We start from the raw sequence: 112,425 nt of genomic DNA on the forward strand, positions 1-112,425 counted from the left end.
TTTACCATTACCTTCTCACCATTAAAGTCGAGTTCACCATTAAATTGAAAACCAAACCTTTGATAAAGGCGTATAGCATGAATATTATTTTCAAATATACTTAAATAAATTCTCTTGCATTTATATAACTCAGCAAGGTGCTGAATGAGGGCTTTAAGCATTTTCTTCCCTAATCCTTTTCCCTGATAGCGTTCGTCAATAAAAAATCGGTCAAGCCAGACTCGTCCGTTTTTATTATCTTCATCATACTCGGGAAACAATCCATACATTGCAAAACCGACTAGATCTCCTTCATAGTAAAGCCCGACAGGTTTATAATAGTGACATTCTTTTGCATCTTCTAAACATATTTTTGTAGATTCAATATATGATAATTGATTCTGGCTGACATGTAGATCAAGAATTGCAGCACGATTATCATCAGTTACTGCTTTTATGTTTATACTCATACTACATTCTCCTTTTTTCTTATCCCGGTATCCTGATATTGCTAAAACTCAGCTTAAACTATATTCACGTCAAGCAACATGTAGCCTATCAAATTAAGTACCTTTTCTTATTGTGCCTAACCAGAGGCATTCCCTGCATCCAAATGACTTGACTTTATAGAGGCTGAATTAATTCAAAGCTGCAGCACCATTCTTTTTTTCTTTCCAAACCATTGTAAGACCAAGGCCGACAATCATAACGAAACCTGCAAAAAGGAAAGGATAATGAATGTTAAGATCAAATAGTATACCGCCTAAAGCAGGTCCAAATATATTTCCCAGGCTGGTGTATGTGGAGTTCATGCCTGCTACGAAACCCTGCTGGTTACCGGCCATATTGGATAAATGAGCGGTTAAGGCCGGACGTAGCAAATCGAACGCCAGAAAAATAAAACAAGTTACAAGCAAAACAGTTAAAAATCCTGACATAACAGTAGACACGAAAGCCAAGATCGCACCGGTTATTAAGCACAGCTGAATCATTCTTTTCTCTCCAAGTTTGTTGACCAATTTCCCGAAAAGTAAAACTTGAATAACTACCGCAACAATGGAGCTAATCGTAATAATGGCTGCAATATCTTTTGGTGTGAAGCCAAATTTATGATCAGAAAACAAGCTGAATACCGTTTCATAAGCTGATAAACCAAAAGCCATTACAAAGACGATAATAAATGCAATGAAATAGACAGGATGAATGGATCTCTTCAAGTCTTTAATAAAATTTGATTCCTTTGTATGAGATGAGAGTTGATGGCGTTCTTCTGTCGACAATGACTCTTTTAGTATAAAAACGGAAGTGACAGCTGCTATTAACGCGATGGCGGAGGCGAAGAAAAACGGCATGCGGATGCCAAAGCCGGCAATAAATCCTCCCGCACCAGGCCCAATAATAAAGCCGGTGCTAATTGCAGCAGAAACATACCCCATAGCCTTTGACCTTTCCTTTAGGGTTGTAATATCAGCTACATATGCTGTTACCGCGGGCATGATAAAAGCCGCACTTACACCACCCAATATCCTCGAGAAATAAAATATTGAAACATGGGTCCCTAATCCGAAAATCAACTCAGATAAACTGAATATAAGCAACCCGAGAATAATCATTTTTTTTCTCCCGAAACGGTCAACCCACCTACCTGCAAAAGGTGAAGTAATTAACTGAGAAATGGCAAAAGCCGCAACAAGATAACCCATTGTGCTGCCGGATAAATGCATGATTTTCATAAAAGAAGGCATAACTGGAATGATTAAACCGATACCAAGAAATGCTACGAAGATGTTGCTTAATAGTATAATGAATATCGTTTTTTGCTCATTTATTGATTTTTTCATCTGAATTCCCCTTTTACTCAATTGAACCCTTTTTACCTATCCTTTTCGCTTGAAGCTTTTTTCAAGTACAATCAAATCATAAGGTATATGGTTACCGTATAGTCAAGGAGGATTTTATGAGCGAAGATGTTAAGAAGTATTTCACAACAGGGGAGTTTTCGAAGCTCTGCCGTGTAAAAAAACAAACCTTATTTCATTATGATGAGATTGGTCTTTTCTCGCCGGAAATAAAAAAAGAAAATGGGTATAGATATTATTCCTATCATCAATTTGAGATTTTTCAAGTCATCACTCTATTTAAAGAGCTTGGGGTTCCATTAAAAGAAATAAAATGTCTAATAAAAGGAAAAACACCAGACAAGATCCTGCATGTTCTAAAAGAAAAGTCTATTGAGATTGATAAAAAAATAAATGAGCTTAAGCAGTTGCAAACGATCTTACAAACAAAAGTGACGCTTACAGAACAAGCACTTGAGACTGATTTTTCCTCAATTTCTTTTGAATATTTAAATGAAGAAACATTCATGTTAAGCCGAAAAACATTAAACTTACCGGAACGAAAATATGTGGCAGCCATTTCAGAACTCATTCATGAAGTTCAGCAATATGAATTAGATGAAGGATATCCGATAGGCGGAATCTTTGCACGGGAACAAATCTTAGAAAAAGACTTCTACAATTACAGTTACTTTTATATAAAAGTAAAAGATGGGGCAGAGAACATAAATTATCATGTACGACCAAAAGGCCTGTATGCAGTTGGATATGAAATAGGCGGAAATACTGAAGAGGCATACCGGAGAATCATTGAGTTCATTGAAAGAAATGGAATGCAAATAGGGGAAAATGCATATGAGGAATATATGCTGGATGAGATGGTAGTTGACGGGTATGAAAATACATATGCCAAAATCCTCCTTCAAGTTAAAGAGGTGTAAGATTACGAGATTTTCATATGGAAAAATTGTTTCTGTTGTGTGCCCAAAAAGAATATAAACTGGTTTACTAAAAACGAGCCCACATACAGGGACGGTACAAACGGCACTGGGAACCGCAAGTCTATCGGCGTTGAAATATGCTATAACGATTCAGGAGGCGCTAAATACTACGCTGCTGAAAAGCTGGCCATCAAGACGCATCCAAAGGGATAAATCTAAAAGAGCTGGGACAGGGGGGACAAACAACAGAATTCCGTATACTCTGTTGTTGTGCTATGTAAATGTTCAAAAGCCATTTAGGATCGTTGACCTTTGATAATCCATCATATAAAAGTGTCATTCGATGTCTTGTTAACAAAGGCTAGTGAAATTCAACATCCAGAAAACGATTACAAGGTCGGTGATAAATTATTCATCCGTGAATCAAACGGTGATCGAACATTCATTTTTGTGTTTAATATGAGTTTTCTTGATTTAGCACACTCCCTTAATAAATGCATAGGATACTATCACAAAAATTTATAATTGTGGGGATCAAAAAATGTACTATAACCCTTTTTCGCCTCAATGTTATTATTATGTGACTGTACCGATGTATAATGATGGAAGATCTGTTTATTGGACTATTCCAAATGAGATGGAGAACGTACACAGAGGTGCCGATTTGCGCTCTTCATATGAAGATAGAAACCTTCTTTTGAAGGATTATGGACCAAAACCATTTGTTGTAAATATCAATAGAGCCACAAAACAAAACCATACGTTCCGTACTGCTTTATGGACAGGAAAGCATTTTCAAGTTACTTTGATGAGTCTTGGTATTGGAGAAGACATTGGTTTGGAAATCCATCCTAACGTTGACCAGTTCTTACGGATTGAGCAGGGGCGTGGGGTCGTCAAAATGGGAAAGAGCAAAGATCATTTGAACTTTCAAAGAAATGTTTATGATGATTCTGCCATTGTTGTACCTGCCGGCACTTGGCATAACGTGATTAATACAGGTAATACGCCATTAAAACTTTACTCCATTTATGCTCCTCCTAACCATCCATTTGGTACAGTTCATAAAACCAAAGCAGATGCAGTGGCTGCGGAAGATTAGCATAGTTATTCGCAGAATCACATCCAGCATGAAACATGGGGAACCAGTACCTAAGAATTGTTTTTATGCAAATGAAACCCAATGTAATATCCAAGCAGTCTTGTGCTAATTTTAAAAGTAATTGATAAAATAAAGTCGATTTAAAATAAAATCGGCTTATTTCTTTATTCAAGTTACTTTTAGCAGAATTGGCATTATCGAATGTAAGTATTTTTTCAATCCGCGGATATCGAAATGAATCTATCAGCTCAAAGAAAGTAACTTTCACACTTGACTATATACCTATGGGGGTATATTATTGTTTTGTGAATAACAAAGAGCTAATAAGGTGGTGTAAGTAGTATCAATTATTTAGTTATTGCATTCCTGCTTATTTTTGTGATTATCATTGCAACGTATAGACGTTATTATCCTATAACCGGAATCTCTTGTATCCATAAAGATAAATTAAAGGCTATGGACATCACAATATTAGATATTCGCCATTATAACGATGTACCCAATTTTTCGGATAATATTATTTTAAACATCCCATATGCGTATCTAAAACGTTTTTATTTAGAGATTCCACGTGATAAAATACACATAATAGCTCGTGACCAGGTGGAATTAAATTTAGGAGTGCGTTTTCTAAAGCGCAAAGGTATCCATGTAAACAGTTATGAACTGGCAACATGTAAATGTAAAAATAAATGAAAGAAAGGATTTCATTGATATATGGAGTATGATCAAAAGATTAAAAACCGCTTACGACGGATTGAAGGACAAATTAAAGGTGTATTGACTATGATGGAACAAGGAAAAGATTGTAGAGAGGTTGTGACCCAATTAGCAGCTTCCCGTAATGCGATCGATCGAGCGATGGGTTTAATTGTGAGCACAAACCTTGAACATTGTGTTCGTGAAAGTTTAGAAAAAGGCGAAGACACACAAAATTTAGTAAAAGAAGCAGTCGACTTATTGGTAAAGAGCCGATAAAAATTCATCAACCTAAGGTTGACGAATTTTTATATGCGTTATATTATACCCCCTATGGTATTTAAAGAGTTGAATAAAAGCAGATCTTTCGAAAAAAAATTTTTTGACTTTAATATACCCACAGGGGTAATTAGTTGGGGGAATAAACATGACAGAACAAACAAAACGCACAACAATTGTTTTATTTAGCGGGGATTATGATAAGGCAATGGCAGCCTATATTATTGCAAATGGTGCAGCTGCCTACGATCATGAAGTGACGATCTTCCATACTTTTTGGGGATTAAACGCTTTACGTAAAGAAGAGCTGATTCCAGTGAAAAAAGGATTTCTTGAAAAAATGTTTGGAAAGATGATGCCTCGTGGTGCTGATAAGATGGGTTTATCTAAAATGAACTTTGCAGGTATGGGCCCTAAAATGATTAAAAATGTGATGAAAAAGCATAATGCACTTCCTTTGCCTCAGTTGATTGAGATGGCTCAAGAACAGGGGGGAAAGCTCGTAGCTTGTACGATGACAATGGATCTTCTTGGTTTACAGGAAAAAGAACTATTAGATGATATTGACTATGCTGGTGTAGCAGCTTATTTGGCAGATGCTGAGGAAGGCAGTGTCAACTTATTTATCTAATGCTACTCATTTACTCATTGCTAAGCGGAATGAGAAGTTTAAAGGCAAGTAAAAATATTGAAGAAACAAGGATTTAAAAACATCACAAATATAAAAGGGGGCATGAATACATGGTATTAACTTCTAGTGAGAAACTTTTTGTATATTTATATACCCCCACCCCTATATGAAAAAAGGAGGAAAAAATGATGAAAGCAACTATTGTACTAGACGCTAAAGGTTTGGCGTGTCCAATGCCTATCGTAAAAACGAAGAAGAGAATGAAGGATTTAAAAGCTGGTGAAGTATTGGAAATTCAAGCAACAGATAAAGGTTCCACAGCAGATCTGGAAGCATGGGCAAAAAGTACAGGCCATGAATATCTAGGTACTGAAGCAGAGGGAGAAATACTTCGTCATTTTCTTCGAAAAGGAGGAGAGCATTTATCAGAAAATGCATCTTCAATTCCTGAGATTTCATTAGAAGCTTTCAAACAGAAAGTGGATAGTGACGAGTCTCTTAACATTTTAGATGTACGAGAGATAGAGGAGTATGAAAAAGCTCATATCCCTGGAGTTGTGCATATCCCTCTTGGTGAAGTGGAAAAGCGCTCTAACGAATTAAACGAAAATGATGAAATTTATATTATCTGCCATTCGGGAAGAAGAAGTGAAATGGCGGCCCGCACTATGAAAAAACAAGGTTTTAAAAAGGTTATTAATGTTGTTCCCGGTATGCGGGATTGGACAGGTAAAACAGAATAAATAAAAAGGATGATGAACAGATAAGTACAAGAGTAGCGATTATTGCGGCAAATGGTGGCCTGTTTGACGCTTATAAAGTATTTAATATTGCGACTGCGGCAGCAGCAAGTGATCAAGAAGTATCTATCTTCTTTACATTCGAGGGATTAAACCTGATCCATAAGCATTCCCATCAACATTTAGAAATGCCGAAAGGAAAAGAACACTTCGCAGAAGGTTGTAAGAAAGCAAATGTGCCTTCTATTCCTGAATTGATTGAAATGGCACAAGAAATGGGAGTTACATTTATTGGTTGTCATATGACGATGGACGTTATGGGTTTAACAAAAGATGATTTTATAGAAGGAAATCGAAGTAGGCGGGGCTGTTACCTTTTTAGATTTTGCTAAAGATGCAGATGTATCTTTAACATTTTAAGTTCTGCTTAATAAGATTTGATAGGGGAGGAAATGAAACATGGCCGTTCAAGCACTTACCGCAAAAGAAGTCACACAAAAAATCTTTAACAAAGAACCTTTATTTATTTTGGATGTGCGTAATGAAAATGATTTTAACGATTGGAAGATTGAAGGACATGACTTTGACCATTTAAATATACCGTATTTCGATCTTTTAGATGGCGTAGAAGATATCTTGGAGAAAATTCCTTCTGATAAAGAAGTGCTGGTCGTTTGTGCAAAAGAAGGTTCATCCGTCATGGTATCCGAAATGCTATCTGAAGCAGGTCATTCTGTATCCTATCTTAAGGGTGGAATGAAAGCATGGAGCGAACATTTAGAGCCGGTAAAAGTCGGGGATTTAAAAGATGGCGGTGAGATGTATCAGTTTGTTCGAATCGGTAAAGGCTGCCTGTCATACATGGTCATTTCCAATGGTGAAGCAGCAATTATTGATGCGACACGTATGGTAGATTTCTTTATGGATTTTGCGAAGGAGAAGAGTGCAACGATTACTCACGTATTTGATACACATCTTCACGCGGACCATATTTCAGGCGGCAGAGTCATTGCTGAAAAAACAAAAGCAACCTATTGGTTACCGCCTAAAGATGCTGAAGAAGTGGTATTCGATTATCAGCCGTTGGAAGAAGGAAACGACATGATCATTGGAAATACAACGATTAAAATTCAACCGATTTATTCTCCGGGGCACACGATTGGATCCACTTCTTTCATTGTCGATGATCTGTATCTTCTTTCAGGTGATATTTTGTTTATTGATTCAATTGGCAGACCAGACTTAGCCGGTATGGCAGAAGATTGGGTAGGAGATTTAAGAAAAACGCTTTATAGCCGTTACAAAGCGTTATCAAAGGATTTAATTGTATTACCAGCACACTTTACGATCATTGACGAGCTAAATGAGGATGGAAGTGTTGGTAAAAAACTAAGTACATTATTTAGCGAGAACCATGGTTTGAACATTGCGGATGAAACAGAATTTAGACACCTAGTAACAGATCATTTGCCTCCGCAACCAAATGCATACCAAGAGATTCGAGAAACAAACATGGGGAAAATCAGCCCAGATGAAGAAAAACAGCGTGAAATGGAGATTGGTCCAAACCGCTGTGCAATACGGTAACACAAGTTTCTATTAAAAAGAGGAGAGATGAACATGAACTCAGATAAAGTATTAGACGCAAAAGGCCTGGCATGCCCAATGCCAATCGTCAGGACAAAAAAAGCGATGAATGAACTGGAATCAGGTCAAATATTAGAAGTGCATGCAACAGATAAGGGAGCTAAAAGTGATCTTGCAGCTTGGTCTAAATCAGGCGGGCATGACCTTTTAGAGCAAACTGATGAAGGTGATGTATTGAAATTCTGGATTAAAAAAGGCTAATAATGTGAAAGGGTATCGAATAAAAAGATACCCTTTTCCTTTGAAAGGAGGAAACCAAAGTGGATATTGCCTTTATCACAACTCTTTTCATTATAGGGTTTATTGGTGCCTTTATTTCCGGAATGATTGGTATTGGCGGAGCAGTTATTAATTATCCAATGCTATTGTACATTCCTTCTTTAGTGGGAGTGATGTCATTAACTGCCCATGAAGTTTCAGGGATAGGGGCTATTCAAGTTTTCTTTGCGACACTCGGCGGTGTTTGGGCTTATCGTAAGAGTGGTCTTCTAAATAAAGCATTAATTATTTACATGGGAAGCAGCATCCTTTTAGGGAGTGTATTGGGGAGTTACTTTTCTCATTACATATCTGAAAAAGGAATTAACTTTATATACGGAATTCTGGCTATTTTAGCAGTTATTTTAATGTTGATACCTAAAAAAGGACAAGAACATAGCGAAGACAAAGAAGTGATATTTAATAAATGGTTGGCTTCGTCCCTAGCGTTAATCATAGGTGGTGTATCAGGTATTTTAGGAGCTGGCGGCGCCTTTATCCTGGTCCCCATTATGTTATCGATTTTAAATATTCCTGTTAGAATCACAGTCGCTTCATCTCTTGCGATTACATTTCTTTCATCTATTGGCGCAACAGTTGGAAAAGTAATCACGGGCCAGGTTCTTTTTGTACCAGCTCTGGTTCTTATGATTGCTAGTTTCATTGCTTCTCCTATTGGTGCATCAGTTGGGCAAAAAGTAAATACAAAATTCCTGCAATGGATTTTAGCGCTATTAATAAGTGCGACAGCCATTAAAATTTGGTTAGAGCTCCTTTGATATAAGTCAGCGGGTAAATGAAAGATTAACAGGTTGATACGGCTGAAGTTTTTGAAAATCAAATGAATATGAAACATCAATTGAGGGTTTTTTATTGAATGGTTTAAAACTATGAGTCAGAGAGAGAAAAAGGCAATAGGGCACTGCAAATTAAAATTCTCAGTAGATCAAAATAACTTTTGGATTGGTATTAGAATCTTGATTATATGCTGCGGAGAAAGTGACGGGTTGGAACTGCTGTTAAGGAAAACATCAGATTATGAAAAACCAAGAAGAAAGAAACTAAGTTAGAGGAGTAAACCATACGTTTGCTCCTCTTTTTCTGTTTATAAAGGACTTTGTACCAAAAGTAACGTTGGCTGCTATGAATAGGGATCAAAATGATTTGTTTTTTGATTATTTTTTAAAATAATTTAATAGGATAAAAAAGAGAGTGAAAATCATCCACCACTTAAATATCGAAAATAATTCGACTTAATGAAATAGGTAATAAGGTTTAAATGCAAAAGGAAAAGTTTGCTTTGTAGTCTGTGAGGCATACAGTAAAAAATAGGTGAAACGTCTGATGAAAGAAGATATTTTTCGGTTTAATATAATTAATGCCCAAAAAATGGATATTTACAATGGGTAAATGCAAATATCTCTAAGGAAGGTCTCTCTTATTTTAAATATGAAAGGGGATGAAAAAGCGTAAATGACTTAATAGATTCTGTGCTTTATAAATCTTTAACAGAATAAATGATTAAAATAATAAAAAGTAGAAGACGGAGAATATATATGTATAAAAAAATTGGTGTTTTTATATTACTATCTTTCATAATCGTTTCATCTTTTTCACAGTCGGCTCTTGCTCATACAGTTTACCCTGTGAATCCTAATGCACAGGCAACAACGAAAGAGTTGATGAATTGGCTGGCTCATCTGCCAAACCGATCTGAAAATCGCATACTGTCAGGTGCATTCGGCGGATTCACAAATGCTTCGTTTTCCATGAAAGAAGCCAACCAAATTAAGAATGCTACAGGCCAGCTACCCGCAATTTATGGTTGTGACTATTCCAGTGGATGGTTGGAGAAGCCCTATATTTCTGATATTACTGAGACGATCGACTATAGTTGCAACAGTGACTTAATCTCATATTGGAAAAGTGGTGGAATACCACAGATTAGCTTACATCTAGCTAATCCTGCATCCAGTACTTTTGGGAAAAATGCTTCCCATATTTCAAACAGTGAGTATGAAAAGATCTTAGACTCATCAACTACAGAGGGCAAGCGGTTAGAGGCTGTTCTGAGCAAAGTTGCAGATGGCCTTGATCAGTTAAAAAATGAAGGTGTTCCTGTTCTATTCAGGCCTCTTCATGAAATGAATGGAGAATGGTTTTGGTGGGGACTAACCGAATATAACAAAAAAGACAGCCAGCGCTTCTCACTTTATAAACAACTGTATCAAAAAATCTATCATTATATGACTGATACAAGAGGTTTGGACAACCTGATATGGGTTTACTCACCGGACGCCAATCGAGACTTTAAGACTGACTTTTATCCTGGATCTTCATATGTTGATATTGTTGGATTAGATGCGTATTTCTCAGATGATTTTACAATTCAAGGATATGATGAGTTAACAGCTCTTAATAAGCCATTTGCGTTCACAGAAATCGGCACACAAAAACAAGATGGTAATTTGGATTATGCTGTGTTTCTTAATACAGTCAAACAAAAATATCCGAAAACCGTGTACTTTCTAACTTGGGATGAGGTTCACAGCCCTTCGGTTAATAAAGGTGGGTCTAATTTTTATAATGACAGCTGGACCCTTAATAAGGGAGAGGTATGGGCAGGTAGTTCACTTACACCAATAGTTGAATAACTGAAATGACAAAGGACATAATGAGTAAACAATTTCTTCATGTGGTTTAGTAAGACTAGCTGAATTTCTTACAGAAAAATTCATCTCATCATAGAAGAAATGGACGTTATAGGTTTCCAAAGAAGATACTAGACGTTGTGCAAAGAAAAACGTTAAGACGCAGACATAGGTTTGCTCCTCTTTTTCTGTCCATGAAAAGAGGAGTGGTGACTTTTGCGTAAATCGCAATTTGTGTAAATATCATTATTGTTTTTGATGATTCTAATCGTGTATTTAAAAGGAAGAGAGTAAAAAAGCCCGACGTTTACTGTTTTGAGCTCACCATTTTTTAATATATAAGCTTCATAATCAATGATAGTGAGCGGAATAACTCGTGCGGGTTCAATTCTTCTAAACCACATTAATAATAAAGGGGGAGGATTTGAGAAGGGGATAGTTTAGCCGATTATGAGGGCTAAACTATCTTTTTTTACATATTTGATTAGTTTACAATACGGATTTAAATGTCATATGTTTACTAGCACTTAACTATTCAATTCAGGCTGCAATTTGTTCCTCAAAGCATAAAGCATGATGGCACCTACAAGGAATGCGACTGTATCTGCAATGACAAGTGACCAAACCACCCCATGAAAGCCGTTCACCTGATTGGCGATGAACAATACAGGAATCAGAGTAATTCCTTGAATAAATGACATAACAAAAGCGGCCGTTCCTTGCGCGGTAGCTTGGAAGATACCAGTAAATAATGAGGACATCCCTGTAATAAATATGGATAAAAACGTAACATGTAGAATGTAGCTGCCTATTTTAATTAATTGCGGGTCATTTGTAAATAAACCTATTAGATGGTCGGAAATTAAATAGACGATAACGCCAAACATTACTACTAGCGTCACAATCGCTTTTAATGTAAATCCAATGGTATTTTTCATGCGTAATTTATCCGCTGTAAAAGAGAATGCAATTTACGGTACAACCCCTTCACATAGTCCCATCAAAATAAATTCAGGAAATTGAAATAAGCGGGATGAAATTCCGTATGCAGCAACGGCTTTGTCCCCATATTCGACAAGAAAATGATTAAAGATAAGAGACATTGCCCCCGAAAAAATACTCATAATAAAGACCGGAATGCCGATTTTTAATACATTGCTCAGAATATCCAGGCCAACCTTGAACCACTTTACGGAGACAGTTAAGAACTGGCTCTTATATCCCATGTGGAAGGCATAGAATGAACTCGCAGCCAAGTTGGAAATGACGGTAGCAGACGCAACTCCGATTACACCCCAATGGCATACGAAGATGACTAACACATCAAGCATAATATTTACAACAACACTGAGAATCATACCGGTCATCGACGTGATTGCTGAACCCTCTGAGCGCACGATATTCTCCAGCGTGAAAAATAATACGACGAAAGGTGAACCAATAAGCATAACCATGACATAGTCCTTCGTGAAGCCGAAGGAGTCAGATGTTGCCCCCAGGCCATGAACAATTGGATCGATTAAAGGGAGACCCACTGCCATCACAATAAGACCAAGAAATAAACTGCTGTAAAAGGCAAATGAGGATACATGCTTTACATCATCATATTTTTTCTCCCCGAGCAAACGGGAGATGAATGTACCGCTGCCCATGCCAATCAAGTTGCCTAGCGCCATAATGATTGCAAATAACGGCAAGGTTAATGCGAGTGCGGTTAATATGGCGGTATTGTGGAGTGTACCAAGGAAAAAGGCATTTAGAATGGAATATATGACACTCATTGATGTACCTAGCATCATCGGTATAGCGAAGTGAGCAACAGCTTTTGCGATCGGTGCTTTTTCAAAATAATAGAGGTTTTCTGTATCCATTATATTTCACTTCTTTCTTGTTTATATTTAATCTAACACTGTTAGTTTGAATCTTACAGTGTTAGATGGTATCATCATTTTATAAACCTGTAAAGAAAAACTTACACTGTTAGATAAAAGGACGGATAATATGAAAAAGCAACAGCCTCAGATTTCAGAGGAAAAGATTTTAGAAACCTCGTGGGAACTTCTTGGGGAGGGAGGCATCGAAACATTCAGCATGAGACGATTGGCCAACAGGCTAGGGATTCAGGCTCCCTCTCTGTACTGGTATTTCAAGAGCAAACAGAAGCTTTACCAGCGTCTGGCTAACCAAGTATCGAAAATGATTCTGGAGGAGTTCCACTCCGAGGGAGACTGGAAGGAGCAGCTGATGGGGCTTGCGATAACGGTACGGAACGTGCTCAGCCGATATCCTTGCTCTACGCAGCTCATGATGATGACGCTGCCCCATGAACCGGACATCATCCGATTCACGAACCGAATGTTACTCTGCGTGGAATCAACACCACTTAAGCAAGAGCAGAAAATGCAAGTGGTTACTACGCTTGTAAACTATGTCTTCTACTTCGTTTTAGACGATTATCAGCATGAGCGCAATGTCACTGCTATCCTAAAGGACCAAGAAGAGCATCCGGGGGAGGAGATGATACGCCTTCTTGATTCCATGAGCGAGACAGATGCGGGATTATTCCGGAGGATGTTTACGAACGGGCTGTTTGAGTTGATGGGGACTGACAGAGCATTTGAGTTTGGCTTGAAACTGATTTTATATGGGATTGAGAGGGTGATAAAGGAACAGGAGAGGTAATAATTAAACTGCCCGCCATCGGATGGGCAGTTTTAATGAGATTTTCTCGTCCCTCTATATGTGTCACCGTACTGGAGGAGCACTTATTAGGGATTGGAGTCAACAGAAGAGATTGTGAAGAATTGTACTTAAACGATCAGTGATTAATTGAAGAAGAAATAAAATGAGTAGTTCTTTAAAACGAACTGCTGCTAACCAATGTTTTTTAACTGATTCTTCATATTCATTAAAAGTCCTCTCATTGTGATAGTCATATATGTAAGGGTATCGACAGCATAGATGAGGCCTCTATAAAGAAAGCAGTGACTAGGAATGTACTGAAGTATACCGATCTAAGGATTTTCTCAGGAGAGCTTTTAGAACGTCCGGCTTAGAATCGCTTGATGGAGGGAAGTAACTCCCCATAAGAGAAGCCATCTGCTATGATCCAGACGCTTTTCTCGAAGAGTTTATCAGTGATGACAAAACTGATTTTCATCACTCTTTTATATATTTTTTCTCTATTTTCTTTTTAAAAAACTTTAATGAAATAGAGAAAGCCGGAATATGAGATCCGGCTTCTTCTGCATTATTTCCCCTTCGCCTTCTTCCGCTTTTCCTTCTCTGCCCGATAAAACTCATGAAACATCTTCATCAGCGCCCGTTTTTCAATCCGCGATACATAGCTGCGTGAGATACCGAGTTCTTTGGCAATCTCTCGCTGCGTTTTTTCCTTCTTCAAATCAAGTCCAAACCGCCCGACAATCACTTCCTTCTCACGGTCATCTAAAATGTCAATGTATTGTTTCACTTTTTCAAGCTCCATATTGAGCTGGATCGTATCTATCACGTCTTCGTTTTCTGATTTCAAAACGTCAATCAGGCTTATTTCATTCCCTTCCTTATCCTGCCCGATCGGATCGTGAAGGGAGACGTCTTTTTTTGTTTTTTTCAATGCGCGCAAATGCATGAGGATTTCATTATTAATTACAAAAGGGGGGTGCACAGATTTCCCGTAACTGTTTGATTAAATAAAGGTTGAGTCAGCTTCCTGTAATAAATGCTCAAACGTTTCTTCGCAAACGAAGGGGATACCTTAAATAACCAAGCTATATTTTCAATTGCATGTGATTGTATGTACGAAAGATTAATATTACGCAACATGAAAGTTGGAATGCAAAAGTGATATGTAAAATAATTGGACTGCCACTCTAAATAATCTGTCCAAGTTGCAGGCATTGTTTTTTTATCGCCTTCATGTCTATATATATGGCAAAATTCATGAGCGAAATCATACCATTGTTCAGTTCGGCTTTTTCGGCTGTCCAAGCATATATTATAAATCCCGCTGTGTTTAAGTGCGAAGCTTGTAACAGGTTTAAACGAAAGCCTGATATCTAAAGCCTCGGCAATCCGTTCAAAATTAATTTGTTCTGGTTCTGTAATATCAATCTTCTTGTATAAGTTTTCAATCCAATCCTCTAAATGACTGTTTGTATACCTCAAGATGAAAAACCTCCTTAAAGACGACAATCTAAAAATTGGATTCGTTTAAATATTATATGGAAATCAAGACTTTTTTCATAGGAAAATGCGTCTAAGGAGATGGAATATGAATCCGTTTAATAATGACTGTTTTCGTAAGTATTATGATTTTAACACGCATCTGGATTTCCCTCGAAAAGTAAAGGTCTTTTAGGGATTTATGTCAAAATAATAGTAAGTACGTTATGCAACAAACAGGGAGTTTGGTTGCTTAATAAGGAGGGGAAGTATGAAAAAAAATATTCACATATTGGGAGCCTCTGGTGTCGGAACTTCAACATTGGGTGCTGCATTATCAAAGCGTTTGCCTCATACGCATCTTGATACTGATAATTACTATTGGTTAGACAAATTCACTAAAAAAAGAGAAATTCCTGAAAGAAGAAAGTTGCTTGAAAAAGACTTAACAATCAATGAAAAATGGATTCTTTCTGGTGCAGTGTGTGGCTGGGGCGATAATCTAAAAAGTTATTTTGACCTTGTCGTCTTCTTATGGATTCCACAAGATATACGGCTTGAGAGACTAAGGCACAGGGAATTTCAGCGTTATGGAAACGAAGTGTTAGCCGGTGGCAGTAAATATGAACAATCAAAAACATTTTTAGAGTGGGCTTCTTTATATGATAATGCTGGAATGGAAGTTAGAAGTAGAGCTTTGCATGAACATTGGATGGCAGATTTATCTTGTCCAGTGTTAAAGATTGAAGACGACTGCTCAGTCAATGAAAGAGTTGACCGTGTCTTGGATTATCTGATTTCTAATTAAACTAACGGATAGCAATAGCTGCATCAGAAAATAAATCCAAAAATCAAAGACAGTTCCAGTATGGCATTTAATGAGCTGTTTTTTTAATACCGCTATCAATTTGCCTACTATTTTTGGTAGCATCCCCACAACAGAGAAGAGATTGTTCTTCATAAGGAAGTTTTTGGATCAGTTGCAGGAAATGGAACCTCAACGATTAGATACATCCTAAAACCTGTCCAGCTAGTGCTTATGTTGGTTACCATTGAGTGAAAAGCACTTGCCGATCCTTTTTTGTTGGTGTAATCATTAGTGAATTATTACAATTGCAAATGATAGGGGCAAGGGAATAAATGGACTTCAAAGGAGTTTAATCATGAAAAATAATGATAAGAAGAAAGAGGTTCAAAGAAAATACAGAGAAGAGATTAAAAAAAAGAAACAAAAGAATGAAGATAATAAAAATTTTATTAAAGAAACAATTATTGTTGTTACGATAATTGTATTGTTTATTTTTTTCACATACACTTTGCAAGGTTTTTAACAAGAAGCCCTCTTTTCCCATTTCGATACTCTGCAATTTCCCTCACAATAAACGCTCAATTTTTTTACATGAGAATATAAAAGAAACATAAATGAAAATATAAATGAGAAAAACAACAAAAACCCTTGTCACGTAAGGGTTTGTAAAGGATTCAAAATCACTTTTTAAATGAGGGTATGAATGAAATATAAATGAGAATCTAAATCTTATTAGTAAACAGAATTAAACATAATAAACAGAAATAAATAATAATAAACTAACTGCGTTTATTTATCTGATTTCCGTCTTTCTTTTAATTGCTCCGTTATAATCTCCAAAGCAGCCTGTAAGATCTCATCTGTTACCTCACCGTCTTTTGCTGCAAGGAATGTTTCAGGATCGTTTAACACTTTTTTTGCTTCATCCTGAAATACTTTTTCATTGCTTTCTCCTTTAAGAAGATAATCCAAAGAAACATCAAGTATGTTTGAAATATTAATTAAGGTTTTATAGTCAGGCTCACGACTACCTAGTTCATAGGCGGTGTAGGCAGGCCGAGTAATTCCAAGTTTATCAGCCATATTTTGTTGGGTTAGTTTCTTTTGTTTTCTGCACTTTTTCAAGTTCTCGGAGAACATATTAATCACCTGACTTTTGTTTTTATTCTATATCTCATTGTAACGTAACAAAGGGTTACATATAAGTTTTGGTAACAAAACGATACTTTTTTTATGAAAATGTGTTGACAATGTAACGAATCGATACTATTATCTAAGTAACGAAACGTTACATTTTCTGATTAAGGGGGTGAAAAATGATGAGAAAATGGCTTAAGAAAAACCGCTTAGAAAAAGGGTTTACTCAAGAAGAAGTTGCCAAAGCTGCACAGATTGGTAGAGCATACTACACCATGATAGAAAATGGTACTAGGAAGCCTAGTGTTATTGTCTCAAAAAAAATAGGAGAGAAATTAGGCTTTGACTGGACTATTTTTTTTGAGGATGTATGTAACGAAACGAAACATAATTCTAAGGATTCAGCATGATTAGAATTCACAAAGGAGGCCTTTTAATTATGAAAGTCATCTTGAAAAAAGGACCACTGTTTGAACAGGCAGAGGCCAAAGCCTACAAATACCTCAGTGGCATACTTGTTCAGCGTATGAATGAACACCAAGAGAAGCTTGCGCAAAAAAATAAAAAGGAATCAGCCTAAGTCATTTATAAACAGCATGGTCTTTCAACTTCAATTTTAAAACTAAAAACCTAATATAACAGGAGGCAAACATATGGAGAACAACCCATACAATATGCGTAATTTACCGCAGATTATGCGTAGTGCCCGTAAGGCTGCAGGTCTTTCACAATACCAAATCGGCAAGTTAATCGGAGGTAAGGATCAAAGGTATGTTTCAGATGTTGAAAATGGACTTGCCAAGCTTACTCCAGAGTTATGTATTAAATGGTTTGAGAAGTGCGCTGCCTATGAACATATTGATCTTGTACATTACTTATTCAAACTTCATCCTACAGCCGCTGCTCCTATTGATCCGGCACTCAATGAATGTGCAAGTAATGCGGTGATTAATATGGTTCACCAATTGGAGGAAGCACTGCAAGCAACCAAACATTTAGCCCGTTGGCTCACGGATAACCGACCAGGTAAAACAGAGGAGCTGCCGATGGCCGATATTAAGCAGATTTTTGATTTGATTGCGGCTAACAAAACATTGATTTATTCACTTGTTCGTACTCACGGGTTGAAAATGCAGGAACTTGCAGATAGATGGACGCGGAAAGCTCTAGTTGATCAAGTTGCTATGGCAAAACAAGAAGGAAGGCAGGCGGTTTCAGTATGAATACTAATCATTTCTTGAAGGCAGATGTTCCTATCGCAAAAAGAAAAATCGAATCAGCAGAAGAGCTATCAATCATGCTGTCAGAGGCATTACGTGATGGTGATTATGAAGAAGCGATTAGTCTTGCTGGAAGCATCAAGGTTCTTACTGAGGATATTAGCCGGCTTGCAAACAAAGGACGCCTTTATGAAACGGCATTGAAAATGCAACAGCAAGGTATCAACTTAACTGTAGTGAGCAGGTGTATAGGATGATGGTTCATTTTGTTCATAAACCGGCAACTGCTCTGGAAGTTCGTAAATGGTGTGTGATGATTCGTAACAATAGTGAATTCCATCTGTTATGGGATAGACGTGCAGACAAATTCAGAGAGGAGAATAAGAATGGTCGAAAATCCAATGGTCATAAACAACTGGCACGATAAGCTGACTGAAACGGATGTACAAATAGATTTTTACGGTGATGAAGTAACACCAGTTGATGATTATGTAATTGATGGCGGCGAAATCATTCTCAGAGAGAACTTGGAAAGGTATCTAAGGGAGCAACTTGGTTTTGAATTTAAAAACGCGCAATAAAAAAGCCCACTCGGCAAAGTGGACTTCTTTAAAGGCTATCTAAAAAAACTCATGTGCAAATATTTTATCAGATAGCCTCAATAAAAACAATGGGGGTTAGGTGGAATGACAAGCAAACGGGCTGAGGTTCTTGCTAAGAATTCTGAAATGAGCCGTGATGAATGGCTTATTGAAAGAAGAAAAGGAATTGGCGGCTCAGATGCATCCATTATCTTGGGGCTGAACAAGTGGAAGACACCTTTTGAATTATGGTTAGACAAAACAGGACAGGTCCCTGTTAGTGAATCGCAAAGTGAAGCTGCTTACTTTGGATCATTGCTAGAAGATATTGTTGCAAAAGAATTTGAGATACGTAGTGGCAAGAAGGTTAGACGTAAAAAAGCAATACTCAGACATCCAGAATATAATTTCATTTTGGCTAATGTTGATCGAATGATCGTTGGTGAAAAAGCGATCCTTGAATGTAAAACAACATCAGCCTACAACTTAAAAGAATGGGAGGACGAAGAAATCCCCGAGAGCTATATCGTTCAGGTCCAGCATTATCTGGGTGTGCTTGGACCTGAATATCGGAAAGCTTATTTTGCTGTGCTGATTGGCGGGAACAAATTTGTCTGGAAAGAGATTGAGCGAGACGACGAGTTAATTGACATGATCTTTAAAGCAGAGATTGAGTTCTGGAATGACAAGGTCTTAGGTGGACAAGCTCCTGCTTTAGATGGTTCAAGTGCTGCGGAGGAATACCTCAAAAAACGATATGCCGAAACGGAAAATAACAAAGCTATTGATTTAACTGCGGCTAATCGAGAACGTATTCAACAATACTTGCTTATTAAAGAACAGATCTCAGAGCTTCAAAGCCAGGCAAAAGAATTAGAGAACCAAATCAAACATGAAATGAAGGATGCAGAGTATGGGTTTATCGGTAACTATCAAGCTTGCTGGAAGCCTGTTGTCTCAAATCGAATTGACACGAAAAAGCTCAAAGACCAGTTTCCGGATGTATACGAGAAAGTTAAAAAGGAAACTCATTTCAGACGTTTTGGAATCAAGGAGGTTAGCTGATTATGGCTACTAATCAATCAATTAAAAACAACATCCAAAAGAAACAAAAAAACGTACCTGTGCAACAACAAGGAGCAACAATGAAAGGGCTACTTTCCTCACCATCTGTTATTAAACGATTTGAGGAAGTGTTAGGGAAGAGGGCTACACAGTTTACTGCTTCTATCTTAAGCCTTTATAACAGCGAGCAGATGCTACAGAAAACAGATCCTATGAGCGTCATATCCTCAGCAATGGTGGCAGCTACACTCGATTTACCTATAGATAAAAACTTAGGGTATGCCTGGATTGTTCCTTACGGAGGTAAGGCTCAATTTCAGCTTGGATACAAAGGATATATCCAGCTAGCCTTACGAACAGGCCAATATAAATCCATCAATTGCATACCGATTCATGAAGGCGAATTGCAGAAGTGGAATCCGTTGACTGAGGAGATCGAGATTGATTTTGAAAAACGAGAATCAGACGCGGTAATTGGTTATGCAGCTTATTTTGAGTTGATAAATGGCTTCCGAAAAACAGTGTACTGGACAAAGGCACAAGTAGAGAAGCACAAAAAGAAATTCAGTAAGTCTGATTTTGGATGGAAAAATGACTGGGATGCGATGGCTCTTAAGACTGTATTAAAAGCAGTTTTGAGCAAGTGGGGGATTCTCTCTGTTGAAATGCAAAAAGCAGTTATTGAGGAAGATGAAACAAGGGAACGGATTGACATTACCAATGAGGCAGACAGTTCAGAAATTATCGATTCCGAGCCTTCAAACAAAGATGAAACGGAAAAACCAAGCGCCCAAGAAACCGATCCTTTTGACGGCAAGCCTGTAGATATAAAAGACGATGAACTTCCGTTTGATTGAGCCGGCATCTCTGACATAACTGCACTCTGTGAAAGGAAGTAGGTGATTGACTTGGACATAAAAGCAATGGGGTATGTGGTCATACCCCGACTACCATTCAAAGAGTTTAGGGATGAAAAAATTTATGATCACTTGTTCAAAAGAGCTGAATACAGGCCAAATCAAGAGCTAGAACTTGGGCAGACCATTATCAAAGTTGTGGAACTAGCAAAAGATTTTAACTGGTCAGCTGCACAGATCAAATACTCACTAGACCGAATGGAGAAACAGGGATATATCAAATTGCACCGTCTTCCACAAAAAAGAGGGTTCATCGTCACCATACTTCATTATGCAGACTACATACAACTAGGAAATTACATGAAGAACAAAGCTTTGGAACCAGCTCAGATTGAACATCAGGAGGTCGATGACAAAATGAAAAATGCCTTTGAGCTATATGAAAACAAAGTTGCTCGGTCAGTCGGCCCGATGGAGGCACAGCGGATCGGCTACATGGTCGACGATTATGGTGAGGAAAAAGTGATGGAGGCTATCAAGACAGCGTTTCAATTAAAGGGGAAAGCTGCAAGTTTGTCATATGTTCAAGCCATCTTATCAAATCCATTCACTCAAAAGAGAAAGGAGAAACAATATGGCTATAAACAAAGCAGTCAGTATAGACACCGCATTTCAAACGATCATGCAGGAACTTCGGGAAAGGTCAGCCCGCTTTTTGGGAACAAAACAGGCCGTATCAGAAGAAAAGGCTGAATTTGATTGTCCTTATTGTAAGGATCGTGGAATTGTCGTTTATCGAGTCCATAAGGACACTTCTTGGCATTTAGATGAACAGTTAGACCTTATGGTTCCGGACGATATGGTGTCGGAAGATGATTTTCTGTTAGGTAAGGTTTGTACGCCGGATAAAGCTAGCGAATGGAAAGATACTTATTCAAAACAGTGTGAATGTGTAAGACGAAAGAAAATTGCCAGACTCATGGCAGCTAGTGGCATTACAGAAGAGTTTGAAAAGCTTCTCTTTGGTAACTTCATAACGGACGGTAAGCCAGACATGATCAAGGACGCTTATGAGTGTGCAGTGGAATACTATAAAGATTTTCAAAAGATCAAAGGAGAAAGGCAAAACAGTATCGCATTACTTGGACAGCCAGGTAGCGGTAAAACTCATTTGCTCACGGCGATTATGAATAATCTGATCAAGAAAAAATCAGTACACTGCATGTATTTCCCTTATGTAGAGGGCATGGGTGATTTGAAAGCTAACTTTGATAACTTAGAAGCAAAACTCGATGCCATGAGAAAGGTCGAAGTTCTATTCATTGATGATTTATTTAAACCAATAAACGGTCAACCAAGGGCAACAGACTGGCAGGTTGAACAAATCCAGTCAGTCTTGAACTACCGGTATTTAAATCACAAACCTTTGCTGATTTCTTCGGAGTTAACAATCGATGAGATTTTGGATATAGACGAGGCTCTTGGTTCACGAATTCACCAGATGTGCCGTGATTACATAGTGATTATTAGAGGCGATCGAATGCAATTAAATCATAGGTTAGGTGATTGGGAATGAAAAAGAAAACGAATATAAAAGCAACTGGTGGACTTTATATATTTGGCCCTTCAAATCGAAATGAAGGTAAAGATCTTACACCAACAATCCGTTTACTTGAGGAAAAAATAAAGCAAATGGAGCGGATGCTGAGTGCTTAAAGCAGTCGTGTCTCTGCTGATAATTTTACTTTCTGCACCGAGAATAGAAAAAGAAATTAAGTTATGGGAACAGCTTGACGGGAGGTAAAGAACAGTTGGATTGCATTAAGTTCACTGTTTATGGTGAGCCAGTCGCACAAGGAAGGCCGCGTGGATCAATACGAAATGGGAAGGTGCATATGCGTGATCCAGCGAAATCAAAGTATTTCAAACAGTATGTGGCATTGGTTGCGTCTCAGCATCGACCAGAAACAATTATTACTGGTCCTGTCTCAATGGATGTCAAAGTGTACAGACCAATGCCTAAGTCAGTTTCAAACTCAAAAAAGAAGAAAGAGAAAGCTGAAAAGGGCCTTCTGCGGCCGACTACAAAGCCCGACGTTGATAATTATGTAAAGGGCGTGAAAGATGCTTTGAATCATCTGATATACAAAGATGATAGTCAGGTTGTGGATTTGAAAGTCAGTAAGTTTTATAGCGAAGAGCCAAGGGTGGAAGTCATGATAAGAGAGGTTTCTGCCTAAAAATAAAAAACACCGAAGCGCTTAGCCTCAGTGTTCTTGATATGAACTGGTACTTCTATCATAACATAGGGGGCGCTTTGAGTGTACAATCCAAGAGAAATAAACATCAAAAAAGACTTCACTATTCAGCAGAAAATTGACCCAGGAAAAGTTCAGATCATTGTTTTAGATGGGAATCAGGGAACTGCACATGTTTTAGATGCTCCGGAGCACGGCAAAACAGTGATTCAAACTGTAAAGGGCAGCTTTGCAAGGGTTGATCATGAGATAGGGTTTAAGGTGAAATGAGAAGAAGATATAATACTTTATAAAAAGGTAAACAAGAAGGAGGATATCTCCTCCTTCGGCTTGGATGTGCAGGTTATTCCTGTTCAGGTAAATTGTCAGCTAATGTTTCTAATAATTGTTGAGGCTCTTCTAAATTCTTTTGGGGTTCAGGAAAGGCTTCAACTGTTTCAGAAGGTGCATCTAAAGATGGGTGGAATTGGGTACCTTCATGGAGTAATTCTGCAAAGATTTTAACCGATTGTTTTATATGTCCTATTGATTCTGTTGAATAATTTGCTCCTTCAGTAACATTTTTTATTTCGGCATCTGTTATTGTGTCAATACCCTTTTCAATTCCATCTAGCAAAGCTTTGGAAGTTTCGACTTGTAGCTTTAATTGCTCATTTTGAAGAGCTAGCTTTTCGATGTTTGCCTTAGTAATGAGTAATTCTTGAGATCGCTTTGAAATGTTTATAGCTGCATCTATAAGTTGTCCAACAAATATTACTGCAGCTGAACTGTTTACTAAGATGTCAATCCACATTGAACCTGTGTCAAAACCCTGTAATTTATAATGTCCATTAATTTCCTCAAGGGTAATACCATTCTGAAATGCATTATTTAATTTTTTGATGAATTTTTCTAGTTCTTCTAATGAGTTGTATTGAGGGAGTTTTACGCTAATTACGTTCTCATTTTGATCAGAAACTGACTGATCAATTAAAATTCCAAAACCACGTAATTTTTCTTTTACAATTTTTATATGATTAGTAATTTGATTAGCGATGTGATTATCCACTTCAATCTTATCTTCAGGTACACGTGAATAATATATACTTCCTAGATCTTTAAATCTCTCAATATCATCATCTAAAAAACCAAGTTTAGACAACTCGTTAATTGCATCTAAAGACTTTTGTAAATTAAGAACAGTCTTTCTGTTGCTGTGCGGTACGTGCGAAACACTAACTCCAATTTGTTTATTATAATTGTCGAGTAAATTTTTTATTTCTCTAACTCTCATATAACAACCTCCACTACTTTATAATAAAATTTTACCATATTTAAGGAGGGAGTTGAATTTTTTTCCTTAGGTAATGTGAATTCATTAAAGCATAAAATATCCAGTTAGTCCAAGACGGAAAGCCTGCGGACACTGAACTTACAGTATTACGCTGTATGTTTGGTGTCCGTTTTTATTTTGAAAAGGAGGATACTTTCATGAATCGAAAAGAAATTGAAAATCTAATCAATAGCTATCACTGGATGGTGAAAGAGGTTCGTCGATTGCAAAGGGTACTCTATGGTTCAGTAATTCCCATGAAGAATTGGGGTGTTGCTCAATATGGATTAGAAGCTACTATGCCAAAAGGAAGTCCTGGGAAGAGTCAGGCTGAGCTAAGGCAAATGGATATGAGAGAGGAACGTCTTTTCAAACGTCTTAAGTATTATGAAGAGCGAGTATATGCAGTTGAATTAGGGGCTGAAAAGATCCATGGTGAGCAGCATAAAGTCATTTATGATTGCATGATGGAGGGTATGAGCTACCGCGCAATAAGTCTTCACCTTGGCATTTCAAGGGAAACTGTACGCAAAATGAAAGATGAGTTCATCAGCCAATTATGCCAAGATTGCCACTTTGAGCGTTTGTTGAATCTGAAAAAATCTGTAGTGTAAAATGGGAGGCAGGTCGGCGCGGCGAATTATTCCTGCGTCACCACTAAATTTAGGTTTTATACAACAGTTTCGTTCGACAAATTTTGCGAATAGTACCTGTATCGCTCTCTTTTGCCGATAATTAGTAAAAGGAGGGGATGAAATTGATTCAAATAGATTTTGGTACAGTCATTACTAGTGCTATAACAGCAGTTTTTTTTACAGGTGGAACTAATTATGTTTTACAAAAGAAGAATAGAAAAGGAAATGAAATTTTCACAAAAGGCTATATACTAATTGATGAGATTTATAATATTAACAATAAAAGAATTGAAACCGCTGCTGCCTTTGTACCGTTCTATAATCACCCAGAAGGATACTTAGAAAAATTACATACTGATTATTTTAAAGAGCTATCGGCATTTGAACTGATTGTTAAGAAATTTTCAATACTCTTTGATAAAGAACTGAATATCAAGTTACAGGAATATATAAATTATTTAAGAGAAGTTGAAGTGGCATTAAGAGGTTTTATGAACGATGATCCAATAATTGAGGTGAACTTCAATCAAGAATATATTGAGCGGTTGATTGATGAAATAACTAATTTAATAAAAAAACATATTTAAGCTTCTTTTGAGGAGCTTTTTTATTTTCAAAACAACTCAATCTAAAAGGAGGCGGCAGTGAATGTAGATGGTTGATAAGCACATACAGGCGTATAAGGATTACGCCAAAGGTATGAAATACAAGGACCTTGCCGAGAAATATGGGGTATCTGTGAACACCATTAAATCGTGGAAACAACGCCATGGTTGGCAAAGAAAAAAGGGTGCACCCTTAAAAAAAGGTGTGCACACAAAAAAAGTAGGTGCACCACTCGGTAACAAGAATGCGTTAGGTAATAATGGCGGCGCACCTAAGGGAAATCAAAACGCTGTGACTCATGGATTCTTCTCTAAGTTCCTGCCAGAAGAAACGCTATCCATCATGGAAGGGATTCAAGAACGTTCGCCTGTCGATATGATATGGGATCAGATACAGATCCAATATGCCGCAATAATAAGGGCGCAAAAGATCATGTTCGTTTCTGATAAGCAGGAAATGATTAAAGAACTGAAAAAGAAAAAGTCTGTGCTATCTGAGACAAACGAAGTCGAAGAGGAAGAATTCGAATTTCAATTTTCTTGGGATCGTCATGCAACGTTCTTGAACGCTCAATCTCGTGCAATGGCAGAGCTCAGGAATTTAATTAAACAGTTTGATGAATTAGCCCATTCGGAAGACGAACGACGCCTTAAATTGGAGCATATGCGCTTAAATATCAACAAGAAAAAAATAGAGATCGAAGAACTTACAGAAGAAGATAAACCTTTTGAGATCACCATTGTAAACAAAGGTGATGACAGTGATTAAACAGGTAAATCCACATTTTAAAGAATTTCTCTTTGACTGGAATCAAAAGTTTCAGTTTCTTGTGGGTGGTTATGGATCATCCAAAAGCTATCATGTGGCGCTCAAGATTGTTCTGAAATTGCTCAGAGAAAAGCGTACTGCACTTGTTATCAGAGAAGTGTACGACACACATAGGGACTCAACATTTTCACTTTTTGATGAACTTGTAAGTGATCTAAAATTAGATCATATCGTTAGATGTGTATCTTCTCCGATGCAGATTCGATTTTCAAATGGCAGCAGAATCATCTTTAAAGGGATGGATAAGCCAGCCAAACTGAAATCAATCAATAATATTTCCCTCATTTGGATTGAGGAATGCTCTGAAGTAAAATATGAGGGGTTCAAGGAGCTTCTTGGACGTCTTCGTCACCCGACATTGCCGCTTCACATGATACTTTCAACAAATCCAGTTGGAGAGGACAATTGGACTTTTAAGCATTTCTTCAAGGATGATAGGGAGAAGCGCTTTGTACTGGATGATAAGGAACTTTATGAAAAGCGGATAATCGTTAGCAACGACACCTATTATCATCACTCAACGGCAGATGATAATCTTTTCCTGCCAGAAAGCTATGTCCAGCAACTTGAAGAATTGAAGGAATACGATCCAGACCTTTACCGAATTGCGCGGAAAGGTCATTTTGGCGTGAATGGAATTCGGGTTCTGCCGCAGTTTGAAGAGCGACCGCATGAAGAGGTTATGACTGCAATCTCTAATATTAACCGCCCGCTTAAACGGGTTGGCATGGACTTTGGTTTTGTGGAATCGTATAACGCCGTCGTTAGGGTTGCTGTGGATCATGAAAAGAAATATCTCTATATCTACTGGGAGTATTACAAAAATGGATTAACGGATGATAAGACAGCCGAAGAACTTAAGGAATTTGCAGAGACTAAGGAATTAATCAAGGCGGATTCAGCAGAGCCAAAGACAATCCGTTATTTTCAGCAACACGGTTTCAATATGGTGGGTGCCCGTAAATATCAAGGATCACGCCTTCAGTATACAAAGAAAATCAAGCGGTTCAGGAAGATCATTTGCTCTGATCGTTGCGAGAACACGATTTATGAGCTTAAGCCGCTTGCTTATGCTACCGATAAGCTGGGGAACATCATAGAAGACGAGTTCACCATAGACCCGCATACACTGTCAGCTATCTGGTACGCTCTCGATGATTATGAGGTAACCGATTTGAAAGAAGAATCAAAAGGAAGACCGCAAAGATCAAGACCAGGAAGGAGGTAAAGCATGTCAAAAAAATCTGTTAAAGCACGAGTGATCAAAGCCTCTCCACCTACTGAATCAACGAAACAAATTTATGAAGATGAATTTGCTGACAGCTATGACAGCAATATTTTGCCTCCTCCGTATAACCTAAAGGAATTAAAAATGATTGCTGAGTATTCAACAATCTTACAGCAATGTGTTGATGCCTACAGGACAAATATTGTGGGCTTTGGATTTGATTTCGAGTATTCTTTTGATGTGAATTCGCCAGATGTGACAAATGAAGAAAAAACAGAAGCTGAAAGTGAATGGACAAAGCTTGAAGAGTTCGTTAAATATCTTCACTTTGATGAGTCAGCTGAGACTTTACTCGGATTTGTTATTGAAGATAGAGAAAAGACGGGCAATGGCTTTATTGAGGTCATTCGAAACGGTGAAAATAAGCCAGCCGGCATTGAATACATGGACGTTCAAAATGTACGAGTTTGCAAACTGTCTGAACCAATCGAAGTTGATTTTACGTACTTCGAACAAGGACAAATGAAATCAATCAAAAGAGAGAAACGATTCCGAAAGTATGTTCAGATGATTGACGGCCGTATGGTTTATTTTAAAGAATATGGTGATCCTCGCACTTTAAATTTAGAGACAGGTCAATATGATGAACAGACCCCATTGGAGAAACGAGCAAATGAAGTGGTCCATTTCAAAATAGGAAGCGGTATTTATGGGAAACCGCGATGGATTGGCCATATTGTTAATTTGTATGGTGCTCGTAAAGCTGAAGAGCTGAACTTTATGTACTTCAAACAAGGAAGACATATTCCCGCTGCCATCACAATAGAAAATGGAATGTTGTCTGAGGACTCATACACACAATTGCAGGATTACATGAATGGGCTTGAAGGAGTGGAGAACGCTCATAAGTTTCTATTACTTGAAGCAGAAGGGATAGCGAAGGGGAAAAACATTCATGGTGATGAAGAGATTGCACCAGTGAAAGTTGATATTAAGTCACTTGCTGAAATCCTTCAAGAAGATGCTTTGTTTCTTGAATATGACCAAAAGAACCGAGATAAAATTAGATCGGCTTTTCGTTTGCCCCCACTTTATACAGGTGAAGCTCAAGATTACAACAGAGCGACAGCTGACACAGCAAGAAAGATTACTGAGGAACAAGTATTTCAGCCTGAACGAAAATTAATCACAGGTAAACTGAATGCTTTATTTCTAAATGATCTTGAAATTCATAAAGTCCGACTCCAACTAAAAGGGCCAGACTTTAGAGATCCTTTAGAAATTGCTAAGGTTCTAACACCGTTTATAACAGCAGGTGCAGTTTCTCCGAATGATTTACGCGATTTGGCTGGACGGGTACTTGGTAAGACGCTTGAAGAATGGCCAGAAGAAGAATACAACAGGCCGCTTGGTAAAACTAACGAGTCGTCCGTTTCCGATCCTTTGGCTGCACTGTTTAAATCTAAGAACGGTACTCCTAATATGATCGGGTTATTAAAAGATATGCGGGATGTTCTGGAGGATTTGAAGAGATGAACAAAACGGATAAGCTATTGGAGAGTTTAAATGTCTTTATTCAAAAAGCCGAGGAAAATCAGTATAAGCAATTGGGGGAGATGGTACCTGACTTTCCTGGCAAATCTAATATCCCCAAATATGTGGAGGAATATGAAAAAGGCATTGCCAGATTGCTCAGACGCCAGCATAAGAAGTTTTTAGATGGTCTCAAAGGTTTTGTAAGCAAAGACTCAGAAGAGACGTTAAAAGCCCTTCTAGTGTTTTTTACTCAGAACCTATTCGCGGAGGATGACTTCGAGGAAGAATTTCAGGAACTGACTGAGGGATTCCTGCAACAGACTATTGAAGAAATGGCTGAAGTAATCATGGATTCAATAGATCCAGAGGTGCCTTTTAAAGTCTTATCCAATCGTACGATTAATTGGATTAAGGATTGGTCAAAGAAGCTGGCTGAGATCATGAAGTTAAACACACATGAAGTGGTGGAGGACGTGCTAACTAATGCTATCGAGAACGGTTCATCAATCCAGGACATTGAGTTGACTCTCAAAGACATGCCACAATTTGATAGGGAGCGGGCGCGTACCACAGCCATCACAGAAGTGCTTGCCGCTTCCTCTGCCGCGCAGCATGAATCATATGCACAATCGCCGGCAGTAAAGAAAAAGAAATGGCGGCACAGCGGAGGGAAGAAGAACAATCCTCGTGAAAATCACATTGATCTTGACGGTACAGTCATTGGAGTAGATGAAGAATTTCAGATACCGGGCAGTAGCGAAACCTGCATGTTTCCGAGGGATCCTAAACTATCAACAAGGGAGCGGGTTAACTGCCATTGTGTTCTATCGCCTGTGGTAGATAGTAAGATTTTAGGCTTATCACCCGAAGAAAAAGAAGAGATTCAAAGAGAAGTCTTAGCAAACATGGAATAAAATAGTATAATGTCCTCATTACATATTAGGTGGGGAAAATATGAATTGGATGGAGTTTATCTCTTCAATAGTCAAATCAATCATTTGGCCGGTAGCAATAATTATCTTGGTTTTTAAATTAAAACAACCGGTTTCAAATTTGATCAGTACCTTGGCGAAAATTAAATATAAGGATTGGGAATTTGAATTCACTATTGACCAAAAATTAGATAAGATTAGTTTCCAATTGAATAAAGAGAATCAATATGGAACTGATGATCAAAATCTAAAAGATTCATTAAATTTAGAAAGTAATTCTGAAATCACTGAGGAAACACATTCCCATTATAATGAGAAGACAAGCATTAAAGGGGATAATGACTTACTACTAAAAATGGAAATGATTCGTTTATATGGAGCAGTGAAAAATCTTTATGAAAAAGTATCAGAAAAAGATGATGCGGCAGATAAATCTCAAGGTATAGGCATGTTATACATGGTTGATTATTTGAAACGCCATAAAATTCTTAATGATTCATTTGCGGAAAGCTTACTTGATATAATGAATATAGTTCATGACTTAGAGAAAAGTCATATTTCACAAAGCTACATTATGAATAAATTTTTCTGGAATGTAGATAAGAGTGTAAAAAGGTTAATGGAGATAACAAGCAATTATGTTGCTGAGAATACAGCTGGTGAGACTTCTAATTAGAAGTCTTTTCTTATTTTAAGGAGGTGAATAACATGCCAAGAGAATTGGTGAACGCAAAAATCACACATGTTTCTTATGTGGATAAGGCTGCTAATCAAAAGCAGTTCTTTATTGTGAAATCAGAAAAACAACCTGATTTTCAAAAGGAAGTCAGAATCCTTGCGAAAGAGGCAGACGAGCAAAAACTTGTTTACGGTATCGTGTATGAACCTGATACAGTGGACGCCCACGGAGATTTCATGACAGCTGCAGAAATCGAAAAGGCCGCTCATGGATTCCTGAAAGATGCTCGTCAAATCGACAAGCAACATGACTTTCAGGGTGGTGTTGGTGAGGTGGTTGAGTCCTATGTCGCACCGGCAGACTTTGAAATGAATGGGGAAACCATTAAAAAGGGATCATGGGTCCTTGTCACAAAGGCTTCTGAGGAAGTATGGGAGCAAATCAAAAAAGGCGAAATTACCGGTTATTCAATGGCAGGAACTGCTGAGACGATTGAAAAACAAGAAAAGCCCGTTTCTCAAGAGAAAACAGATGAGAAAGGGCTATTTAATTTGCTCAAAAACTTTTTTGTTGGAAAACAACAGCAATCATATGAAGAGCCAGTTGCAAAGGCGGGCAGAAAATTTTCCGCTTCAAACCTGCAAGAAATTAAGAATGCTCATGCTGCCCTTGGTAATTTACTGAGTCAGGTAGAAACAAAAGAGGGGGAAGAAGAAATGACTTCGGAGGAAGTAACTAAATCCATTCAAGAAGCATTAGAGCCAATTAAGAAGCGGCTCGAGACATTAGAAAAAGAGGAAGAGCTTAATAAGAAAGATAAAGAAAAAGAAGAAGAGACTGAAAAAGAGGGCGAGAAGTTGAAAAAGGCAATTTCAGAAGCTGTTCAACCGCTCGCTGATCGTATTGAAGCAATCGAAAAAAGTCGCGGAACATCTAAGCAAACTGAAGAATCGGGTTCCGAACAAGTTCAAAAATCAATCTGGTCAGGGTTGTTTTAATGGATAAGGAGGATACGAATGAGAAATCAAGAGGTTATTAATAAAGCAGAAATGACGCTTTCTACTTTAGAGAGCGGCGGGATTATGAATCCTACTCAGGCTTCAACTTTTATTCGAATGGTACAAGATACGCCAACCATTTTAAGAGATGCGCGAGTTATTCAAATGGACCATGACACACAGAAAATCGAGAAGATCGGTTTTGGTCAGCGTATTTTAAGGGCAGCCCAAGAGGGAGTTGCGCTAACTAAAGATCAAAAGTCAGTTCCATCAACTAGCACAGTTAACTTAAGCACAAAAGAAGTAATTGCTGAAGTTAACATTACCTATGACACACTTGAAAACAACATCGAAAAAGATGGCCTTCAGAATACAATCATGCAAATGATAGCTGAGCGTGCTGCGGTTGATATTGAAGAGTTGCTTGTAAATGGGGATACATCTTCCTCCGACTCATATCTTGCACAATTAGATGGCATCAGAAAACAAGCTACATCTCATATTGTCGATGCTGCAGGTGAGGAACTGACACGTCAAACATTTAAACGAGGATACAAAGCTGTACCTCCTAAATATTTGCGAATTCCGCAGGAGTTCCGTTTCTATACATCGCCTGGTATTGAGGTCGAATGGAAAGATCGTGTAGCTGATCGTCAAACAAATTTAGGGGATGCAGCTGTTCAAGGTGGCCTTTCATCTGCTTTTGGTGTTCCAATCAAAGGTATTGCAAATTTACAGCCTTATACGATTGGAGAGGGAGATACTGCAGCCGATGTTTCTGATATCATCCTAACTCATCCGAAGAATATTATTCTCGGATTCTCTCGTAACATTCGGATTGAAGTAGATAAGGACATCCGTCGCCGTATGTTTATCATTGTTTTGACAGCGAAATTGGATAGTGTTTTTGAAGAAGAGGACGCCGTAGCCAAGATCGTGAAAGTGAAGGAGTAGGTGGTCTGGTGTGTTTACTGCAAAGCTTATTAAAGGCAAAACATACAATGTGATGGGAATAACCTTTCGAGCAGGTGTCAGTCAAACAGTACCGAAAAAGCTCTATGAGTATTTAAATGAAAATCCATATTTTATACTAACCCAAGAGCTTAATAATCAAAAGGATGATCCGATAAATTATACTGAATCGGAATTGAAAGGTATGAATAAAGCAGAGCATGAATCCATTATTTCTAATCTTGGTCGCAATCCGTCTGACTTCAAAAACGCAGATGAAAGAATTGCCTACATCCTTAAGCAAATAGATAACAAAGGGGAGTGACCTATGCTGTTAATCACTCCCGATGAATTAAAGAGTTATTCAGTTTTTGAGTCTGTAAAGACCAGACCTGACGAGTTGTTAAAACAGGATATCCTTGAGGCAACTGCCGATATCATTCTTAAAGTTGGACATGATTTTTCAGATGCAGAGTATATCCCTTTGCCTGAAACGGTTCGACTGGCTCTATTAAAGTTGTCTCAGTTTTATGCTCTTATAAATGGCGACGAGTCAATTATTAAAGGATATACAACTGAAAAAATTGGTGACTATTCTTATACTCTAGGGGATGGCAGTTCTCTTCAAAAACCTGATGTGTATGCATTAATAAAAGATTATGTGAAACCGGCTGACCCTGATTTAGAAGGGATTGAAGCGAAAGTGCGGATGAGATCAATATGAGTTATCAATCCTTATTGACTCACAGATGTGACATTTACCATCTGCAGGAGAAAAAAGAAAATAGAAAGCAAAAATTCGGGGTGCCGGTTGAAGATGTTCAACCGGTTTTTTCGTACCCTGATGAGCCGGACATAGAAAATCAGCCGTGTTATTTTACAGAGAAGAGTCAGTCCATTATCCAACAGGAGTCAAATGTATCTATTTATCAATCTTTCCTTGTGCATTTCCCTGCTACTGCTGATATTCGAGTAAATGACAGGGCGGTTTGGGATGGTACTGCTTATAAATTACAGAAGCCCCGCAAAATCAGGAATCATCATTGGGAAGTGACGGCAGTACGGGAGGTTGAATACTTATGAAAATTCGGGGTCTCGATCAGTTCATACAATCATTAGACCGGGCTTCTCGTGGGGGACTGAAGAGGAAATATGAGCAGTGGCTTGAATCAATGGGTTTTGAGTTCTTAGATATCATCCAAGATGAGATCATTAGGACGAAGACCGTGGACACTCGCCGCTTGCTCAATTCCTTTCAGAAAGGTGACCAGGATAATATCTTTTCAATGACAGAAGGCAGCTTAAAGTTGGATGTTGGAACAAATCTGGATTACGCCTCATACGTCAATGACGGGCACTTTACTATCGATCCGTCTAAAAATCAGGATAGACGATGGGTTCCAGGTCGGTGGAAAGGCGACCGTTTCGAATATGACCCTGCTGAAAAAAATTCCGGCATGCTGCTGAAGTTCCGATGGGTAGACGGTTCGGGGTTTTGGGATAACGCCATGGCCATTTTTCAGTTGATGTTTGAGAGAAGCCTTGAGCGGAAGCTGCAGCAATGGATTTATGAAGAATTTTAAGGCGGTGCTGCCATGAATCAAGAAGTAGGTTCAATTATGGGCTATCTATACAAACTGTATCCTGTTCAAGTGTATGAAGAAGAAATACCGCAGGACTTTGCTGTTCCGTCTCTTTACTTTCCACCGGCTTCCACGGTCGATGGGGTGGACACAGTATCCACGTTTCAGAAAGCATATGTTTTAAACGTAAAACTCTTTCACGAAAACGTACAGAAGGCTCATAACGAAGCGGAACGAATTGCGGATACACTTAGAAGCAGAAGAGGCATAATTCCGCTTATACAAGAATCTGGCGAGGATACTGGGGATTTTATTCGCCTATCTCGAATAGAAACGCGGGTATCAGACGATTATGCGACCATTGTCTTAAACTGGACGAGCCGCTATTGGTATGAGCGGGAAGATCAGCGTTCAATAGATGGTTTTAAATTTAAAAGTGGGGTGAAATGATGGCCACTAAAAAAGAGAAAGCAGAAAATGCTTTTTATATTAAGGATTTGCGAGAGCACAGTCGAGAGCTCTTTGGGGTAAAACCCGAGGTGTTTGACGGTGCTCTTTTTCATGTTCATAAAATGAGTATTACAAAATCGGAAGCGAAGAAGTTGATTTCTCAGTTTCTTCAAAAGGAGGTCAAATAGATGAACGGCGGAACTTTCACACCTGGCAAGGAAAAAGAGCGTGCCGGTATTTACTTTAACTTCAAAACGACCGCGGAGAACCGTGTTTCTGCCGGAGAACGTGGAACAGTGGCGCTGCCGATAGCGTCCAGCTGGGGTGAGGTTAAGAAATTCATTTCTATCTCTTCAATCGAGGACTTGAATAAAAAAGTGGGGTTGAACATTGATGATCCTTCGCTGTTGCTTTTACGTGAGGCGATGAAGAAGGCGAATACAGTCTTGCTTTATCGCCTAACGGAAGGTCTTCGTGCTTCAGCAGACATTAGCGAAGGTGTAAAGGCTACTGCTCTTTATGGCGGCACTAAAGGTAATGACATCATTATTAGTATTACGGAGAACGTTATTGACTCTTCGAAAGTTGATGTCACTACCTACCTTGATCAATCTGAAGTGGATAAACAAACAGTGTCTAAAGCTGAAGAACTTAAACCGAATAAATATGTCACGTTTACGGGGAAAGGAGATTTAACAGTTACTATTCCGTTAACCGGTACGGCCCCTGAAGATGTTAGCGGTGCTCTCCCTGCAACTTCCGGAATCCGCTTGTCAGGCGGAACAGACAAAACACCGACAAATGCCGATTATACAGCTTTCTTGGAAGCGGCTGAAACGGAATACTTTGACACAATCGCTTTACCTGTAGAGGATAACGAGCAATTAAAAGCAACGTTTGTTGCGTTTATCAAACGGCTGAGAGACAACCAAGGGCAAAAGGTTCAAGGTGTTCTTTCAAATTACAAGGGAGACCATGAGGGTATTATCAATGTAACAGGTGGTGTCCTACTTGAGGATGGAACGGAGATCACTCCTGAAAAAGCTACAGCTTGGGTTGCCGGTGCAAGTGCGGGGGCTACATTTAATCAATCACTTACATTTGTAGAATACGAGGGAGCTGTAGATGTCCTTAACCGAATTGACAACGACGAAATCGTTGAACGATTGTCAAATGGGGAATTCTTGTTTACTTATGATTCTCGTGATAAATCAGTATCGGTTGAAAAGGACATTAATTCACTCACAAGCCTAACAGCAGAGAAAAATAAGATGTTCCAGAAAAACAAAATTGTCCGTGTACTTGATGCAATCAATAATGACCTGACATCACAATTGAAAGCATTGATCAAGTCTCGAAAAGCGAGCGGCAGTGATGTTCCCGCTACAAATGACGGACTGCAGTTTGTAAAAACGCTAATTACTCAATACTTGAGTGTTCTTCAAGATAACGAGGGCATTACTGATTTTGATTCAGAGAATGACATTACAATTGCTCTGAATAATGATCGTGACGGCTTCCTGATTGATCTTGCAGTTCAACCGGTGGATGCAGCTGAAAAATTCTACTTTAATGTTGAGGTGAAATAGGAATGGCATTAAAAGCGCAAAACACCATTTCAGGTAAAGAGGGCAGGTTGTTTCTTGATGGAGAAGAAATGGCCCATATCAAAACGTTTGAAGCCAATGTAGAGAAAAACAAATCCGAGGTCAATATCATGGGTCGTCGGATGACGGGGCACAAAACGACCGGAGCAAATGGAACGGGAACAGCCACTTTTTATAAAGTGACTTCTCAATTTGTTCTTATTATGATGGACTATGTGAAAAAGGGAAGTGATCCTTATTTCACCTTACAAGCTGTTCTAGATGACGCCTCTTCAGGTCGTGGGACTGAACGAGTCACCTTGTACGATGTGAACTTTGATTCTGCGAAAATCGCTGGGCTTGATGTTGATTCTGAAGCATTGGAAGAAGAAGTGCCGTTTACCTTTGAGGATTTTGATGTGCCTGAACAGTTAAAATCCACATTCTAATCACTTTCACGAAAAATCGCCGACTTTAACGAAGATATTTACGAAAAAATGTGGTAAGATTACTTTAGAAGTAATTCAACCGTACCAAATGGAAACATGTATTTCTTTCAAAAGAAATGCATAAAATAAAAGAGACCCGGTTGCCGCCGGGTCAGTATAAATGTTGGCCCATCAAGAGGGCTGGCTTAACAACTTCATGAAAGTATTTAGGATAGACTTTACCCTTTTACTTTGCCGAGCTCAAGGGGTGGGTCTATTTCTTCTTTATATAAGTCAACAGGGCAATTATAAATGACCCGAAAGCAAGCATAAGCATTAATGCTTGAAATGTTGACACGTGCATCACCCCCTTTCATGAGGGAGTGAGCCAGACCGCCCTTGAGATGTTGAAAGCCAATATTCATTTATACTAAACCATATTGTACCATAACACTTTCATAATCCGAGGGTTTTTAATAAAAGAAAAAGGGTTAAGGCTTCTATGATCAGGTCATTTTGAACTCATAGATAAAAAAAGTAACAAATAAAAGATACAAATAATTATATAATCAATATATATTCATGTTATAATGGTGCCAAGCAAAAGTATTGCAACTACTGGCGTAAGCTTATAGTTGGTACCACATTACCACATTACCACTTGTTAATGTGTGTTACTTTCATGAGAAATGCTAAAATATAAAAGCCAGAGTGTGGCAGCACTCTAGCTTTTAAAAAAGAAACTACCCTTTAATAGGAGGGTCCTCGTGTAGACACTTTTCCTTTACAGTAATGTAAATAGGATGAGTGTCTTTTTTTCTAAGCATGAATAATAATGTTAAAAGAGATATTACCCATGTCATAATCCCGCCTATTAAATTGGCAAAGCCGATCATGACCATTAGAGATTCATAGGTCGACATAATTTCACCTCCTTTCATATTCGGAGGATAAGCTAAGGTAGCTTCAAGAATCTATTATACATGAATTATATGGAAAGCACATTCAAAAAGTATGAATGTGCTTTTTTTCTTGTCCAAAACTAAAAAGTAAAAGGAGCTAATAAACATGAGTGAAAAACAAAATGAAAAAGTTTACGATCTTTCATTCTTTATGCCAGGACAAACAATTGAAGCGGAAGAAGTAAAAGTACCGATTTCTAAACGATTTGTAGACAAAGAGGGCAATGTTGTTCCATTCATTTTCAAAGCGATCACGACTGAACGAATTGACGAACTTGAGAAAGAGAATACGACTTACAAGAATGTAAAAGGCCGCGGCCGTGTGAAGGAATTGGACAGCCAACGCTTTTATGCTCGTATTGCGGTTGAAACGACTGTTTACCCGAACTTTAAAGCTAAGGAACTACGTGAGGCTTACAAAACAGAAGATCCAGTGGAAGTCGCCAAACGTGTTCTTTCAGTCGGCGGTGAGTATGCGAACTGGCTAAACAAAGCAATTGAAATCAATGGATTTGATGATGATCTCGAAGACCTTGAAGAAGCGGCAAAAAACTAGTAAAGGACGGGGACAAAGAGGCTGTATATCTTTATTACGCGATGCATGAACTCAAATACGCCCCGTCAGAATTAAGAGAACTATATGAGGCTCCGAAAGAATTCAAGGCGCTCTTATATGGGTTAATCGGTTATAAGCTTGAGCTGTTAGAAAAAGAAGCGAAGAAGGGAGGTAATTAACTATGGCTAAACTAACAGCCACGTTTGAATTACATGATAAGATTTCCCGCAAGCTTCGAATGATACAAGGCAATGCTGAAAGACTTAAGAGGGCCGCTAATGGCCCTCTTATTTTTGATGCTGAAGATCGGACTGAGAAAGTTATGCGGAGAATTGACCGATCAGCCAACCGTTTGACCGGTCGGGCTCGATCGCTTGAAGTGGATTTAGATGATCGAGCTTCGAATGGCTTACATTCTATACGTCAGCAAGCTGAGGATCTTACCGAGGGCAGCCATGAGGTGACAGTTTCCGTAAATGATCAAGCTACACCACGTTTTCGTTTGATCCGTGGAGGTCTCTCTGATTTGAATCGCTCGCACGCTGAGCCAACTGTTTCAGTTCGTGATCATGCTTCAAACCAATTAGATGAGATCCGTCGTCATGTGTCCGATGTAGACGGCGAACATGCTGAGCCAACTGTTTCTATTAAGGATAGAGCTTCAGCGGCTCTGGATGCAATTGAAGCGAAAATAGACAGCTTGAAGGATGCTACCATTACTCTGGCAGTTGCAGGCGGTTTTTCTGCAGGTTCAATTATGGGTTCTGGTAAGAGTACAATGTCTCAGGATGCTTACGTGTCAGCAACTTCAAACGTTAATAAGAAAGATGTTGCAAGAATGACGGATCAGATCTATTTCAACAATAAAGCGGGCAGTTCTCGGGAAGAAGTCAGTTTATCTCTAAGAAACTTATCGCAACAGACAGGGGCGTCTAAAAAAGCTCTTGCTGAATTGACTGAGTCGTCAAGTAAGATTGCCCAGCTTATGAATGCTGATCAAGCTGAGGTAGATCGTGCTTTCAGTTCAATGTATAACAACTTGAAATTGTCTGGAAAACAAAGCGGAGACTTAATTGCTTATGTATATCGGAATGCCGGTGACCAAGCTGACGATTTATTGGATACGATGAATGAATACAGTTCCACCTTTAAAGACTTGAAGCTCACAGGCGGCCAGATTGCAAACGCCATGATAAAAGGAACAAAGGGTGGCGCCAGAAACTTCGATAACCTAGCCGATAGTATGCGTGAGTTTAACATCCGCCGAACCGAAATGTCTGATAGCCAAGTGGACGCATTTAAAACGCTGTTCGGAGCCAAGGAAACTAAGAAAATGTTCAAGGGCTTCAAAGATGGTTCAATAAGCGGAGAGGAAAGTTTATTTAGGGTGGCAAAAGCACTTTCTAAAGTGAAAGACAAAACAAAGCGGGCTGCTATTGCGACTGAGCTTATTGGAACACAATATGAAGACCTCAAGCAACCGATTTTAGATATGGCTGAGGGTATTGGTACAAGTGCCAAAACAAGCGGTGAATTAGAACGAAGCTTTACGAAACTTCGGGATAATAATCCGATGACACCGGTTAATGATGCCATGAGAGATTTTGAAAGCATATCTAAGGATATGGGAACTTCTCTGCTAACTGGATTAGGGCCAGCCTTTGATAAAATCAGCTCGTTCATTAACAGTAAAGAAGGTCAGGAAAAGCTTAAAGAGATCAAAAAAGATATTGCTGATCTTGGTAAGGAGATAGGTGATAAGTTAAACGTAGCCATTGAGTGGAGCGTCAACCATTGGGAAGATTTAAAAACAGCGATTAAAGTTGTGATCCCTTCTTTAATTGGGTTGATTGGTTATTTGAAAATACTACGTCCGCTGTTAAAAGGCATAGGTACTGTCGGAAGTGATGCAGCAGGCGTAATCCGAAAGCTAATTCCCAAACGTACTCCTGAAGCTGGCGCTAATACGCGAAGTGAAAGGAGGAACAGAAACAGTAATCGTAATGCCAGCACAAGGAGCAGAGAATCCAAAACTGCCACAAGTCCAACGAGTTTACCTCGAAGCGGCAGCTTAACATGTTGCTGTTGTAGCGATGGAGGTAAAAATGATCGCATTCGTAGAAGACGAGGGAAAAGAGTTTTAGGACGACGGGGTAATCTAAACCGAATGAACCCTTCTGACAGTTCAATTGTTGTGTCATCTGAACGGTTGGAGAGAAGGCGTTCCGGTAGAACTGTAGGTACTAATCCAACCGGAGGATCAAGACCAGCAATAACCACTACGAGATCGGAGCTATACTCAGCTGGTAGAGCTGCAGGCGGTACATCGAAGTTCGGGAAAGTCTTAAGTCCTCTGAAAAGTGTTGGCAAGTTTGCAAAAGGAGTCCCTCTATTAGGAACAGCGTTAGCGGCAACCGATTTAATTGGGATGAATAAAGATAATGTTGGTGAAAAGATTGGATCAGCTGGCGGTGGTCTTGCTGGAGCGGCTACAGGAGCAGCTATTGGCAGTGTTATTCCAGGAGTGGGAACAGCCATTGGTGGAATAGTTGGTGGTATAGCAGGCACCATGGGTGGTTCAAGTTTAGGTAAAGCGTTTGATGGTTCAGAAGTAAAGAAGAAACTAAACAGTACATTATTTGATCAAAAATGGTGGTCTGAAAAATGGTCCGGCATTAAGAGTAATGCGAAGACTTCTCTCAATGGGTTAAGTGATACATGGTCTCATGTAAAAGAAAAGGTGAAGTCTACTTTATTTAATAGTGAATGGTGGTCTGAGAAGTGGTCTGGTGTTAAAAGCTGGGCACAAGACAAATGGAATAGTGCATCATCTGTTTGGGAGTCCGTAAAGCGAAAAATAAAATCCACTTTATTTAGTGAGAAGTGGTGGTCAGGAAAGTGGGAAGGCGTAAAAGGTTGGGCTCAAAGTAAATGGGACAGCGCGTCTTCTGTTTGGCAATCTGTTAAAGGAAAACTGAAATCCACTTTATTTAGCGAGAAGTGGTGGTCAGGAAAATGGGAAAGTGTAAAAAGCTGGTCCAAAAATAAATGGGACAATGCTAAATCAATATGGAAAAGTGTTAAGAGTTCCATCTCAGAAACCCTTTTTAGTAAGAAGTGGTGGTCTGAAAAGTGGCAAAGTGTAAAGGAATTGGGAAGCAGTATTTTGGGCGGAGTAAAAGAAGTCGGTGGGAAAGTAGCTTCAAGTGCGAAAAAAACTGCTGGTAAAGCGTTGGGATATGTGAAGAGTGGCGTAAATTATTTATTTGGTACGGGAAAAGAAAAGCCAAAGAAACATGCTACTGGTGGTTACATTACGAAGCCAACAATATCTTGGATTGGTGAAGCAGGTAAAGAGTTTGTTATTCCCGTTGAGAATAATAAAGGTCGCGGCAAAATGCTCCTTTCTCAAGCTGCTTCGAAATTAGGGATGAGTGTAGTTGATGATATAGCGTCTGCTTCATCTGCAGGAGGTGAACCAGCAACTTCCCCGCTAATCCGTAGAGCGGCGGTGACTGCTTCTGTATCTCCTATAATTGACACATCCAGTCTTGATGAACAAGCGACTTCATTTGGTCAACAGTTCACTAAAGGCTTTGATCAAGGAATTGGAGATAATGTTGTTTCTATGGAATCTTGGAAACAGAAAAACGTTGGACAGCCAATGAACAATTTAATCTCTTATTCTCCGAATTACGGAAAGCAAGTGGTCAATGGATATGCTAAAGGTCAGAACAGCACTTCGACCGGTACAGATGGCTTCTTGCAGACGAAGGTTAAAACGCCATTTCAGAACACTGTTAATAAATCTTCATCATGGGGAAGCGGAACGGTCAAAGGTTTTGCTTCTGGACAAAATAGTTCACAAACTGGTACTGATCAATACGTCAGCACTCATATTAACAAGCCGTTTATCCGATCTAAAGAATCATCAAACGGATGGGGAAGCAGTATGATCAGTAATTTTGTTTCAGGCATGACTTCTAAGGCAAGTGAAGTCCATGAGGCTGCCAAGGAACTGGCGAAAAAAGTTGAGAAGGCATTTCGTGAAGAGCTTGATATTCACTCACCTTCCCGTGTCATGATGAGTCTCGGTCGCTTTGCCTCTATAGGTATTGTAAAAGGTCTGGATTCTGTCGATGTGAAAAAGTTTGCTGAAAAACAAGCAGGCTCACTAGCTGCTGCTTATTCCGGAATGGGAGCAGTAAGCGGAAATGTGAAGCAATGGCTTATGGCTGCTATCATGGCTACAAAGACGCCGGTGAGCTGGCTCCCAGGGCTGATGACAATTGCTCAGCATGAGTCAGGCGGTAATCCGAAGGCAATCAACTTATGGGATAGTAATGCGAAAGCAGGACATCCATCTCAGGGGCTCATGCAGACAATCCCAAGTACCTTCAACGCACACAAATTGCCAGGCATGAATAACATTCTTAACCCGATTCACAACGCTGCTGCTGCGATTGGCTATATCAAAAGCAGATATGGATCAATTAATAATGTACCAGGCATTAGAAGCATGAGGCACGGAGGTCCATATGTTGGCTACGCTAACGGCGGACTTATTACCAAAGAGCAGATTGCACGTGTCGGTGAAGGAAACAAACGGGAATGGATCATTCCGGAGGAGCGAGGCATCCGTGGACGTTATTTATTAGCCCAAGCAGCTAAGGCACTCGGAATGGAAGTCACAGACCCATCTCAAAAAGGCCAAACTGAACTATCTTCCGGTCAAGTAACAGCAGCCACAACAGGCAGTCATCAAACAACTGTTACAGCATCAGGAGGTAAAGAGGTTATTATTCAATTTAATGGCGATCAGCATTTTCACAATGACCAAGATATGAACAGCCTTGTAGCTAAGATTAAGCAGGCTCTTGTCGATGAGCTTGAACAGGATATCAACATTGGAACGAAGGGAGTCGTTGCTTTTGACTAAATCCATATATGAATTCTGGATTTCACAAGGGAAGGATAAGCTACGGCTTCCTGTCCTTCCTGAACAAATTGATATTTCAAACACAATTCAAAATGAATCAGTAAAAGTGGCTAGTTTTGGGGAGATCACTTTTATTGATAAACCGGGAGCGAAAGAAATTTCGTTCTCTTCTTTTTTTCCAAAGAAACATAGCCCGCTTGCTGAGTATAAGGGATTTCCTTCTCCTGAAAATGCTATTGCAAAGATCGAGAAATGGGTGAAAGCTAAAAAGCCGGTTCAATTCTTAATTACTGGAACGAAAATTAATTTAACTTGCAGTATCGAGGTTTTTTCATATAGCGAGGGCCAAAAAGATATAGGTGATCGTGATTATGAAATAAAGCTGAAGGAATACAAAACTGCTTCGCCGCGGAAGATCAAGCAGAAGAAAAAGACGAAGAAGAAACGACCATCTAAATCAGCTCCTAAAACATACACCGTTAAGAAAGGCGATACACTGTGGGACCTTGCCGGTAAATTTTATGGAGACAGCACAAAGTGGCGCAAAATCTGGAACGTCAATAAAAAGGCTATGATCAAACGAAGTAAACGTAATATCAGGCAGCCAGGACACTGGATCTTTCCTGGGCAAAAATTAAAGATACCGCAGTAAGCAGGTGATGACATGATAGAACTTTTCGTCATTAAAGAAACGGAATGGCTTGAGCTGGTAACAGAAAGTGTTTCTCTTGAGGGACAACGGTATCAGGCTCCGCGATCAATCACAGCAAAGATCATAACGAAACAAGGAACCCATTCATATTACAGCGTATCAGAAGGAGATACGGTTCTGTTTAAGTGGAAAGGGAAAGAGCTGTTTCGAGGTATTGTGTTTTCTCGCAATCCGGAAGAACATGGGCTGACCTTTACGGCTTATGACATGCTGCAATATCTGGTTAAGAACAAAGATGTTTATGTGTTCTCCAATAAGCGTGCAGACGAGATTATTAAGCGCCTGGCAAGAGATTTTCAAATTCCAACGACATCCATTGCAAATACGGGTTACACCATTAAATCATTAGTGTTTAAAGATGATACGAGCCTTTATGACATGATTCTGAAAGCTTTGAAACAAACGAAAAGCCAAACCGGAAGGAATTATCAATTATATTCTGCGAAGGGGAAGCTTGGCCTTCGCGCTTGGCCTGATCCGTCAGAAGTATGGGTACTGGAAACGGGTGTGAACATTACTGGTTATCAATACAGCACTTCCATTAATGACACAGTCACAAGAGTAAAGCTGCGGCGTCAGAAAGACAATAAAACATACACGGCCACCGCAAGCGACAGCGCAGGCATAAACAAATACGGCGTCCTTCAGTATGTTGAAACAGTATCAGATAACATTAACCAAGCACAGTTGCAGCAGCGTGCGAAAGTTAAACAGGCACAGAAGAAAGGCGTCAAAAAAGAACTCAAAAGTATTCAAGCAATTGGGATTCCAGATCTTCAGAGTGGTTTGCCCGTCTATATTTCAATTCCGGAAGTCGGGGTTAAGAAAACATACTGGATTGAAACAGATAAACACGAATTTAAAGGATCGACACACACGATGACCATTGATGTGGTTGAGAAAAATTCTATCCCTGATGGTGTTTCCTCATGAGATTAAGTGAAGCAATCAAACATTTGGCTGTCGGTGCAGTTGATTCTGAGTCACCAGTGGATATTATGCCGGCTGAAGTGGTTTCCGTTTCTCCTGTTGAAATAAGGCTTAATGAAAATGACAAATTAATAATACCTGCTGATTTGATTATTGTTCCAAAGCGGCTGCGGCCCGGTGAAGAAGAAGCGTTGAATACTGGTGAGCGTGTGATGATTGTCTCCTTAAAAGGCGGGCAATCATTTTTTATTCTCGACAAAATATAGGAGGTGTTTGGAATGGCTTTGTCTCCGGAAATCGAGTTTGAGGATATAGAAGATGACAGCGAAGTCATAGAAACCTCGCAAACCTACAAAATAGATTTTGAAAATGGCCGTATCACAAATGAAATGATTACTGGCCTTGAAGCAATCAGGCAGTTTGTATATTTATCTCTTCATACTGAGCGATACGCCTATTCTGTTTTCAGCCATGACATTGGAAATGAGCTTCAAGACATCTTGGCGGATAATGAAACAACAGACGCATATAAGAAAATGGAGATTCCGCGGCTAATAGAGGAAGCGCTGATCTATGACGATCGTGTTTCCTCTGTATCAGATTTTGAAATAGAAAAACAAGGTGATTCGTTCCATGTTTCCTTTACAGTCGAAACGGACGAGGGAAAATTGGAGATCGAGGAGGTGCTTGGTGAAGATGTTTGAAGATCAAACTTTTGAAGAAATTATGGACCGGATGCTGAACAGAATTTCAGCGGACATTGATACAAGGGAAGGAAGCGTGATTTATAACGCGTTAGCTCCTGCAGCTGCAGAATTGGCCAAGTCTTATATTTGGCTCGATACGGTGCTGGAACTTGTCTTCTCGGACACAGCACAAGGAGAATTTTTAGATCGTCGGGCTACTGAAGCCGGCATCGAGCGAACGGCTGCCACGAAAGCAGTCCGGGCAGCGGAGTTTACTGAAGGAGTAACCATTCCAGTGGGTTCCCGCTTTTTTGTAGATAACCTGTATTTCCAATACACAGCTGACGGGACGTTGGAATGTGAAACAGCGGGGGAAGCGGGGAACGCAAATATTTCCGGCCAGAATCTATTGTCATTAGACACCATACCAGGACTCCAAAAAGCGATCGTGAAAGAGATTCTAATCCCTGGTCGAGAAGAGGAGGATGATGACAGTTTAAGAGCTAGATATTTTACCCGCGTGCGTCGGGAAGCTGTCAGTGCCAATAAAGCTCACTATAAACAATGGGCTGAAGAAGTAGACGGAGTAGGGAAGGTAAAGGTCTTTCCGCTTTGGAACGGGGACGGTACAGTCAAAATTGTCGTGACCAATGCTAACTTGGAACCTGCTTCCGATATTTTAATATCAAAGGTGAAAAACTATATTGATCCTGAACCCGGACAAGGTGAGGGACAAGCGCCAATAGGTGCCTTTGTCACAGTGGAGAGTGCGATATGGAAAGAGGTTGAGATTTCAGCCGAGGTATTTCCCGAGGTCAATAGCTCTATCGATCAGGTAAAGCAAGAAATTGAATCAGGTGTTTTAAATCTTTTTAAAAAGATTGCCTTTGAAGATAACGTCATCCGTTTATCGCAGATTAATAATATCGTCTACAATTCACCTTCAGTAAGTGATTACGCAGATATTAAAATCAACGGCGTGACCGAAAATTTGGTTCTGAGTGACGTGGAAATCCCTAAATTGGGGCAGGTGAACATCATTGAGCAAACTCGATGAAATGACTGCTTACCTGCCGCCGTTCCTTACCAAATTGAAAGAAATGGCGGAACTTCTTCAGGCAGAAGCTCCGGAATTTGAAAAGCAAAATAATAGCATCTTTGATCTGACAGATCAGTTGTTTGTTACTACGGCAACCTGGGGGCTTGAACGATGGGAAAAGATTTTGAACGTACCGCGGGAATCAGGTGACCCCGATGAGATCCGCCGATTGCGTCTAATCTCTAAAATGTCCAATATACCGCCGGCAACATATAAGGCCATTGAACAGGCATTGAACCGGTTCCTGAAAAATCCGTCTGCTCAGGTCAGGCTGCTTCAAGGACAGTACCGTTTTAATGTTGATATTGATATAGATGATATGCAGCATATGAGCGAGCTCATAGAAACATTGGAGAATATGAAGCCAGCTCATTTGGCATATACCTTGCGAGCTGCTGTGAATGAGCCACTCAAGATAAAAGATACTGTCATTTTGAATAACAGAAGGTATCGAAAAGCAAGTGAGCTAAAGGTAGGTTATTCCGTCACGCTCAATAATAACGAGGTGGTCCTTGCATGATTACGCAGGTTTATAGAGAGCGTACAGCTGCAGATTTGAAAAATAGGATATCGAAAGTGCTACTGAATGGGAGTGAAACAGAAATTGTGGAACTCACCATTCACGGTGCGGTTGTCACGGTACTTACTCAACGAGAGGAAGATATCAAACATATTAAGAGTGTGCAGATCCTTGATGAACAAAACAACGTAATTACGGAAAGAACAACAGATTTAGACGTCAGTAATAATAGAACGCTAGATTTTAGGATTACTTTCGAGGTGGTGTAGCAAATGGCTTATGATGCAAAAACAGATTGGCTCCCGGACGATCCGATTAATGAAGATGATGTGAACCGTTGGGAGAAAGGCATTCAAGATGCGCATAAAGATTTAGCTGTACATAAAAATGACATGAACAACCCTCACAATACAACAAAGGCGCAAATCGGGCTAGGGAACGTTGATAATGTACAGCAAGCTTCGAAAAAAGAATTTGAAGAGCATCGTAATGATTTACAACGGCACATTACACCAGTGGAACGGGAGAATTGGAATGCAAAAGAAACAATTGTCGGAGCTCAGGAAAAAGCGGATAAGGCTTTATCGGATGCAAAATATTACGTGGATACCAACTATAAAAATAACAATCTGACGTTAATTACTGGAGACAATGCTATTCAAGATGCAAGAACAGGAGGGGAAGAATATCCTTTAGGACTGACCTTAATGGACATTGGGCAGGGAAATACTACAGGCTACCCCTTGGGTTATGGCATTGTCAAAAATGAAAAATATAATAATTACCGTTTCACTCAATACTTTTACGGAACAGGGAATGAGTCTGGGACTTACTATGACAGTACAGGAGTTTGGATTAGACACTGGTGGAGTGGTTCAGGCTGGACTCCGTGGCAAAAGATATCAGGTTTTGCTCATGCGAATATTGGAACTACAGGTGTTCAGTATTTAAAAAAGATTGATCACACTAAAATTGCATTTAACAGGGTCATCAAGGATAGCCATAATGCTTTTGATACTAAAAACAATCGATTTATTTCTCCGAACGATGGAATGTACTTAATCGGGGCAAGTATATATACCTTAAATTATACATCTTATATAAACTTTCATTTGAAGGTTTACCTAAATGGAAAAGCATATAAAACACTGCACCATGTAAGAGGAGACTTTCAGGAAAAGGATAATGGGATGAATCTTGGTTTAAACGGCAATGCGACTGTACCCATGAATAAAGGAGATTACGTTGAAATCTGGTGCTACTGTAATTACGGAGGAGACGAAACACTGAAAAGGGCAGTAGATGATAAAAATGGTGTATTTAACTTTTTTGATATACAAGAACTTGGAGGCCGAAACTATCCAAGATTTTAGGAGGTAACGATGAATATAGGTGAAGCTATTCTTTTTAAATACCCAACAGCTGATCCCACAAAGGATTTTATTGTCCAGAATAATGGTGATGGAACTCCCTCATATATAGCAGAGTGGAATATTAGGGCACCTATACCCACGGAAGCAGAGTTAAAAACTTGGTGGGAAGAGCTTCAGAGTACATCTGCATATGAACCACCAGTTCAAGTGGATCTACTTGCAAGAGAGTTGTCACAGGAAAAACTGGCTCGTAAACAGCTTGAAGAATTAAACCAAACTTTGGGAAGCGAGCTTTCAAAAATAAAGTTGCAACTGCTTACTCTACAAGGAGGGCAAGGTTCATGAATTATTGGGTGCTGGCTTTGCATTATAACTGGGCTTCTTCTGAAATGGTGAAACAGGCAATTCATCTCAAAGATTGTTCGCCCGAAGATTTACAGGAAGGAATAGAGAAAAAACTCATTACAGCTGAACAGTATAAAGAGATCACAGGAGAAGCCATTTAGGGCTTTTTTATTTTTCCTTAAAGGAGGTGGTTCCGTTGTAAACCCATGCTCACCACTAATGATCTACAATAGCAAGGAGGATTTATAATGGCATCATATAGTTTTCAATTTTCAACAGATGCAACTGGTAAGCCGGGGGCAGCCAAGCCATACAGAGAAGGAAACAGAGATTTTGTTGTGCCGGTAGCTTCAATCTCCGGTAATTCAGAGCTGCTGACGAACGCAGTTTTAAAAGCCACTGAAGTCTACACGCAATATGGACAAGATCGATTAGGTCAGGTTTTAATTTCAAAAGTAAAAGGTCACGCTTATTCTGATCGTGAAGGAACCTTATTCATCGAAGAAAGTAATGATATGAATACATGGACCACTGTCTCTTCATTGGTAGTTAAAGCAAATACGCTTGGCGAGACTGAATGGATTCATTTAACTAAACGCTATTTCCGTTTCAGATACGCAAATGGTAACCTGCAGCAATCTGAATTTTTACTATACCAGTCACTGGGCGCAGGTGAAGAGGATATAAACATTAACCACACTGTTCCTATTACAGCAGTTGCTCCGTTGTCAGTCCAGTTAGATAAAAACGGTTTAACTAATGATGGTCGTTTAAAAGTTCAAACTGAAGGCTTGAACCTTAGCTCATTAGACACTCAAGCAAAAACAATAGATGTTGTTTTTCATGATAAAACAGAAACAATCGGGGAAGGTACTTCGTTAACTGTTGGATCATTTAAAACGTTGCTCATTGAGGTTTATGGAACGGCTGAGACAAGTGAGTTGAAGTTCTGGGGTAAATCCTTATCGGGAACAAAAAGAGCCCTTAGAGGTCAGAAAGTGGATGACGGAACATTTGCCACTAGCACAAAAGGGAAATCAGAAGCTTGGTCATTTAACATTACTGGCTTTAAAGAAATTGTTATGGAGCTTACAGCTTTAACAAATGGAAACTTTTCAGTTCGAGGGACGGCCGTCTCATAAGATCCGGCTGTCCTTTTTTATTTGCCTCGGAGGAGGTGATTAGAAATGGAGGAGACAAGTTTGTTTATCAATTTTGAAACATTAGATTTAGCAAGAGTATATTTATTTGGTGGGGTGAAGTATCTTGATTTACTTCTAGTTCTTAGCATAATAGACGTTTTAACAGGAGTAATTAAGGCATGGAAATTCAAGAAACTGCGAAGCCGGAGCGCATGGTTTGGCTATGTCCGCAAGCTACTCAATTTCTTTGCGGTCATTTTGGCAAACGTGATTGATACAGTACTCAATTTGAACGGTGTCTTAACCTTTGGTACCGTTCTTTTTTATATCGCTAATGAAGGTTTGTCAATAACTGAAAACTTAGCACAAATCGGTGTTAAAATCCCTTCAACGATAACAGCTCGATTACAAACAATTGAGAACGAAAAAGAACAGAGTAAGAATAGTGCAGACAAAGCTGCTGGCTAAGCCAGTGGCTTTTTTTATTATACAGACAGAAGGAGAGAGGATATATGGCCATTAAAGTTGTAAAGAATCTAGTCTCTAAATCAAAGTATGGATTGAAATGTCCTAATCCAATGAAAGCTGAATATATTACTATTCATAACACTGCGAACGATGCTTCAGCAGCTAATGAGATTTCTTACATGAAGAATAACTCTAGCTCAACGAGTTTTCACTTTGCAGTAGACGATAAACAGGTCATTCAAGGAATTCCAACAAATCGTAACGCTTGGCATACAGGAGATGGAACAAACGGTACAGGGAATCGTAAGTCGATTGGTGTCGAAATTTGTTATAGCAAGTCAGGAGGGGCACGATATAAGGCAGCGGAAAAGCTTGCTATTAAGTTTGTGGCGCAGCTACTTAAAGAACGCGGATGGGGCATTGATCGTGTCCGTAAGCACCAAGACTGGAACGGTAAGTATTGCCCGCACCGCATTTTGTCAGAGGGTAGATGGAATCAAGTTAAGGCTGCCATTGAAAAAGAATTAAAGGCGCTAGGTGGGAAAACAAACTCAAGCAAAGCAAGTGTAGCTAAAAAGAAAACAACAAACACAAGCAGCAAAAAAACGTCATATGCGCTACCATCCGGTATTTTTAAAGTGAAGAGCCCAATGATGAGAGGGGAAAAGGTAACACAAATTCAAAAAGCACTGGCTGCACTATACTTTTACCCGGATAAAGGAGCAAAAAACAACGGCATTGACGGCGTGTATGGTCCGAAAACAGCAGATGCAATTAGACGATTCCAGTCTATGTACGGGCTTACTCAAGACGGTATTTACGGACCAAAAACGAAAGCGAAACTTGAAGCTCTCTTGAAGTAAATAAATAGTCTCCTTGAGTATCTTTCTCAAGGAGATACTTATGTTTATTTTGTTACAGATAGTTCAAAATTATTCTAATATTTGAGTAAAAAGTATTATTTTTCTAGTCTGAACATAATGTTATCATTTACATGTAAATAATTTAAAAGAAAGGGATTGATTTCATGTTTAAGAAATTACTTTTAGCAACATCTGCATTAACATTCTCTTTATCATTAGTTCTTCCGTTGGATGGACATGCCAAAGCTCAAGAGGTAACATTACAGGCACAGCAGGAAGTCACTTATCAAACTCCCGTTAAACTATCCGAATTACCAACTAATACAACTGAACAATCTGGTGAATTTCACACAAATGGTATTAAAAAATGGATTGCTAAAGAAGCAATGAAGGCAACAGCCAGTGCGCTTCGACATGGTGGGAGAATTGTTGGTGAGGTAGTCGATGAGTTAGGTGGATCAGCAGGAAAAACATTCGCAAAACATACTGATGATGTAGCAGATGCTTTGGACGAGTTAGTTAAACGAGGTGACGTTGTGGAGGACGCAATTATTGACACGGTTTCCTCATATCTAATTGATGCTGGTGTAAAATCTTCTACAGCTAGAACTATTGCAAGTGTATTTACTTTCTTAGCTTTTTAATTGAGGTGATTTGAATTGGTAACAGTAGAAGAAAGGCTTGACAACCTAGAAAAAAAAGTCGAGAAGCAGGCTTTTCAACTAAGGTTAGTCCAACAATTAGCAGCTGATTATGATCGGTTTGGCTTATTTGATCAAGTTTTGGCCTATGATTTAAGTGAAAAACAGTATCAAGAATTAAGAGAGTTAACGAGCCAGTACACTGATAAGATTAAAAATGGCGAAGAGGTCTCTCTTCATAACTTTACTGAAGAATTTAAAAGAATTTTGAAAGATATTGAAAAAGAAGTGGATTTCGAAAAGTTTATTTCTCTCTGGTTAAAGGGACCAGAAGAAGGTTTTGGATTTTCTAAAGCTTTACATAACCATTTCTTTAATTAAAGATAAGGACCAGCCACATAATAAGCTGGTCTTTCTTTATTTTCCCTCAAGTTCGAACTCCTATGAACAGAATACCAGGTATCTATCCTTCCAAATATATTGTTATTAGCTTGAGGGTTTGTGTGTTTTTCTTCATTAATCATAGAATTCTCCTTACCTCAGTCATTTTCTTCTATTATTTGCAGCTGATTTCAAATTAAATAAAATAAGCCCTTCTCATTGAGAGGGGCTTATAAAGTGACTCTTCTTTATTAAAGTCATTAAACAACAGATTCTCTCTTTATATCAAAAATATCAATCTGTTTTGATTCCAGAAGATCTTGTAAATAATCTGAGCCGTGTTTTTCAGCTACTTGCAATTCTCCTTCGGATATAGGTAAAGCCATTAGCCAAGTAACATTTTTGTTACTAAATTCAAGTAGTTCTAAATCTTCCTCCCATAAAAATGGGGGAACGAACATAATATGTTTCATGTCGGTTTCCTGATCATACATACTAATCACATTTTTAAAAATAACACCTGGTGCACAAGTGAAATTTGAGTTGATTATATTAAAGGCACAAGTTGATAAAACATTAGCATATATGTCTGAAGCTGACTCCATTGCAGCTACGATTTCTATCCGCAACGGAGTGCCATTCACCTCATAATTAATAGAATGATCCGACAAACCTAGAGTTGAATATGACGTGATACCTTCCTGAGGCTGGTCACTAACCGATAAAATATCTATGCTGCTATTCTTGTTATCATCCCAATATTTCGTAACCTTCGGTTTCCCCCCAAAAGCTCCTAAAACTGTTCTAGCAATTACTTTATTTTCTTGTGTTACGCCCATTAGACAATCTCTCCTTAATCTCCAAAGTAATCATCCGTCATATCTTCCCCTTTATGACTCCTATTGGAGGAAGGTAATTCGGGTTGATAGTGGTCTGGATTATTATGTTCATCTAAAAATTGCTTTCGACTAATATTTCTTTCCATCGCACTTTGTTGATGTTTTCTAAATTCATAACCTGGTTTATGACCCATATCCCATGGTTCATCTTTTTTCATTACTTGTTTTGTTAACGGGTCTTTAACAGATCCGGTTGAATCCTTAGCATTTTCCCAAACCTTATCTCTAACGCCTTTACGGAAATAAGTTGGTCTTTTGTACGTTTTAGGAACTTTAGGTTTTTTGCTGGTGTTAGTCGATGCTTCGCTAACTCGAGAACTTGATTTTGCATTAAGCTTTTTGTTAATTCCGCGAGCTCCGAAAGGAACCAACATTGCCATTGCACCACTAAGGCTCTGTTCTTGCCTCTCTTTGGAGACTTTATTCCCGAACATATCGCGTCCTGTTATAGCTTCACTAAAACCATTTGCAGAAGCAAGTCCATAAAGTCCTTTGCTGGAGTTTTGAAGGGCATGGAATGTCTTAGGTGTTTTATATACATCGAGAGCTTTGTCTGCTCTATACAATGCTTTACTTGTTGAATAAACAGCTTTTCCACCTTTAGCTAATTTACCTGCCCATCCTACGATAGGGATGTATCCTGCCGCAGCCATTGCACCGGCAGCGACCCGTTGTCCAGCAGTTAGCTTTTCGCCGGTAACAGGATCAACCCCATCAGCGGCTCTTTTATAATCATAATATCCAGAGACCTCTCCTGTAAAATTACAAACAGCATCCCAAGACTTTTCATACCATGGTCTGTTCGCCAGTTCTTCTTGTTCTTTTGCAATTCTTCTTTGTTCCGCCTGTTGGTCCTTAAAAGAGATGTAGTCTGTTGATTGTTTCTTTACATCCTCAGTCATCTTGTGAATCTCACTGTCTCTATAAGCCTTCGCATTATAGTGAATAGGAGAGGCGCTTTTGCCTTTTGCTGTCGCATTCATTAAAGCTTGATAATCAGCTTGAATCATTTGTTCATTTGCTTCTGATAGTCCGTATTCTGATGTTAAGTTTTGGTCAACTTCATCCATTTTCTCAATGGCTTCTTTTCGTTTCTTTTCGGCAGACGAAAGTTCATTTTTAAAAGTTTCTGTCGAGAACAGATCCAAAGGCAGTATATCGTTGATATCATTTAATATATCTTTCATGGCTTTTTTCTGTTCAGACATAATGGATTTTGATTTGGTGTAGGCGTTAGCAAGCTCATGCGCTAAAAAGGTTTCTTCTATGTAGGCATCTGATAAGTTGGCATCTTCTAAAAAACCAGGAATACTCGTTAAGAAAGAAATTTTCATCTCAATTAAATCAATCCATTGGTCAGCAATGCCAGCTTGATCTTCATAAAATGATTTAATGTTATTAGCGCCTTTGCCTGAAAACTCGCTATCATCTAAATCTGCAACAGCTTTGAACGCTTTCTTTAATTTGACCATTTTACTTTTTAAATCTTTGTATTCCTGTGCTCGCTTTTCAGCCTCGGTGAGCAAGGTTTTGGCTTCAAATACTTTCATGATCATATCCTTTCATTTAATCGTCATAACAAAATATTACCATGGAAGAATGATGAAACTAACTGTTATGTGGATCAAATGGTGGAAATGAATCATTCGATCTGTGTCATTTTACCTATTTGTTAATCCTTTCAATGAAAGGGGACTTTCCAATTGTAACATCGCCATCATGAAAAAATTCGATAACGTAGCCAGATTCACTAAACATAAAAGTATCCGATCCAACGGCAGTTACATCATCAATTACGTTTAATGCATGCTCAAGACTGGTTTTTAATGCTGGCTGTTCTCCGTAACCCCAAAGAATAATAATGTTCCTATCTTTAAAATGGTGTTTAGCTAGCCAATCGTAAATCTCTTCCTCGTAATCTATAGATTGATGACAACAAACTTCTTCCCACTTGATTCGTCCCCAAGATGTAAGGGAAAACTGTTTGAAAGCAGTTCATAATATTTTGCCGTTAATTCTTCTGATAAGATTTCTTTGTTTTTCCCTAGAGCTTCTAAGCATTCATCAAATAAGTCCAAAATGTTCACCTCAAAAGCTTTAAGTATGATAGATTTTTTCAGTATTAGAAATAAGAAAAAGCCGTTATGAAACGGCTAAAGGGAATCAGAACTAATGTTGTTTATCGAATTAAACAAGGAATTCATGAGTAGGTGCGAGAGTTACATTCCGGGATGCTTCCTTCATTTCGCCATTATACATAGATCCGAAAAAGGCAAGTCCAATTAAAACGGCGGATAAACTGATAAACAATTTAGATTTCATACATGCATTCCCCTTTCGATATTTGCTTTTGAGCATATACCATCTTCTTGAAACAGATGATACTATCCTCTATTTTTCCATTATAATCGAAAAGGTTGCCTCCTAACAATGCCAGCTCTTCCAGATAAGGGTATCCTTTGCCGTTCTCTAAACGAGAAAAAATGTTGAGAAGTTTAGGTGTATCGCCATTTCTTATATAAAGAACGTCTAATGCTTCAAATAAGTTCATAAATAGTTCGTCTTTAAAATCTACAGCACTTCTGATTCCTTTGCGGAAGCAATCCATTGCTTGTTCTTTTTTGCCTTGTTTAAAATAAATCAACGCTAGGTCATGATAAGCTTGCGGAAGTACGTCAGAGTTAATTTTTCTGTATTGAACCAAGGCTTGTTCGATGTAACGAGCAGCCTTATTTAAGTTGTCCATTTTGTGATAGCAATTGCCGAGATTGAAAAACGCAGTGGCATAGATATGAGTATTTTTACTTTTAAGCAGCTCGGCACCTTTTAAAGCTTCTTGAAGGTGGGGGAGAGCTTTTTCATGATTTTCAAGGTCATCGTAGTTACCGGCAATGACAAAATGGCACTGAATACGACGAACAGAGTAAAGCTCGTGTTTCTTATAAATGTTGTATGAAAGCTCAGCGTAATGCATCGAAATGTGTGTCATTTTCATATGATAATAGACTTCAGACAGTTTAAAATAAAACTCAGCTTTTTCAATCTTGTCGGAGATTGTAGGAATTTTGCGTTCAGCTTTTTTGTAATATGTAATGGCTCTTGTGTATTCACCGTTTCTAAACTCATACATCCCGCGGAAGAAGTTATAATAATATGCCCGCATATTGTCTAATTTTTTCTTATGGCCCTCAATTTTATTTAAATATTCTGAAAGTTCCATTCGGTTTTCATCAGATGGCAGCGTGTATTCCAACATAATTTTATGGCGAAAGGCCATTAGTTGATAATAAATAAGCAAGTCTTGATCTTCTTCCATAACCTCTATATCACGTTCTATTTCAGCTTTTAACATTTCAGCATCAGTTACGTTGAATTTTTGAATATGCCTATGCCATTCATTAATCTTCATTCCCACTTCAGCTGATGTGATTGATATCAAGATATTCACCCTTCCCTTAACTCTACTAGTACTGTAAATATTAACAAGTTTTCGTTCGCAGAAAAAGGAAATAGGGCACCGCAATTTAAATTTTCGGTGAGACCGCAATAACTTTTTGCTTTAGAGAGTTATGAAATTCCCTCCTGGGAGTACCATGACTTGGCATCAAAAAACAGGGAATTTCGGTCATTCTTGTGATAGTTTAAAATTGAAAACATCCAGAAAGTCCAGCGTTAGTCGTTTTGAGGGCTGAGTGTGCATGTACAGCTAAACGCAGAACTGATTCTGGATTTTTCTTGATAAGAAAATTACTTACCTACCCACTAAAACTTAACCAATTAATTAATTAATATTCATTTGGATATATGAAAAAGTAATTAGACATTCACCGCCTTCTTGCTCCCGCAATACATTATGATAAATGCCTTTGGAGGTGGATTTTTTGACTGAGTTATATGCCAAAAGTGATCTTGAAAAAATTAAAGAAACGTTACCTGATTGGCAAATGAAGTCGTTTAACTACTTAACGGAAAAAATAGGCGATAAAGAAAATAAATTTCCTTGTATACCGGGAAGGGTAGCATTTTTAAGCGACCAGCTGCGGATTGCTTTTGTCGGTGATCCTAGGAATCCTAGAACTGCGAAGGAATTAGCGCCGTTGCTTACTCGGTATGGAACTATTTCACGAGAGACAGGAAAGTATGCATCATTAACTATAATATTTCATACACCAGAAGACTTGCTTAGTGATTACAAAATTGAGGATTACGAATCGTTGTTTTGGCAGTTTCTAAATTCATTGAGCATGGAAGATCCAGCTGATTGGCCAGATTATATACCAGAAAATCCAGAGCACTTTCAATGGGAATACTGTTTTAATGGAGAACCATATTTTGTTCTGTGTGCTACACCAGCTCACAGCAAAAGAAAAAGCAGAAGTTTTCCTTATTTTATGTTGACGTTTCAGCCTAGATGGGTTTTTGAGGATCTAAATGATACTACTGCATTTGGACGAAATATGAGTAAGCAAATTCGAAAAAGGCTTGAGGCATATGATGAAGTACCTATCCATCCGCATTTAGGATGGTATGGAAAAAAAGACAATCTGGAGTGGAAACAGTACTTCTTGCGAGATGATGAAAATCAAGTGTCACAATGCCCTTTTATGAAAATGAAGAACTTATTCAAAAAGAAAAGGTCTGATTAAATTGTTTAAAACCTTATGTGGAAGGATGGATTGAATGGCTTATATCTTCACATAAGGTTTTAATTGATGATAAATCTGTGTGCTCTGACTAAATACGTATTATCTCGAATTATTATCGATTCTACATATTCACAAAAATTATTTAATGTTTTTTTCTTGAAATTAGAAATTAGCGTTTATGATCTCCGTTGCTGTAGTAGCAAAGTAGCGATGGAGGAAATAATAAAAATGGAAAACCTCTATCTGGTTACACAAGCTTTTAGCGGGTTTTACAATTAATCAAAATAAATTGATTTATTTGCTTGCATTAATTTAAAAATCATGAGTATAATAAATACATCAAAAAAAATTGATTAAAGAAGGCGATATGAATGGATGAGACGAAATCAGAACTGCTACGGAAATATGAACAAAAATTTAAGGCTCTTGCTGATCAGAAACGATTAGAGATCATGTATGAACTTTGTCAAAGGGGAAAAACCTGTGTTTGTGATCTGACTGAGATTTTTGAGGTGACGCAATCTAAACTTTCTTATCATCTAAAAATTTTATTGGATGCCAACTTAATAACGAAAGAGACAAAGGGAACATGGAGTTATTATGATCTAAATGATGAGGAAGTAAATGGTTTATTATCAGAAGAGCTTTGTTGTGTATTTAGAAAAAAAGGTGAAGGAGATTGTTGCTAAAAAAAATTTAGGCATTAAATCAATTTTTTTTGATTAATAGATAAGAGGGGGAATTAAAATGAAATATGTTCATGTAGGGATTAACGTTGTCAACTTAGAGAATTCGATCAGTTTTTATGAAAAAGTTTTTGGAGTAAAGGCTGTAAAAGTAAAAACAGACTATGCAAAGTTTTTATTAGAGACTCCTGGACTGAACTTCACTTTAAATGTCGCAGATGAGGTGAAGGGAAATCAAGTGAATCATTTTGGATTCCAAGTAGATAGTTTGGAAGAAGTTTTGAAACACAAGGAAAGGCTTGAAAAAGAAGGGTTTTTTGCACGTGAGGAAATGGATACGACTTGTTGTTATGCAGTCCAAGATAAATTTTGGATTACTGATCCAGATGGAAACGAGTGGGAATTTTTCTATACCAAATCGAATAGCGAGATTCAAAAACAAGATTCTTCCTCTTGTTGTGTAGCACCACCAAGTGATAGTACAACGAACTCTTGCTGTTAGTAAAAAAGGTGAGGATAAAGTAATGAAACGTTTATCTTTTTTAGACCGTTATTTAACCATCTGGATTTTTCTTGCGATGGCATTGGGGATAGGATTAGGTTTTATATTTCCGAGTTTTGTTGGTAGATTAAACAAATTCCAAGTAGGAACTACATCTATCCCTTTAGCTATTGGATTAGTATTAATGATGTATCCACCACTAGCAAAGGTTCGATATGAAGAAATTGGACGGGTATTTAAAGATATTAAAGTGTTAATTTTATCTTTAGTGCAAAACTGGATCATCGGACCGACTCTCATGTTTATTTTGGCTATCATCTTTTTGCCAGATAAACCGGAGTATATGATTGGGCTTATTATGATTGGATTAGCTCGCTGTATTGCGATGGTTATTGTTTGGAATGACTTATCAAAAGGTGATACGGAATACGCGGCAGGATTAGTTGCCTTCAACTCAATTTTCCAAATGCTTTTTTTCTCAGTTTATGCTTACATTTTTGTAACAGTTATTCCGCAATGGTTAGGGATGGAAGGAGCAGTAGTGAATATTACGATGGCAGAAGTCGCAAAATCAGTATTCATTTACCTTGGAGTTCCTTTTATTGCAGGAATGGTGACACGTTATATTTTTGTAAAAGTGAAGGGCAAAGAATGGTATGAAAAAGTGTTCATTCCTAAGATTAGTCCAATTACGTTAATTGCTTTGCTATTTACAATTATCGTCATGTTTTCCTTAAAAGGTGATGTAATTGTTAGCTTGCCGTTAGATGTTGTCCGAGTTGCGATTCCATTATTGATTTACTTTGTTTTAATGTTCTTTGTTTCCTTCTTTTTAGGGAAGAAAATCGGGGCAAACTATGCTGTAACTACTACTTTAGCTTTTACAGCAGGAAGCAATAACTTTGAATTAGCGATTGCTGTAGCTGTTGGTGTATTTGGAATTCATTCGGGTGCAGCATTTGCCGCCGTAATTGGTCCGCTTGTAGAAGTGCCAGTCATGATAGCACTTGTTAAGGTTGCTTTATGGTTTCAACGAAAATACTTTGGAAGTCACTCGATGTAGAGGTGGAATATATGGAGAATAAAATCATTTACTTTTTATGTACAGGGAACTCTTGCCGGAGCCAAATGGCTGAAGGATGGGCTAAACAATATTTAGGTGATGAGTGGAAAGTGTATAGCGCGGGGATAGAAGCACATGGATTAAATCCGAATGCTGTTAAAGCGATGAAGGAAGTTGGTATAGATATCTCTAATCAAACGTCAGATATAATCGATTCTGATATTCTGAACAATGCTGATTTAGTTGTTACGCTTTGTGGAGATGCTGCTGATAAATGCCCGATGACGCCTCCACATGTAAAACGTGAGCATTGGGGTTTTGATGATCCGGCAAGAGCACAAGGGACAGAAGAAGAAAAATGGGCGTTTTTCCAAAGAGTTCGTGATGAAATAGGGAATAGGTTGAAGGAATTTGCTGAAACAGGGAAATAAATAAACTCTTTTGTTAAAGGATGCATATTTATATGTGTCCTTTTTTTATTAATGTCTAGCTATACGAACTTGACACCAGTGAAATGTCATTAACTATCTAACAATGAAAAACACTACTCCATTGTACTCTCAAATAATAATAAATCATTGAAAACTATAATAAGCGAATGTTGAGGCATAGAAAATAAAATCTTTTCTATTGAGGACCTAAAGGAGTGTAGAAAAGTCACAACAACTTTTTTTAAATTTTTTGCATATTCATTGAAACGTTTAATAACACTATAGTTTAATTTAAAATCTCCTCATTTGGACAAACAGCTGTTACATAGCATTACCCAAGGGGTGATGCATTTTATGAAAGTGATAATCATCGAGGGACCGCAAGCTGACAAATGCATTAACGATTGCTATCATTATTTAATAAAACTTTATAGGAAGGAGATTCAGGGTGATAGCAATATATGTAAGGGTATCGACCGAGGAACAAGCGATCAAGGGATCGAGCATCGACAGCCAAATCGAGGCCTGTATAAAGAAAGCAGGGACTAAAGATGTGCTGAAGTATGCAGATGAAGGATTTTCAGGAGAGCTTTTAGAACGTCCGGCTTTGAATCGCTTGAGGGAGGATGCAAGCAAGGGACTTATAAGTCAAGTCATTTGTTACGATCCTGACCGTCTTTCTCGGAAATTAATGAATCAGCTAATCATTGATGACGAATTGCGAAAGCGAAACATACCTTTGATTTTTGTAAATGGTGAATACGCCAATTCTCCAGAAGGTCAATTGTTTTTCGCAATGCGCGGGGCAATCTCAGAATTTGAAAAAGCCAAAATCAAAGAACGGACATCAAGCGGCCGACTTCAAAAAATGAAAAAAGGCATGATCATTAAAGATTCTAAACTATATGGCTATAAATTTGTTAAAGAGAAAAGAACTCTTGAGATATTAGAAGAGGAAGCAAAAATCATTCGGATGATTTTTAACTATTTCACCGATCATAAAAGCCCTTTTTTCGGCAGAGTAAATGGTATTGCTCTACATTTAACTCAGATGGGGGTTAAAACAAAAAAAGGCGCCAAAGTATGGCACAGGCAGGTTGTTCGGCAAATATTAATGAACTCTTCCTATAAGGGTGAACATAGACAGTATAAATATGATACAGAGGGTTCCTATGTTTCAAAGCAGGCAGGGAACAAATCTATAATTAAAATAAGGCCTGAAGAAGAACAAATCACTGTGACAATTCCAGCAATTGTTCCAGCTGAACAATGGGATTATGCTCAAGAACTCTTAGGTCAAAGTAAAAGAAAACACTTGAGTATCAGCCCTCACAATTACTTGTTATCGGGTTTGGTTAGATGCGGAAAATGCGGAAATACCATGACAGGGAAGAAAAGAAAATCACATGGTAAAGACTACTATGTATATACTTGCCGGAAAAATTATTCTGGCGCAAAGGACCGCGGCTGCGGAAAAGAAATGTCTGAGAATAAATTGAACCGGCATGTATGGGGTGAAATTTTTAAATTCATCACAAATCCTCAAAAGTATGTTTCTTTTAAAGAGGCTGAACAATCAAATCACCTGTCTGATGAATTAGAACTTATTGAAAAAGAGATAGAGAAAACAAAAAAAGGCCGCAAGCGTCTTTTAACGCTAATCAGCCTAAGCGATGACGATGATTTAGACATAGATGAAATCAAAGCACAAATTATTGAACTGCAAAAAAAGCAAAATCAGCTTACTGAAAAGTGTAACGAAATCCAGTCAAAAATGAAAGTCCTAGATGATACGAGCTCAAGTGAAAATGCTCTAAAAAGAGCCATCGACTATTTTCAATCAATCGGTGCAGATAACTTAACTCTTGAAGATAAAAAAACAATTGTTAACTTTATCGTGAAAGAAGTTACCATTGTGGATTCTGACACCATATATATTGAAACGTATTAAAGAGGGGTGTATGCACCCCCCTTTTGTAATTACAATCTCATTTTCAATACACCTCGCAGCATACGTCGCCAGCTTTGTCCCTTTACCAGCGGAATAGCTTTCAATTCCTTTTATCAGCCCGATCGTTCCGATGGAGATTAAGTCCTCTGCATCCTCACCTGTATTTTCAAATTTTTTCACAATATGGGCGACCAAGCGAAGATTATGCTCAATCAGCATGTTTCTGGCATGTTCATCCCCTTTAGCCATGAGCTCTAAGTATTTTTTTTCCTCGCTGCTTGAGAGCGGTTGTGGAAAGGCATTGTTTTTCACGTAAGATACTAAAAAGACAAGCTCTTTAACAACAAAGCCGAGCGCTGCGAAAACACCTGTCACCATCGTCACCTCCACAAAAGTATGTAGGCAAAAGCCTATATGTAAATGTATGTGACCGGGAGGCTGTCTGTGTCTGTACCGGGAAATTTCTCGCGGGGGAGTCAGGCTTTTGTAAGCAGCATACGAACTTCAAATGTTAAAAATAATCTTCATCAAGCGCCCATACATTGAAATGAACAAAGGTATGGGGGGATGGGAATGAAAAAATGGATGGCAGGCCTGTTTCTTGCTGCTGCAGTTCTTCTTTGTTTAATGGTTCCGCAACAGATCCAAGGCGCATCTTCGTATGACAAAGTGCTATATTTTCCGCTGTCTCGTTATCCGGAAACCGGCAGTCATATTAGAGATGCGATTGCAGAGGGACATCCAGATATTTGTACCATTGACAGAGATGGAGCAGACAAAAGGCGAGAGGAATCTTTAAAGGGAATCCCGACCAAGCCGGGCTACGACCGGGATGAGTGGCCGATGGCGGTCTGCGAGGAAGGCGGCGCAGGGGCTGATGTCCGATATGTGACGCCTTCTGATAATCGCGGCGCCGGCTCGTGGGTAGGGAATCAAATGAGCAGCTATCCTGACGGCACCAGAGTGCTGTTTATTGTGCAGTAATAAAGAAGAGGCTCTTTCTTGAGCCTCTGTTGTTACAATCCTTCGCCGAGCTGAATTTTCGGGGGATAGGTTTCTGCTTTTCGCCAATATTGGCGTGTGCCTTCGTCCCGTACAACGATGCCCAGCTGTGCCAGTTCGAGACGGAATTCTTCAATATCGTCTTTTTCTTCGTCCTGCAGCGCTTTGTGACGAGCTTTTAATAAGGCATGGGCGCCTTGCGATAGGTCTGGTGCATCAGGAATCCATCGGCGAAATTGATCTTTAAACGGATCACCATCTGTTGCCCATTCGTAATGATGCTGTCTAAAGGCCTTCTCAACGTTTACTGGTTTTTCATCAATTTCTTCCCGTACCAATTCATATCCGGCTGTTCCCAGGAGGACAAGCCGTTTGTGATCCATAAATACAAGAGCGATGTCATCGGAATGAATTGTTTGCACTTTTTTTCCTTTGATGAATTCCACTGTGTGATCTGTAATTTTGACAGACAGCAGCATTGCAATAACAGAATGAGCGAACCAAATCCCCGCACACATACCGAGAAGAGCAGTGATAAATGAAGCTGTAGATCCCTGAAAAGAGGTAATGAGCCGAAGTGGTCCTTCAAGAGGGATCCAGGGGAGGGATAATGCCCATTTCGCAATCTGCGGAATAAAATACCCGATTGCAAAACCGATGATTGCAAGTGCAGCGTATAAAAAGAATACAGCGGTTTTCGTAACTCCGATAAGAGTATGAGATTGATTCTGCAACATGTCACCTTCTTTTTACTAAAAAAATCGAATACCTTCCCATATTTTAACTTAAACTGATGGTAAATCAAGGATAAAGTGATAATTATGGATATAAAGAGATTCAGTAATAGAACTGGCAGGCACAGTCAGTCATGAAAAATAAAATTTACATGCGCAGACGATGTAAGCCCCATTTGTTTTCTGCGTATCACAATACAATCCAAAGGGAACATAAAGAGTAAAGGCTTTTTAGACAATCAGGAGGAACAGATATGAAAATTGGATTAATCGGCTTAGGGAAAATGGGCATAAACATAGGAAAGCAATTCATTGACCGCAATTATCAAGCGGTTGGATATGATGTAAATCAAGCGGCTGTTGATGAACTGAAAGCATACGGGGCTGAGGGGACAACGAATCTTAAAGAGTTAATTTCTTTATTAGACCCGCCGCGTATCCTATGGGTTATGGTACCGCATGGCATTGTCGATGCTGTTTTGCGTGATGTATCACCTTTATTAAGTAAAGGCGATATGATTATCGAAGCTGGAAACTCTCATTATAAAGAATCAATTCGCCGCTACAATCAAATGAAAGAAGCGGGTATCCATTATCTCGATGCCGGAACGTCGGGCGGAATGGAAGGCGCACGGCATGGAGCCTGTTTTATGGTGGGGGGCGATCATGAAGCATGGGAGATTGTGGAACCGCTTTTTCGTGATACTGCCGTCGAAAATGGTTATCTATACGCTGGTGAAGCGGGAAGCGGACATTTTTTAAAAATGATCCATAATGGAATTGAGTATGGAATGATGGCCGCGATTGGTGAAGGATTCGAAGTGCTTGAAAACAGCCAATTTGATTTTGACTACGAGAAGGTTGCCAGAGTGTGGAATCATGGTTCTGTCATTCGTTCTTGGCTTATGGGACTGACTGAGCGAGCTTTCGCTAAGGATGCGAAACTGGATCAGATCAAGGGCATTATGCATTCCTCAGGTGAAGGAAAATGGACGGTGGAAACCGCGCTTGATCTGCAGACGGCAACGCCGGTCATCGCCATGTCACTAATGATGAGATACCGTTCTTTAACAGACGATACGTTTACAGGAAAGGTGGTTGCTGCGCTTCGAAATGAATTTGGAGGCCATGCGACAGAAAAAAAGTAAGGGGGCCAACAAGCCTCCTTATTTTTTTGGCACCTTCAGAAGATGAGGGAACTTTTTATAAATGACCAGCATGATGATCAGAATATATGCACCGTAAATGCTGATAGACAATAATTTATTGCTGGTGAAATTGGCACCTGCAATAGTGACAACAATAATATTGGGGATTTTCCCTATTAAAGAAGCAAAGAAAAAAACATGCCAGCGAACCTGGCTCAGACCGCAGATCACATTCATTATAAGGGAAGGTATGACAGGTATCAGCCTTCCTAATAAAACAGCGGTAAAAGCGTTTTTGTTGAAGGAAGCCTCGTAGCTTTGTATGGCAGGATAGGCCTGAACTTTTTTTCTGGCCCAATCTCTAAAACTGTACCTGGCGAGAAAAAACAGCAATATTGTACCAAGCATTGAGCCGGTCAGTGTAATCCAAATTCCATTTGCAGTCCCGAACACTGCGCCATTTAAAGCAGCAATCAAAGCAAACGGCACTATTGGGAAAAAAACATCGGCAGCAATCAGCAGCATACTAAATAAAACGGAAAACATCCCTCCTGCTTTGATTGCATCAAGCCAAGCTTCTTTCTGAAAAAAACCAACTGAAATGATAGCGATAATCACAAGTATACCTATTACTTTTTTTAACATGTCTATGGTCACTCCCAACTTAGGTGATGTCAGGAGTCAAAACCTCCGTCATCTAAATTAGTATAACTGGTGCCATTTCAGCGGTTCAACTGAAAACCAGGTTGAGAACACAATTCTTTTTAACCTTATAAAAAAGGCTGTCCATCTCTCTGTTTTCTGCATTCTTATTAATAGGGAGGGATAGAAATGGTAACCATAAAAAAGGATTTTATACCGGTATCAAATGATAATCGTCCTGGCTATGCGATGACGCCTGCTTATATTACGGTGCATAATACAGCGAATACAGCAAAAGGCGCTGATGCGAAAATGCACGCCAATTTTGTGAAAAACCCGAGCACATCCGAAAGCTGGCATTTTACAGTTGACGATTCAGTCATTTATCAGCATCTCCCGATAGATGAAAACGGCTGGCATGCGGGAGACGGTACAAACGGGACAGGAAACCGCAAATCGATCGGGATTGAAATCTGCGAAAATGCTGATGGCGATTTTGAAAAAGCAACATCAAATGCCCAGTGGCTGATCAGAAAGCTGATGAAGGAAAACAATATTCCGTTACATCGTGTTGTTCCCCACAAAAAATGGTCCGGGAAAGAATGTCCGCGGAAACTCTTGAACCACTGGAACTCTTTTATAAACGGAATTTCTTCCTCGGATACACCTCCAAAAGAACCTTTACCATCATATCCTCTGCCGTCTGGGGTTATAAAGCTCACTTCGCCTTATCGAAAGGGCACAAACATTCTCCAGCTGCAAAAGGCTTTAGCTGCACTTCACTTTTACCCTGATAAGGGAGCCAAAAACAATGGCATAGATGGAGTTTACGGACCGAAAACAGCGAATGCCGTCAAGCGTTTTCAGCTCATGAACGGATTAACTGCAGACGGGATTTATGGGCCAAAAACAAAGGCCAAGCTTAAATCGAAGTTAAAGTAAATGCAGGATTTAACGGATAACCTGTTTCCAGTGCGGATTCAGGTTATTTTCTTTTCTTTGGTTTGTGTGTTTTTCAGATTGGAAAGAAGGGAATTTCAAAAAATCATCAGCTGCGCCGCAATGAAAGCAGAATGATATTCACTGAGGGGGACACGTTAACTATAGGAAAAAACAGTGATAGCGAAAAACTCTTCATTGAACGAAGAGAAACAGAGGTATAACATTAAGGTGAGGCTTTTGGGGGTGTAAAGATGAAACATTTTATCATCCTTTTCCTTCTGCTGTTCGTTACAGCAGGATGCGAGGGAAGGGGATACGAAGACGTTGTAGCATTTGGTGACAGCAATACGCGTGGCTCTAATTGGGATTATCGCGATTATCCAAAAGCACAGCAGTGGGTCAATATATTAAAAACAGCTGAGCGCGGTAACCTTGATATACTCAATGCGGGAATCGGCGGACAGACGACAGAGGATGCCCGTCTCCGATTTCAGACAGATGTGCTGGATCAAAAACCGAAGTATTTGTTTATTATGTTCGGCACCAATGACGCTGCCATACTGACTGAGGGGAAACCGAGAGTGTCGAAGCAGCGTTTTAGAGAAAATCTGGTTTATTTTATTGAAGAAAGCAGAAAACACGGGATCAAGCCAATCTTAATGACGTGTATCCCAATTATAGAAGGTAATGGGAAGCATCATTTGTTTTACTATTCCAGATATCAAGCAGCTGCTTTTGAACCAAAAGGCGGAGCAAGGAAATGGCACAACTCATATAACGATATTACAAGAGATGTGTCGAAGCGCCTGGATGTCCCTCTTGTAGATAACTGGAAGCATTTTATAGAAGCAGACGGCGGAAAAGCAACTGATGAAGCGCTTATCCAATCTGGTCTTATAGATCCTTCTGGAAATCATATGACACCTAAAGGGGCAAGGATCGTATATGAAGGAATACAAGATGGGCAGATCCTGCAGCGTTGAGCCGGACAACCGCCTAGTCCGATTTATTTCTCCTACATAGGCTGTTATAAAACCTTATTAAGGAGGCGCTTCACATGTATGGCGCAGGCAGAGCATATGGATACGCTTTTATTGTTGTTTTAGTTGTTGTTCTCCTGGTTGTGGGCGGCATATACTGGTTAGCATAATAACCGGCCCTTTAAAACACCTCTTTTTAGGGGTGTTTTTTGCTGAAAGTAGTAGTAAAGCGCGCAGCCAAAGTGATATAATATCAGTCATCTGAGTAAAAAAAGGAAATACGCCCGGAAAAAATAGACAAATTCCTATTAAGAAGATACGGAAATAATATGTCCGAGCGATCTTCTTTTTATTTCGTTTTCAATTAACTCGATAAAGTCACGGTTTAAATTCATTTCGGTGGCTTTGAAATAAGATTCTATTAGTAATTCATCAGACAGTTTTCTCATGCTAGGAACCCAATTAATGGGAGAGGCACCTCCTTAAAAGTTGGAATCATTCATGATTTTAACGCATACAATGATAAGTTGCGTTCATCTGAGGTTGAAGTTATCTTTAATCTACCATGAAATGCATATAAGAACAATCGTTCTGTTATCCACACCAAAAAGTGGATAACTTGTGAGTATCGTGTTTATAATTTGTCTAAAGAGTGATGTAATAAGAGTGGATAGTGTGTGTAAATTTATCCACACCTGGTGAAGAAACCCAATTTTTGTCGAAATTTTTTTGCTCAGTTTTTCTTTAGGCGCAAGTTCGATTTTTTTCGACAATCATTTTGAAAGAAAGAAAAAGGGAAGGGTGCGGGTTTTGTTAAAAAAGTTTTTTTTACCTGACGAGTTTGTAAAAAATATTTTTCATATTACACCTGAGAAATTAAAGGAACGAAATGTAAAAGGGATTATTACTGACCTGGATAATACGCTTGTTGAATGGGACAGACCGAATGCGACGCCGCGATTGATCGAGTGGTTTGAAGAAATGAAGGAACACGGCATTAAAGTGACAATTGTCTCTAATAATAACGAAAGAAGAGTGAAACTTTTCTCAGAACCGCTTGGAATCCCATTCATCTATAAAGCAAGAAAACCGATGGGTAAAGCCTTTAATAGAGCGGTGCGCAATATGGAGCTGAAAAAAGAGGACTGCGTTGTCATCGGAGACCAGCTGCTGACCGATGTACTCGGGGGAAACCGAAACGGCTACCATACGATTTTGGTCGTGCCAGTCGCTTCCTCTGACGGATTCATTACGCGCTTTAACCGCCAGGTCGAACGCAGAATACTGAGTGCTCTCAAACGAAAAGGGCACATTCAGTGGGAGGAGTAAGAAATGGAAAAGGTTGTTTGTATCGGGTGCGGAGTTACGATCCAAACCGAGGACAAAACAGGTTTGGGGTACGCGCCGCCTGCATCGCTTACGAAAGAAAATGTGATTTGCCAGCGTTGCTTCAGACTGAAAAACTATAATGAAATACAAGATGTCTCCTTAACTGATGATGATTTTTTGAACATTCTTCACGGTATTGGAGAAACGGACTCTCTTGTCGTAAAAATTGTTGATATTTTTGATTTTAACGGCAGCTGGATTAATGGGCTGCAGCGCTTGGTGGGGGGAAACCCTATCTTATTAGTTGGCAATAAAGCGGATATTTTGCCTAAGTCACTGAAAAGAGAACGTCTGATCCAATGGATGAAGCGTGAAGCGAAAGAGCTTGGCTTAAAACCGGTTGACGTATTTTTGGTTAGTGCGGGACGCGGCCAGGGAATCAGAGAAGTAATTGACGCGATTGAGCATTACCGCAATGGAAAAGACGTCTATGTTGTCGGATGTACAAATGTAGGAAAGTCAACCTTTATTAACCGGATTATTAAAGAAGTGTCAGGTGAAGAAGATATTATTACAACATCCCAATTTCCTGGCACAACCCTTGATGCGATTGAAATCCCGCTGGATGACGGTTCATCGCTTTATGATACACCGGGAATTATCAACAACCATCAAATGGCGCATTATGTCAATAAAAAGGATCTGAAAATATTATCTCCTAAAAAGGAGCTGAAGCCTCGCACATTCCAGCTTAATGATCAGCAAACACTGTATTTTGGCGGACTTGCAAGGTTTGATTATGTGTCTGGGGAAAGATCTCCTTTTATTTGCTATATGCCGAATGAGCTGATGATTCATAGAACAAAACTTGAAAATGCAGACGCGCTTTATGAAAAGCATGCAGGGGAATTGCTCACACCTCCGGGTAAAGATGAAATGGATGAGTTTCCGGAATTGGTCGCCCATACGTTTACGATAAAAGACAAAAAGACAGATATCGTTTTCTCTGGGTTAGGCTGGGTTACTGTCCATGACGCCGATAAAAAGGTAACTGCATACGCGCCAAAAGGCGTTCATGTATTTGTTCGACGTTCATTAATTTAAGAAAAGGGGAGAGGAGTATGAAAAAGCTGTACGGGGTTATCGGAAATCCGATTGGCCATTCTATGTCACCTGATATTCATAACGCATCATTGAAAGACCTCGGGCTTGACGGACATTATCATGCCTTCAAGGTAGAAGAGAATGATCTGGAGGATGCGGTAAAAGGAATAAGAGCTCTAGGCGTACAAGGAATCAATGTGACTGTTCCGCACAAGGTTTCCATTATGGATTATCTGGATCATATTGATGAGAGTGCAAAAGTGCTCGGTGCCGTAAACACGGTCAGAAGAGAGGGAGATAAGCTTGTCGGATACAATACCGATGGGGAAGGCTTCGTGAAGTCATTAATGAAGGTATTAGACAAGCCCATCTCTGAACTGTCATTCTTAATGATCGGCGCTGGCGGAGCGGCGAGAGCCATTTTTACAACAATTGTCCGAAATACCCCGAAAAAATTTGACATTTGCAACCGGACGTTAGAAAAAGCAAAGCGGCTTACAGAAGCTACTCCCTCGTTTCACAATAAAGAAGTATTAAGCATAAAAGAAGCAGAAGAACGTCTTGAGCAGTATGATGTTATCATCCATACAACGTCTGTGGGCATGTATCCGAACGTGGACGATGTGCCGCTTTCATTACAGCGTGCCGCGAGCAGTGCCGTCGTATGTGATATCGTGTATAATCCAATACAGACGGCCCTTTTAAAAGAAGCAAGCCAAAAAGGCTTGAAAACACTCGACGGTGTGGGCATGTTTGTTGAACAGGCAGCATTGTCTTTCCAATTGTGGACTGGACAAGAGCCTAATATTGAAAAAATGAGATCCATTGTAATAGGAAAATTAGGAGGAACAGAATGTTAACAGGTAAACAAAAACGTTTTTTGCGTTCAAAAGCGCATCATTTAACGCCGATTTTTCAAGTAGGTAAAGGCGGAGTAAACGACAACATGATTAAACAAATTGCTGAGGCGCTTGAAGCGAGAGAGCTCATTAAAGTCAGCGTGCTTCAGAATTGCGAAGAGGATAAAAACGATGTAGCGGAAGCTCTTGTAAAAGGAAGCCGCTCTCAATTGGTGCAGACAATCGGCAATACGATTGTGTTATATAAGGAATCAAAGGAAAATAAACAAATCGAGCTTCCTTAAAGGTGGTTGAAATGAAGAAAATCGGAATTTTCGGAGGCACGTTTGACCCTCCGCATAATGGTCACCTCTTAATGGCGAATGAGGTGCTGTACCAGGCAGGGCTTGATGAAATTTGGTTTATGCCTAATCAAATTCCGCCGCATAAACAGAACGAAGACTATACCGACAGCTTTCATCGCGTGGAAATGCTAAAGCTTGCAATTCAATCTAATCCGTCCTTTAAGCTGGAGCTTGTTGAAATGGAAAGAGAAGGGCCATCATATACCTTTGATACCGTTTCTTTACTGAAGCAGCGTTATCCAAATGATCAGCTGTTCTTTATTATCGGCGCTGATATGGTTGAATATTTGCCGAAATGGTATAAGCTGGACGAGCTGCTGAACCTCATTCAATTTATTGGAGTAAAGCGCCCCGGTTTTCATGTTGAAACCCCTTATCCGCTTCTCTTTGCAGACGTTCCGGAATTTGAGGTATCATCAACTATGATAAGGGAACGGTTTAAAAGCAAGAAGCCCACTGACTACTTAATCCCTGATAAAGTGAAGAAGTATGTAGAGGAGAATGGTTTATATGAATTGTGAGGAGGCACTTGCATGCGTGAAGCAGCAATTGACCGAACACCGATATATCCATACGGTTGGCGTGATGAACACGGCGATCGAACTTGCGGAGCGTTTTGGAGCCGATTCTAAAAAAGCGGAAACAGCGGCAATCTTTCATGATTACGCCAAATTCCGCCCGAAAGAAGAAATGAAACAAATTATTGCGCGAGAAAAAATGCCTGCGCATTTATTGGATCATAATCCGGAGCTCTGGCACGCTCCGGTCGGCGCTTATTTGGTCCAAAGAGAGGCAGGGGTTCAAGATGAAGACATTCTTGACGCCATTAGGTATCATACCTCAGGGCGCCCCGGCATGACACTTTTAGAAAAAGTCATTTACGTTGCTGATTACATTGAGCCAAATCGGGCATTTCCCGGTGTCGATGAGGTGCGTAAGCTTGCTGAGACAGATTTGAATCAAGCGCTGATTCAGTCCATTAAAAATACAATGGTTTTTCTTATGAAAAAAAATCAACCGGTTTTTCCAGACACATTTTTAACGTATAACTGGCTTGTGTCTGGCAGCTGAACAGGAGGAATTTGTGAATGAACCAAAAGTCCATTTTAAAGATCGCAGCTGCGGCTTGCGACGATAAACGGGCAGAGGATATTTTAGCACTGGATATGGAAGGTATTTCTCTGGTTGCTGATTATTTTCTGATCTGCCACGGAAATTCAGATAAACAGGTACAGGCGATTGCCCGTGAAATCAAGGATCAGGCTGATGAAAACGGCATTCAAGTTAAAAAGATGGAAGGCTTTGATGAAGCAAGATGGGTTCTCGTTGATCTAGGCGATGTGATTGTCCATGTCTTCCACAAGGATGAAAGAAGCTACTACAACCTTGAAAAGCTGTGGGGAGACGCTCCGCTCGCAGATCTTGATCTTGGAATGAATCAATGATTTATCAAGGCTTTGCAAGCGTGTATGACGAGTTAATGTCACACGCTCCTTACGATCAATGGACAGAATGGATTGAAGCATCTCTCCCGGAAAAAGGCCGTATTCTCGATCTAGCATGCGGCACGGGGGAAATCTCCATCCGGCTTGCCGAAAAAGGCTTCGAGGTTACAGGCATCGATCTCAGCGAAGAGATGCTTTCTTTCGCCCAGCAAAAGGTATCGAGTAGCCAGCCTATTTTATTTCTTCAGCAGGATATGAGAGAGATTACTGGCTTTGACGGTCAGTTTGACGCTGTTGTGATATGCTGTGACTCATTAAATTATTTAAAAACAAAAAATGATGTGATCGAAACCTTTAAAAGTGTATTTCGGGTATTAAAGCCTGAAGGCATTTTGCTGTTTGATGTCCATTCATCTTATAAAATTGCGGAAGTCTTTCCGGATAGCACATTTGCTGACCAGGACGAAGATATCAGCTATATCTGGCAGAGCTTTGCCGGAAGTGGCGAGCTTTCTGTCATTCATGATATGTCGTTTTTTGTGTGGAATGGAGAAGCGTATGATCGTTTTGATGAGACACACGAGCAAAGAACGTTCCCAGTGGAAGAATACGAAGAAATGCTTAAGAACTGCGGCTTTCAGCTCCATCGCGTGACAGCTGATTTTACGGATACCGAGCCATCAGCACAATCAGAACGCCTATTTTTCAAGGCGCAGAAATCAAAAACCATCGTTTCCTAAAACGATGGTTTTTTAAAATGCTTTTTTATGCTTTTGCAGTACAGACGAAAGTATGACATACTCGCCTACACATGAAACTGCTTTTTCACTGCGGAAATATCCTCCTCGTACTTCATATGAGTATTTTGAAATACCCGGTGAAACATATCCTGCACACCGCTTTCCAGCGCTTTAATGCCTTCTCCTGTTACACCGCCTTTAACGCAAACCTTTTCCTGTAATGCAGGCAGGGTATACAATTCGGTTTCTAACAGTTTTCCCATTCCGACAAGCATTTCCTTACACATCAAAATCGCGTCCTGTTTAGACACTGATGTCTCCGAAACAGCTGCATCTATAAACCGCTGGATCAGATAGCTCATAAAAGCAGGGCCGCAGCTTACGATGTCTGATGCAACCCTCGTGATGTCACTTTCAATTTGCAGCGGATGAGAGATATGCTGCATCAGCTCATTGATTTTCGCTTTTGCAGATTCGCTGCAGCTTGTGCCGAAAGTGACGAGAGAAACACCTGCCAGCGCTCTGTTCGTAATACTTGGGATCACTCGCGCCACTTGACACGGCACATATTGTTCGAGCTGTTCGGTTTGAACGGGGCTAGTAATTGAAATGAGAATATGATCTTTTCTTAAATAAGGTAACGCTCTTGCCAGTAAAGGATATATATCAAGCGGCTTAACACAAATAAAAATCATCTCGTTCTCAGAAACGAGCTTTTCGAGACTTTCGGTAACGTTTATGCTGTTGTAGCGGTTTTTTATGTGTAACGCTTTTTCAATTGTGCGGTTTGTGATTGTTATGTTTGAGGGATCGGCTGCTTTTGATTCAATAAATGATTCGATAAGGATCGTACCCATATTTCCTGTGCCGATAAAGCCTATCTTCAATGGTTTCCCCTCCTTTGAGCTATTATCCTCTAAACCATATGTGTTATGAAAATAAAATATGACGAAAGCGGGGAACATGCACGATGAATTGGTTGAAGCAGCATAAGAAAGCAATTATTTTAGCGGCTTCTGCGGCTGTTTTCACAGCGATTATGATCTTTCTGGCCACAGGGAAAAATAAAGAGCCGGTGAAGCAAGCTGTACCAACAGAGACAGAAAATACAGTGGTAAAGCAGGAAGCAAACAACGACGAGTCAAACGAAACAATTGTGATAGACATCAAAGGTGCTGTTCAGCATCCTGGCGTTTATGAAATGCGAACAGGGGACAGAGTATCTCAGGCAATTGAGAAAGCGGGCGGGACCAGTGAACAAGCAGACGAAGCGCAAGTAAATTTGGCGGAGATTCTGCAGGACGGGACAGTGGTGTACATCCCGAAAAAGGGAGAGGAAACAGCAGTGCAGCAAGGTGGTGGTGGAGGGTCTGTCCAAAGCGATGGAGGGAAGGGAGCGCTGGTGAATATCAATACAGCAACCTTAGAGGAGTTACAAGGCATCTCAGGGGTGGGGCCATCCAAAGCTGAAGCTATTATTGCATACCGGGAAGAAAACGGTCGTTTCCAAACAATTGAAGATATCACTAAGGTTTCAGGAATAGGTGAAAAGTCATTTGAGAAAATAAAGTCTTCCATTACAGTAAAGTGATTTGACGGTCATGCATTATGATAGGTAAACTAAAGGTCAGGCAATACAACATTTGGAGGGAACAACGTGGAACGAATTTCATGGAATCAATACTTTATGGCTCAAAGCCATTTATTGGCGCTGCGCAGCACATGTCCGAGATTATCTGTCGGCGCTACTATAGTCAGAGACAAACGCATGATAGCAGGAGGCTACAACGGGTCAATCGCGGGCGGCGTACATTGTGCAGATGAAGGATGCTTAATGATAGATGATCATTGTGCAAGAACGATTCACGCTGAAATGAATGCGATTCTTCAATGTTCTAAGTTTGGGGTGCCGACTGATGGAGCGGAGATTTATGTGACGCATTATCCGTGCATTCAATGCTGCAAATCTATTATTCAAGCTGGTATCAAAACGGTTTATTATGCTGAGGATTACAAAACACATCCGTATGCGCAGGAATTATTTGAACAGGCGGGTGTAACTGTTGAACAGGTTGAACTCGATGAAATGATCGTTGATCTGAAAAACAGAGAAAAGCTTTCATTTGTAGCGGGTCTTATAGGGAAATTGGCCGATGCCGGTTTAGCGGAGGAAGAATTGAAAAAGATACATGAACAGGCGAATACACTTTTCACGAGCTACGTGTGATGAATGCGTAATTCGCGTTTGTTATTGCCTATGGCGGCAGCTTCGGCAACGGTTGGAATTACTGCCGCCGCTTATTTCCCCGCTATTTTTCTTTTCATCCTCCTTCTCCTCATCATTTTAATCAAAACGAGGCACGCTTTTCTTATTATTGTTTGTTTCTTCTCTTTTATATTGTTTTTTGTACTGTATGCAGTCACAGATTCTCAGAATGTCTCTTCCTATCGGCAGGGAACTTATCAATTCAAGGCAGTGATTGACACTATTCCCAAAATTGACGGCGACCGTATGTCTATGATGGTTGAGACACCTGATAAGGAAAAATGGGCTGCTGCGTATCGCATTCAGTCTGCTGGTGAAAAAGAACAGCTGTTATACATAGAACCAGGAATGTCATGTGAATTGACTGGTACATTAGAAGAACCGAAACACGCAACTGTGCCGGGTGCATTTGATTATAACGAGTATCTTTATCGGCAGCATATTCATTGGAACTACTCTGTCACGTCTATCCAAAACTGCAGCGAACCTGAAAATTTCAAGTACAAGGTGCTCAGTTTGAGAAAACATATCATATCATTCACAAACAGCCTTCTGCCTCCTGATTCGGCAGGGATTGTACAGGCACTTACAGTTGGTGACAGATTTTATGTGGAGGATGAAGTGCTTACCGCGTATCAAAAGCTTGGTGTTGTCCATCTCTTGGCAATATCAGGACTCCATGTGGGGATTTTGACAGCAGGTTTGTTTTATATCATGATCCGCCTTGGTATAACTAGAGAGAAGGCGTCAATTCTGTTGCTGTTATTTCTGCCGTTCTATGTGATGTTGACCGGCGCTGCTCCTTCAGTGCTACGCGCCGCTCTCATGTCGGGTGTTTACTTAGCTGGAAGTCTTGTCAAATGGCGTGTCCACTCTGCAACTGCAATTTGCCTTTCATACATCGTCCTTCTGCTCTTCAATCCTTATCATCTCTTTGAAGCCGGTTTTCAGCTATCGTTCGCCGTCAGTTTTTCTTTAATTCTATCCTCTTCTATTTTTCAGCAGGTTAAAACCTCCTTGGGGCAGTTGACAATTGTATCACTCATCGCTCAGCTGGGCTCGCTTCCGATTCTCCTATATCATTTTCATCAGTTTTCTATCATCAGCGTACCGATGAATATGTTGATGGTACCATTTTATACCTTCTGTATTTTGCCGGGAGCTGTAGCAGGTGTTCTTCTATTAAGTCTTTCCGCTTCGTTTGGGAGATTGTTTTTCAGCTGGTTTGATTTATTGATAAGCTGGACCAATAGGCTAATCACAAACATTGCAGATGTTGATGTGTTCACGATTATGATCGCACATCCTGCACCTGTTTTGCTTTTTTTATTCACGGTCACGATCATCCTATTGCTTATGGCGATTGAAAAACGCTCCTTGTCGCAGTTGATGGTAACCGGCGGCATTTGCTGCACGGTGCTGTTTCTGCTCTTTATATATCCGTGTCTTAGTTCCGAAGGAGAAGTGGATATGATAGATATTGGACAGGGTGACAGTATGTTTGTAGGTGCTCCGCATCAGCGGGGTCGTGTCTTAATTGATACCGGCGGCACTTTGTCTTACTCGTCAGAGCCTTGGCGCGAAAAACAGCATCCGTTTTCACTGGGGGAAAAGATGCTGATTCCGTTTTTAACTGCTAAGGGAATCAAACAGCTTGACGCTTTAATTCTGACGCACGCTGACCAAGATCATATCGGAGAGGCGGAGATTCTGCTGAAGCATCATAAAGTAAAGCGCCTCGTGATTCCGAAAGGGTTCGTTTCTGAACCTAAAGATGAGAAAGTGCTGCAGACAGCCAGAGAAGAGGGAGTGACAATTGAAGAGGTGGAGCGAGGCGATGTATTGCAAATAAAGGATTTGCAGTTCCATGTACTGTCACCTGAAGCACCTGATCCGGCAAGCAAAAATAATTCCTCTCTCGTTCTGTGGATGGAGACGGGCGTTCTGAGCTGGATCTTGACGGGTGATCTGGAGAAAGAAGGGGAACAGGAGGTGATGGACGTGTTTCCAAATATTAAAGCAGATGTCTTAAAGGTGGGGCACCATGGGAGCAAAGGCTCTACTGGTGAAGAATTCATCCAACAGCTTCAGCCGAAAACGGCCATTATCTCAGCCGGGAAAAACAATCGGTACCATCATCCTCATCAAGAAGTTCTGCAACTATTACAGAGACATTCTATCCGTGTGCTGCGAACAGATCAAAACGGAACGATCCAATATAGATACAAAAACAGAGTTGGAACCTTTTCTGTCTATCCTCCATATGATACATCAGATATAACAGAGACGAACTAAAAAAGACTGCCGAGAAATCAGCAGCCCGGGCAGTCGCTGTTATGAACCAACTAGGTGAATAACCGTTGCCATGACAAACAAGAAGGCGAAAAATCCGAAGGACACAACAAAACCAACAGCTGAATCTACAGCATCATTTCGTTTGCTTTGAACGTTTTTTTCAAAATCATTCAACTTTATCCCTCCTGACTGACTTAAGTATAATGGAATTGTTTTGAAAAATCTAGAAGCTAAGGTAACGTTTTCTGTTCTGGTGATTATCGCCTTTTTACAAGCTGTCCCGGGGGCTTGCGAACAGGCGTTTAATATAAATGGGGAAGCAGCAGTCAGGCTTCCTCTTTACTATTTTGCAAACTCAATTTAGGATAGAAGGGGATGATGAAAGAGAGGAAGTCGTACAACAATGGTATTTGATGTGTGGAAAAGCCTGAAAAAAGGAGAGGTCCATCCGGTTTATTGTTTATACGGAAAAGAGACATATCTGCTGCAAGAAACCGTCAGCAGGATCAGACAGACGGTCGTTGATCAGGAGACAAAGGATTTCAATCTGTCCGTTTTTGATCTGGAAGAGGACCCGCTGGATCAAGCAATTGCAGATGCTGAAACGTTTCCGTTTATGGGGGAGCGGCGTCTTGTCATTGTGAAAAATCCATATTTTTTAACAGGTGAAAAGAAAAAAGAAAAAATTGAGCACAACGTCAGTGCGCTTGAATCATATATACAATCACCTGCTCCTTACACAGTCTTTGTCCTGCTTGCTCCGTATGAAAAGCTTGATGAGCGGAAAAAGCTGACGAAAGCGTTAAAAAAGCACTCGTTTATGATGGAGGCGAAGGAATTAAACGCAAAGGAGACAACAGACTTTACTGTCAACCTTGCAAAAACAGAGCAAAAAACAATTGGCACTGAAGCGGCGGAGCATTTGGTTCTGCTTGTGAATGGACATCTGTCATCGATTTTTCAGGAGATTCAAAAGCTCTGCACGTTTATTGGAGATCGTGAAGAAATTACGCTGGATGATGTGAAAATGCTTGTTGCTAGAAGCCTTGAACAAAATATTTTTGAGCTGATCAATAAAATCGTCAACCGAAAACGAACTGAGAGTCTGCAAATTTTTTATGATTTGCTTAAACAAAATGAAGAACCGATCAAAATTATGGCGCTTATTTCGAACCAGTTCCGGCTGATTCTGCAGACGAAGTACTTCGCGGAACAGGGATACGGACAAAAACAAATCGCTTCTAATCTAAAAGTTCACCCATTTCGGGTAAAGCTGGCGATGGATCAAGCAAGGCTTTTTTCAGAGGAGGAGCTCCGTTCAATTATTGAACAGCTTGCCGTCATGGACTATGAGATGAAAACCGGGAAAAAGGACAAGCAGCTTCTGCTCGAACTGTTCCTTTTACAGCTGTTAAAAAGAAATGAAAAAAACGATCCCCATTATTGAGGATCGTTTTTATATTATGCAGAAAGTCCGTTCACTTTTTTCGCTAGTCTTGATTTGTATCGAGCTGCGGTATTTTTGTGTACAAGACCTGTTTTCACTGCTTTATCAATACGTTTAGCTGCTTCAGTAAGAGCAGTTTTCGCTTTGTCAGCTTCGTTGTTGGCAACAGAAGCTTCAACTTGTTTGATTGCAGTACGCATAGCAGATTTGATTGTCGCGTTATGAACGCGGCGTTCGTTGTTTGTTTTTGTACGTTTAATCGCTGATTTAATGTTTGGCATGTGTTTCACCTCCTAAGATACAACCTGTAGCACAGTGTCTTAAGGTTAAATCTTCTTCACAATAGAACAAATTGTATTCTATCAAACACACCTTTAGATTGCAATATAAATGTAAAGTATTTTTCATTGAAGGTTCTCTTTTTAGCATGATTCATTCAGCAAATGGCAACAATATAGGTACTTAATGTGAAGGAGGCCCCTGTATGAAAAAGAGTGAGCTGGATGTGAATCAGTATTTGATACGGACCGATTTGGCAGTGGAAACGAAGGAAGCAATGGCCAATCAGCAGGCTGTGCCGACAAAAGAAATTAAAGGCTTTATTGAAAAAGAGCGTGATCACGGCGGCATTAAAATCCGCACAGTTGATGTTACAAAGGAAGGCGCAGAGCTTTCGGGAAAAAAAGAAGGGCGCTATTTAACGCTTGAAGCACAGGGAATCAGGGAGAATGATTCGGAAATGCAGGAGAAGGTCTCTGCTGTCTTTGCGGAGGAATTCTCAGCTTTTCTTGAAAACCTTAATATCTCAAAAGATGCGAGCTGTTTGATTGTTGGGCTCGGCAACTGGAACGTGACACCTGATGCGCTTGGACCGATGGCAGTAGAAAATCTGTTGGTAACAAGGCACTTGTTTAAGCTTCAGCCGGAAAACGTACAGGAGGGTTACAGGCCTGTCAGTGCATTTGCACCGGGTGTAATGGGGATAACAGGAATCGAAACAAGTGACATTATTAAAGGTGTGATTGAGCAATCGAAGCCTGATTTTGTCATAGCCATTGATGCGTTGGCGGCGCGGGCGGTGGAAAGGGTCAACACAACCATTCAAATATCGGATACAGGCATTCACCCGGGATCTGGAGTGGGGAATAAACGAAAAGATTTAAGCAAAGACACGCTTGGTGTTCCGGTGATTGCTATCGGTGTTCCGACAGTAGTTGATGCCGTGACAATTGCCAGCGACACGGTGGACTACATATTAAAACATTTTGGCAGAGAAATGAAGGATAACAGGCCATCAAGATCGCTTGTTCCGGCAGGCATGACGTTTGGGAAAAAGAAAGTGCTCACTGAAGAAGATCTTCCCGATCAAAAGCAGCGCCAATCGTTCCTAGGGATTGTCGGAACCCTTCAAGAAGATGAAAAACGGCAGCTCATTCACGAGGTGCTTTCGCCTTTAGGGCACAACTTAATGGTTACGCCGAAGGAAGTCGATTCATTTATCGACGATATGGCAAATGTTTTAGCGAACGGATTAAACACAGCGCTTCATGAAAAAGTGTCACAAGAAAACAAAGGCTCCTACAATCACTAAACAGTTCTACTTCCTCTAGCTTGTTCATAGAGTAATTACTAGACAAGCGCTGGAGGGATTCAATGAGAAATAAACGCAGAAACAGACAAATTGTTGTTGCGGTAAATGGCGGGAAAGCGGTAAAAGCCATCTTTCTATTTATCGTAAGCCTTATCGTGATTTTTGTTCTATCCGGTGTGCTGACGTCTCTCCGGCCGGAACTTAGGCCGTCGTCTGACTCTTTTTATGGGATTGCTGAAGAATTGCCGGGTGACGTATTTGCACATTTGCTGCGGATGGAAAACCATTATTTCGCTTCTGACCTCTCTCAAACAGACAGCTCATTTCATCTTTCTCGTCTTTCTTTAAAGCTGGCGACGAGCATTAACCTCGAAGATCCGCGGAGCTTTCTCGGTCGGGAGCTGCCGGGGTTTGCACAATTTGATACCGAGATTTTGTTAGCTGGACAAGGGACCGATTATACGAATATGCCTGCGGAATCGCCGCCGCCGTCTAAGGTGATGGAGGAAGAAAGGGAAGCGAATTTGGCAGAGATTGAAAAACAGCAAACGCAATCAGATAATGCGCAAAAAGATCCGCCCAAACAAACAACAGGTGATAAAAAGGTCGTGTTTATCTATCACACGCACAATACGGAATCATATCTCCCTCTATTAAAAGGCGAGACCGATCCTGACATGGCGCGCCATTCTAAAGCCAACGTCACGCTTGTAGGAGATATGTTCGGACAAGCGCTTGAATCCCAGGGAATCGGAGCCACAGTGAATAAAACCGATATACAGTCAAAATTGAATAAAAAAGGCTTAAACTATGCCAGGTCCTATGATGAATCAAGGCCGGTCGTGAAAGACGCCCTCGCTTCAAACAAAAATCTGCAATATATCATTGACATCCACAGAGACTCTCGGCGCAAAAAAGACACAACCGCAACGATTAAAGGGAAAAGCTATGCCAGGGTAGCCTTTGTCGTCGGGAAAAAAAGCAAAAACTTCGAAGAAAACTATAAAATTGCGAGTGAGCTTCATAAACTGATGGAGAAAAAATACCCCGGACTTAGCACAGGTGTCTTTTCCAAAGGCTCGCCAGGCGATAATGGTGTTTACAATCAGGATTTAACCGATAGAGCGCTTTTGCTCGAGTTTGGCGGAGTGGATAATAATCTCGAAGAGCTGCAGCGTGCGGCTAACGCGGCCGCGGACGTATTCAGCGAAATGTACTGGGATGCTGAAAAGGTCAACGCAGCGAGCGGGGAGACGAAAAAACAATAAGAAATAGGTGGTTGATTTGATTGCATACTTTGGAAAGTGCTTACTGCTTGTCACGATCATGTTTTTAGGCGTTCTGTTCGGCATGCAGCAGGCAAACAACGGGATGCTGAGTATGAAAGGCTATCATGACCCTTCACTGAAGGGGGCGTTTACGCTCACCGACGGAAAAGATAATGAAAAAGAAGCCTCAATCCTAGGAGAAACAGTCACGGCAAAAGATTTAGAAGAAAAACAAAAAGAGCTGGAAAAGGTGGAGACATTCAATATGTTTTCAAAAGCCGGAAAAGCGCTTTCGGACACCGTAACCAATACTGCCCAGTCAATGTATGAATGGATACGGGATATGAATCAATAAGTACGTGAAAGAGAAAAGCAGCCCAGATATGATAGGGAACTTTTCTCTTTCTTGTTTTACATTGAATCTTTACAATCCTATTGATATAATCTAAGCTAGTGTATTTTGCGTTTAATAGTAGGAGTGATAGATTGTGACAGATAAAGAAAAGCGTTTAGAGAGGCAATCGAGAATACGGAATTTCTCTATCATTGCCCATATTGACCACGGAAAATCGACCTTAGCGGATCGTATTTTAGAAAAAACGTCGGCAATCACTCAACGAGAAATGAAAGAACAATTGCTCGATTCTATGGATCTTGAACGTGAGCGGGGCATAACCATTAAATTAAACTCTGTTCAGCTTAAATATAAAGCAAAAGACGGAGAAGAATATATCTTTCATCTAATCGATACGCCGGGACACGTCGACTTCACGTATGAAGTATCCCGAAGCCTTGCTGCCTGCGAGGGAGCGATTCTTGTCGTGGATGCAGCCCAGGGGATTGAAGCGCAGACGCTCGCCAATGTCTACTTAGCGCTTGACAACGATCTTGAAATCCTTCCGGTCATCAATAAAATCGACCTTCCGAGCGCCGAGCCCGAACGTGTGCGCCAAGAGGTAGAAGACGTTATCGGCCTTGACGCATCAGAAGCCGTGCTTGCTTCAGCAAAAGCCGGTATCGGGATTGAGGAGATTTTAGAACAAATCGTAGAAAAGGTGCCAGCTCCGACCGGAGATCCGGAGGCGCCGCTCAAAGCGCTGATCTTCGACTCGCTTTATGACGCCTACCGCGGTGTCGTGGCTTATATCAGAGTCGTTGAAGGAACGGTAAAGCCGGGACAAAAAATCAAAATGATGGCAACCGGCAAAGAATTCGAAGTAACAGAGGTGGGCGTGTTCACGCCGAAAGCAACTCCGACAAATGAACTGACGGTCGGTGATGTAGGCTTCCTGACTGCCTCAATCAAAAATGTTGGTGACACACGTGTCGGTGATACAATAACGAGCGCTGCCAATCCTGCAGAAGAAGCGCTGCCGGGATACCGCAAGCTAAACCCGATGGTGTACTGTGGTTTGTATCCGATTGATACAGCGAAGTATAATGATTTAAGGGAAGCTCTTGAAAAGCTTGAGCTGAATGATTCCTCCCTTCAATATGAAGCGGAAACTTCGCAAGCGCTTGGATTCGGGTTCCGCTGCGGATTTTTAGGCATGCTTCACATGGAGATCATTCAGGAGCGAATTGAGCGTGAGTTCAACATCGACCTGATTACGACAGCGCCAAGCGTTATCTATGACGTGTATATGACAGACGGCGAAAAGGTCGTTGTCGACAACCCGTCCAACATGCCGGATCCTCAAAAGATCGAAAGGGTTGAGGAGCCATACGTAAAAGCGACGATGATGGTGCCGAATGACTATGTCGGCGCTGTAATGGAGCTTTGCCAAGGAAAACGCGGCAATTTCATTGACATGCAGTATTTAGACGCAAACCGTGTCAGCATCATTTATGATATGCCATTAGCGGAAATCGTATATGAGTTTTTTGATCAGCTGAAATCAAGCACTAAAGGCTATGCGTCCTTTGATTATGAACTGATCGGCTACAAACCGTCCAAGCTTGTGAAAATGGACATTATGCTGAATGGTGAAAAAATCGATGCCCTTTCCTTTATCGTGCATCGTGATTACGCATATGAACGAGGAAAAGTGATCGTTGAAAAACTGAAAGAACTCATTCCGCGCCAGCAGTTTGAAGTTCCGGTACAAGCCGCAATCGGCCAGAAAATCGTGGCCCGATCCACCATAAAAGCAATGCGTAAAAACGTATTGGCTAAATGTTACGGAGGGGACATCTCGCGTAAACGGAAACTTCTTGAAAAACAAAAAGAAGGAAAACGCCGGATGAAGCAGGTCGGCTCAGTTGAAGTGCCGCAAGAAGCATTTATGGCAGTTCTGAAAATGGACGACAGTCCGAAAAAACAATAGAAGCCGCCGCAGTCTTGTACTGCGGCTTCTTTCTGTAAAGAAGGTGAATCCGTTGAAATCAGCTTATATCCATATCCCATTTTGTGAGCATATTTGCCACTACTGCGATTTCAATAAATATTTTATTCAAAGTCAGCCAGTCGACGAGTATTTAAACGCACTCGAACAGGAAATGATAAATACAATAGCAAAAACTGGGCAGCCTGATCTCAAAACAATCTTTATCGGAGGAGGCACGCCGACCTCCCTGTCTGAGGAACAGCTTAAAAAGCTGATGGACATGATCAACCGCGTACTGAAGCCCTCAAGCGACTTATCGGAATTTGCGGTTGAAGCGAATCCGGACGACTTGTCCGCAGAGAAATTAAAAATATTAAAAGAAGCAGGCGTAAATCGCCTCAGCTTTGGTGTGCAAACGTTCGAAGACGATCTGTTAGAAAAAATCGGCCGAGTGCACAAGCAAAAAGATGTATTCACCTCTTTTGAAAGAGCGCGGGAAATCGGTTTTGAGAATATCAGTCTTGACCTCATGTTCGGGCTTCCGGGGCAAACCCTCAAGCATCTGGAACATTCCATAAACACTGCTTTATCATTGGACGCCGAGCATTATTCCGTTTACTCCCTTATTGTAGAACCGAAAACGGTATTTTATAATTTGATGCAAAAAGGGCGGCTTCATCTTCCGCCGCAGGAGCAGGAAGCTGAAATGTATGAAATGGTGATGAGCAAGATGGAAGCTCACGGCATTCATCAATATGAAATCAGCAACTTTGCTAAGGCAGGCATGGAATCTAAGCACAATCTAACGTATTGGAGCAACGAACAATATTTCGGTTTCGGAGCCGGCGCTCACGGATATATCGGCGGCACACGAACAGTGAACGTCGGACCTGTTAAGCATTACATTGACCTGATAGCTGAAAAGGGTTTTCCGTACAGAGATACACATGAAGTGACAACAGAAGAACAGATTGAGGAAGAAATGTTTTTAGGTTTGAGAAAAACAGCCGGTGTCAGCAAAAAACGATTCGCAGAAAAATACGGCCGTTCCCTGGATGGACTTTTCCCAAGCGTGTTAAAAGACCTCGCTGAAAAAGGGCTGATTCACAATTCGGAGTCTGCCGTTTATTTGACTCATCAAGGGAAATTATTAGGCAATGAAGTTTTTGGCGCTTTTTTGGGTGAGTTATAATTGACATTTTTCTTGTGGTTTGATACTTTTGTTATAGAATTAGCACTCGCTTATTGAGAGTGCTAACAGAGGTGATGATGATGTTAACAAATCGTCAGCTGCTGATCCTTCAGGTTATAATCAACGATTTTATTAAATCGGCACAGCCGGTGGGATCAAGAACTCTTTCGAAAAAAGATGAAATCACATTTAGCTCTGCAACAATAAGAAACGAGATGGCTGACTTGGAGGAATTGGGCTTTATTGAAAAAACCCATTCATCCTCAGGACGTGTTCCGTCAGAGAAAGGGTATCGGTACTATGTTGACCATTTGCTGTCACCCGTCAAACTGACGAAAAGCGACCTGGACCAAATCCACTCGATCTTCAAAGAGAAAATTTTCGAGCTGGAGAAGACAGTTCAAAAATCAGCGCAAATTTTGTCCGATCTGACGAATTACACATCCATCGTACTCGGGCCGAAGCTGAGTGAGAATTACCTTAAACAGATTCAAATCATTCCGATTCAGCCTGATATGGCGGTAGCGATTCTCGTTACCAATACGGGGCATGTGGAAAACAAAACGATTAACTTTCCGACCAAAATGGATCTGTCTGATATTGAAAAACTGGTAAATATACTGAACGACCGTTTAAGCGGCGTTCCAATGGATGAACTGAATGAGCGCATATTTAAAGAAGTTGTCATGTACCTAAGACAGCACATTAAAAACTATGACAATATACTCGACGCGCTTCGTTCAACCTTTCATTCCACAAATCACGTTGAAAAGTTGTTTTTTGGCGGGAAAATCAATATGCTGAACCAGCCTGAGTTCCATGATATCACCCGAGTTCGGTCGCTCCTTTCATTAATTGAGAAAGAACAGGATGTTTTAAAGCTGGTTCAATCCCCGCACACGGGAATTTCGATTAAAATCGGAAAAGAAAACGACTATGAAGAGATGGAAAATTGCAGTCTGATTACGGCTTCTTATTCCGTAGACCAGAAGCAGATCGGCTCAATTGCGATTATCGGCCCGACACGCATGAATTATTCCAGGGTTGTCAGCCTGCTTCAGCATGTGACTTCGGACTTGTCAAAAGCATTAACAAGTCTGTATGATGAATAAGGGAATTTTGGCAAATTTTATCGAAGGGCAGCACCTGTCCTTCTCCTTACACTTTGAGGGAGGTGAACACAATGTCAGAAGAAAAACAAACCGTTGAACAAAACGAAACAGAAGAGCAAGAAATCATTGAAGAACAAGCTGCCGCTGATGAACAGCAGGAAGAAACAAATGAAAGCGAACTTCTTCAAAACCAAATTAACGAATTGCAAGGTTTGCTTGAGGAAAAAGAAAACAAACTTTTGCGTGTTCAAGCAGACTTTGAAAACTATAAACGACGCAGCCGTTTAGAGATGGAAGCGTCCCAAAAATACCGTTCTCAAAATATCGTCACTGATTTGCTGCCGGCTCTTGACAGCTTTGAACGAGCGCTTCAGGTTGAAGCCGACAATGAACAGACGAAAAGTTTGCTCCAGGGAATGGAAATGGTCCACCGTCAGCTCGTAGAAGCCTTGAAAAAAGAAGGCGTCGAAGCCATCGAAGCTGTAGGGCAGGAATTTGATCCTAATCTGCACCAAGCTGTTATGCAGGCTGAAGACGAAAACTACGGCTCCAACATTGTTGTTGAGGAAATGCAAAAAGGCTATAAGCTGAAGGATCGCGTCATTCGCCCTTCCATGGTCAAAGTGAATCAATAATTACATAGCAGGAGGTTATTCAAGTGAGTAAAGTTATCGGAATCGACTTAGGAACAACAAACTCATGTGTGGCAGTGCTTGAAGGCGGCGAGCCTAAAGTTATTGCTAACGCTGAAGGAAACCGCACAACGCCATCAGTTGTTGCATTTAAAAACGGCGAACGTCAAGTAGGGGAAGTGGCTAAACGCCAATCTATTACAAACCCTAACACAATTATGTCTATCAAACGTCATATGGGTACTGATTATAAAGTTGAAATTGAAGGAAAGGATTACACTCCACAAGAAGTGTCTGCTATCATCCTTCAACACCTTAAATCATACGCTGAAAGCTATCTTGGCGAAACAGTATCAAAAGCAGTTATCACAGTTCCAGCATACTTTAACGATGCTGAGCGTCAAGCTACAAAAGACGCTGGTAAAATTGCAGGTCTTGAAGTAGAACGTATCATCAACGAGCCGACTGCAGCAGCGCTTGCATACGGACTTGATAAAACAGATGAAGATCAAACGATCCTAGTATACGACCTTGGCGGCGGTACATTCGACGTTTCCATCCTTGAGCTTGGCGACGGTGTATTCGAAGTTCGTTCAACTGCCGGCGACAACCGTCTGGGCGGGGACGATTTTGACCAAGTTATCATCGATCATCTTGTGTCTGAATTCAAAAAAGAAAACGGCATTGATTTGTCAAAAGACAAAATGGCGCTTCAGCGTTTGAAAGACTCAGCTGAAAAAGCGAAAAAAGATCTTTCCGGCGTATCTTCTACGCAAATTTCTTTACCGTTTATCACAGCTGGAGAAGCAGGACCGCTTCACCTTGAACTTACATTAACACGCGCTAAATTCGAAGAGCTTTCTTCTCATTTAGTAGAGCGCACAATGGGTCCTGTCCGTCAAGCGCTTCAAGATGCAGGACTTTCTGCAAGCGAAATCGACAAAGTCATCCTTGTCGGCGGATCAACTCGTATCCCTGCCGTACAAGAAGCAATCAAAAAAGAAACTGGAAAAGAAGCGCATAAAGGCGTAAACCCGGATGAAGTTGTAGCGCTTGGTGCTGCGATTCAGGGCGGCGTTATCACAGGTGACGTAAAAGATGTTGTTCTTCTTGACGTTACACCGCTTTCTCTCGGTATCGAAACAATGGGCGGCGTGTTTACAAAACTGATCGACCGCAACACGACGATCCCGACAAGCAAATCTCAAGTGTTCTCAACTGCTGCTGATAACCAAACAGCTGTTGATATCCATGTTCTTCAAGGTGAGCGCCCAATGTCTGCCGACAACAAAACACTCGGCCGCTTCCAGCTTACTGATATCCCGCCAGCACCGCGCGGCGTGCCTCAAATCGAAGTTTCTTTCGATATTGACAAAAACGGTATCGTAAACGTAAGAGCAAAAGACTTAGGCACAGGGAAAGAACAAAACATTACAATCAAATCTTCTTCAGGTCTTTCAGATGAAGAGATCGAACGCATGGTAAAAGAAGCGGAAGAAAATGCTGACGCTGATGCGAAGAAAAAAGAAGAAATCGAAGTCCGCAACGAAGCAGATCAGCTTGTTTTCCAAACTGAGAAAACATTAAAAGATCTTGAAGGCAAAGTGGACGAAGAACAAGTGAAAAAAGCCAACGATGCCAAAGATGCTTTAAAAGCAGCGATTGAGAAAAACGAATTTGAAGAGATCAAAGCGAAAAAAGATGAGCTTCAAACAATCGTTCAAGAGCTTTCTATGAAGCTTTATGAAGAAGCTGCTAAAGCACAGCAAGCTCAAGGCGGAGCAAACGCTGAAGGCAAAGCGGATGACAACGTTGTCGACGCTGAATACGAAGAAGTAAACGACGACCAAAACAAAAAATAAGTTCTTTTTAGTGTCAGCCCCGCTTCCGGAGCTGACCGAAAAGAACACATTTCATAATCTGATTCAATGATTAGAAAGTCAAAGTCAGGCATCTCTTGGCTTTGACTTTTTTTCTTGCCCGGGATAAAAGGAATTGAAAAATCATAATTCAAAATGATACAATCTAATTTATGTGAGAAATTCGGGAGAGTGAAGCGAGATGAGTAAGCGTGATTACTATGAAGTGCTGGGAGTAAGTAAGAGCGCTTCAAAGGATGAAATTAAAAAAGCTTATCGGAAGCTGTCAAAAAAATATCATCCTGATATTAACAAAGAAGCCGGATCAGATGAAAAATTTAAAGAGGTAAAAGAAGCATACGAAACGCTGTCAGATGACCAAAAACGTGTGCATTACGATCAATTTGGTCACACTGACCCTAACCAAGGCTTCGGCGGCGGAGGTTTTGGCGGCGGCGATTTCGGCGGTTTTGGTTTCGATGATATTTTCTCAAGTATATTCGGCGGAGGCACAAGACGAAGAGATCCCAACGCTCCGCGCCAGGGTGCTGATTTACAGTATACGATGACCCTGTCGTTTGAGGATGCTGCTTTCGGTAAAGAAACAACCATCGAAATTCCCCGCGAGGAAACGTGCGAAACATGTAAAGGCTCAGGTGCGAAACCTGGAACAAATCCAGAAACATGCTCCCACTGCGGAGGCTCCGGCCAGTTAAACGTGGAGCAAAATACACCGTTTGGAAAAGTCGTTAACAGACGGGTCTGCCACCACTGTGAAGGTACAGGCAAAATAATTAAAAACAAATGTGCGGACTGCGGCGGCAAAGGAAAAATCAAAAAACGCAAGAAAATCAATGTGACAATTCCAGCCGGTGTAGATGACGGGCAGCAGCTTCGTCTCTCGGGACAGGGTGAACCAGGAATAAACGGCGGCCCTGCTGGGGATTTATTTGTCGTGTTCCATGTACGCGCACACGAGTTCTTCGAGCGTGACGGCGATGATATTTACTGTGAAATGCCGTTAACGTTTGCTCAGGCTGCTCTTGGAGATGAGGTAGAAGTGCCGACGCTGCATGGAAAAGTGAAATTGAAAATTCCGGCCGGTACACAAACAGGAACGAAATTCAGATTAAGAGGCAAAGGCGTTCAAAATGTCAGAGGCTATGGACAGGGTGACCAGCATATCGTCGTCCGCGTCGTTACGCCGACAAATCTGACTGATAAACAAAAAGACATTATCCGCGAATTTGCCGAAGTCAGCGGAAACCTGCCTGACGAACAGGAAATGAGTTTCTTTGACAAGGTAAAACGCGCGTTTAAAGGCGATTAATTATTGGATGAGGAGTTGGTAGTTTTGAAATGGTCCGAATTAAGCATTCACACAACACATGAAGCGGTCGAACCTATCTCAAATATATTGCATGAAGCTGGTGCAAGTGGGGTTGTGATAGAGGACCCGCTTGATTTAATTAAAGAACGTGAGAATGTGTACGGGGAAATCTACCAGCTCGACCCCAATGATTACCCAGATGAGGGTGTCATTGTCAAAGCATATCTGCCGGTTAACAGTTTTCTGGGCGAAACTGTAGACGGCATCAAAGAAACGATTAATAATCTCCTTCTTTACAATATTGATTTGGGCAGAAACCACATCACTATTTCTGAAGTAAATGAAGAAGAGTGGGCGACTGCCTGGAAAAAGTATTATCATCCTGTGAAAATTTCTGAAAAGTTTACAATTGTGCCGACGTGGGAGGAATATACGCCGGTCCATACTGATGAACTGATTATTGAAATGGACCCGGGAATGGCTTTCGGCACAGGGACACATCCGACAACCGTACTCTGCATTCAGGCGCTTGAACGCTTTGTGCAAAAGGGTGATAAGGTGATTGATGTCGGCACTGGTTCGGGAATTTTAAGTATTGCGGCTGCAATGCTTGAGGCTGAATCGGTTCATGCCTACGATCTTGATCCCGTGGCTGTAGAAAGTGCACGCCTTAATCTCAAGCTGAACAAAGTCAGCGATATTGCTCAAGTGAAGCAAAACAATTTGTTAGACGGGATTGAAGGGGAACATGATGTGATTGTGGCCAACATTTTGGCTGAAGTCATTCTTCGCTTTACTTCACAAGCGTACAGCCTGTTAAAAGAAGGCGGCCACTTTATTACGTCAGGAATCATCGGTCATAAAAAACAAGAAGTAAAAGAAGCACTGGAACAAGCTGGCTTTACCATTGTAGAAATCCTTTCAATGGAAGATTGGGTCAGTATTATTGCAAAAAAATAACAGTTAGTAGGTGTCACAGCGTATGCAACGATATTTTATCGAGCTCACGAAGCAGCAAATAGAGGAAGCGCCGGCTTTTTCGATTACCGGAGAAGATGTTCATCATATTGTGAACGTGATGAGAATGAATGAGGGAGACCAGATTATCTGCTGCTCTCAAGACGGCTTCGAGGCAAAATGTGAACTTCAATCTGTTTCCAAAGATAAAGTGTCCTGCCTTGTGATAGAATGGACGAATGAAAACAGAGAGCTTCCGATAAAGGTCTATATTGCGAGCGGCCTTCCGAAAGGAGATAAGCTTGAATGGATTATCCAAAAGGGGACTGAGCTCGGAGCACATGCCTTTATTCCTTTCCAAGCCGCGCGTTCTGTTGTCAAGCTGGATGACAAAAAGGCAAAGAAAAAGCGGGAAAGATGGACGAAAATTGCAAAGGAAGCGGCTGAGCAATCGTACCGTAACGAAGTGCCGCGAGTGATGGATGTCCATTCTTTTCAGCAGCTTCTTCAAAGGATGCAGGATTTCGATAAATGTGTCGTTGCATACGAGGAGTCATCGAAGCAAGGGGAAATAAGCGCATTCAGCGCGATTGTAAGCAGCCTTCCGAAAGGATCATCTCTATTGATCGTATTTGGTCCCGAAGGCGGTTTAACAGAAGCGGAGGTTGAACGGCTCACAGAGCAAGACGGTGTGCCGTGCGGCCTTGGACCGAGAATTTTAAGGACAGAAACCGCTCCGCTATACGCGTTGAGCGCGATTTCTTATCAAACAGAGTTATTAAGAGGTGATCAGTAATGGCAACTGTTGCTTTCCATACGCTTGGCTGTAAAGTCAACCATTATGAAACAGAAGCAATCTGGCAGCTTTTCAAAGAAGCGGGCTATGAAAGAAGAGACTTTGAACAAACAGCTGATGTATATGTCATTAATACATGTACGGTTACAAATACGGGAGATAAAAAAAGCCGCCAAGTGATCAGACGCGCCATTCGTCAAAATCCTGACGGTGTCATCTGTGTCACAGGCTGCTACGCGCAAACCTCACCTGCTGAGATTATGGCGATCCCCGGTGTCGACATTGTAGTCGGAACACAGGACCGTGAAAAAATGCTTGGCTACATTGACCAATACCGAGAAGAACGCCAGCCGATTAATGGCGTCAGCAACATCATGAAAGCAAGAGTATATGAAGAGCTTGATGTGCCTGCTTTCACGGACCGCACAAGAGCGTCATTGAAAATACAGGAGGGCTGCAATAATTTCTGCACATTCTGTATCATTCCGTGGGCGAGAGGCCTGCTCCGCTCCCGCGATCCTGAAGAAGTCATTAAACAAGCGCAGCAGCTTGTTGATGCCGGATATAAGGAAATTGTTCTTACGGGTATTCATACAGGCGGCTACGGCGAAGATATGAAAGATTACAACTTCGCTAAGCTTTTGAGCGAATTAGACACCCGTGTGGAAGGCGTGAAACGGATCAGAATTTCTTCAATCGAAGCCAGCCAAATCACTGACGAAGTGATCGAGGTCTTAGACCGCTCAGATAAGATAGTGAATCATTTGCATATTCCTATCCAATCCGGATCAAACACAGTGCTTAAACGGATGAGACGCAAGTATACAATGGAATTCTTTGCAGACCGTTTAAATAAATTGAAAAAAGCACTGCCAGGCTTAGCTGTTACTTCTGATGTCATCGTCGGGTTCCCTGGAGAAACAGAAGAAGAATTTATGGAAACCTATAACTTTATTAAAGAACATAAATTCTCTGAGCTACATGTTTTCCCTTACAGTAAACGTACAGGAACACCAGCTGCGCGAATGGAAGACCAAGTGGATGAAAACGTGAAAAACGAACGTGTGCACCGCCTGATTGCTCTTTCTGACCAGCTTGCAAAAGAATACGCTTCTCAGTATGAAAATGAAGTGCTTGAGATTATCCCTGAGGAAGCGTTTAAGGAAACAGAAGAAGAAAATATGTTTGTCGGTTACACAGACAATTATATGAAGGTTGTTTTCAAAGGTACGGAAGATATGATCGGCAAAATCGTAAAAGTCAAAATCCTAAAAGCAGGTTATCCTTACAACGAAGGACAGTTTGTCCGTGTGGTTGAGGATGAAATAACTGAACACATGCGTTTGTCTTCTTAACCTAAAAAATCGGTGCATTAAAATGTACCGATTTTTTTATTTAGCCGGGATAAGAAGGTGAATCAATCGGTAAAACAAGTTTGTAAGCGGAAGAAATAAAAGAGCTGTCACCACATTAAATAAAAGGCTGAAATGCGCGATCTTTTGTGCGGGATCAGGTGATAACTGCTCTACAAAGCCGGTCGCTGCGGTCAGAAAAGGCAATACTAGAGCCACCCCTAGCACGTTAAATACCACATGGGCATATGCTGTCTGTTTCGCCGCATATCCGCCGGATACAGCAGCCATGACAGCTGTAATGCATGTCCCGATATTTGATCCGAGTACGACGCTCATCGCCTGTGTCAGTCCGATAATCCCTTCATTCATAAAACTCATCAAAATGCCGATACAGACAGAACTGGAGTGAATGATGGCAGTTAACACCATGCCGATGAGCAAAGCGGACCAGTTTGAATCGTTAACATGGTATAGAACGTCGGCGCCCGTTTTCAGCTTTGTCAGCGGCCCGGCAAGATGGCTGAATCCGCTGATGCAAAAGAAGATGATGCCCAGTCCAAGGAAGCTTGTTCCCAGCTGTTTCAAAGGATACCTGCCAGTCAGAAAAAACAATAAACCTCCTATTAAAAGAACCCAAATCAAAATATCCATTTTGATAGCAATAAATTCAGTTGTAAAGGTAGACCCAACGTTTGTTCCGAGAATCATCGGTATCGTCCGCTTAAAAGAAAGAACGCCCGCACTTACAAAGCCGATGACAATGACCATAAAGGCTGAGCTGCTCTGAAGTATCCCCGTAAATACAATACTGATAAGAAACGCTTTTAACGGATGGTCTGTAAATAAAAGCAAACGTTCTTCAATTTTTGAGTACGCCATTGAAATTAAGCCCTTTCGAAGCATGTTCATGCCTGCGAGAAAGAATAATATAAGAGCAGTAAAGCTAATCAGAATTAACATCCTATTCACCAACCCCTTTCTTTCATTATATAGACAGGCAGTCGCACTCATGACGGAAAAGTGAACTCACTTAGTTGACCTGACTGATGGCTTATATTATAATGTCAAAGTACATGTTTATATGTGTAACTTAAAGGTAGTCGATTGGTGTATTCGGAGGGAGGGAAAGAGAATGTCAAAAACGGTCGTTAGAAAAAACGAATCGCTTGAAGATGCTCTTCGTCGCTTCAAACGCAGTGTATCAAAGACAGGTACTTTGCAAGAAGCAAGAAAGCGTGAATTTTATGAAAAACCTAGCGTAAAGCGCAAGAAAAAGTCTGAAGCTGCTAGAAAACGCAAATTCTAAAAGAGGGTGGATTTATGAGTCTTCTTGAGCGTCTCAACCAGGATATGAAGCTGTATATGAAAAACCGTGAGAAAGACAAACTGACTGTCGTTCGAATGGTTAAGGCTTCACTTCAAAATGAAGCAATTAAGCTTAAGAAAGACAGTTTGACCGAGGATGAGGAACTCACTGTCCTTTCTCGTGAACTTAAGCAACGTAAAGACTCCCTCCAGGAATTTTCAAACGCTAATCGTTTAGATTTAGTAGATAAAGTTCAAAAAGAGCTGGACATTTTAGAAGTTTATTTACCTGAGCAGCTGTCAGAAGAAGAGCTGCGTACAATCGTAAATGAAACCATCGCGGAGGTCGGTGCGAGCTCAAAAGCGGACATGGGCAAAGTGATGGGGGCAATTATGCCTAAAGTAAAAGGTAAAGCTGACGGAAGTTTAATTAATAAGCTTGTGAGCAGTCAACTGTCTTAAATGGCAAAGAAAAGGACATCTTTCTAAGAGAGATGTCTTTTTTTATACATAAAAAAATGAAACCTTTGATACATTTGTTACGTATGAAGAGAAGGCACTTATTATAAAAGGAAGGAGGGATACACCGCCCTTGCTTCAAATCAAAGGATTCCGTGCTGCTCTTTTGGGTATATTTTTACTTTCTTTATTAGGCGTACAGCTGAACGCAAAAGCAGAAAAACAAACTGTTTATGTGATCCCGGTTGAAAAAAATGTCGAACAGGGTCTCGCCTCGTTTTTGTCCCGTTCGTTACAAGACGCAAAGGATGCACATGCAGACCATATTATTCTTGATATCAATACCCCGGGGGGATTGGTCAAATCTGCTATTGATATGGCCGATTTGATAACCGAAAGCGAGATCCCCGTAACTGCATATGTCAACAAACGCGCGTTGTCTGCTGGTGCATATATTGCACTTCAAGCAGATCACATTTATATGGCGCCTGGCGGAAAAATGGGAGCCGCCGCGATTGTTGATGGCCAAGGCAATGCCGCTGACCAAAAAGCTCAATCACTTTGGCTGGCAGAGATGGAAGATGCCGCAGTGAAAAATAACCGCGATCCAAAATATGCGCTCGCAATGGCTGACCCAGATATAGATGCCAAGGAAGTCGGCGCGCCTAAGGGAGATCTGCTGACACTTAACGCAGACAAGGCAATTGAGGTAGGCTATTCAGAAGGCACTGCTGACAATTTGTCCACGCTCGTAAAGAAGCTTGGGTTCGAAAAAGCGCAGATCAGCTACGCAAAGGAGAGCTTTGCGGAAAAGACGGCAAGATGGCTGACGAATCCGGTCATTGTCCCTATTCTGCTGACAATCGCATTTTTAGGTCTGACGGTGGAGCTTTTTTCCCCGGGTGTCGGCCTCCCTGGAACGGCTGGACTCATTGCGTTATTGCTGTTCTTTTACGGGCATCTCGCAGCAGGCCTTGCCGGGTATGAGACGGTTCTCCTCTTTATAGCAGGGGTGATTCTCATTCTGCTTGAGATTTTTCTTCCCGGAGGAATCATTGGATTACTGGGCTTGGGAGCGATTATTGCGAGCCTGTTTTTAGCCGCGGGGAGCTTCACTGTCATGGCGGTTTCTCTCTTGATCGCCTCAGCTGTTTCGATTACAGCTTTTATTTTACTGACAAGGGTGTTGGGAAAGCGTATGAAATTCTTTAAGAAATTGATATTAAATGATTCTACAAATACGGAGAGCGGCTACGTTTCAAATCAAACCCGCACGGACTTAATGGGAAAAGTGGGTATAACCTTTACACCGCTGCGTCCTTCCGGTACCGTGATTATTGATGATGAACGCCTTGACGTTGTTTCGGAGGGATCGTTTACAGAAAAAGATAAAAAAGTAAAAGTGATTAAAGTAGAAGGCTCACGCATTGTCGTGAGAGAAATTTAAATAGAAACGAGGAGAAGTTATATGGATCCGTCAACACTTATGATTCTGGCAATTGTCGCAGTAGCGATCATTGTTTTGGCAGTATTTTTTACATTTGTGCCTGTAATGCTTTGGATTTCAGCTTTGGCAGCCGGAGTGAAAATCAGCATTTTCACTCTAGTTGGGATGAGGCTTCGCCGTGTCATTCCGAATCGGGTTGTTAACCCGCTGATTAAAGCCCATAAAGCGGGACTTAATGTTGGAACAAACCAGCTTGAAAGCCACTACCTGGCTGGAGGTAATGTTGACAGAGTCGTCAACGCGCTTATCGCCGCTCAGCGAGCTAACATTGAACTCACATTCGAGCGCTGTGCTGCCATTGATCTTGCAGGCCGGGACGTGTTGGAAGCTGTTCAAATGAGCGTTAATCCTAAGGTGATTGAAACACCGTTCATTGCTGGTGTTGCAATGGACGGGATTGAAGTGAAAGCGAAAGCGAGAATCACAGTAAGAGCGAATATCGAGCGCCTCGTTGGGGGAGCAGGGGAAGAAACCATTGTAGCTCGTGTAGGTGAGGGGATCGTTTCTACAATCGGTTCATCTGATAATCATAAAAAAGTGCTTGAAAACCCTGACATGATTTCTCAGACAGTCCTTGGAAAAGGATTGGACTCAGGAACTGCGTTTGAAATTCTCTCAATTGATATTGCAGATGTAGATATCGGCAAAAACATCGGGGCAATTTTACAAACCGATCAGGCCGAGGCTGATAAAAACATCGCGCAGGCAAAAGCGGAAGAACGACGTGCGATGGCTGTCGCTCAAGAACAGGAAATGCGTGCCCGCGTAGAAGAAATGCGCGCGAAAGTGGTAGAAGCCGAGGCGGAAGTGCCGCTTGCGATGGCAGAAGCTTTGCGTGAAGGGAATATTGGCGTCATGGATTACATGAATATCAAGAACATCGATGCTGACACAGAAATGCGTGATTCATTCGGCAAGCTGACGAAAGACCCTTCGGATGAAGACCGCAAATCATAATCTCTCTAAGAAGGGAGAACGCTGATGGAAGATTTACTGACCAATCCGCTTATTATTGCAGCGATCATCGGAATCATTTCTGCGATTTTCGGCAAAAAGAGCAAAGAAGAAAAGCAAAACAGCCAAAAAAGTAAAAAACCTCAACACGTGCAATCTGCTTCTCCTCAAAAAAAGCAGTCAAAAGAAGATGCCCCTGCACCTATCCCTAACCGTATGGAACAGGCAAGACGGGAAGTGGAAGAAAGACGCAGGGAAACAGCAAGAAACCTGAAAGGGCTGGAACGAGATCTTGCTGCTGCCAAACAAAAAACAGTATACACAAAACAAAAAATGCTTCAGGTGAATAAAGACACCGTCGTACAGGGGATCGTTCTAGGAGAGGTGTTCGGACCTCCACGGGCGAAAAAACCTCACCGTACGATGCGCCCGGCCCGTAAAAATTAAAGTGTTAGAACCTCCTTTCAAATCATACATATGAGATGAAAGGGGGTTCTTTTTGTATGGGGCAAAGAAAGAATCGTATGAAAGCTTGGCTGACAAGAGCATTGGAAATTCCCCCGGACGTTATGATGGATCTGCCGAGGATTACAATGGTTGGCAGACTTCATATCTACATAGAAAACCACAGAGGCCTTTTGCTTTTCAGTGAGAATGAAGTGCGGCTGATGCTGAAGCAGGGCCAGTGCATCATATCTGGTAAAAATTTTGTCATCAAGGCGATTCTTCCGGAAGAGATACTTTTGGAGGGTACGATTGATGTCGTTCGATATGTTGAGTCATAAAGCCGAGGGGGAAATGTTGTGAAAAATAAATGGCTGTCTTTTTTTTCGGGTAAGGTCCAGATTGAATTGACGGGAAGAGGGATTGAGCGGCTCCTTAATGAATGCACAAGACAGGGGATTCCGGTCTTTCATGTCAAAAAAAAGAAAGAAGCCGTATCGTTATATATACAGCTTCAGGATGTACATGCCTTTCGGCGGGTGAGAAGTAAATTTAAATGTAAAGCCCGATTTATCTATCGGAAGGGATTTCCCTTCCTGTTGCTGAAATCAAAGCTGAATATAGGGTTTACGATCGGTTTTGCGATTTTTTTCATCCTTTTGTTTTTGCTGTCCAATATGGTGTGGAAAATTGATGTGACAGGCGCTAAGCCTGAAACAGAACATCAAATGAGGCAGCATCTTAATGAAATCGGCGTCAAAAAGGGCCGTCTGCAGTTTTTAATGATGTCGCCCGAAAAAATACAGAAATCATTAACCAATGGAATAGACAATATCACTTGGGTCGGAGTTGATCTGAAGGGGACGACCATTCACATGAAAGTTGTGGAGAAAAATGAGCCCGAAAAAGAAAAGTATGTTAGCCCGCGCAATATTGTCGCCAAAAAGAAAGCAACCATTACGAGAATGTTTGTGCAAAAAGGACAGCCCATGGCCGCCATACACGATCATGTTGAAAAGGGGCAGCTGCTTGTTTCGGGACTGATCGGCAGCGAAGACCATCAGCAGGAAGTTGCCTCAAAAGCAGAAATTTACGGAGAAACCTGGTATAGATCAGAAGTGACAGTCCCGCTTGAAACATTATTTAACGTCTATACGGGCAAAGTAAGGACAAAGCACAAGCTTTCTTTTGGTTCTTTGGCAATCCCGATCTGGGGGATGACGTTTAAAAAAGAGGAATTGAAGCATCCAAAAACAGAACAAGAAAAACATTCGCTTCATTTTCTCGGATTTAAGCTCCCTGTATCCTATGTCAAAGAGCAAACGAGAGAAAGTGAAGAGGCTTTGCGAAAATATACAAAAGAAGAAGCAGTTCAAGAAGGCATTAAATTGGGTAAACAGGATGTAGAGGATAAAATAGGCGAAAACGGCGAGGTGAAAAGTGAAAAAGTTTTGCACCAGACTGTTGAGAATGGTAAAGTAAAGTTGATTATTCTCTACCAAGTTATAGAAGATATCGTTCAAACCACACCTATTGTCAGGGAGACTGAAGAATGACAGAACATTTACTTGCGATGAATCAAAAACTGAAAAACCCGGACGAGGCGCTTTCACTCTTCGGGAACCAAGATTCTTTTTTGAAATTGATGGAGAAAGATCTGAATGTAAATATCATTACGCGCGGCGAGACGATTTATGTGTCAGGCGATGATGAATCGTTTCAGATTGCAGACAGGCTGCTGGGATCGCTCCTCGCTTTAATTCGCAAGGGGATAGAGATCTCTGAACGTGATGTGATTTACGCCATCAAAATGGCAAAGAAGAATGAACTTGAATACTTTGAAAGCATGTATGAAGAAGAAATTACAAAAAACGCAAAAGGCAAATCAATCCGTGTAAAAACAATGGGACAGCGGGAATACGTGGCCGCTATGAAGCGGAATGACCTTGTATTCGGCATTGGTCCGGCGGGAACCGGGAAAACGTACCTGGCTGTCGTAAAAGCAGTCCATGCTTTAAAAAACGGACATATCAAAAAAATCATTTTAACAAGACCTGCCGTGGAAGCCGGTGAAAGCCTCGGTTTTCTCCCAGGTGACCTAAAAGAAAAAGTAGATCCTTATTTGCGCCCGCTGTATGACGCTCTTCATGATGTGCTTGGGGCAGATCATACAGAACGTCTGATGGAAAGAGGCATCATTGAAATTGCTCCGCTCGCATATATGAGGGGGCGGACGCTCGATGATGCTTATGTTATACTTGATGAAGCACAGAATACCACGCCTGCTCAAATGAAAATGTTTTTGACGAGACTGGGTTTTGGCTCTAAAATGATCATTACAGGTGACGTCAGCCAAATTGATCTGCCGAAAGGCGTCAAATCGGGACTTGCAGTAGCGAAGGAGATGCTGAAAGGAATAGACGGCATTTCTATGATTGAGCTAGACCAGACAGACGTGGTCAGACATCCGCTTGTTGCGAAAATTATTGAAGCATACGATAAGCAAAATTAATGCTGAATGACCCGATCGCGCGTTATCGGGTCATTTTTATGATTGCTTATGGGCTTGATGTTTCAAGAGGAGGTTCTTGTGTTGAAAAAGAAGGCTAAGACCAAAAGCAGCTCGAAAAAATGGAGCAGTTTTAAAAATGCTCGCTCCATGCATATACTGCTGTATCTTCTGCTGGCTGCCATTATGTTTGCTTTGCTCTTTGTACATGTTAAGCCGGAAACACTTGATTTAGACCTGTTTTCAGTCAGCGACAAGACCATTTACGCTCCGGCAACCGTAGAAGATCAAAAAGCCACAGAGGAAAAAAAGCAAGCCGCTGAGGACGCGGTTGAAGATCAATATACATTAAAAAAAGAATATACAGACAATCGGATTGACCTTGTGTCATCAATATTCGACAGTATCAGTGAAGTGAAAAAATCATCGGAAGAAGGCAGCAAATCACCATCGGAAAAATCAATGGTCAAATCCGTAAAGGATAAATTGACGTCAGATGTGAATGATTCCATATCCGAGGACTCAATTAAGACATTGCTGAAAGCAGACAGTGAAGACTTTTCTTTTGTCAGAGATACGGTCATTACCGCAGTAAATACGGTCATGAGCAGTGAAATCCCTTCGGATAAACTATCTGATGCAAAGGATAAGGTAGAAAAAGAGCTAAAGAGCAATTCTATTCCGTCTAAATACTTGGGAGCCGCGACAGAAATCGGGCGTTTTGCTATTATTCCGAATTACGTCTTCGATCCGAAAGCAACAGAGGCAAAACGGCAGGAAGCCTCAGATAATGTCCAGCAGGTTCAAATCAAACAGGGGCAAGTGCTCGTGGAAGAAAATGACCTCATTGATCGGGAAGTGTACAGGAAACTTGAGCTGACCGGGTTATTAAATAACTCAAATCTCTTTAAACCGATCAGCGGGCTATTGATTATGATCGGACTTTTCATTGCAACACTTGTATATTATTTTGAAAAACAGAAACAAAATCTGAAGTTTAAAAACCAATCCATTCTGTTATTCTCCATAATCACAACACTTTTGCTTGTGATCATGGAGGTTGTCAGTTTGTTTCAGAAGATGGAGTATAATAATATCGGCTATCTGGTCCCCATTGCGGCCGGCGCCATCTTAATCAAACTGCTGATGAATGAACGCATTGCCATTTTGGGAAGTATCATTCTTGCGATTTGCGGAAGTATGATGTTTAATCAGGGTGTGACAGGAACATTCAATTATGTCATAGGGATTTATTATTTGATCAGCGGCATTTCAGGTGTATTATTTTTAGGAAAACACAATGCAAGATCAAAGATTTTGCAGACCGGACTTTTCGTGGCGTTTATTAATATGGTTGTCGTTCTATCCTTATTATTGATCCAGAACACTGCGCTGTCGGGTCTTGAAATCGGCACGTTAATGCTCATGGGGGTTGTGTCGGGGTTTGCTTCATCTGTATTGATCATCGGTCTGATGCCGTTTTTTGAGACGGGCTTTGGCATTTTATCCACCATGAGGCTGCTCGAGCTGTCTAATCCTAACCATCCGCTATTGCGCAAAATACTGACGGAAACACCAGGTACATATCATCACAGTGTAATGGTTGCCAATTTATCAGAGGCAGCCTGTGAAGCGGTTGGGGCTAATGGTTTGCTTGCAAGAGTCGGCGCATATTATCACGATCTCGGAAAAACAAAGCGCCCGCAATATTTTATTGAAAACCAAATGAATATTGACAATCCGCATGACAAGCTGTCACCTCAGTTGAGCAAAAATATTATTATCTCGCATACGACAGACGGTGCGAATATGCTGAGAAGCTATAAATTTCCGAAAGAGCTTGTCGATATTGCTGAGCAGCATCATGGAACCTCGCTTTTAAAGTTTTTTTACTATAAAGCGAAGGAAAAAGGCGACCAGATTACAGAGGAAGAGTTCCGTTATCCGGGACCGAAGCCGCAGTCAAAGGAAGCCGCAATTATATCAGTGGCCGACAGTGTTGAAGCGGCCGTCAGATCCATGCACAATCCAAATCCTGAACGAATTGAAAAGCTTGTCCGGGGTATTATATCCGATAAGCTTCAGGACGGACAGTTCAGTGAATGCGATTTGACATTTAAAGAGCTGGATACAATCGCAAAAACGCTCTGTGCAACATTAAAAGGAATTTTCCACTCCCGGATTGAATATCCGGAGGCTACTAAGAAGGTGAAATAGATGAGTTTACTGATTGATATCGTTGATGAAACGGGAAGCGTCTCAGAAGAGATGCTCAAAGAAGTAGAAAATCTGCTTCAATTTGCCGCTGAGCGTGAAGGCGTTCAGGATCAGGCTGAAGTTTCTGTCACGATTGTTTCCAATGATGACATACATCAGATTAACAAAGAATACCGGGGAAAGGATGCTCCGACAGATGTCATCTCATTTGCTCTTGAAGAAGAGGGAGAAGGCGAGATCGAAATCGTGGGCGCCGAAATGCCTCCGGTTTTAGGTGATATTATCATCAGTGCCGATCGCACAAGAGAGCAGGCAGAGGAGTATAATCATTCTTTTAAAAGAGAGCTCGGATTTCTAGCTGTACACGGATTTCTGCACCTTTTAGGATATGACCATATGACGAAAGAGGAAGAAGAGGAGATGTTTACTAAGCAAAAGGAATTGCTGGACGCTTATGGACTCAAAAGATCATAGAAATGAGCTGAATCGATTCTTCAAAAGCTTCGTGCATGCAGGCCGGGGCATATGGGAAACAGCGCGGACGGAGCGGAATTTCCAATTTCATGCCGCAGCCGCCTGCGCTGTTCTCATTTGCGGCTTCCTTGTAGAGCTCAGCATGATTGAGTGGATGATTATATTCCTTTTGATAGGTGGTATGTTTTCGCTTGAACTTTTAAATACAGCCATTGAACATACGGTTGATTTAATAACTGACAAACATCACCCTCTTGCTAAAGCGGCCAAGGACGCTGCCGCCGGGGCTGTTTGCGTTTTTGCCGTGATTTCGTGTATCATTGGTTTACTTATTTTTTTGCCAAAGCTGTAATGGCTGAAAATTCTTACATTTATTTTACATTTTTAGAAATGGGCGTGAAAAAAAGCGCGCGATTATGTAAAATATAAAGTGATAGCGGTACCATTATAGGTAAGAGAGGAATGTACACATGAACAGACAAGAATTAATAACAGAAGCTTTAAAAGCGCGTGATATGGCATATGCGCCGTATTCCAAATTCCAAGTAGGAGCCGCTCTTCTTACCAAGGATGGAAAAGTGTACAGAGGCTGCAATATTGAGAACGCGGCATACAGCATGTGCAATTGCGCCGAGCGTACCGCTTTATTTAAAGCTGTTTCTGAAGGGGATACAGAGTTTCAGATGCTGGCCGTTGCGGCTGACACCCCTGGACCAGTATCTCCGTGCGGAGCCTGCCGACAGGTGATTTCTGAGCTTTGCACAAAAGACGTTATTGTCGTACTGACTAATTTACAAGGACAAATAAAAGAAATGACTGTGGAAGAATTATTGCCAGGCGCATTTTCATCGGAGGATTTACATGACGAACGAAAGCTTTAAATCAGGATTTGTATCCATTATTGGAAGACCAAACGTAGGAAAATCTACATTTTTGAACAGAGTCATTGGACAAAAAATCGCGATCATGAGCGATAAGCCCCAAACGACGAGAAACAAGGTGCAAGGAGTACTGACGACAGGCACATCACAAACCATTTTTATTGACACACCAGGGATTCATAAACCTAAGCATAAACTTGGGGACTTTATGATGAAAGTGGCGCAAAATACATTAAAAGAAGTCGATTTGATCTTGTTTATGATCAATGCTGAGGAAGGCTACGGGAAGGGCGACGAATTCATCATTGAGAAATTGCAGACGATGTCTACGCCTGTATTCTTAATCGTAAACAAAATTGATAAAATTCATCCCGACCAATTGCTTCTGCTAATTGACGAATACCGCAAACGTTATCCTTTTAAGGAAATTGTTCCGATTTCTGCTTTAGAAGGAAATAACATCGAAACCTTGCTCGCGCAGATCGAAGCGTATTTGCCGGAAGGGCCGCAATTCTATCCGAGTGACCAGGTAACTGACCACCCTGAACGATTTATCATTTCTGAATTAATCAGGGAAAAGGTGCTGCATTTGACGAGAGAAGAAATCCCGCACAGCATTGCGGTGGCCATCGAATCCATCAAAGGGCAGGACAACGGTTCTGTGCACGTAGCGGCAACGATTGTGGTCGAGCGGGATTCCCAGAAAGGCATCGTGATCGGTAAAAAAGGAAGCCTTCTAAAAGAGGTTGGAAAAAGAGCGAGAGCGGATATTGAAGCACTGTTGGGCTCCCGTGTCTACCTTGAATTGTGGGTGAAAGTGCAGAAAGACTGGCGTAATAAAATGTCCCAGCTTCGCGATTTTGGCTTTAAAGAGGACGAATATTAATCTCTAGCTGTGTGTGTCATTATCTCACAGGAACAGGGATACATTAGCAAATTTTGTTTAACATGAAATGGAGGACATCTGGTCAAGATAAAGGTAAGAATTTGGAGTTTAGGTAAGCTAGTTTAACTACAGAAAGGTGGGTTTCTTGTGTTGAATTTTACCTGGAACGTATTTTCTCAAACAGGAAATGTTGATACGTATCTTCTTTTTAAAGAACTGGAAAAAGAGAACATGGAAAGACCCGAAGAACTAGAAGATGAGCTAGCCCGATTTGATTATCCAATTTTATAAACCTCTTGGCCGCTCCTGCTTGAGGAAGGTGCGGAAATGCTGACAAAATGTGAAGGAATCGTTCTTCGCACAAATGATTACGGAGAGACGAATAAAATCGTAACTTTACTGACAAGAGAACACGGAAAAATAGGTGTTATGGCACGAGGCGCCAAAAAACCGAACAGCCGTTTATCAGCAGTCAGCCAGCCCTTTTTGTATGGTTCTTTCTTAATGCAAAAAACATCGGGCCTCGGAACGCTTCAGCAGGGGGAAATGATCCTCAGCATGAGAGGCATCAGGGAAGACTTGTTTTTAACAGCATATGCTGCCTATATTGCTGAGTTAGTCGACAGAGGCACAGAAGAAAAAAAGCCAAATCCTTATTTATTTGAATTCATATTAGAATCATTAAAACAGCTGAATGAAGGAACAGATCCGGATGTTATCACCTTCATTGTTCAAATGAAGATGCTCGGTGTCATGGGCCTGTATCCTGAGCTAAATCATTGTGTACATTGTAAAAGCCAAGACGGAACCTTTCATTTCTCTGTTCGTGATAATGGTTTTATATGCCACCGCTGTTTTGAAAAAGATCCTTACAGGATACCGATCAAACCGCAAACGGCAAGGCTGTTAAGACTCTTTTACTATTTTGATCTGTCGAGGCTCGGCAATGTGTCCTTAAAAGAGGAAACAAAAGCTGAATTAAAGCAAGTGATTGATTTATATTACGAAGAATATTCGGGATTGTATTTAAAATCAAAGCGCTTTTTAGATCAAATGGAAAGCATGAAACATCTTATGGGTGAAAACAAAAGTTGACTTTTGGTCCATCTTTTTATATGATCATTTATTATAAAATATGTTGCAGTGAGAGAAAGAAGTACTTGCGTTTACCTCATGAAAGCGACCTTAGGGCGGTGTAAGCTAAGGATGAGCACGCAACGAAAGGCATTCTTGAGCAATTTTAAAAAAGAGGCTGGGATTTTGTTCTCAGCAACTAGGGTGGAACCGCGGGAGAACTCTCGTCCCTATGTTTGCGGCTGGCAAGCATAGAGACGGGAGTTTTTTGGTTGCTGCCGCAGTCAACTTATGAAAGAAAAGTGGAGGTGCTTGAAATGAATATTCAAGACATGATTCTAACCTTGCAAAAGCATTGGTCCAGTCAGGGCTGTGTGCTTATGCAGGCTTACGATGTAGAAAAAGGAGCCGGCACGATGAGCCCGTATACATTTTTGCGCAGTATCGGTCCTGAGCCGTGGAAAGTGGCTTATGTAGAGCCTTCCAGACGTCCGGCAGACGGCCGCTACGGGGAGAACCCGAACAGACTGTATCAGCATCATCAGTTCCAGGTCATTATTAAACCGTCACCTGATAACATTCAAGAGCTGTATTTGGATTCCTTGCGTGCTCTTGGAATTGATCCGCTTGAGCACGATATTCGCTTTGTTGAAGACAACTGGGAGAATCCGTCTTTAGGCTGCGCGGGTCTAGGCTGGGAAGTTTGGCTTGACGGAATGGAAATAACACAATTTACGTATTTCCAGCAGGTCGGGGGATTAGAGTGTAAACCCGTTTCTGTAGAGATTACGTATGGAATTGAGCGTCTCGCGTCTTATATCCAGGATAAAGAAAACGTGTTTGACTTGGAATGGACGTCAGGGTTTACAGTAAAAGATTTATTCATGATGGCTGAATATGAGCATTCTGTTTATACGTTTGAAACATCAGACGTCGATATGCTGTTCCAATTGTTCAGCACATATGAAAAAGAAGCGATCAAGCAAATGGACAACGGACTTGTTCATCCAGCATATGACTATGTGCTGAAATGCTCGCACACCTTCAACCTGCTTGATGCCAAAGGTGCGATCTCTGTTACCGAGCGGACGGGCTATATCGCAAGAGTGCGGAATTTAGCTAGAAAAGTAGCAAAAACCTACTATGAGGAACGAGAAAAACTAGGGTTCCCAATGCTTAAAGGGGAGGGTTCTTCTCATGAGTAAACAGGATTTACTTTTAGAGATCGGATTAGAGGAAATGCCGGCGCGCTTTTTGAATGAAAGCATGGTTCAGCTTGGCGACAAGCTGACAGGCTGGCTTAAAGAAAAAAATATTACTCACGGTGAAGTGAAACTCTTCAATACACCGAGACGTCTTGCTGTGTTCGTTAAGGATGTCGCAGAAAAGCAGGATGATATAAAAGAAGAAGCAAAAGGGCCTGCGAAAAAAATTGCCCTTGATGCGGACGGGAACTGGACAAAAGCGGCAATCGGCTTTTCAAAAGGCCAAGGCGCAAATGTGGAAGACCTGTACATCAAAGAAGTAAAAGGCATAGAGTATGTATTCGTGCAAAAATTCCAAGCCGGCCAAGAAACGAAGTCGCTTCTGCCAGAATTGAGCGGTTTAATTACAAGCTTGCATTTCCCGAAAAACATGCGCTGGGGAAATGAAGATTTGCGTTGTATCCGACCGATCAAATGGATTGTCGCATTATTTGGACAGGATGTCATTCCATTTTCGATCACAAACGTTGAGTCTGGACGGACAACACAGGGACACCGTTTCCTCGGACATGAAGTGTCAATTGAATCACCTTCAGCTTATGAAGAGCAGCTGAAAGAACAGCATGTTATTGCTGATCCTAGCGTCCGAAAGCAAATGATTCAATCTCAGCTGGAAACAATGGCTGCTGAAAACAATTGGAGCATTCCAGTTGACGAAGACCTTCTTGATGAAGTGAATCATTTAGTAGAATACCCGACAGCTCTTTACGGTTCATTTGAATCCGAGTTTCTGTCAATTCCTGAAGAAGTGCTTGTCACAACAATGAAAGAGCATCAGCGCTACTTCCCTGTCAAAGACAAAAACGGTGACCTGCTGCCTCACTTTATCACAGTCCGAAACGGCAACAGCCACGCGATTGAAAATGTGGCCCGAGGCAATGAAAAAGTGCTGCGCGCACGTTTATCTGATGCTTCATTCTTCTACAAAGAAGATCAGAAACTAAACATTGATGCAAATGTGAAGAAGCTTGAAAATATCGTTTTCCATGAAGAGCTTGGTTCTCTTGCTGATAAGGTTAGGAGAGTCACATCAATCGCAGAGAAACTTGCCGTTCGTCTTCAGGCTGATAAAGATACATTAAAACATGTGAAGCGGGCTGCTGAAATTTCTAAATTCGACCTTGTGACGCATATGATATATGAATTCCCTGAACTTCAAGGAATTATGGGCGAAAAGTATGCGAGAATGCTTGGCGAAGATGAAGCTGTGGCTGCGGCAGTTAATGAACATTATATGCCTAGATCAGCGGGCGGAGAAACGCCTTCTACTTTCACCGGAGCTGTTGTAGCAATGGCGGATAAGCTTGACACAATCGCTTCATTCTTCTCTATCGGCGTAATTCCGACCGGTTCCCAGGACCCTTACGGACTGCGCCGCCAAGCAAGCGGTATTGTTGCGATTCTTCTTGACCGCAACTGGGGAATTTCATTTGAAGAGCTGCTTACTTTCGTTCAAACCGATAAAGAAAATGAACTGCTGGATTTCTTCACTCAGCGCTTGAAATATGTCTTGAATGCTGAACAAATCAGACATGATGTCATTGACGCCGTGCTGGAAAGCTCTGAGCTTGAGCCGTACTCTGCGCTGCATAAAGCACAAGTACTGGAGCAAAAGCTTGGTGCACCTGGCTTTAAGGAAACAGCCGAAGCGTTAGGCCGAGTGATCTCTATCAGCAAAAAAGGAGTCCGCGGAGACATTCAGCCTGATCTGTTTGAAAATGAATACGAAGCAAAACTGTTTGATGCCTACCAAACAGCGAAGCAAAATCTGCAGGAAAACTTCAGCAAAAAAGATTATGAGGCGGCGCTTGCTTCACTTGCAGCCTTAAAAGAACCGATCGATGCTTACTTCGATCATACAATGGTTATAGCGGATAATGAGTCATTAAAGGCAAATCGTTTAGCGCAAATGGTAAGCTTGGCGGATGAGATCAAGTCCTTTGCGAATATGAATGCCCTTATTGTAAAATAAAGAGAGAAAAGGCGGTTGCTGTGTGATCGGTAATCGTCTTTTCCCCATTTATAAGTTTTTTGTTTGATTACAAGATATTTACGTTATAATATGGATTATTATTTCTTTACATAGCTATGAAGTGAAAAGGTGGTGAGTACGATCGAACTAAATAAACGGCAAGAACATATTTTGCAGATTGTAAAAGAAAACGGGCCGATTACAGGGGAGCATATTGCAGAAAAGCTGAACCTAACCAGGGCGACATTGCGTCCGGATTTAGCCATACTCACCATGTCAGGATTCCTCGAGGCGCGCCCGAGAGTCGGTTATTTCTATACGGGAAAAACCGGCACGCAGCTTTTGGCGGATAAACTCAAAAAGCTTCAGGTGAAAGACTTTCAATCTATCCCCGTAGTGATTCACGAAAACGTTTCTGTGTACGATGCGATTTGCACCATGTTTTTAGAAGATGTAGGTACTCTGTTTGTGGTGGACCGCGATGCTGTTTTAGTCGGGGTGCTTTCACGAAAAGACTTGCTCAGAGCGAGCATTGGCCAGCAGGAGCTTACATCGGTCCCTGTTCACATCATCATGACAAGGATGCCGAACATTACGGTGTGCAGACGCGAGGATTATGTGATGGACATTGCAAAGCATTTAATAGAAAAACAAATTGATGCACTGCCTGTCATCAAAGACACCGATAAAGGCTTTGAAGTGATCGGCAGAGTGACAAAAACAAATATGACCAAAATACTTGTCAGTTTATCTGAAAATGAAATCCTATAAGATTGCAAACTAACGGGGGGATAATATGAATAACCGCATCATCTATGTTGTATCGGATTCCGTCGGTGAAACGGCTGAATTGGTAGTAAAAGCAGCACTCAGCCAATTTAACGGATCGGCGGATGATACCCATGTAAGAAGAATTCCTTATGTTGAAGATATAGGCACTATCAATGAAGTGATTTCACTTGCAAAGGCAGACGGCGGCATTATCTGTTTTACACTCGTGGTGCCGGAAATCAGAGAATATTTGATAGCCGAAGCGGAAAAATCAAATGTTTTATATTATGATATTATCGGCCCGTTGATTGATAAAATGGAAACAGCCTACGGTTTAACAGCGAAATACGAACCGGGGCGGGTGCGCCAGCTTGATGAAGATTATTTCAAAAAAGTGGAGGCCATCGAGTTTGCAGTTAAATACGATGATGGACGTGATCCAAGAGGGATTTTAAAAGCTGATATCGTTTTGATCGGCGTGTCAAGAACGTCTAAAACACCGCTGTCTCAATATCTCGCACACAAACGCCTGAAGGTTGCCAATGTTCCGATTGTACCGGAGGTTGATCCGCCGGAAGAACTCTTTAACGTTGATCCGAAAAAATGCATCGGTTTAAAGATTAGCCCTGATAAACTGAATCATATCAGAAAAGAACGTTTAAAATCACTCGGGCTTAATGATAAAGCGATTTATGCAAATATCAACAGAATCAAAGAGGAACTCGAGTATTTCGAAAAGATTGTGGATCGGATCGGCTGCCAGGTTGTTGATGTTTCAAATAAAGCGGTTGAGGAAACAGCAAATATTATCCATCATCTCAAAACAAAAAACATATAACTCAGGACGCTCTATCCTGGGTTTTTGGCTGTGCCAAAAGGGAATAATGAAAAACAATAGCATCTTTGTGAAGTTTGTATTATAATAAAAAATTGTGATAAAATGATTAATTTTAGGTTTAAGGATCGTGTGATACGAATAAACTATTATGGGTAAGATGTCAAGAATTTCTCCCGGAAATTTTTCGACAAATTCATATACATCCACAATAATAAAGGATGTGCGATTTTGCTTGCTTTTATGCAGGAGTTTAATGGAGGGATGGAGAATTACTCTTCTTAATGAACAAGAAAAGACGATTTTTGTCGATGCTGATGCTTGTCCTGTAAAAGATGAAATTTTACAAACAGCATCCGAGTATGAAGTTCAAGTTCTTTTTGTCGCTTCATTTGAACATTATCAGCTTTCCAGAAGCAATGAAGAAAAATGGAAGTATGTTGATCCTCATAAAGAAGCTGCTGATTTATATATCGCAAATCACGTGAAACCGGGAGATATTGTTGTGACGCAGGACATCGGATTAGCATCTCTGCTGTTGAATAGAAATGTCTCTGTTATGTCGGAAAGAGGTCGTCTTTACAAGGAAGACACGATTGATTTTGCCCTAGAGGGCCGTCATTTTTCCGGCAAACAAAGAAGAAAAGGCGTATATGCCAAAGGGCCTAAAAAATTGAATAAAGAAGATCGAGAACGATTTATTACACTGCTGCAAAAAATCCTGTCGAACGATGAAGGGATTTTGCACTAAAGCATCGAATAATGTACGACGG

General features: G+C 40.6%; 136 protein-coding genes and 8 pseudogenes (1 of these 144 running past the window's edge). 121 read left to right on the top strand and 23 right to left on the bottom strand.

What is annotated here, in order from left to right; translation table 11 throughout:
- Together bltD and blt are read right to left on the bottom strand one after the other, a co-directional pair.
- Positions 1–449: the 5' portion of a spermine/spermidine acetyltransferase gene (gene bltD / locus MKY10_RS08405; RefSeq protein ID WP_061891046.1), read on the bottom strand. It extends 10 nt beyond the left edge of the window; only the first 449 of its 459 coding nucleotides appear in the window; the start codon lies at positions 447–449; its stop codon lies beyond the left edge, outside the window.
- A 168-nt stretch (positions 450–617) separates the two neighbouring features.
- The gene (blt, locus tag MKY10_RS08410) at positions 618–1,820 is read right to left on the bottom strand and encodes a multidrug efflux MFS transporter Blt (RefSeq protein WP_061891047.1); all 1,203 of its coding nucleotides are present in this window, start codon (positions 1,818–1,820) and stop codon (positions 618–620) included.
- Between the two features lie 116 nt (positions 1,821–1,936).
- Between blt and bltR the strand changes: the two genes are divergently transcribed.
- From bltR to MKY10_RS08480, 14 genes and pseudogenes are all read left to right on the top strand, one after another.
- Positions 1,937–2,758, top strand: a complete 822-nt coding sequence (gene bltR / locus MKY10_RS08415; protein ID WP_041850099.1) for a multidrug efflux transcriptional regulator BltR — start codon at positions 1,937–1,939, stop codon at positions 2,756–2,758.
- A gap of 90 nt (positions 2,759–2,848) precedes the next feature.
- Positions 2,849–2,953, top strand: a pseudogene (locus MKY10_RS08420) (N-acetylmuramoyl-L-alanine amidase); the annotation flags it as partial.
- Positions 2,931–3,074 (top strand): hypothetical protein, encoded by a 144-nt coding sequence (locus MKY10_RS08425; RefSeq protein ID WP_032729138.1) that lies wholly within the window; start codon positions 2,931–2,933, stop codon positions 3,072–3,074. The pseudogene MKY10_RS08420 and the gene MKY10_RS08425, both read left to right, overlap by 23 nt.
- Positions 3,075–3,299: 225 nt before the next feature.
- Positions 3,300–3,860: a cupin domain-containing protein gene (locus MKY10_RS08430; RefSeq protein WP_061891048.1), complete on the top strand. Its 561-nt coding sequence runs from the start codon at positions 3,300–3,302 to the stop codon at positions 3,858–3,860.
- Between the two features lie 378 nt (positions 3,861–4,238).
- Entirely contained in the window at positions 4,239–4,556 is a 318-nt protein-coding gene (locus MKY10_RS08435; protein WP_015251633.1) for a hypothetical protein, read from the top strand.
- A gap of 21 nt (positions 4,557–4,577) precedes the next feature.
- Positions 4,578–4,838 carry a metal-sensitive transcriptional regulator gene (locus MKY10_RS08440; RefSeq protein WP_003237170.1) on the top strand — a complete coding sequence of 87 codons (261 nt, stop codon included), beginning with the start codon at positions 4,578–4,580 and terminating at the stop codon, positions 4,836–4,838.
- A gap of 148 nt (positions 4,839–4,986) precedes the next feature.
- Positions 4,987–5,469, top strand: a complete 483-nt coding sequence (locus MKY10_RS08445; RefSeq protein WP_114523454.1) for a DsrE/DsrF/DrsH-like family protein — start codon at positions 4,987–4,989, stop codon at positions 5,467–5,469.
- 23 nt (positions 5,470–5,492) lie between these two features.
- Positions 5,493–5,589 (top strand): annotated as a pseudogene (locus MKY10_RS08450) (rhodanese-like domain-containing protein); the annotation flags it as partial.
- A 65-nt stretch (positions 5,590–5,654) separates the two neighbouring features.
- Entirely contained in the window at positions 5,655–6,212 is a 558-nt protein-coding gene (locus MKY10_RS08455; RefSeq protein ID WP_048655089.1) for a sulfurtransferase TusA family protein, read from the top strand.
- Between the two features lie 20 nt (positions 6,213–6,232).
- A pseudogene (locus MKY10_RS08460) lies at positions 6,233–6,629 on the top strand (DsrE/DsrF/DrsH-like family protein).
- Between the two features lie 32 nt (positions 6,630–6,661).
- Positions 6,662–7,796 (top strand): annotated as a pseudogene (locus tag MKY10_RS08465) (MBL fold metallo-hydrolase).
- Positions 7,797–7,829: 33 nt separating this feature from the next.
- A complete protein-coding gene (locus MKY10_RS08470) occupies positions 7,830–8,057 on the top strand; it encodes a sulfurtransferase TusA family protein (protein WP_114523456.1) in 228 nt (75 codons plus the stop codon).
- A 59-nt stretch (positions 8,058–8,116) separates the two neighbouring features.
- Positions 8,117–8,893 carry a sulfite exporter TauE/SafE family protein gene (locus MKY10_RS08475; protein WP_048655091.1) on the top strand — a complete coding sequence of 259 codons (777 nt, stop codon included), beginning with the start codon at positions 8,117–8,119 and terminating at the stop codon, positions 8,891–8,893.
- A 777-nt stretch (positions 8,894–9,670) separates the two neighbouring features.
- Positions 9,671–10,768: a glycosyl hydrolase gene (locus tag MKY10_RS08480; RefSeq protein ID WP_061891050.1), complete on the top strand. Its 1,098-nt coding sequence runs from the start codon at positions 9,671–9,673 to the stop codon at positions 10,766–10,768.
- Between the two features lie 524 nt (positions 10,769–11,292).
- Here MKY10_RS08480 and MKY10_RS08485 read toward each other — a convergent pair.
- Positions 11,293–12,636, bottom strand: a pseudogene (locus tag MKY10_RS08485) (MATE family efflux transporter).
- 130 nt (positions 12,637–12,766) lie between these two features.
- Between MKY10_RS08485 and MKY10_RS08490 the strand changes: the two are divergent.
- Positions 12,767–13,447 (top strand): TetR/AcrR family transcriptional regulator C-terminal domain-containing protein, encoded by a 681-nt coding sequence (locus MKY10_RS08490; protein ID WP_015714344.1) that lies wholly within the window; start codon positions 12,767–12,769, stop codon positions 13,445–13,447.
- A gap of 568 nt (positions 13,448–14,015) precedes the next feature.
- On the opposite strand, the pseudogene MKY10_RS08495 reads toward MKY10_RS08490, so the two are convergent.
- Together MKY10_RS08495 and MKY10_RS08500 are read right to left on the bottom strand one after the other, a co-directional pair.
- Positions 14,016–14,408: pseudogene (locus tag MKY10_RS08495) on the bottom strand (sigma-70 family RNA polymerase sigma factor); the annotation flags it as partial.
- Between the two features lie 5 nt (positions 14,409–14,413).
- Positions 14,414–14,932 carry an ImmA/IrrE family metallo-endopeptidase gene (locus tag MKY10_RS08500; protein WP_015714342.1) on the bottom strand — a complete coding sequence of 173 codons (519 nt, stop codon included), beginning with the start codon at positions 14,930–14,932 and terminating at the stop codon, positions 14,414–14,416.
- Between the two features lie 268 nt (positions 14,933–15,200).
- On the opposite strand from MKY10_RS08500, the gene MKY10_RS08505 reads away from it, so the two are divergent.
- Both MKY10_RS08505 and MKY10_RS08510 read left to right on the top strand, forming a co-directional pair.
- Positions 15,201–15,737: an AAA family ATPase gene (locus MKY10_RS08505; protein WP_309520477.1), complete on the top strand. Its 537-nt coding sequence runs from the start codon at positions 15,201–15,203 to the stop codon at positions 15,735–15,737.
- A 355-nt stretch (positions 15,738–16,092) separates the two neighbouring features.
- Positions 16,093–16,260 (top strand): hypothetical protein, encoded by a 168-nt coding sequence (locus MKY10_RS08510; RefSeq protein WP_003229900.1) that lies wholly within the window; start codon positions 16,093–16,095, stop codon positions 16,258–16,260.
- A 266-nt stretch (positions 16,261–16,526) separates the two neighbouring features.
- On the opposite strand, the gene sknR is transcribed toward MKY10_RS08510, so the two are convergent.
- Positions 16,527–16,877: a transcriptional regulator SknR gene (gene sknR / locus MKY10_RS08515; RefSeq protein ID WP_004398704.1), complete on the bottom strand. Its 351-nt coding sequence runs from the start codon at positions 16,875–16,877 to the stop codon at positions 16,527–16,529.
- A gap of 176 nt (positions 16,878–17,053) precedes the next feature.
- Between sknR and MKY10_RS08520 the strand changes: the two genes are divergently transcribed.
- From MKY10_RS08520 to MKY10_RS08580, 13 genes are all read left to right on the top strand, one after another.
- A complete protein-coding gene (locus MKY10_RS08520) occupies positions 17,054–17,284 on the top strand; it encodes a helix-turn-helix transcriptional regulator (protein WP_004398958.1) in 231 nt (76 codons plus the stop codon).
- A gap of 29 nt (positions 17,285–17,313) precedes the next feature.
- Positions 17,314–17,454 carry a hypothetical protein gene (locus MKY10_RS08525; RefSeq protein ID WP_003229902.1) on the top strand — a complete coding sequence of 47 codons (141 nt, stop codon included), beginning with the start codon at positions 17,314–17,316 and terminating at the stop codon, positions 17,452–17,454.
- A 73-nt stretch (positions 17,455–17,527) separates the two neighbouring features.
- Positions 17,528–18,097 carry a helix-turn-helix transcriptional regulator gene (locus tag MKY10_RS08530; protein ID WP_004398626.1) on the top strand — a complete coding sequence of 190 codons (570 nt, stop codon included), beginning with the start codon at positions 17,528–17,530 and terminating at the stop codon, positions 18,095–18,097.
- Positions 18,094–18,351, top strand: coding sequence for a YqaH family protein (locus MKY10_RS08535; RefSeq protein WP_003245994.1), 258 nt, complete (start codon positions 18,094–18,096; stop codon positions 18,349–18,351). The genes MKY10_RS08530 and MKY10_RS08535 overlap by 4 nt, the downstream gene beginning before the upstream one ends.
- Complete coding sequence (locus MKY10_RS08540; RefSeq protein WP_119123069.1) at positions 18,348–18,521, top strand: hypothetical protein; 174 nt, start codon at positions 18,348–18,350, stop codon at positions 18,519–18,521. Before MKY10_RS08535 ends, MKY10_RS08540 begins: the two co-directional genes overlap by 4 nt.
- Entirely contained in the window at positions 18,481–18,675 is a 195-nt protein-coding gene (locus tag MKY10_RS08545) for a hypothetical protein (RefSeq protein ID WP_003229905.1), read from the top strand. Before MKY10_RS08540 ends, MKY10_RS08545 begins: the two co-directional genes overlap by 41 nt.
- 105 nt (positions 18,676–18,780) lie before the next feature.
- Positions 18,781–19,740 carry a YqaJ viral recombinase family protein gene (locus MKY10_RS08550; RefSeq protein WP_004398673.1) on the top strand — a complete coding sequence of 320 codons (960 nt, stop codon included), beginning with the start codon at positions 18,781–18,783 and terminating at the stop codon, positions 19,738–19,740.
- A gap of 2 nt (positions 19,741–19,742) precedes the next feature.
- Positions 19,743–20,597, top strand: a complete 855-nt coding sequence (locus tag MKY10_RS08555; protein WP_003229907.1) for a recombinase RecT — start codon at positions 19,743–19,745, stop codon at positions 20,595–20,597.
- A gap of 75 nt (positions 20,598–20,672) precedes the next feature.
- A complete protein-coding gene (locus MKY10_RS08560) occupies positions 20,673–21,350 on the top strand; it encodes a DnaD domain protein (protein WP_116362964.1) in 678 nt (225 codons plus the stop codon).
- Entirely contained in the window at positions 21,232–22,173 is a 942-nt protein-coding gene (locus tag MKY10_RS08565; protein ID WP_075058863.1) for an ATP-binding protein, read from the top strand. Before MKY10_RS08560 ends, MKY10_RS08565 begins: the two co-directional genes overlap by 119 nt.
- Positions 22,164–22,313, top strand: a complete 150-nt coding sequence (locus tag MKY10_RS08570; protein ID WP_003229910.1) for a hypothetical protein — start codon at positions 22,164–22,166, stop codon at positions 22,311–22,313. Before MKY10_RS08565 ends, MKY10_RS08570 begins: the two co-directional genes overlap by 10 nt.
- A gap of 95 nt (positions 22,314–22,408) precedes the next feature.
- Entirely contained in the window at positions 22,409–22,837 is a 429-nt protein-coding gene (locus MKY10_RS08575) for a RusA family crossover junction endodeoxyribonuclease (protein WP_009967809.1), read from the top strand.
- An 81-nt stretch (positions 22,838–22,918) separates the two neighbouring features.
- Complete coding sequence (locus MKY10_RS08580) at positions 22,919–23,125, top strand: XtrA/YqaO family protein (protein WP_003229912.1); 207 nt, start codon at positions 22,919–22,921, stop codon at positions 23,123–23,125.
- Between the two features lie 73 nt (positions 23,126–23,198).
- Here MKY10_RS08580 and MKY10_RS08585 read toward each other — a convergent pair whose 3' ends face one another.
- Positions 23,199–24,128 carry a hypothetical protein gene (locus tag MKY10_RS08585; RefSeq protein ID WP_003229913.1) on the bottom strand — a complete coding sequence of 310 codons (930 nt, stop codon included), beginning with the start codon at positions 24,126–24,128 and terminating at the stop codon, positions 23,199–23,201.
- 197 nt (positions 24,129–24,325) lie between these two features.
- On the opposite strand from MKY10_RS08585, the gene MKY10_RS08590 reads away from it, so the two are divergent.
- From MKY10_RS08590 to MKY10_RS08670, 17 genes are all read left to right on the top strand, one after another.
- The gene (locus MKY10_RS08590) at positions 24,326–24,781 is read left to right on the top strand and encodes a hypothetical protein (RefSeq protein ID WP_004398775.1); all 456 of its coding nucleotides are present in this window, start codon (positions 24,326–24,328) and stop codon (positions 24,779–24,781) included.
- A gap of 143 nt (positions 24,782–24,924) precedes the next feature.
- A complete protein-coding gene (locus MKY10_RS08595) occupies positions 24,925–25,389 on the top strand; it encodes a hypothetical protein (protein ID WP_004398685.1) in 465 nt (154 codons plus the stop codon).
- Between the two features lie 67 nt (positions 25,390–25,456).
- Entirely contained in the window at positions 25,457–26,176 is a 720-nt protein-coding gene (gene terS / locus MKY10_RS08600; RefSeq protein WP_003229916.1) for a phage terminase small subunit, read from the top strand.
- On the top strand, positions 26,169–27,464 hold the full coding sequence (locus MKY10_RS08605) for a PBSX family phage terminase large subunit (protein ID WP_003229917.1): 1,296 nt from the start codon (positions 26,169–26,171) through the stop codon (positions 27,462–27,464). The genes terS and MKY10_RS08605 overlap by 8 nt, the downstream gene beginning before the upstream one ends.
- 3 nt (positions 27,465–27,467) lie before the next feature.
- On the top strand, positions 27,468–29,000 hold the full coding sequence (locus MKY10_RS08610) for a phage portal protein (protein WP_004398894.1): 1,533 nt from the start codon (positions 27,468–27,470) through the stop codon (positions 28,998–29,000).
- Positions 28,997–29,914 carry a phage head morphogenesis protein gene (locus MKY10_RS08615; RefSeq protein ID WP_004398748.1) on the top strand — a complete coding sequence of 306 codons (918 nt, stop codon included), beginning with the start codon at positions 28,997–28,999 and terminating at the stop codon, positions 29,912–29,914. The genes MKY10_RS08610 and MKY10_RS08615 overlap by 4 nt, the downstream gene beginning before the upstream one ends.
- Positions 29,915–29,954: 40 nt before the next feature.
- The gene (locus tag MKY10_RS08620; RefSeq protein ID WP_003229920.1) at positions 29,955–30,608 is read left to right on the top strand and encodes a hypothetical protein; all 654 of its coding nucleotides are present in this window, start codon (positions 29,955–29,957) and stop codon (positions 30,606–30,608) included.
- A gap of 32 nt (positions 30,609–30,640) precedes the next feature.
- Positions 30,641–31,609: an XkdF-like putative serine protease domain-containing protein gene (locus MKY10_RS08625; protein ID WP_003229921.1), complete on the top strand. Its 969-nt coding sequence runs from the start codon at positions 30,641–30,643 to the stop codon at positions 31,607–31,609.
- 18 nt (positions 31,610–31,627) lie between these two features.
- Positions 31,628–32,563 (top strand): phage major capsid protein, encoded by a 936-nt coding sequence (locus tag MKY10_RS08630; protein ID WP_003229922.1) that lies wholly within the window; start codon positions 31,628–31,630, stop codon positions 32,561–32,563.
- 10 nt (positions 32,564–32,573) lie between these two features.
- Positions 32,574–32,885 carry a YqbF domain-containing protein gene (locus MKY10_RS08635; protein WP_003229923.1) on the top strand — a complete coding sequence of 104 codons (312 nt, stop codon included), beginning with the start codon at positions 32,574–32,576 and terminating at the stop codon, positions 32,883–32,885.
- Positions 32,886–32,888: 3 nt separating this feature from the next.
- Positions 32,889–33,284 (top strand): DUF3199 family protein, encoded by a 396-nt coding sequence (locus MKY10_RS08640; RefSeq protein WP_004398566.1) that lies wholly within the window; start codon positions 32,889–32,891, stop codon positions 33,282–33,284.
- Positions 33,281–33,643 (top strand): YqbH/XkdH family protein, encoded by a 363-nt coding sequence (locus MKY10_RS08645; RefSeq protein WP_003229925.1) that lies wholly within the window; start codon positions 33,281–33,283, stop codon positions 33,641–33,643. The genes MKY10_RS08640 and MKY10_RS08645 overlap by 4 nt, the downstream gene beginning before the upstream one ends.
- Positions 33,640–34,143: an HK97 gp10 family phage protein gene (locus tag MKY10_RS08650; protein ID WP_003246050.1), complete on the top strand. Its 504-nt coding sequence runs from the start codon at positions 33,640–33,642 to the stop codon at positions 34,141–34,143. Before MKY10_RS08645 ends, MKY10_RS08650 begins: the two co-directional genes overlap by 4 nt.
- A 12-nt stretch (positions 34,144–34,155) precedes the next feature.
- The gene (locus tag MKY10_RS08655; RefSeq protein WP_003229927.1) at positions 34,156–34,593 is read left to right on the top strand and encodes a DUF6838 family protein; all 438 of its coding nucleotides are present in this window, start codon (positions 34,156–34,158) and stop codon (positions 34,591–34,593) included.
- Entirely contained in the window at positions 34,590–34,781 is a 192-nt protein-coding gene (locus MKY10_RS08660; RefSeq protein ID WP_010886574.1) for a hypothetical protein, read from the top strand. Before MKY10_RS08655 ends, MKY10_RS08660 begins: the two co-directional genes overlap by 4 nt.
- Positions 34,782–36,182 (top strand): phage tail sheath family protein, encoded by a 1,401-nt coding sequence (locus tag MKY10_RS08665; protein ID WP_003229929.1) that lies wholly within the window; start codon positions 34,782–34,784, stop codon positions 36,180–36,182.
- A gap of 2 nt (positions 36,183–36,184) precedes the next feature.
- Positions 36,185–36,628 (top strand): phage tail tube protein, encoded by a 444-nt coding sequence (locus MKY10_RS08670; protein WP_003229930.1) that lies wholly within the window; start codon positions 36,185–36,187, stop codon positions 36,626–36,628.
- 253 nt (positions 36,629–36,881) lie between these two features.
- On the opposite strand, the gene bsrH is transcribed toward MKY10_RS08670, so the two are convergent.
- Positions 36,882–36,971 carry a type I toxin-antitoxin system toxin BsrH gene (gene bsrH / locus MKY10_RS08675; RefSeq protein ID WP_075058862.1) on the bottom strand — a complete coding sequence of 30 codons (90 nt, stop codon included), beginning with the start codon at positions 36,969–36,971 and terminating at the stop codon, positions 36,882–36,884.
- 379 nt (positions 36,972–37,350) lie between these two features.
- On the bottom strand, positions 37,351–37,530 hold the full coding sequence (gene txpA / locus MKY10_RS08680; protein WP_004398662.1) for a type I toxin-antitoxin system toxin TxpA: 180 nt from the start codon (positions 37,528–37,530) through the stop codon (positions 37,351–37,353).
- Between the two features lie 145 nt (positions 37,531–37,675).
- Here txpA and MKY10_RS08685 point away from each other — a divergent pair, with 145 nt between their 5' ends.
- The 18 genes from MKY10_RS08685 to MKY10_RS08770 all read left to right on the top strand — a co-directional run bounded on the left by MKY10_RS08685 (position 37,676) and on the right by MKY10_RS08770 (position 52,224).
- The gene (locus MKY10_RS08685; RefSeq protein ID WP_032722171.1) at positions 37,676–38,125 is read left to right on the top strand and encodes a phage portal protein; all 450 of its coding nucleotides are present in this window, start codon (positions 37,676–37,678) and stop codon (positions 38,123–38,125) included.
- A 41-nt stretch (positions 38,126–38,166) separates the two neighbouring features.
- On the top strand, positions 38,167–38,304 hold the full coding sequence (locus tag MKY10_RS08690; RefSeq protein ID WP_021480099.1) for a hypothetical protein: 138 nt from the start codon (positions 38,167–38,169) through the stop codon (positions 38,302–38,304).
- Positions 38,305–38,306: 2 nt separating this feature from the next.
- Positions 38,307–43,064 (top strand): phage tail tape measure protein, encoded by a 4,758-nt coding sequence (locus MKY10_RS08695; RefSeq protein WP_339226395.1) that lies wholly within the window; start codon positions 38,307–38,309, stop codon positions 43,062–43,064.
- Positions 43,057–43,716, top strand: coding sequence for a LysM peptidoglycan-binding domain-containing protein (locus MKY10_RS08700; RefSeq protein ID WP_032722169.1), 660 nt, complete (start codon positions 43,057–43,059; stop codon positions 43,714–43,716). The genes MKY10_RS08695 and MKY10_RS08700 overlap by 8 nt, the downstream gene beginning before the upstream one ends.
- 12 nt (positions 43,717–43,728) lie before the next feature.
- The gene (locus tag MKY10_RS08705) at positions 43,729–44,709 is read left to right on the top strand and encodes a hypothetical protein (protein ID WP_032722168.1); all 981 of its coding nucleotides are present in this window, start codon (positions 43,729–43,731) and stop codon (positions 44,707–44,709) included.
- Positions 44,706–44,972: a DUF2577 family protein gene (locus tag MKY10_RS08710; RefSeq protein ID WP_032722167.1), complete on the top strand. Its 267-nt coding sequence runs from the start codon at positions 44,706–44,708 to the stop codon at positions 44,970–44,972. The genes MKY10_RS08705 and MKY10_RS08710 overlap by 4 nt, the downstream gene beginning before the upstream one ends.
- A 12-nt stretch (positions 44,973–44,984) precedes the next feature.
- Positions 44,985–45,410 carry a DUF2634 domain-containing protein gene (locus tag MKY10_RS08715; protein ID WP_032722166.1) on the top strand — a complete coding sequence of 142 codons (426 nt, stop codon included), beginning with the start codon at positions 44,985–44,987 and terminating at the stop codon, positions 45,408–45,410.
- On the top strand, positions 45,403–46,449 hold the full coding sequence (locus tag MKY10_RS08720) for a baseplate J/gp47 family protein (protein WP_032722165.1): 1,047 nt from the start codon (positions 45,403–45,405) through the stop codon (positions 46,447–46,449). Before MKY10_RS08715 ends, MKY10_RS08720 begins: the two co-directional genes overlap by 8 nt.
- Positions 46,433–47,011, top strand: coding sequence for a YmfQ family protein (locus MKY10_RS08725; RefSeq protein ID WP_032722164.1), 579 nt, complete (start codon positions 46,433–46,435; stop codon positions 47,009–47,011). Before MKY10_RS08720 ends, MKY10_RS08725 begins: the two co-directional genes overlap by 17 nt.
- Positions 47,008–47,280: a hypothetical protein gene (locus tag MKY10_RS08730; protein ID WP_032722163.1), complete on the top strand. Its 273-nt coding sequence runs from the start codon at positions 47,008–47,010 to the stop codon at positions 47,278–47,280. The genes MKY10_RS08725 and MKY10_RS08730 overlap by 4 nt, the downstream gene beginning before the upstream one ends.
- A 3-nt stretch (positions 47,281–47,283) precedes the next feature.
- Positions 47,284–48,384: a pyocin knob domain-containing protein gene (locus MKY10_RS08735; RefSeq protein ID WP_032722161.1), complete on the top strand. Its 1,101-nt coding sequence runs from the start codon at positions 47,284–47,286 to the stop codon at positions 48,382–48,384.
- Positions 48,385–48,393: 9 nt separating this feature from the next.
- Positions 48,394–48,729 carry an XkdW family protein gene (locus MKY10_RS08740; protein ID WP_009967793.1) on the top strand — a complete coding sequence of 112 codons (336 nt, stop codon included), beginning with the start codon at positions 48,394–48,396 and terminating at the stop codon, positions 48,727–48,729.
- Positions 48,726–48,890 carry an XkdX family protein gene (locus MKY10_RS08745; protein WP_003229944.1) on the top strand — a complete coding sequence of 55 codons (165 nt, stop codon included), beginning with the start codon at positions 48,726–48,728 and terminating at the stop codon, positions 48,888–48,890. The genes MKY10_RS08740 and MKY10_RS08745 overlap by 4 nt, the downstream gene beginning before the upstream one ends.
- Before the next feature lie 87 nt (positions 48,891–48,977).
- Positions 48,978–49,871, top strand: a complete 894-nt coding sequence (locus MKY10_RS08750) for a hypothetical protein (protein ID WP_032722160.1) — start codon at positions 48,978–48,980, stop codon at positions 49,869–49,871.
- A 45-nt stretch (positions 49,872–49,916) separates the two neighbouring features.
- Positions 49,917–50,339 (top strand): holin family protein, encoded by a 423-nt coding sequence (locus MKY10_RS08755; RefSeq protein WP_017697460.1) that lies wholly within the window; start codon positions 49,917–49,919, stop codon positions 50,337–50,339.
- Positions 50,340–50,383: 44 nt separating this feature from the next.
- Positions 50,384–51,202: an N-acetylmuramoyl-L-alanine amidase CwlA gene (gene cwlA / locus MKY10_RS08760; RefSeq protein ID WP_017697459.1), complete on the top strand. Its 819-nt coding sequence runs from the start codon at positions 50,384–50,386 to the stop codon at positions 51,200–51,202.
- A 164-nt stretch (positions 51,203–51,366) separates the two neighbouring features.
- Positions 51,367–51,846 (top strand): hypothetical protein, encoded by a 480-nt coding sequence (locus MKY10_RS08765; RefSeq protein ID WP_004399085.1) that lies wholly within the window; start codon positions 51,367–51,369, stop codon positions 51,844–51,846.
- 15 nt (positions 51,847–51,861) lie between these two features.
- A complete protein-coding gene (locus MKY10_RS08770) occupies positions 51,862–52,224 on the top strand; it encodes a hypothetical protein (RefSeq protein WP_003229947.1) in 363 nt (120 codons plus the stop codon).
- Here MKY10_RS08770 and MKY10_RS08775 read toward each other — a convergent pair.
- The 6 genes from MKY10_RS08775 to rapE form a co-directional block, all read right to left on the bottom strand.
- Positions 52,221–52,367: a hypothetical protein gene (locus MKY10_RS08775; RefSeq protein WP_009967791.1), complete on the bottom strand. Its 147-nt coding sequence runs from the start codon at positions 52,365–52,367 to the stop codon at positions 52,221–52,223. The two genes, MKY10_RS08770 and MKY10_RS08775, sit on opposite strands and share 4 nt — an antisense overlap.
- A 117-nt stretch (positions 52,368–52,484) precedes the next feature.
- Positions 52,485–53,063 (bottom strand): type VII secretion system immunity protein YqcF, encoded by a 579-nt coding sequence (gene yqcF / locus MKY10_RS08780; protein WP_009967790.1) that lies wholly within the window; start codon positions 53,061–53,063, stop codon positions 52,485–52,487.
- 14 nt (positions 53,064–53,077) lie between these two features.
- Positions 53,078–54,673 carry an LXG family T7SS effector endonuclease toxin YqcG gene (gene yqcG / locus MKY10_RS08785; RefSeq protein WP_004399034.1) on the bottom strand — a complete coding sequence of 532 codons (1,596 nt, stop codon included), beginning with the start codon at positions 54,671–54,673 and terminating at the stop codon, positions 53,078–53,080.
- 369 nt (positions 54,674–55,042) lie between these two features.
- Entirely contained in the window at positions 55,043–55,201 is a 159-nt protein-coding gene (locus tag MKY10_RS08790) for a hypothetical protein (RefSeq protein ID WP_003245945.1), read from the bottom strand.
- A 109-nt stretch (positions 55,202–55,310) separates the two neighbouring features.
- Positions 55,311–55,445 (bottom strand): phosphatase RapE inhibitor PhrE, encoded by a 135-nt coding sequence (gene phrE, locus MKY10_RS08795; protein WP_004398770.1) that lies wholly within the window; start codon positions 55,443–55,445, stop codon positions 55,311–55,313.
- The gene (rapE, locus tag MKY10_RS08800; protein ID WP_004398842.1) at positions 55,435–56,562 is read right to left on the bottom strand and encodes a response regulator aspartate phosphatase RapE; all 1,128 of its coding nucleotides are present in this window, start codon (positions 56,560–56,562) and stop codon (positions 55,435–55,437) included. The genes phrE and rapE overlap by 11 nt, the downstream gene beginning before the upstream one ends.
- Before the next feature lie 442 nt (positions 56,563–57,004).
- Here rapE and MKY10_RS08805 point away from each other — a divergent pair, with 442 nt between their 5' ends.
- The 7 genes and pseudogenes from MKY10_RS08805 to spoIVCA all read left to right on the top strand — a co-directional run bounded on the left by MKY10_RS08805 (position 57,005) and on the right by spoIVCA (position 62,402).
- Entirely contained in the window at positions 57,005–57,769 is a 765-nt protein-coding gene (locus MKY10_RS08805; protein WP_017696291.1) for a YqcI/YcgG family protein, read from the top strand.
- Between the two features lie 371 nt (positions 57,770–58,140).
- A complete protein-coding gene (gene arsR, locus MKY10_RS08810; protein ID WP_029318103.1) occupies positions 58,141–58,458 on the top strand; it encodes an arsenical resistance operon transcriptional regulator ArsR in 318 nt (105 codons plus the stop codon).
- Positions 58,459–58,516: 58 nt separating this feature from the next.
- Positions 58,517–58,957 carry an ArsI/CadI family heavy metal resistance metalloenzyme gene (locus MKY10_RS08815; protein ID WP_032722151.1) on the top strand — a complete coding sequence of 147 codons (441 nt, stop codon included), beginning with the start codon at positions 58,517–58,519 and terminating at the stop codon, positions 58,955–58,957.
- 22 nt (positions 58,958–58,979) lie between these two features.
- Positions 58,980–60,020, top strand: a complete 1,041-nt coding sequence (acr3, locus tag MKY10_RS08820) for an arsenite efflux transporter Acr3 (RefSeq protein WP_032722149.1) — start codon at positions 58,980–58,982, stop codon at positions 60,018–60,020.
- Positions 60,021–60,031: 11 nt separating this feature from the next.
- Positions 60,032–60,451, top strand: coding sequence for a thioredoxin-dependent arsenate reductase (locus MKY10_RS08825; protein WP_004398596.1), 420 nt, complete (start codon positions 60,032–60,034; stop codon positions 60,449–60,451).
- A 354-nt stretch (positions 60,452–60,805) separates the two neighbouring features.
- Positions 60,806–60,984: pseudogene (locus tag MKY10_RS08830) on the top strand (hypothetical protein).
- On the top strand, positions 60,942–62,402 hold the full coding sequence (gene spoIVCA, locus MKY10_RS08835) for a site-specific DNA recombinase SpoIVCA (protein WP_223257626.1): 1,461 nt from the start codon (positions 60,942–60,944) through the stop codon (positions 62,400–62,402). Before MKY10_RS08830 ends, spoIVCA begins: the two are co-directional and overlap by 43 nt.
- Positions 62,403–62,432: 30 nt before the next feature.
- On the opposite strand, the pseudogene MKY10_RS08840 reads toward spoIVCA, so the two are convergent.
- Positions 62,433–62,780: pseudogene (locus MKY10_RS08840) on the bottom strand (sigma-70 family RNA polymerase sigma factor); the annotation flags it as partial.
- 195 nt (positions 62,781–62,975) lie between these two features.
- On the opposite strand from MKY10_RS08840, the gene nucB reads away from it, so the two are divergent.
- Entirely contained in the window at positions 62,976–63,386 is a 411-nt protein-coding gene (gene nucB, locus MKY10_RS08845; RefSeq protein ID WP_009967785.1) for a sporulation-specific Dnase NucB, read from the top strand.
- 32 nt (positions 63,387–63,418) lie between these two features.
- Here the strand turns inward: nucB and MKY10_RS08850 are convergent, their stop codons facing one another.
- Positions 63,419–64,141: a hypothetical protein gene (locus MKY10_RS08850; RefSeq protein WP_010886572.1), complete on the bottom strand. Its 723-nt coding sequence runs from the start codon at positions 64,139–64,141 to the stop codon at positions 63,419–63,421.
- A 251-nt stretch (positions 64,142–64,392) separates the two neighbouring features.
- Between MKY10_RS08850 and gnd the strand changes: the two genes are divergently transcribed.
- Positions 64,393–65,286, top strand: coding sequence for a phosphogluconate dehydrogenase (NAD(+)-dependent, decarboxylating) (gnd, locus tag MKY10_RS08855; RefSeq protein ID WP_015251670.1), 894 nt, complete (start codon positions 64,393–64,395; stop codon positions 65,284–65,286).
- An 18-nt stretch (positions 65,287–65,304) separates the two neighbouring features.
- Here the strand turns inward: gnd and MKY10_RS08860 are convergent, their stop codons facing one another.
- Complete coding sequence (locus MKY10_RS08860) at positions 65,305–65,931, bottom strand: TVP38/TMEM64 family protein (protein ID WP_015251671.1); 627 nt, start codon at positions 65,929–65,931, stop codon at positions 65,305–65,307.
- 186 nt (positions 65,932–66,117) lie between these two features.
- Here MKY10_RS08860 and cwlH point away from each other — a divergent pair, with 186 nt between their 5' ends.
- Together cwlH and MKY10_RS08870 are read left to right on the top strand one after the other, a co-directional pair.
- On the top strand, positions 66,118–66,870 hold the full coding sequence (gene cwlH / locus MKY10_RS08865) for an N-acetylmuramoyl-L-alanine amidase CwlH (protein ID WP_015251672.1): 753 nt from the start codon (positions 66,118–66,120) through the stop codon (positions 66,868–66,870).
- Between the two features lie 251 nt (positions 66,871–67,121).
- Positions 67,122–67,853: an SGNH/GDSL hydrolase family protein gene (locus MKY10_RS08870; RefSeq protein ID WP_003229964.1), complete on the top strand. Its 732-nt coding sequence runs from the start codon at positions 67,122–67,124 to the stop codon at positions 67,851–67,853.
- A 305-nt stretch (positions 67,854–68,158) separates the two neighbouring features.
- On the opposite strand, the gene MKY10_RS08875 is transcribed toward MKY10_RS08870, so the two are convergent.
- Positions 68,159–68,299: a sporulation histidine kinase inhibitor Sda gene (locus tag MKY10_RS08875; RefSeq protein WP_003226124.1), complete on the bottom strand. Its 141-nt coding sequence runs from the start codon at positions 68,297–68,299 to the stop codon at positions 68,159–68,161.
- Between the two features lie 361 nt (positions 68,300–68,660).
- Here MKY10_RS08875 and MKY10_RS08880 point away from each other — a divergent pair, with 361 nt between their 5' ends.
- From MKY10_RS08880 to MKY10_RS08915, 8 genes are read left to right on the top strand one after another with little or no spacing between them, the layout of a single operon-like run.
- Positions 68,661–69,179 (top strand): YqeG family HAD IIIA-type phosphatase, encoded by a 519-nt coding sequence (locus tag MKY10_RS08880; protein WP_003226126.1) that lies wholly within the window; start codon positions 68,661–68,663, stop codon positions 69,177–69,179.
- 3 nt (positions 69,180–69,182) lie between these two features.
- A complete protein-coding gene (gene yqeH, locus MKY10_RS08885; protein WP_003229966.1) occupies positions 69,183–70,283 on the top strand; it encodes a ribosome biogenesis GTPase YqeH in 1,101 nt (366 codons plus the stop codon).
- Between the two features lie 17 nt (positions 70,284–70,300).
- Positions 70,301–71,143, top strand: a complete 843-nt coding sequence (aroE, locus tag MKY10_RS08890; protein WP_003229967.1) for a shikimate dehydrogenase — start codon at positions 70,301–70,303, stop codon at positions 71,141–71,143.
- Entirely contained in the window at positions 71,137–71,427 is a 291-nt protein-coding gene (yhbY, locus tag MKY10_RS08895) for a ribosome assembly RNA-binding protein YhbY (protein ID WP_003226133.1), read from the top strand. Before aroE ends, yhbY begins: the two co-directional genes overlap by 7 nt.
- Positions 71,428–71,438: 11 nt before the next feature.
- On the top strand, positions 71,439–72,008 hold the full coding sequence (locus MKY10_RS08900; protein ID WP_048655097.1) for a nicotinate-nucleotide adenylyltransferase: 570 nt from the start codon (positions 71,439–71,441) through the stop codon (positions 72,006–72,008).
- Entirely contained in the window at positions 71,998–72,558 is a 561-nt protein-coding gene (gene yqeK / locus MKY10_RS08905; RefSeq protein WP_048655098.1) for a bis(5'-nucleosyl)-tetraphosphatase (symmetrical) YqeK, read from the top strand. Before MKY10_RS08900 ends, yqeK begins: the two co-directional genes overlap by 11 nt.
- A 17-nt stretch (positions 72,559–72,575) precedes the next feature.
- Positions 72,576–72,932, top strand: coding sequence for a ribosome silencing factor (rsfS, locus tag MKY10_RS08910; RefSeq protein WP_014480315.1), 357 nt, complete (start codon positions 72,576–72,578; stop codon positions 72,930–72,932).
- Positions 72,929–73,672 (top strand): class I SAM-dependent methyltransferase, encoded by a 744-nt coding sequence (locus tag MKY10_RS08915; protein WP_029946669.1) that lies wholly within the window; start codon positions 72,929–72,931, stop codon positions 73,670–73,672. Before rsfS ends, MKY10_RS08915 begins: the two co-directional genes overlap by 4 nt.
- Positions 73,673–73,737: 65 nt before the next feature.
- Here the strand turns inward: MKY10_RS08915 and comER are convergent, their stop codons facing one another.
- Positions 73,738–74,559, bottom strand: a complete 822-nt coding sequence (gene comER, locus MKY10_RS08920; RefSeq protein WP_024572261.1) for a late competence protein ComER — start codon at positions 74,557–74,559, stop codon at positions 73,738–73,740.
- Positions 74,560–74,642: 83 nt separating this feature from the next.
- On the opposite strand from comER, the gene comEA reads away from it, so the two are divergent.
- From comEA to MKY10_RS08935, 3 genes are all read left to right on the top strand, one after another.
- A complete protein-coding gene (comEA, locus tag MKY10_RS08925) occupies positions 74,643–75,263 on the top strand; it encodes a competence protein ComEA (RefSeq protein ID WP_024572262.1) in 621 nt (206 codons plus the stop codon).
- A gap of 66 nt (positions 75,264–75,329) precedes the next feature.
- Positions 75,330–75,899: a ComE operon protein 2 gene (locus MKY10_RS08930; RefSeq protein WP_003229978.1), complete on the top strand. Its 570-nt coding sequence runs from the start codon at positions 75,330–75,332 to the stop codon at positions 75,897–75,899.
- A gap of 3 nt (positions 75,900–75,902) precedes the next feature.
- Positions 75,903–78,233: a DNA internalization-related competence protein ComEC/Rec2 gene (locus MKY10_RS08935; protein WP_339226406.1), complete on the top strand. Its 2,331-nt coding sequence runs from the start codon at positions 75,903–75,905 to the stop codon at positions 78,231–78,233.
- Between the two features lie 39 nt (positions 78,234–78,272).
- On the opposite strand, the gene MKY10_RS08940 is transcribed toward MKY10_RS08935, so the two are convergent.
- Entirely contained in the window at positions 78,273–78,407 is a 135-nt protein-coding gene (locus tag MKY10_RS08940; protein ID WP_003229983.1) for a YqzM family protein, read from the bottom strand.
- Positions 78,408–78,447: 40 nt separating this feature from the next.
- On the opposite strand from MKY10_RS08940, the gene MKY10_RS08945 reads away from it, so the two are divergent.
- On the top strand, positions 78,448–78,597 hold the full coding sequence (locus MKY10_RS08945; protein WP_003229985.1) for a hypothetical protein: 150 nt from the start codon (positions 78,448–78,450) through the stop codon (positions 78,595–78,597).
- 39 nt (positions 78,598–78,636) lie between these two features.
- Complete coding sequence (gene holA, locus MKY10_RS08950) at positions 78,637–79,680, top strand: DNA polymerase III subunit delta (protein ID WP_015251674.1); 1,044 nt, start codon at positions 78,637–78,639, stop codon at positions 79,678–79,680.
- A 14-nt stretch (positions 79,681–79,694) separates the two neighbouring features.
- Here the strand turns inward: holA and rpsT are convergent, their stop codons facing one another.
- The gene (rpsT, locus tag MKY10_RS08955) at positions 79,695–79,961 is read right to left on the bottom strand and encodes a 30S ribosomal protein S20 (RefSeq protein WP_003229989.1); all 267 of its coding nucleotides are present in this window, start codon (positions 79,959–79,961) and stop codon (positions 79,695–79,697) included.
- A gap of 203 nt (positions 79,962–80,164) precedes the next feature.
- Between rpsT and gpr the strand changes: the two genes are divergently transcribed.
- From gpr to mtaB, 12 genes are all read left to right on the top strand, one after another.
- Positions 80,165–81,271 (top strand): GPR endopeptidase, encoded by a 1,107-nt coding sequence (gene gpr, locus MKY10_RS08960; protein WP_014480309.1) that lies wholly within the window; start codon positions 80,165–80,167, stop codon positions 81,269–81,271.
- Positions 81,272–81,333: 62 nt separating this feature from the next.
- Positions 81,334–82,539: a spore autolysin SpoIIP gene (gene spoIIP, locus MKY10_RS08965; protein ID WP_014477383.1), complete on the top strand. Its 1,206-nt coding sequence runs from the start codon at positions 81,334–81,336 to the stop codon at positions 82,537–82,539.
- 16 nt (positions 82,540–82,555) lie between these two features.
- Complete coding sequence (locus tag MKY10_RS08970; protein ID WP_014477382.1) at positions 82,556–82,894, top strand: YqxA family protein; 339 nt, start codon at positions 82,556–82,558, stop codon at positions 82,892–82,894.
- A 133-nt stretch (positions 82,895–83,027) separates the two neighbouring features.
- Positions 83,028–84,866: a translation elongation factor 4 gene (lepA, locus tag MKY10_RS08975; protein WP_003229999.1), complete on the top strand. Its 1,839-nt coding sequence runs from the start codon at positions 83,028–83,030 to the stop codon at positions 84,864–84,866.
- 52 nt (positions 84,867–84,918) lie between these two features.
- Positions 84,919–86,058 carry a radical SAM family heme chaperone HemW gene (hemW, locus tag MKY10_RS08980; RefSeq protein ID WP_015251676.1) on the top strand — a complete coding sequence of 380 codons (1,140 nt, stop codon included), beginning with the start codon at positions 84,919–84,921 and terminating at the stop codon, positions 86,056–86,058.
- 80 nt (positions 86,059–86,138) lie between these two features.
- The gene (gene hrcA, locus MKY10_RS08985) at positions 86,139–87,170 is read left to right on the top strand and encodes a heat-inducible transcriptional repressor HrcA (protein WP_003246126.1); all 1,032 of its coding nucleotides are present in this window, start codon (positions 86,139–86,141) and stop codon (positions 87,168–87,170) included.
- A 71-nt stretch (positions 87,171–87,241) separates the two neighbouring features.
- A complete protein-coding gene (gene grpE, locus MKY10_RS08990) occupies positions 87,242–87,805 on the top strand; it encodes a nucleotide exchange factor GrpE (protein WP_003230005.1) in 564 nt (187 codons plus the stop codon).
- A gap of 23 nt (positions 87,806–87,828) precedes the next feature.
- Positions 87,829–89,664, top strand: coding sequence for a molecular chaperone DnaK (gene dnaK / locus MKY10_RS08995; protein ID WP_015251678.1), 1,836 nt, complete (start codon positions 87,829–87,831; stop codon positions 89,662–89,664).
- Positions 89,665–89,863: 199 nt separating this feature from the next.
- On the top strand, positions 89,864–90,991 hold the full coding sequence (dnaJ, locus tag MKY10_RS09000; RefSeq protein ID WP_061891051.1) for a molecular chaperone DnaJ: 1,128 nt from the start codon (positions 89,864–89,866) through the stop codon (positions 90,989–90,991).
- A gap of 24 nt (positions 90,992–91,015) precedes the next feature.
- Positions 91,016–91,951 carry a 50S ribosomal protein L11 methyltransferase gene (prmA, locus tag MKY10_RS09005; protein WP_004398884.1) on the top strand — a complete coding sequence of 312 codons (936 nt, stop codon included), beginning with the start codon at positions 91,016–91,018 and terminating at the stop codon, positions 91,949–91,951.
- 22 nt (positions 91,952–91,973) lie between these two features.
- Complete coding sequence (locus tag MKY10_RS09010) at positions 91,974–92,744, top strand: 16S rRNA (uracil(1498)-N(3))-methyltransferase (RefSeq protein ID WP_015251679.1); 771 nt, start codon at positions 91,974–91,976, stop codon at positions 92,742–92,744.
- A complete protein-coding gene (mtaB, locus tag MKY10_RS09015; protein WP_003230017.1) occupies positions 92,744–94,099 on the top strand; it encodes a tRNA (N(6)-L-threonylcarbamoyladenosine(37)-C(2))-methylthiotransferase MtaB in 1,356 nt (451 codons plus the stop codon). Before MKY10_RS09010 ends, mtaB begins: the two co-directional genes overlap by 1 nt.
- A gap of 36 nt (positions 94,100–94,135) precedes the next feature.
- Here mtaB and MKY10_RS09020 read toward each other — a convergent pair whose 3' ends face one another.
- Complete coding sequence (locus MKY10_RS09020; protein ID WP_044052498.1) at positions 94,136–95,059, bottom strand: Na/Pi symporter; 924 nt, start codon at positions 95,057–95,059, stop codon at positions 94,136–94,138.
- Between the two features lie 172 nt (positions 95,060–95,231).
- Here MKY10_RS09020 and rpsU point away from each other — a divergent pair, with 172 nt between their 5' ends.
- The 20 genes from rpsU (at position 95,232) to MKY10_RS09120 (ending at position 112,403) form a co-directional block, all read left to right on the top strand.
- Entirely contained in the window at positions 95,232–95,405 is a 174-nt protein-coding gene (rpsU, locus tag MKY10_RS09025) for a 30S ribosomal protein S21 (RefSeq protein ID WP_003152957.1), read from the top strand.
- 14 nt (positions 95,406–95,419) lie between these two features.
- Positions 95,420–95,866 carry a GatB/YqeY domain-containing protein gene (locus MKY10_RS09030; protein ID WP_003230022.1) on the top strand — a complete coding sequence of 149 codons (447 nt, stop codon included), beginning with the start codon at positions 95,420–95,422 and terminating at the stop codon, positions 95,864–95,866.
- Between the two features lie 130 nt (positions 95,867–95,996).
- The gene (locus MKY10_RS09035; RefSeq protein ID WP_003230024.1) at positions 95,997–97,310 is read left to right on the top strand and encodes a nodulation protein NfeD; all 1,314 of its coding nucleotides are present in this window, start codon (positions 95,997–95,999) and stop codon (positions 97,308–97,310) included.
- Between the two features lie 21 nt (positions 97,311–97,331).
- The gene (floA, locus tag MKY10_RS09040; RefSeq protein ID WP_003230026.1) at positions 97,332–98,327 is read left to right on the top strand and encodes a flotillin-like protein FloA; all 996 of its coding nucleotides are present in this window, start codon (positions 97,332–97,334) and stop codon (positions 98,325–98,327) included.
- A gap of 24 nt (positions 98,328–98,351) precedes the next feature.
- Positions 98,352–98,771 carry a hypothetical protein gene (locus MKY10_RS09045; protein ID WP_015251681.1) on the top strand — a complete coding sequence of 140 codons (420 nt, stop codon included), beginning with the start codon at positions 98,352–98,354 and terminating at the stop codon, positions 98,769–98,771.
- Between the two features lie 56 nt (positions 98,772–98,827).
- Positions 98,828–99,109 carry a sporulation protein YqfC gene (yqfC, locus tag MKY10_RS09050; protein WP_003226191.1) on the top strand — a complete coding sequence of 94 codons (282 nt, stop codon included), beginning with the start codon at positions 98,828–98,830 and terminating at the stop codon, positions 99,107–99,109.
- A gap of 18 nt (positions 99,110–99,127) precedes the next feature.
- Positions 99,128–100,324, top strand: coding sequence for a sporulation protein YqfD (gene yqfD, locus MKY10_RS09055; RefSeq protein ID WP_015251682.1), 1,197 nt, complete (start codon positions 99,128–99,130; stop codon positions 100,322–100,324).
- Positions 100,321–101,280, top strand: a complete 960-nt coding sequence (locus tag MKY10_RS09060; RefSeq protein ID WP_014477373.1) for a PhoH family protein — start codon at positions 100,321–100,323, stop codon at positions 101,278–101,280. Before yqfD ends, MKY10_RS09060 begins: the two co-directional genes overlap by 4 nt.
- Before the next feature lie 78 nt (positions 101,281–101,358).
- Positions 101,359–103,494: a cyclic-di-AMP phosphodiesterase PgpH gene (gene pgpH, locus MKY10_RS09065; protein ID WP_015251683.1), complete on the top strand. Its 2,136-nt coding sequence runs from the start codon at positions 101,359–101,361 to the stop codon at positions 103,492–103,494.
- Positions 103,495–103,968, top strand: coding sequence for an rRNA maturation RNase YbeY (gene ybeY / locus MKY10_RS09070; protein ID WP_003230039.1), 474 nt, complete (start codon positions 103,495–103,497; stop codon positions 103,966–103,968).
- Complete coding sequence (locus MKY10_RS09075; RefSeq protein WP_080529555.1) at positions 103,949–104,320, top strand: diacylglycerol kinase family protein; 372 nt, start codon at positions 103,949–103,951, stop codon at positions 104,318–104,320. Before ybeY ends, MKY10_RS09075 begins: the two co-directional genes overlap by 20 nt.
- Positions 104,321–104,438: 118 nt before the next feature.
- Entirely contained in the window at positions 104,439–104,849 is a 411-nt protein-coding gene (locus MKY10_RS09080; protein ID WP_003230049.1) for a cytidine deaminase, read from the top strand.
- The gene (era, locus tag MKY10_RS09085; protein ID WP_003230051.1) at positions 104,830–105,735 is read left to right on the top strand and encodes a GTPase Era; all 906 of its coding nucleotides are present in this window, start codon (positions 104,830–104,832) and stop codon (positions 105,733–105,735) included. The genes MKY10_RS09080 and era overlap by 20 nt, the downstream gene beginning before the upstream one ends.
- Positions 105,736–105,882: 147 nt before the next feature.
- Positions 105,883–106,026, top strand: coding sequence for a YqzL family protein (locus MKY10_RS09090; protein ID WP_003230053.1), 144 nt, complete (start codon positions 105,883–105,885; stop codon positions 106,024–106,026).
- Between the two features lie 36 nt (positions 106,027–106,062).
- Positions 106,063–106,830, top strand: a complete 768-nt coding sequence (gene recO, locus MKY10_RS09095) for a DNA repair protein RecO (protein ID WP_014477369.1) — start codon at positions 106,063–106,065, stop codon at positions 106,828–106,830.
- A 296-nt stretch (positions 106,831–107,126) separates the two neighbouring features.
- On the top strand, positions 107,127–108,014 hold the full coding sequence (glyQ, locus tag MKY10_RS09100) for a glycine--tRNA ligase subunit alpha (RefSeq protein WP_003226213.1): 888 nt from the start codon (positions 107,127–107,129) through the stop codon (positions 108,012–108,014).
- Positions 108,007–110,046 carry a glycine--tRNA ligase subunit beta gene (gene glyS, locus MKY10_RS09105; protein ID WP_048655099.1) on the top strand — a complete coding sequence of 680 codons (2,040 nt, stop codon included), beginning with the start codon at positions 108,007–108,009 and terminating at the stop codon, positions 110,044–110,046. The genes glyQ and glyS overlap by 8 nt, the downstream gene beginning before the upstream one ends.
- 132 nt (positions 110,047–110,178) lie before the next feature.
- Entirely contained in the window at positions 110,179–110,817 is a 639-nt protein-coding gene (gene ccpN / locus MKY10_RS09110) for a transcriptional regulator CcpN (protein WP_003237058.1), read from the top strand.
- A gap of 25 nt (positions 110,818–110,842) precedes the next feature.
- A complete protein-coding gene (locus MKY10_RS09115; RefSeq protein ID WP_015251688.1) occupies positions 110,843–111,655 on the top strand; it encodes a pyruvate, water dikinase regulatory protein in 813 nt (270 codons plus the stop codon).
- A gap of 253 nt (positions 111,656–111,908) precedes the next feature.
- Positions 111,909–112,403, top strand: coding sequence for a YaiI/YqxD family protein (locus MKY10_RS09120; RefSeq protein WP_003230065.1), 495 nt, complete (start codon positions 111,909–111,911; stop codon positions 112,401–112,403).
- Positions 112,404–112,425 lie beyond the last annotated feature (22 nt).

Source organism: Bacillus sp. FSL P4-0290 (assembly GCF_037975435.1).
Taxonomy (GTDB): domain Bacteria; phylum Bacillota; class Bacilli; order Bacillales; family Bacillaceae; genus Bacillus; species Bacillus subtilis.

What these genes read in the sequence shown, in the direction of transcription:
- blt (WP_061891047.1), bottom strand. Translation starts at nt 1,820, where the DNA reads ATGAAAAAATCAATAAATGAGCAAAAAACGATATTCATTATACTATTA.
- bltR (WP_041850099.1), top strand. Translation starts at nt 1,937, where the DNA reads ATGAGCGAAGATGTTAAGAAGTATTTCACAACAGGGGAGTTTTCGAAG.
- MKY10_RS08430 (WP_061891048.1), top strand. Translation starts at nt 3,300, where the DNA reads ATGTACTATAACCCTTTTTCGCCTCAATGTTATTATTATGTGACTGTA.
- MKY10_RS08440 (WP_003237170.1), top strand. Translation starts at nt 4,578, where the DNA reads ATGGAGTATGATCAAAAGATTAAAAACCGCTTACGACGGATTGAAGGA.
- MKY10_RS08445 (WP_114523454.1), top strand. Translation starts at nt 4,987, where the DNA reads ATGACAGAACAAACAAAACGCACAACAATTGTTTTATTTAGCGGGGAT.
- MKY10_RS08455 (WP_048655089.1), top strand. Translation starts at nt 5,655, where the DNA reads ATGATGAAAGCAACTATTGTACTAGACGCTAAAGGTTTGGCGTGTCCA.
- MKY10_RS08470 (WP_114523456.1), top strand. Translation starts at nt 7,830, where the DNA reads ATGAACTCAGATAAAGTATTAGACGCAAAAGGCCTGGCATGCCCAATG.
- MKY10_RS08480 (WP_061891050.1), top strand. Translation starts at nt 9,671, where the DNA reads ATGTATAAAAAAATTGGTGTTTTTATATTACTATCTTTCATAATCGTT.
- MKY10_RS08490 (WP_015714344.1), top strand. Translation starts at nt 12,767, where the DNA reads ATGAAAAAGCAACAGCCTCAGATTTCAGAGGAAAAGATTTTAGAAACC.
- MKY10_RS08505 (WP_309520477.1), top strand. Translation starts at nt 15,201, where the DNA reads ATGAAAAAAAATATTCACATATTGGGAGCCTCTGGTGTCGGAACTTCA.
- MKY10_RS08510 (WP_003229900.1), top strand. Translation starts at nt 16,093, where the DNA reads ATGAAAAATAATGATAAGAAGAAAGAGGTTCAAAGAAAATACAGAGAA.
- sknR (WP_004398704.1), bottom strand. Translation starts at nt 16,877, where the DNA reads ATGTTCTCCGAGAACTTGAAAAAGTGCAGAAAACAAAAGAAACTAACC.
- MKY10_RS08520 (WP_004398958.1), top strand. Translation starts at nt 17,054, where the DNA reads ATGATGAGAAAATGGCTTAAGAAAAACCGCTTAGAAAAAGGGTTTACT.
- MKY10_RS08525 (WP_003229902.1), top strand. Translation starts at nt 17,314, where the DNA reads ATGAAAGTCATCTTGAAAAAAGGACCACTGTTTGAACAGGCAGAGGCC.
- MKY10_RS08530 (WP_004398626.1), top strand. Translation starts at nt 17,528, where the DNA reads ATGGAGAACAACCCATACAATATGCGTAATTTACCGCAGATTATGCGT.
- MKY10_RS08535 (WP_003245994.1), top strand. Translation starts at nt 18,094, where the DNA reads ATGAATACTAATCATTTCTTGAAGGCAGATGTTCCTATCGCAAAAAGA.
- MKY10_RS08540 (WP_119123069.1), top strand. Translation starts at nt 18,348, where the DNA reads ATGATGGTTCATTTTGTTCATAAACCGGCAACTGCTCTGGAAGTTCGT.
- MKY10_RS08545 (WP_003229905.1), top strand. Translation starts at nt 18,481, where the DNA reads ATGGTCGAAAATCCAATGGTCATAAACAACTGGCACGATAAGCTGACT.
- MKY10_RS08550 (WP_004398673.1), top strand. Translation starts at nt 18,781, where the DNA reads ATGACAAGCAAACGGGCTGAGGTTCTTGCTAAGAATTCTGAAATGAGC.
- MKY10_RS08555 (WP_003229907.1), top strand. Translation starts at nt 19,743, where the DNA reads ATGGCTACTAATCAATCAATTAAAAACAACATCCAAAAGAAACAAAAA.
- MKY10_RS08565 (WP_075058863.1), top strand. Translation starts at nt 21,232, where the DNA reads ATGGCTATAAACAAAGCAGTCAGTATAGACACCGCATTTCAAACGATC.
- MKY10_RS08585 (WP_003229913.1), bottom strand. Translation starts at nt 24,128, where the DNA reads ATGAGAGTTAGAGAAATAAAAAATTTACTCGACAATTATAATAAACAA.
- MKY10_RS08590 (WP_004398775.1), top strand. Translation starts at nt 24,326, where the DNA reads ATGAATCGAAAAGAAATTGAAAATCTAATCAATAGCTATCACTGGATG.
- terS (WP_003229916.1), top strand. Translation starts at nt 25,457, where the DNA reads ATGGTTGATAAGCACATACAGGCGTATAAGGATTACGCCAAAGGTATG.
- MKY10_RS08610 (WP_004398894.1), top strand. Translation starts at nt 27,468, where the DNA reads ATGTCAAAAAAATCTGTTAAAGCACGAGTGATCAAAGCCTCTCCACCT.
- MKY10_RS08615 (WP_004398748.1), top strand. Translation starts at nt 28,997, where the DNA reads ATGAACAAAACGGATAAGCTATTGGAGAGTTTAAATGTCTTTATTCAA.
- MKY10_RS08620 (WP_003229920.1), top strand. Translation starts at nt 29,955, where the DNA reads ATGAATTGGATGGAGTTTATCTCTTCAATAGTCAAATCAATCATTTGG.
- MKY10_RS08625 (WP_003229921.1), top strand. Translation starts at nt 30,641, where the DNA reads ATGCCAAGAGAATTGGTGAACGCAAAAATCACACATGTTTCTTATGTG.
- MKY10_RS08630 (WP_003229922.1), top strand. Translation starts at nt 31,628, where the DNA reads ATGAGAAATCAAGAGGTTATTAATAAAGCAGAAATGACGCTTTCTACT.
- MKY10_RS08640 (WP_004398566.1), top strand. Translation starts at nt 32,889, where the DNA reads ATGCTGTTAATCACTCCCGATGAATTAAAGAGTTATTCAGTTTTTGAG.
- MKY10_RS08645 (WP_003229925.1), top strand. Translation starts at nt 33,281, where the DNA reads ATGAGTTATCAATCCTTATTGACTCACAGATGTGACATTTACCATCTG.
- MKY10_RS08650 (WP_003246050.1), top strand. Translation starts at nt 33,640, where the DNA reads ATGAAAATTCGGGGTCTCGATCAGTTCATACAATCATTAGACCGGGCT.
- MKY10_RS08655 (WP_003229927.1), top strand. Translation starts at nt 34,156, where the DNA reads ATGAATCAAGAAGTAGGTTCAATTATGGGCTATCTATACAAACTGTAT.
- MKY10_RS08660 (WP_010886574.1), top strand. Translation starts at nt 34,590, where the DNA reads ATGATGGCCACTAAAAAAGAGAAAGCAGAAAATGCTTTTTATATTAAG.
- MKY10_RS08665 (WP_003229929.1), top strand. Translation starts at nt 34,782, where the DNA reads ATGAACGGCGGAACTTTCACACCTGGCAAGGAAAAAGAGCGTGCCGGT.
- MKY10_RS08670 (WP_003229930.1), top strand. Translation starts at nt 36,185, where the DNA reads ATGGCATTAAAAGCGCAAAACACCATTTCAGGTAAAGAGGGCAGGTTG.
- bsrH (WP_075058862.1), bottom strand. Translation starts at nt 36,971, where the DNA reads ATGCACGTGTCAACATTTCAAGCATTAATGCTTATGCTTGCTTTCGGG.
- txpA (WP_004398662.1), bottom strand. Translation starts at nt 37,530, where the DNA reads ATGTCGACCTATGAATCTCTAATGGTCATGATCGGCTTTGCCAATTTA.
- MKY10_RS08685 (WP_032722171.1), top strand. Translation starts at nt 37,676, where the DNA reads ATGAGTGAAAAACAAAATGAAAAAGTTTACGATCTTTCATTCTTTATG.
- MKY10_RS08690 (WP_021480099.1), top strand. Translation starts at nt 38,167, where the DNA reads ATGCATGAACTCAAATACGCCCCGTCAGAATTAAGAGAACTATATGAG.
- MKY10_RS08695 (WP_339226395.1), top strand. Translation starts at nt 38,307, where the DNA reads ATGGCTAAACTAACAGCCACGTTTGAATTACATGATAAGATTTCCCGC.
- MKY10_RS08705 (WP_032722168.1), top strand. Translation starts at nt 43,729, where the DNA reads ATGATAGAACTTTTCGTCATTAAAGAAACGGAATGGCTTGAGCTGGTA.
- MKY10_RS08710 (WP_032722167.1), top strand. Translation starts at nt 44,706, where the DNA reads ATGAGATTAAGTGAAGCAATCAAACATTTGGCTGTCGGTGCAGTTGAT.
- MKY10_RS08715 (WP_032722166.1), top strand. Translation starts at nt 44,985, where the DNA reads ATGGCTTTGTCTCCGGAAATCGAGTTTGAGGATATAGAAGATGACAGC.
- MKY10_RS08720 (WP_032722165.1), top strand. Translation starts at nt 45,403, where the DNA reads ATGTTTGAAGATCAAACTTTTGAAGAAATTATGGACCGGATGCTGAAC.
- MKY10_RS08730 (WP_032722163.1), top strand. Translation starts at nt 47,008, where the DNA reads ATGATTACGCAGGTTTATAGAGAGCGTACAGCTGCAGATTTGAAAAAT.
- MKY10_RS08735 (WP_032722161.1), top strand. Translation starts at nt 47,284, where the DNA reads ATGGCTTATGATGCAAAAACAGATTGGCTCCCGGACGATCCGATTAAT.
- MKY10_RS08740 (WP_009967793.1), top strand. Translation starts at nt 48,394, where the DNA reads ATGAATATAGGTGAAGCTATTCTTTTTAAATACCCAACAGCTGATCCC.
- MKY10_RS08745 (WP_003229944.1), top strand. Translation starts at nt 48,726, where the DNA reads ATGAATTATTGGGTGCTGGCTTTGCATTATAACTGGGCTTCTTCTGAA.
- MKY10_RS08750 (WP_032722160.1), top strand. Translation starts at nt 48,978, where the DNA reads ATGGCATCATATAGTTTTCAATTTTCAACAGATGCAACTGGTAAGCCG.
- MKY10_RS08755 (WP_017697460.1), top strand. Translation starts at nt 49,917, where the DNA reads ATGGAGGAGACAAGTTTGTTTATCAATTTTGAAACATTAGATTTAGCA.
- cwlA (WP_017697459.1), top strand. Translation starts at nt 50,384, where the DNA reads ATGGCCATTAAAGTTGTAAAGAATCTAGTCTCTAAATCAAAGTATGGA.
- MKY10_RS08765 (WP_004399085.1), top strand. Translation starts at nt 51,367, where the DNA reads ATGTTTAAGAAATTACTTTTAGCAACATCTGCATTAACATTCTCTTTA.
- MKY10_RS08775 (WP_009967791.1), bottom strand. Translation starts at nt 52,367, where the DNA reads ATGATTAATGAAGAAAAACACACAAACCCTCAAGCTAATAACAATATA.
- yqcF (WP_009967790.1), bottom strand. Translation starts at nt 53,063, where the DNA reads ATGGGCGTAACACAAGAAAATAAAGTAATTGCTAGAACAGTTTTAGGA.
- yqcG (WP_004399034.1), bottom strand. Translation starts at nt 54,673, where the DNA reads ATGAAAGTATTTGAAGCCAAAACCTTGCTCACCGAGGCTGAAAAGCGA.
- phrE (WP_004398770.1), bottom strand. Translation starts at nt 55,445, where the DNA reads ATGAAATCTAAATTGTTTATCAGTTTATCCGCCGTTTTAATTGGACTT.
- arsR (WP_029318103.1), top strand. Translation starts at nt 58,141, where the DNA reads ATGGATGAGACGAAATCAGAACTGCTACGGAAATATGAACAAAAATTT.
- MKY10_RS08815 (WP_032722151.1), top strand. Translation starts at nt 58,517, where the DNA reads ATGAAATATGTTCATGTAGGGATTAACGTTGTCAACTTAGAGAATTCG.
- acr3 (WP_032722149.1), top strand. Translation starts at nt 58,980, where the DNA reads ATGAAACGTTTATCTTTTTTAGACCGTTATTTAACCATCTGGATTTTT.
- MKY10_RS08825 (WP_004398596.1), top strand. Translation starts at nt 60,032, where the DNA reads ATGGAGAATAAAATCATTTACTTTTTATGTACAGGGAACTCTTGCCGG.
- nucB (WP_009967785.1), top strand. Translation starts at nt 62,976, where the DNA reads ATGAAAAAATGGATGGCAGGCCTGTTTCTTGCTGCTGCAGTTCTTCTT.
- MKY10_RS08850 (WP_010886572.1), bottom strand. Translation starts at nt 64,141, where the DNA reads ATGTTGCAGAATCAATCTCATACTCTTATCGGAGTTACGAAAACCGCT.
- gnd (WP_015251670.1), top strand. Translation starts at nt 64,393, where the DNA reads ATGAAAATTGGATTAATCGGCTTAGGGAAAATGGGCATAAACATAGGA.
- MKY10_RS08860 (WP_015251671.1), bottom strand. Translation starts at nt 65,931, where the DNA reads ATGTTAAAAAAAGTAATAGGTATACTTGTGATTATCGCTATCATTTCA.
- cwlH (WP_015251672.1), top strand. Translation starts at nt 66,118, where the DNA reads ATGGTAACCATAAAAAAGGATTTTATACCGGTATCAAATGATAATCGT.
- MKY10_RS08870 (WP_003229964.1), top strand. Translation starts at nt 67,122, where the DNA reads ATGAAACATTTTATCATCCTTTTCCTTCTGCTGTTCGTTACAGCAGGA.
- MKY10_RS08875 (WP_003226124.1), bottom strand. Translation starts at nt 68,299, where the DNA reads ATGAGAAAACTGTCTGATGAATTACTAATAGAATCTTATTTCAAAGCC.
- yqeH (WP_003229966.1), top strand. Translation starts at nt 69,183, where the DNA reads ATGGAAAAGGTTGTTTGTATCGGGTGCGGAGTTACGATCCAAACCGAG.
- aroE (WP_003229967.1), top strand. Translation starts at nt 70,301, where the DNA reads ATGAAAAAGCTGTACGGGGTTATCGGAAATCCGATTGGCCATTCTATG.
- yhbY (WP_003226133.1), top strand. Translation starts at nt 71,137, where the DNA reads ATGTTAACAGGTAAACAAAAACGTTTTTTGCGTTCAAAAGCGCATCAT.
- MKY10_RS08900 (WP_048655097.1), top strand. Translation starts at nt 71,439, where the DNA reads ATGAAGAAAATCGGAATTTTCGGAGGCACGTTTGACCCTCCGCATAAT.
- yqeK (WP_048655098.1), top strand. Translation starts at nt 71,998, where the DNA reads ATGAATTGTGAGGAGGCACTTGCATGCGTGAAGCAGCAATTGACCGAA.
- rsfS (WP_014480315.1), top strand. Translation starts at nt 72,576, where the DNA reads ATGAACCAAAAGTCCATTTTAAAGATCGCAGCTGCGGCTTGCGACGAT.
- MKY10_RS08915 (WP_029946669.1), top strand. Translation starts at nt 72,929, where the DNA reads ATGATTTATCAAGGCTTTGCAAGCGTGTATGACGAGTTAATGTCACAC.
- comEA (WP_024572262.1), top strand. Translation starts at nt 74,643, where the DNA reads ATGAATTGGTTGAAGCAGCATAAGAAAGCAATTATTTTAGCGGCTTCT.
- MKY10_RS08935 (WP_339226406.1), top strand. Translation starts at nt 75,903, where the DNA reads ATGCGTAATTCGCGTTTGTTATTGCCTATGGCGGCAGCTTCGGCAACG.
- holA (WP_015251674.1), top strand. Translation starts at nt 78,637, where the DNA reads ATGGTATTTGATGTGTGGAAAAGCCTGAAAAAAGGAGAGGTCCATCCG.
- rpsT (WP_003229989.1), bottom strand. Translation starts at nt 79,961, where the DNA reads ATGCCAAACATTAAATCAGCGATTAAACGTACAAAAACAAACAACGAA.
- gpr (WP_014480309.1), top strand. Translation starts at nt 80,165, where the DNA reads ATGAAAAAGAGTGAGCTGGATGTGAATCAGTATTTGATACGGACCGAT.
- spoIIP (WP_014477383.1), top strand. Translation starts at nt 81,334, where the DNA reads ATGAGAAATAAACGCAGAAACAGACAAATTGTTGTTGCGGTAAATGGC.
- hrcA (WP_003246126.1), top strand. Translation starts at nt 86,139, where the DNA reads ATGTTAACAAATCGTCAGCTGCTGATCCTTCAGGTTATAATCAACGAT.
- grpE (WP_003230005.1), top strand. Translation starts at nt 87,242, where the DNA reads ATGTCAGAAGAAAAACAAACCGTTGAACAAAACGAAACAGAAGAGCAA.
- dnaJ (WP_061891051.1), top strand. Translation starts at nt 89,864, where the DNA reads ATGAGTAAGCGTGATTACTATGAAGTGCTGGGAGTAAGTAAGAGCGCT.
- MKY10_RS09010 (WP_015251679.1), top strand. Translation starts at nt 91,974, where the DNA reads ATGCAACGATATTTTATCGAGCTCACGAAGCAGCAAATAGAGGAAGCG.
- mtaB (WP_003230017.1), top strand. Translation starts at nt 92,744, where the DNA reads ATGGCAACTGTTGCTTTCCATACGCTTGGCTGTAAAGTCAACCATTAT.
- MKY10_RS09020 (WP_044052498.1), bottom strand. Translation starts at nt 95,059, where the DNA reads ATGTTAATTCTGATTAGCTTTACTGCTCTTATATTATTCTTTCTCGCA.
- rpsU (WP_003152957.1), top strand. Translation starts at nt 95,232, where the DNA reads ATGTCAAAAACGGTCGTTAGAAAAAACGAATCGCTTGAAGATGCTCTT.
- MKY10_RS09030 (WP_003230022.1), top strand. Translation starts at nt 95,420, where the DNA reads ATGAGTCTTCTTGAGCGTCTCAACCAGGATATGAAGCTGTATATGAAA.
- floA (WP_003230026.1), top strand. Translation starts at nt 97,332, where the DNA reads ATGGATCCGTCAACACTTATGATTCTGGCAATTGTCGCAGTAGCGATC.
- MKY10_RS09045 (WP_015251681.1), top strand. Translation starts at nt 98,352, where the DNA reads ATGGAAGATTTACTGACCAATCCGCTTATTATTGCAGCGATCATCGGA.
- yqfC (WP_003226191.1), top strand. Translation starts at nt 98,828, where the DNA reads ATGGGGCAAAGAAAGAATCGTATGAAAGCTTGGCTGACAAGAGCATTG.
- MKY10_RS09060 (WP_014477373.1), top strand. Translation starts at nt 100,321, where the DNA reads ATGACAGAACATTTACTTGCGATGAATCAAAAACTGAAAAACCCGGAC.
- ybeY (WP_003230039.1), top strand. Translation starts at nt 103,495, where the DNA reads ATGAGTTTACTGATTGATATCGTTGATGAAACGGGAAGCGTCTCAGAA.
- MKY10_RS09075 (WP_080529555.1), top strand. Translation starts at nt 103,949, where the DNA reads ATGGACTCAAAAGATCATAGAAATGAGCTGAATCGATTCTTCAAAAGC.
- MKY10_RS09080 (WP_003230049.1), top strand. Translation starts at nt 104,439, where the DNA reads ATGAACAGACAAGAATTAATAACAGAAGCTTTAAAAGCGCGTGATATG.
- era (WP_003230051.1), top strand. Translation starts at nt 104,830, where the DNA reads ATGACGAACGAAAGCTTTAAATCAGGATTTGTATCCATTATTGGAAGA.
- recO (WP_014477369.1), top strand. Translation starts at nt 106,063, where the DNA reads ATGCTGACAAAATGTGAAGGAATCGTTCTTCGCACAAATGATTACGGA.
- glyQ (WP_003226213.1), top strand. Translation starts at nt 107,127, where the DNA reads ATGAATATTCAAGACATGATTCTAACCTTGCAAAAGCATTGGTCCAGT.
- glyS (WP_048655099.1), top strand. Translation starts at nt 108,007, where the DNA reads ATGAGTAAACAGGATTTACTTTTAGAGATCGGATTAGAGGAAATGCCG.
- MKY10_RS09115 (WP_015251688.1), top strand. Translation starts at nt 110,843, where the DNA reads ATGAATAACCGCATCATCTATGTTGTATCGGATTCCGTCGGTGAAACG.
- MKY10_RS09120 (WP_003230065.1), top strand. Translation starts at nt 111,909, where the DNA reads ATGGAGGGATGGAGAATTACTCTTCTTAATGAACAAGAAAAGACGATT.